At 74.8% G+C, this 106,759-nt stretch carries 80 protein-coding genes and 2 pseudogenes; 45 read left to right on the top strand and 37 right to left on the bottom strand.

Features of this window, described 5'->3' with window-relative positions; all coding sequences use genetic code 11:
- Positions 1–215 precede the first annotated feature (215 nt).
- The 3 genes from ABFY07_RS29575 (at position 216) to ABFY07_RS29585 (ending at position 3,076) form a co-directional block, all read left to right on the top strand.
- Positions 216–1,445 carry a sialidase family protein gene (locus tag ABFY07_RS29575; protein WP_346177431.1) on the top strand — a complete coding sequence of 410 codons (1,230 nt, stop codon included), beginning with the start codon at positions 216–218 and terminating at the stop codon, positions 1,443–1,445.
- Positions 1,438–2,118 (top strand): SDR family NAD(P)-dependent oxidoreductase, encoded by a 681-nt coding sequence (locus tag ABFY07_RS29580; protein ID WP_346177432.1) that lies wholly within the window; start codon positions 1,438–1,440, stop codon positions 2,116–2,118. Before ABFY07_RS29575 ends, ABFY07_RS29580 begins: the two co-directional genes overlap by 8 nt.
- 145 nt (positions 2,119–2,263) lie before the next feature.
- Positions 2,264–3,076: an endonuclease I family protein gene (locus tag ABFY07_RS29585; protein WP_346177433.1), complete on the top strand. Its 813-nt coding sequence runs from the start codon at positions 2,264–2,266 to the stop codon at positions 3,074–3,076.
- An 88-nt stretch (positions 3,077–3,164) separates the two neighbouring features.
- Here the strand turns inward: ABFY07_RS29585 and ABFY07_RS29590 are convergent, their stop codons facing one another.
- Entirely contained in the window at positions 3,165–3,794 is a 630-nt protein-coding gene (locus tag ABFY07_RS29590) for a ScbR family autoregulator-binding transcription factor (RefSeq protein ID WP_346177434.1), read from the bottom strand.
- Between the two features lie 122 nt (positions 3,795–3,916).
- Between ABFY07_RS29590 and ABFY07_RS29595 the strand changes: the two genes are divergently transcribed.
- Entirely contained in the window at positions 3,917–4,891 is a 975-nt protein-coding gene (locus ABFY07_RS29595) for a ScbA/BarX family gamma-butyrolactone biosynthesis protein (RefSeq protein ID WP_346177435.1), read from the top strand.
- A 319-nt stretch (positions 4,892–5,210) separates the two neighbouring features.
- Positions 5,211–5,888: an HAD family hydrolase gene (locus ABFY07_RS29600; protein WP_346177436.1), complete on the top strand. Its 678-nt coding sequence runs from the start codon at positions 5,211–5,213 to the stop codon at positions 5,886–5,888.
- A 13-nt stretch (positions 5,889–5,901) separates the two neighbouring features.
- On the opposite strand, the gene ABFY07_RS29605 is transcribed toward ABFY07_RS29600, so the two are convergent.
- The 4 genes from ABFY07_RS29605 to ABFY07_RS29620 all read right to left on the bottom strand — a co-directional run bounded on the left by ABFY07_RS29605 (position 5,902) and on the right by ABFY07_RS29620 (position 10,105).
- Positions 5,902–6,399 carry a hypothetical protein gene (locus ABFY07_RS29605; protein ID WP_346177437.1) on the bottom strand — a complete coding sequence of 166 codons (498 nt, stop codon included), beginning with the start codon at positions 6,397–6,399 and terminating at the stop codon, positions 5,902–5,904.
- A 102-nt stretch (positions 6,400–6,501) separates the two neighbouring features.
- Entirely contained in the window at positions 6,502–7,491 is a 990-nt protein-coding gene (locus ABFY07_RS29610; RefSeq protein ID WP_346177438.1) for an SCO0930 family lipoprotein, read from the bottom strand.
- 194 nt (positions 7,492–7,685) lie between these two features.
- Complete coding sequence (locus ABFY07_RS29615) at positions 7,686–9,197, bottom strand: NADH-ubiquinone oxidoreductase-F iron-sulfur binding region domain-containing protein (RefSeq protein WP_346177439.1); 1,512 nt, start codon at positions 9,195–9,197, stop codon at positions 7,686–7,688.
- Positions 9,185–10,105, bottom strand: a complete 921-nt coding sequence (locus ABFY07_RS29620) for a ferric reductase-like transmembrane domain-containing protein (RefSeq protein ID WP_346177440.1) — start codon at positions 10,103–10,105, stop codon at positions 9,185–9,187. Before ABFY07_RS29620 ends, ABFY07_RS29615 begins: the two co-directional genes overlap by 13 nt.
- Before the next feature lie 345 nt (positions 10,106–10,450).
- On the opposite strand from ABFY07_RS29620, the gene ABFY07_RS29625 reads away from it, so the two are divergent.
- Positions 10,451–11,635 (top strand): PucR family transcriptional regulator, encoded by a 1,185-nt coding sequence (locus ABFY07_RS29625; RefSeq protein WP_479685636.1) that lies wholly within the window; start codon positions 10,451–10,453, stop codon positions 11,633–11,635.
- A gap of 140 nt (positions 11,636–11,775) precedes the next feature.
- Here the strand turns inward: ABFY07_RS29625 and ABFY07_RS29630 are convergent, their stop codons facing one another.
- The 3 genes from ABFY07_RS29630 to ABFY07_RS29640 are packed head-to-tail and all read right to left on the bottom strand — an operon-like array spanning position 11,776 to position 14,754.
- Positions 11,776–12,636, bottom strand: coding sequence for an RNA polymerase sigma factor (locus ABFY07_RS29630; protein ID WP_346177442.1), 861 nt, complete (start codon positions 12,634–12,636; stop codon positions 11,776–11,778).
- On the bottom strand, positions 12,636–14,093 hold the full coding sequence (locus tag ABFY07_RS29635) for a DUF1996 domain-containing protein (protein WP_346177443.1): 1,458 nt from the start codon (positions 14,091–14,093) through the stop codon (positions 12,636–12,638). The genes ABFY07_RS29630 and ABFY07_RS29635 overlap by 1 nt, the downstream gene beginning before the upstream one ends.
- A 10-nt stretch (positions 14,094–14,103) precedes the next feature.
- The gene (locus tag ABFY07_RS29640; protein ID WP_245738370.1) at positions 14,104–14,754 is read right to left on the bottom strand and encodes a DUF4142 domain-containing protein; all 651 of its coding nucleotides are present in this window, start codon (positions 14,752–14,754) and stop codon (positions 14,104–14,106) included.
- Between the two features lie 550 nt (positions 14,755–15,304).
- On the opposite strand from ABFY07_RS29640, the gene paaK reads away from it, so the two are divergent.
- Positions 15,305–16,642, top strand: a complete 1,338-nt coding sequence (gene paaK / locus ABFY07_RS29645) for a phenylacetate--CoA ligase PaaK (RefSeq protein WP_346177444.1) — start codon at positions 15,305–15,307, stop codon at positions 16,640–16,642.
- Between the two features lie 96 nt (positions 16,643–16,738).
- Here the strand turns inward: paaK and ABFY07_RS29650 are convergent, their stop codons facing one another.
- The gene (locus ABFY07_RS29650; protein ID WP_346177445.1) at positions 16,739–17,218 is read right to left on the bottom strand and encodes a hypothetical protein; all 480 of its coding nucleotides are present in this window, start codon (positions 17,216–17,218) and stop codon (positions 16,739–16,741) included.
- A 288-nt stretch (positions 17,219–17,506) separates the two neighbouring features.
- Here ABFY07_RS29650 and ABFY07_RS29655 point away from each other — a divergent pair, with 288 nt between their 5' ends.
- Complete coding sequence (locus tag ABFY07_RS29655) at positions 17,507–21,865, top strand: cation-translocating P-type ATPase (protein WP_346177446.1); 4,359 nt, start codon at positions 17,507–17,509, stop codon at positions 21,863–21,865.
- Here ABFY07_RS29655 and ABFY07_RS29660 read toward each other — a convergent pair.
- Positions 21,862–23,028: an FAD-dependent oxidoreductase gene (locus ABFY07_RS29660; RefSeq protein WP_346177447.1), complete on the bottom strand. Its 1,167-nt coding sequence runs from the start codon at positions 23,026–23,028 to the stop codon at positions 21,862–21,864. The genes ABFY07_RS29655 and ABFY07_RS29660 overlap by 4 nt on opposite strands.
- 282 nt (positions 23,029–23,310) lie before the next feature.
- Between ABFY07_RS29660 and ABFY07_RS29665 the strand changes: the two genes are divergently transcribed.
- The 4 genes from ABFY07_RS29665 to ABFY07_RS29680 all read left to right on the top strand — a co-directional run bounded on the left by ABFY07_RS29665 (position 23,311) and on the right by ABFY07_RS29680 (position 27,819).
- Positions 23,311–23,415 (top strand): azolemycin family RiPP peptide, encoded by a 105-nt coding sequence (locus ABFY07_RS29665; RefSeq protein ID WP_346177501.1) that lies wholly within the window; start codon positions 23,311–23,313, stop codon positions 23,413–23,415.
- 91 nt (positions 23,416–23,506) lie between these two features.
- Positions 23,507–25,660: a TOMM precursor leader peptide-binding protein gene (locus ABFY07_RS29670; RefSeq protein ID WP_346177448.1), complete on the top strand. Its 2,154-nt coding sequence runs from the start codon at positions 23,507–23,509 to the stop codon at positions 25,658–25,660.
- A 63-nt stretch (positions 25,661–25,723) separates the two neighbouring features.
- Positions 25,724–26,950, top strand: coding sequence for a SagB/ThcOx family dehydrogenase (locus ABFY07_RS29675; RefSeq protein ID WP_346177449.1), 1,227 nt, complete (start codon positions 25,724–25,726; stop codon positions 26,948–26,950).
- Complete coding sequence (locus tag ABFY07_RS29680) at positions 26,947–27,819, top strand: SAM-dependent methyltransferase (protein WP_346177450.1); 873 nt, start codon at positions 26,947–26,949, stop codon at positions 27,817–27,819. Before ABFY07_RS29675 ends, ABFY07_RS29680 begins: the two co-directional genes overlap by 4 nt.
- 41 nt (positions 27,820–27,860) lie before the next feature.
- Here ABFY07_RS29680 and ABFY07_RS29685 read toward each other — a convergent pair whose 3' ends face one another.
- Positions 27,861–28,877, bottom strand: a complete 1,017-nt coding sequence (locus ABFY07_RS29685) for a LysR family transcriptional regulator (protein WP_346177451.1) — start codon at positions 28,875–28,877, stop codon at positions 27,861–27,863.
- A 310-nt stretch (positions 28,878–29,187) separates the two neighbouring features.
- On the opposite strand from ABFY07_RS29685, the gene ABFY07_RS29690 reads away from it, so the two are divergent.
- From ABFY07_RS29690 to ABFY07_RS29715, 6 genes are all read left to right on the top strand, one after another.
- Positions 29,188–30,225, top strand: coding sequence for an aminotransferase class I/II-fold pyridoxal phosphate-dependent enzyme (locus ABFY07_RS29690; protein ID WP_346177452.1), 1,038 nt, complete (start codon positions 29,188–29,190; stop codon positions 30,223–30,225).
- Between the two features lie 94 nt (positions 30,226–30,319).
- Positions 30,320–31,339 carry a polyprenyl synthetase family protein gene (locus tag ABFY07_RS29695; RefSeq protein WP_346177453.1) on the top strand — a complete coding sequence of 340 codons (1,020 nt, stop codon included), beginning with the start codon at positions 30,320–30,322 and terminating at the stop codon, positions 31,337–31,339.
- 6 nt (positions 31,340–31,345) lie between these two features.
- A complete protein-coding gene (locus ABFY07_RS29700) occupies positions 31,346–32,401 on the top strand; it encodes a UbiA family prenyltransferase (RefSeq protein WP_346177454.1) in 1,056 nt (351 codons plus the stop codon).
- Positions 32,402–32,648: 247 nt separating this feature from the next.
- On the top strand, positions 32,649–34,439 hold the full coding sequence (locus ABFY07_RS29705) for a prenyltransferase/squalene oxidase repeat-containing protein (RefSeq protein ID WP_346177455.1): 1,791 nt from the start codon (positions 32,649–32,651) through the stop codon (positions 34,437–34,439).
- Positions 34,436–35,710, top strand: coding sequence for an FAD-dependent oxidoreductase (locus ABFY07_RS29710; RefSeq protein WP_346177456.1), 1,275 nt, complete (start codon positions 34,436–34,438; stop codon positions 35,708–35,710). Before ABFY07_RS29705 ends, ABFY07_RS29710 begins: the two co-directional genes overlap by 4 nt.
- Before the next feature lie 46 nt (positions 35,711–35,756).
- On the top strand, positions 35,757–36,620 hold the full coding sequence (locus tag ABFY07_RS29715; RefSeq protein WP_346177457.1) for a TauD/TfdA dioxygenase family protein: 864 nt from the start codon (positions 35,757–35,759) through the stop codon (positions 36,618–36,620).
- 78 nt (positions 36,621–36,698) lie between these two features.
- On the opposite strand, the gene ABFY07_RS29720 is transcribed toward ABFY07_RS29715, so the two are convergent.
- The 7 genes from ABFY07_RS29720 to ABFY07_RS29750 form a co-directional block, all read right to left on the bottom strand.
- The gene (locus ABFY07_RS29720) at positions 36,699–38,072 is read right to left on the bottom strand and encodes an FAD-binding oxidoreductase (protein WP_346177458.1); all 1,374 of its coding nucleotides are present in this window, start codon (positions 38,070–38,072) and stop codon (positions 36,699–36,701) included.
- Positions 38,073–38,234: 162 nt separating this feature from the next.
- Entirely contained in the window at positions 38,235–39,131 is an 897-nt protein-coding gene (locus ABFY07_RS29725; RefSeq protein ID WP_346177459.1) for an MBL fold metallo-hydrolase, read from the bottom strand.
- A 178-nt stretch (positions 39,132–39,309) separates the two neighbouring features.
- A complete protein-coding gene (locus ABFY07_RS29730) occupies positions 39,310–39,957 on the bottom strand; it encodes a LysE family translocator (protein ID WP_065966930.1) in 648 nt (215 codons plus the stop codon).
- Positions 39,958–40,107: 150 nt separating this feature from the next.
- The gene (locus ABFY07_RS29735; RefSeq protein ID WP_346177460.1) at positions 40,108–40,740 is read right to left on the bottom strand and encodes a TetR/AcrR family transcriptional regulator; all 633 of its coding nucleotides are present in this window, start codon (positions 40,738–40,740) and stop codon (positions 40,108–40,110) included.
- Between the two features lie 10 nt (positions 40,741–40,750).
- Positions 40,751–42,898 carry a xanthine dehydrogenase family protein molybdopterin-binding subunit gene (locus ABFY07_RS29740; RefSeq protein ID WP_346177461.1) on the bottom strand — a complete coding sequence of 716 codons (2,148 nt, stop codon included), beginning with the start codon at positions 42,896–42,898 and terminating at the stop codon, positions 40,751–40,753.
- Positions 42,895–43,896, bottom strand: a complete 1,002-nt coding sequence (locus ABFY07_RS29745) for an FAD binding domain-containing protein (RefSeq protein ID WP_346177462.1) — start codon at positions 43,894–43,896, stop codon at positions 42,895–42,897. Before ABFY07_RS29745 ends, ABFY07_RS29740 begins: the two co-directional genes overlap by 4 nt.
- A complete protein-coding gene (locus tag ABFY07_RS29750; RefSeq protein WP_346177463.1) occupies positions 43,893–44,444 on the bottom strand; it encodes a (2Fe-2S)-binding protein in 552 nt (183 codons plus the stop codon). Before ABFY07_RS29750 ends, ABFY07_RS29745 begins: the two co-directional genes overlap by 4 nt.
- A 61-nt stretch (positions 44,445–44,505) precedes the next feature.
- Here ABFY07_RS29750 and ABFY07_RS29755 point away from each other — a divergent pair, with 61 nt between their 5' ends.
- From ABFY07_RS29755 to ABFY07_RS29770, 4 genes are all read left to right on the top strand, one after another.
- The gene (locus ABFY07_RS29755) at positions 44,506–45,645 is read left to right on the top strand and encodes an XdhC family protein (protein ID WP_346177464.1); all 1,140 of its coding nucleotides are present in this window, start codon (positions 44,506–44,508) and stop codon (positions 45,643–45,645) included.
- A gap of 135 nt (positions 45,646–45,780) precedes the next feature.
- Positions 45,781–47,184: an MFS transporter gene (locus ABFY07_RS29760; protein WP_346177465.1), complete on the top strand. Its 1,404-nt coding sequence runs from the start codon at positions 45,781–45,783 to the stop codon at positions 47,182–47,184.
- Between the two features lie 69 nt (positions 47,185–47,253).
- On the top strand, positions 47,254–47,610 hold the full coding sequence (locus ABFY07_RS29765; RefSeq protein ID WP_346177466.1) for a darcynin family protein: 357 nt from the start codon (positions 47,254–47,256) through the stop codon (positions 47,608–47,610).
- A 13-nt stretch (positions 47,611–47,623) separates the two neighbouring features.
- Entirely contained in the window at positions 47,624–49,645 is a 2,022-nt protein-coding gene (locus ABFY07_RS29770) for an NAD-binding protein (protein ID WP_346177467.1), read from the top strand.
- Between the two features lie 53 nt (positions 49,646–49,698).
- Here the strand turns inward: ABFY07_RS29770 and ABFY07_RS29775 are convergent, their stop codons facing one another.
- Positions 49,699–50,181 carry a hypothetical protein gene (locus ABFY07_RS29775; RefSeq protein WP_346177468.1) on the bottom strand — a complete coding sequence of 161 codons (483 nt, stop codon included), beginning with the start codon at positions 50,179–50,181 and terminating at the stop codon, positions 49,699–49,701.
- 157 nt (positions 50,182–50,338) lie between these two features.
- Between ABFY07_RS29775 and ABFY07_RS29780 the strand changes: the two are divergent.
- The 4 genes and pseudogenes from ABFY07_RS29780 to ABFY07_RS29795 all read left to right on the top strand — a co-directional run.
- Positions 50,339–50,581 (top strand): annotated as a pseudogene (locus tag ABFY07_RS29780) (carbohydrate ABC transporter permease); the annotation flags it as partial.
- A gap of 35 nt (positions 50,582–50,616) precedes the next feature.
- Positions 50,617–51,597 carry a hydroxyacid dehydrogenase gene (locus tag ABFY07_RS29785; RefSeq protein ID WP_428837033.1) on the top strand — a complete coding sequence of 327 codons (981 nt, stop codon included), beginning with the start codon at positions 50,617–50,619 and terminating at the stop codon, positions 51,595–51,597.
- A gap of 108 nt (positions 51,598–51,705) precedes the next feature.
- Positions 51,706–52,095 carry a VOC family protein gene (locus ABFY07_RS29790; protein WP_346177470.1) on the top strand — a complete coding sequence of 130 codons (390 nt, stop codon included), beginning with the start codon at positions 51,706–51,708 and terminating at the stop codon, positions 52,093–52,095.
- 112 nt (positions 52,096–52,207) lie between these two features.
- Positions 52,208–54,178, top strand: a complete 1,971-nt coding sequence (locus ABFY07_RS29795; RefSeq protein ID WP_346177471.1) for an APC family permease — start codon at positions 52,208–52,210, stop codon at positions 54,176–54,178.
- Positions 54,179–54,203: 25 nt separating this feature from the next.
- On the opposite strand, the gene ABFY07_RS29800 is transcribed toward ABFY07_RS29795, so the two are convergent.
- Positions 54,204–56,249, bottom strand: coding sequence for an NAD(+) synthase (locus ABFY07_RS29800; protein ID WP_346177472.1), 2,046 nt, complete (start codon positions 56,247–56,249; stop codon positions 54,204–54,206).
- 125 nt (positions 56,250–56,374) lie between these two features.
- Positions 56,375–56,878, bottom strand: coding sequence for a metallophosphoesterase family protein (locus ABFY07_RS29805; RefSeq protein ID WP_346177473.1), 504 nt, complete (start codon positions 56,876–56,878; stop codon positions 56,375–56,377).
- A 155-nt stretch (positions 56,879–57,033) separates the two neighbouring features.
- Here ABFY07_RS29805 and ABFY07_RS29810 point away from each other — a divergent pair, with 155 nt between their 5' ends.
- Positions 57,034–57,582 (top strand): tyrosine-type recombinase/integrase, encoded by a 549-nt coding sequence (locus ABFY07_RS29810; protein ID WP_346177474.1) that lies wholly within the window; start codon positions 57,034–57,036, stop codon positions 57,580–57,582.
- A 103-nt stretch (positions 57,583–57,685) separates the two neighbouring features.
- On the opposite strand, the gene ABFY07_RS29815 is transcribed toward ABFY07_RS29810, so the two are convergent.
- From ABFY07_RS29815 to ABFY07_RS29825, 3 genes are all read right to left on the bottom strand, one after another.
- Positions 57,686–61,225 carry a phosphodiester glycosidase family protein gene (locus tag ABFY07_RS29815; protein WP_346177475.1) on the bottom strand — a complete coding sequence of 1,180 codons (3,540 nt, stop codon included), beginning with the start codon at positions 61,223–61,225 and terminating at the stop codon, positions 57,686–57,688.
- 241 nt (positions 61,226–61,466) lie between these two features.
- The gene (locus tag ABFY07_RS29820; protein WP_346177476.1) at positions 61,467–61,883 is read right to left on the bottom strand and encodes a YchJ family protein; all 417 of its coding nucleotides are present in this window, start codon (positions 61,881–61,883) and stop codon (positions 61,467–61,469) included.
- A 66-nt stretch (positions 61,884–61,949) separates the two neighbouring features.
- Positions 61,950–62,492, bottom strand: a complete 543-nt coding sequence (locus ABFY07_RS29825; protein WP_346177477.1) for a GNAT family N-acetyltransferase — start codon at positions 62,490–62,492, stop codon at positions 61,950–61,952.
- Positions 62,493–62,538: 46 nt separating this feature from the next.
- Here ABFY07_RS29825 and ABFY07_RS29830 point away from each other — a divergent pair, with 46 nt between their 5' ends.
- The gene (locus ABFY07_RS29830; protein ID WP_346177478.1) at positions 62,539–63,114 is read left to right on the top strand and encodes a helix-turn-helix domain-containing protein; all 576 of its coding nucleotides are present in this window, start codon (positions 62,539–62,541) and stop codon (positions 63,112–63,114) included.
- Here ABFY07_RS29830 and ABFY07_RS29835 read toward each other — a convergent pair.
- Positions 63,083–63,712: a DUF4291 domain-containing protein gene (locus tag ABFY07_RS29835; RefSeq protein ID WP_346177479.1), complete on the bottom strand. Its 630-nt coding sequence runs from the start codon at positions 63,710–63,712 to the stop codon at positions 63,083–63,085. The two genes, ABFY07_RS29830 and ABFY07_RS29835, sit on opposite strands and share 32 nt — an antisense overlap.
- Before the next feature lie 178 nt (positions 63,713–63,890).
- On the opposite strand from ABFY07_RS29835, the gene ABFY07_RS29840 reads away from it, so the two are divergent.
- Entirely contained in the window at positions 63,891–64,553 is a 663-nt protein-coding gene (locus tag ABFY07_RS29840; protein ID WP_346177480.1) for a DUF429 domain-containing protein, read from the top strand.
- Between the two features lie 132 nt (positions 64,554–64,685).
- On the opposite strand, the gene ABFY07_RS29845 is transcribed toward ABFY07_RS29840, so the two are convergent.
- From ABFY07_RS29845 to ABFY07_RS29860, 4 genes are all read right to left on the bottom strand, one after another.
- Entirely contained in the window at positions 64,686–65,936 is a 1,251-nt protein-coding gene (locus ABFY07_RS29845; RefSeq protein ID WP_346177481.1) for a transglycosylase family protein, read from the bottom strand.
- Positions 65,937–67,641: 1,705 nt separating this feature from the next.
- Positions 67,642–68,451 (bottom strand): SAM-dependent methyltransferase, encoded by an 810-nt coding sequence (locus ABFY07_RS29850; RefSeq protein WP_065966954.1) that lies wholly within the window; start codon positions 68,449–68,451, stop codon positions 67,642–67,644.
- 63 nt (positions 68,452–68,514) lie between these two features.
- A complete protein-coding gene (locus ABFY07_RS29855) occupies positions 68,515–68,751 on the bottom strand; it encodes a DUF397 domain-containing protein (protein ID WP_065966955.1) in 237 nt (78 codons plus the stop codon).
- Complete coding sequence (locus ABFY07_RS29860; protein WP_065966956.1) at positions 68,752–69,612, bottom strand: helix-turn-helix domain-containing protein; 861 nt, start codon at positions 69,610–69,612, stop codon at positions 68,752–68,754.
- A gap of 129 nt (positions 69,613–69,741) precedes the next feature.
- Here ABFY07_RS29860 and ABFY07_RS29865 point away from each other — a divergent pair, with 129 nt between their 5' ends.
- On the top strand, positions 69,742–70,143 hold the full coding sequence (locus ABFY07_RS29865) for a hypothetical protein (RefSeq protein WP_245738374.1): 402 nt from the start codon (positions 69,742–69,744) through the stop codon (positions 70,141–70,143).
- 42 nt (positions 70,144–70,185) lie between these two features.
- On the opposite strand, the gene ABFY07_RS29870 is transcribed toward ABFY07_RS29865, so the two are convergent.
- Both ABFY07_RS29870 and ABFY07_RS29875 read right to left on the bottom strand, forming a co-directional pair.
- On the bottom strand, positions 70,186–72,168 hold the full coding sequence (locus tag ABFY07_RS29870) for a pyridoxal phosphate-dependent aminotransferase (RefSeq protein WP_346177482.1): 1,983 nt from the start codon (positions 72,166–72,168) through the stop codon (positions 70,186–70,188).
- Between the two features lie 151 nt (positions 72,169–72,319).
- Positions 72,320–74,608, bottom strand: a complete 2,289-nt coding sequence (locus ABFY07_RS29875) for an ATP-binding protein (protein ID WP_346177483.1) — start codon at positions 74,606–74,608, stop codon at positions 72,320–72,322.
- 217 nt (positions 74,609–74,825) lie between these two features.
- On the opposite strand from ABFY07_RS29875, the gene ABFY07_RS29880 reads away from it, so the two are divergent.
- From ABFY07_RS29880 to ABFY07_RS29920, 9 genes are all read left to right on the top strand, one after another.
- The gene (locus ABFY07_RS29880) at positions 74,826–76,946 is read left to right on the top strand and encodes an ATP-binding protein (protein ID WP_346177484.1); all 2,121 of its coding nucleotides are present in this window, start codon (positions 74,826–74,828) and stop codon (positions 76,944–76,946) included.
- Between the two features lie 164 nt (positions 76,947–77,110).
- On the top strand, positions 77,111–77,305 hold the full coding sequence (locus ABFY07_RS29885; protein ID WP_346177485.1) for a DUF5999 family protein: 195 nt from the start codon (positions 77,111–77,113) through the stop codon (positions 77,303–77,305).
- Positions 77,302–77,820: an ATP-binding protein gene (locus ABFY07_RS29890; RefSeq protein WP_346177486.1), complete on the top strand. Its 519-nt coding sequence runs from the start codon at positions 77,302–77,304 to the stop codon at positions 77,818–77,820. The genes ABFY07_RS29885 and ABFY07_RS29890 overlap by 4 nt, the downstream gene beginning before the upstream one ends.
- 389 nt (positions 77,821–78,209) lie before the next feature.
- Positions 78,210–81,119, top strand: coding sequence for a helix-turn-helix transcriptional regulator (locus tag ABFY07_RS29895; protein WP_346177487.1), 2,910 nt, complete (start codon positions 78,210–78,212; stop codon positions 81,117–81,119).
- 83 nt (positions 81,120–81,202) lie between these two features.
- On the top strand, positions 81,203–83,926 hold the full coding sequence (locus ABFY07_RS29900; protein ID WP_346177488.1) for a helix-turn-helix transcriptional regulator: 2,724 nt from the start codon (positions 81,203–81,205) through the stop codon (positions 83,924–83,926).
- The gene (locus ABFY07_RS29905; RefSeq protein ID WP_346177489.1) at positions 83,916–86,747 is read left to right on the top strand and encodes an ATP-binding protein; all 2,832 of its coding nucleotides are present in this window, start codon (positions 83,916–83,918) and stop codon (positions 86,745–86,747) included. Before ABFY07_RS29900 ends, ABFY07_RS29905 begins: the two co-directional genes overlap by 11 nt.
- Positions 86,748–87,045: 298 nt before the next feature.
- Positions 87,046–87,696, top strand: a complete 651-nt coding sequence (locus ABFY07_RS29910) for a helix-turn-helix transcriptional regulator (protein ID WP_346177502.1) — start codon at positions 87,046–87,048, stop codon at positions 87,694–87,696.
- A 157-nt stretch (positions 87,697–87,853) separates the two neighbouring features.
- A complete protein-coding gene (locus tag ABFY07_RS29915) occupies positions 87,854–89,113 on the top strand; it encodes an aspartate aminotransferase family protein (RefSeq protein ID WP_346177490.1) in 1,260 nt (419 codons plus the stop codon).
- A gap of 78 nt (positions 89,114–89,191) precedes the next feature.
- The gene (locus ABFY07_RS29920) at positions 89,192–90,664 is read left to right on the top strand and encodes an NAD-dependent succinate-semialdehyde dehydrogenase (protein WP_346177491.1); all 1,473 of its coding nucleotides are present in this window, start codon (positions 89,192–89,194) and stop codon (positions 90,662–90,664) included.
- A gap of 60 nt (positions 90,665–90,724) precedes the next feature.
- Here the strand turns inward: ABFY07_RS29920 and ABFY07_RS29925 are convergent, their stop codons facing one another.
- Positions 90,725–91,423, bottom strand: coding sequence for a peptidoglycan-binding domain-containing protein (locus tag ABFY07_RS29925; RefSeq protein ID WP_346177492.1), 699 nt, complete (start codon positions 91,421–91,423; stop codon positions 90,725–90,727).
- A gap of 215 nt (positions 91,424–91,638) precedes the next feature.
- Between ABFY07_RS29925 and ABFY07_RS29930 the strand changes: the two genes are divergently transcribed.
- Positions 91,639–92,871, top strand: a complete 1,233-nt coding sequence (locus ABFY07_RS29930) for an FAD-dependent oxidoreductase (RefSeq protein WP_346177493.1) — start codon at positions 91,639–91,641, stop codon at positions 92,869–92,871.
- A gap of 20 nt (positions 92,872–92,891) precedes the next feature.
- On the opposite strand, the gene ABFY07_RS29935 is transcribed toward ABFY07_RS29930, so the two are convergent.
- Complete coding sequence (locus ABFY07_RS29935) at positions 92,892–93,278, bottom strand: RNA-binding S4 domain-containing protein (RefSeq protein ID WP_346177503.1); 387 nt, start codon at positions 93,276–93,278, stop codon at positions 92,892–92,894.
- A gap of 85 nt (positions 93,279–93,363) precedes the next feature.
- Here ABFY07_RS29935 and lpdA point away from each other — a divergent pair, with 85 nt between their 5' ends.
- Positions 93,364–94,764: a dihydrolipoyl dehydrogenase gene (lpdA, locus tag ABFY07_RS29940; RefSeq protein ID WP_346177494.1), complete on the top strand. Its 1,401-nt coding sequence runs from the start codon at positions 93,364–93,366 to the stop codon at positions 94,762–94,764.
- Positions 94,765–94,852: 88 nt separating this feature from the next.
- Positions 94,853–97,420: a SpoIIE family protein phosphatase gene (locus tag ABFY07_RS29945; RefSeq protein WP_346177495.1), complete on the top strand. Its 2,568-nt coding sequence runs from the start codon at positions 94,853–94,855 to the stop codon at positions 97,418–97,420.
- Here ABFY07_RS29945 and ABFY07_RS29950 read toward each other — a convergent pair.
- The 4 genes from ABFY07_RS29950 to ABFY07_RS29965 form a co-directional block, all read right to left on the bottom strand.
- Complete coding sequence (locus tag ABFY07_RS29950; RefSeq protein ID WP_346177496.1) at positions 97,413–99,995, bottom strand: hypothetical protein; 2,583 nt, start codon at positions 99,993–99,995, stop codon at positions 97,413–97,415. The two genes, ABFY07_RS29945 and ABFY07_RS29950, sit on opposite strands and share 8 nt — an antisense overlap.
- A 131-nt stretch (positions 99,996–100,126) precedes the next feature.
- Complete coding sequence (locus ABFY07_RS29955; RefSeq protein WP_428837032.1) at positions 100,127–102,037, bottom strand: AAA family ATPase; 1,911 nt, start codon at positions 102,035–102,037, stop codon at positions 100,127–100,129.
- Positions 102,038–102,123: 86 nt separating this feature from the next.
- Positions 102,124–103,614: a DUF2201 family putative metallopeptidase gene (locus tag ABFY07_RS29960; RefSeq protein ID WP_346177497.1), complete on the bottom strand. Its 1,491-nt coding sequence runs from the start codon at positions 103,612–103,614 to the stop codon at positions 102,124–102,126.
- 101 nt (positions 103,615–103,715) lie between these two features.
- The gene (locus tag ABFY07_RS29965; protein ID WP_346177498.1) at positions 103,716–105,218 is read right to left on the bottom strand and encodes a glutamate synthase subunit beta; all 1,503 of its coding nucleotides are present in this window, start codon (positions 105,216–105,218) and stop codon (positions 103,716–103,718) included.
- Between the two features lie 245 nt (positions 105,219–105,463).
- Between ABFY07_RS29965 and ABFY07_RS29970 the strand changes: the two genes are divergently transcribed.
- The 3 genes and pseudogenes from ABFY07_RS29970 to ABFY07_RS29980 form a co-directional block, all read left to right on the top strand.
- Positions 105,464–105,886, top strand: coding sequence for a septal ring lytic transglycosylase RlpA family protein (locus tag ABFY07_RS29970; RefSeq protein WP_346177499.1), 423 nt, complete (start codon positions 105,464–105,466; stop codon positions 105,884–105,886).
- Positions 105,887–105,899: 13 nt separating this feature from the next.
- Positions 105,900–106,538 (top strand): cell wall protein, encoded by a 639-nt coding sequence (locus ABFY07_RS29975; RefSeq protein ID WP_346177500.1) that lies wholly within the window; start codon positions 105,900–105,902, stop codon positions 106,536–106,538.
- Positions 106,535–106,759 (top strand): annotated as a pseudogene (locus ABFY07_RS29980) (MauE/DoxX family redox-associated membrane protein); the annotation flags it as partial. The gene ABFY07_RS29975 and the pseudogene ABFY07_RS29980, both read left to right, overlap by 4 nt.

Genomic DNA, 106,759 nt, shown 5'->3' on the forward strand with positions numbered 1-106,759 from the left:
TTGTCGGGCCCGCCCGAGTAGGCCCGCCCCCAGCTACCGCTGGGAGGTGCCCCCGCGAGGGCGACCCTCCGCCTTGCGATCGCACGCTCCCCCAGCTACCGCTGGGCGGTGCCCCCTGACGCCGCGGACTGATCCACAGAGATCGGGAAGACACCCCCCAGGCCCCGACCCGCCACTCCACCACCACACCCGCACCAGCGAAGGAGCCCGCGGCCATGACCGCCGACCACGACACCACCCGCGCGCAGGCCGAGGAGGCGCTGCGGACCGACGGACGGGTGCGCCCGCGCCCCGGCGACCCGGCGCGCGCCGAGGCGTTCCTGCCCGCTCCCGCCGTGCAGAACCACGCCGCCAACCTGGCCGTCCTGCCCGGGGGCGATCTCGGCTGCGTGTGGTTCGGCGGGACGCAGGAGGGCGTGGCCGACATCTGCGTGTGGTTCTCCCGGCTCTCCCCGGGCTCGGACACCTGGACGGACCCGGTGCGGCTCTCCGAGGACCCGGAGCGCTCGGAGCAGAACCCGGTGCTCTTCCCCGCGCCGACCGGCGAGTTGTGGCTGCTGCACACCGCCCAGCGGGCGGGTGCCCAGGACACCGCCGAGGTGCGGTCGCGGGTCTCGGCGGACGGGGGCGCCACCTGGGGGCCGTCGCGCACGCTGTTCCCGGCCACCGCGGCGGGGGGCGTGTTCGTGCGCCAGCCCGTGGTCGTCCTGGACGACGGGCGGTGGCTGCTGCCGGTGTTCCACTGCGTGGCCACCCCGGGCACCCCCTGGGTCGGCGACCACGACACCAGCGCGGTGATGATCAGTGACGACCAGGGGGCGACCTGGCGGGAGCGGCCGGTGCCCGGCTCCACCGGGTGTGTGCACATGAACGTCCACCCGCTGCCCGACGGCACCCTGCTTGCCCTCTTCCGCAGCCGGTGGGCGGACTCGGTGTACCGCTCCCACTCCCGCGACGGCGGCGAGACCTGGAGCGAGCCGGTGCCGACGGAACTGCCCAACAACAACTCCTCCATCCAGTACGTCCCGCTCGCCGACGGCCGACTGGCGCTGGTCCACAACCACAGCAGCGCCGCGGACGCCACCGCGCGACGGGTCTCGCTCTACGACGAGATCGACGACGAGGGCCTGGCGGGCGGGGCGCCGGCCGCCGCCGCTCCGGCGGTGGCCACGGGCGGCGACCGGACCGCCTTCTGGGGCGCGCCGCGGGCCCCGATGACCCTCGCCCTGTCCTCCGACGGCGGCCACACCTGGCCGCACCGCCGGGACCTGGACACCGGCGACGGCCACTGCCTGACCAACAACTCGCGCGACCGCCTCAACCGCGAGCTGTCCTACCCCTCGGTGGCGCAGACACCGGACGGCGCCCTGCACATCGCGTACACCTACCACCGCCGTGCCATCAAGTACGTGCGGGTGGAGCCGGATTGGGCGGCCGATGCCTGAGCCGCGCCACGCGGTGGTCACCGGCGCCAGCTCCGGCATCGGGGCCGCCGTCGCCACCCGGCTGCTGGACGAGGGATGGCGGGTCACCGGGATCAGCCGTACGCCCCCGGTGGCCGCCGAGCGGATGGGCTGGATCCCGGTGGACCTGGCGCGGCCGGAGGCGCTGCGGGCGGCGCTCGCCCCGGTGACCGGGGCCGACGCGGTCGTGCACGCGGCGGGCGTGCAGCGCTCCGCCCGGCTCGGCGGCCTGTCGACCGCCGATGGGGAGCTGATGTGGCGCGTCCATGTGGCGGCGGCCGAGGTCCTGGTGGACACCCTGGCGGACCGGATCCCGGACGGCGGCCGGGTGGTGCTGGTGGGCAGCCGCACCATGACCGGTGTTCCGGGCAAGAGCCAGTACGCGGCCACCAAGGCGGCGCTGGCGGCCCTGGCCCGGTCCTGGGCCGCGGAGCTCGCGCCCCGCGCGGTCACCGTGAACGTCGTGGCGCCCGGCCCCACGGACACCCCGATGCTGCGCGACCCCGGCCGCAGCGCCACCCCTCCGGTGCTGCCGCCCCTGGGCAGGCTGGTGCGCCCCGAGGAGGTGGCCGGGCTGACGTCGTTCCTGCTCGGGCCGGACGGCGGCGCGATGACCGGCCAGACGCTGGTGATGTGCGGGGGCGCCTCGCTGTGACCCGGCCCCGGGCCTCTTGGTCATGACGGCCTCTTGGTCATGACCCTGTCACGAAACCTCTCCCTGGTGTTCACCTTTGGGAGATCGCCTCTCTGACACCCTTTCGGCGATCGAACGTGAATCGGGGAGAGGACCGCCTGTGCACATGACCCGTGTGACCCGCTGGAAATCCCTGGCCCTGCTGGTCTGCGCGGTGGCCGCGACCGCCACCGCGCAGACCCCCGCCACCGCCGGCGACGCGCCCGCGACCCCCGCGCTCGCCGGTGGATACGACGACACGTACTACAAGGACGCCATCGGCAAGACCGGGCAGCCGCTCAAGGACTCGCTGCACAAGATCATCAGCAATAACACCAAGATCTCGTACAGCCAGGTCTGGGAGGCCCTGAAGAACACCGACCAGGACCCGAGCAACTCGGCCAACGTCATCCTGCTCTACACCGGCCGGTCGCAGAGCAAGAGCTCCAACGGCGGCGACCCCGACGACTGGAACCGGGAACACGTCTGGGCCAAGTCCCACGGCGACTTCGGCACCGCCACCGGCCCGGGCACCGACCTGCACCATCTGCGTCCCGAGGACGTGTCGGTCAACAGCACCCGCGGCAACAAGGACTTCGACGAGGGCGGCTCCCAGGTGTCCGAGGCGCCGGGCAACTACACCGACGCCGACTCCTTCGAGCCCCGGGACGCCGTCAAGGGCGATGTGGCCCGCATGATCTTCTACATGGCGGTGCGCTACGAGGGCGACGACGGCTTCCCCGACCTGGAGGTCAACGACAAGGCGGGCAACGGCAGTCAGCCGTATCTGGGACGGCTGTCCGCGCTGCGCAAGTGGAACGCCGAGGACCCGCCGGACGCCTTCGAGAAGCGGCGCAACCAGGTGATATACGACACCTATCAGCACAACCGGAACCCGTTCGTCGACCACCCCGAGTGGGTCGACGCGATCTGGAGGTAACGCGCCCCGAGCCCCGTCGGCCGAACCCCGCCCCGCCAAGCCCCGCCCGGCCGAACCCCGCCCGGCGCCGCCCGGTTCGCTCCCGCCCTCAGCCCCGCCGGGCCAGCGGGAGCAACTCCTCGGCGGCGGGGCGGGCCTGGAGCGAGGGGAGCAGCAGCGCCCACAGATCGGTCAGGTGGTCCTCGATGGAGCGGCGCCGGTCCAGGGCCTCGGAGACGGTGTGCACACCGAAGAAGGCGCACACGACGGTGCGGGCCGCGCGCTCGGGATCGAGGTGCGGGGCGAGGTCGCCGTCGGCGTGCGCCCGCTCCAGCATCGCGGTCACGGCGTCGATCCAGCTGACGAAGGGCGGCGGGAGCGGCGCCGCGATCAGGGTGCGCTCCGCCCACAGCCGCGCCCCGGCGCGCACCACGATGTCGTCGCGGAAGGCGCGGGCCACCGCGAAACTCAGCCGCACCAGCCGCTCGAGCGTCGGCGTGCCGGTGGCGGCGGGGCCCGTGTATCGCTCGATCAGCGGCGGCCAGGTGGCGAAGTGTCCTTCGACGACGGCGAGCGCGAGTTTCTCCTTGCTGGCGTAGTGGAAGTAGATGGCGCCGCTGGTATGGCCGGACCGGGTGGCGATGTCGCTGATGCTGGTGCCGGCGTATCCCCGCTCGTCGAAGAGGGAAGCCGCCGCTTCCAGGAGGGATCGGCGCGTCTGCTCGGCCCGCTCTTGCACGTGTGTCCGTCCTCGTTCCGTCGCGTGTTCCGTCGCGTGCGGTGCGTTGTCGGGGTGAACTTAGCGGACTTCTCGCATGTCATGGAGGCGAAGGCCCGCAGGTCAGGGATTATTAGTATTTTATGGCGATCATTGGTGAGGCGCGTGACCTCCCGGAGCCCCCGGAGCCCCTGCGGCGCCCGCGGCCCCCGGAGCCGTGGGAGCTCGCGGCGCGGCGGCTGAGCTGGTCCCGTACCGTGGCGCGCGAGTCGGTGCACCGGGCCTCGGTGGCCGAGGTGCTGCTCACCGATGTCCGCGCGCTGGGCGGCGACCGGTTCGTGGCCGCGGCGCAGTGGCCCCGGTCCCACCCCACCTTCCCGCACGGCGGGGACGGCCGTCACCACCCCTTGATGGTCGCCGAAACCCTGCGTCAGCTGGGCATCTACCTGCCCTCCCGGCACTTCGCCACCCCCGCGGGGGCGCACTTCGTGATCCGGGACCTCTCCTTCGCGCTCGACCCGGCCGCCGAGCCGCGGGCCGAACACGGCGCCACGGACGTGGTCTGCCGCGCCGCGGTCACCGACCCGCGCACCACGCCCTGCGGCCGGTTCCTCACCGGCCTGCGGCTCGACATCGTGCTCCTCGCCGGCGGGGCGCCCTTCGCGCGGGCCGGCGGCACCGCGCGCTTCCTCGACGCCCAGGCGTACGAGGCGGCCCGCCGCGCGGCGCCCCCCGGAGCGGACGCGCCGCCGCGGTCCCCCGTCCTCGCCCGGCCCGCACCCCCCTTGGTGGCGGTGCCGGCGGCGCGCGACGTCCTCGTGGTGCGCGAGGCGGGCGCCCTGTGCCTGGACCCGGCGGACCTCCGTCACCCCTTCTTCTTCGACCACTGGAGCGACCACGTGCCGGGCCTGGTCCTGCTGGAGGCCGTGCGCCAGGCCGCGGCGCTTACGTCACGGGGAGTGCTCACCCGGCCCGTCGGCTGCCGGCTCCGCGCGCTGCGGTTCACCGAGTTCGCCCCTCCCGCCCGCGTCGATTGCGTGCCGCACGGCCGACTCTGCGTCTTCCGGCTGTGGCAGGCGGGACAGCGGACCGCGGTCGGTGTGCTGCGGTACCCCTGAGCCACGAACACGGCGGCGGCGAACACAGCGGCGGCGAACACAGCAGCAACGAACACATCATTGGCGAACAAAACGCCGACACATAGTAATCTCTTGCTTACTGCGGGTCATCAAACTACCGTAGTGATCGTTATCTTTCGGGCAGGCGACTCTCCGCCTGTACGGCTTCCCGCGCCGCGCACGCGACACGCGCCCGCGCGTCGGACGGCAGCGGTTGGCGCTCTCGCGCCTGAGCCGCCAGGAAACCCACTGCGCTGCTCTTCCGCAGGTACAGGCACGCCCTGCGCCGATCCATCCACTCCCAAGGAACGGCAGGCAGATGACAGCCAACACGCTTCTCGCTTGGACCCCCGCCGCCATCGTCTTCGACTGCGACGGCACCCTCATGGACTCCGAACGGCACTGGGAGAAGGCGCGCGAGGTCGTGCTCGCCCACCACGGCGCCGCCCCCGACCGCGACTTCGCCCGGCGCACCAAGGGCCTCCACTACAGCGAATGCGGCCGGATGATGGCCGAGTTCGCGGGGGCGCCCGCGCTGGCCGAGCAGATGACCGAACAGCTCCTCGACAACTTCCGCCGCCTGGTGGCCGACGACCCGGTCACCATGCCGGGGGCCGCCGAACTCGTGCGCAAGGCCTCCGCGTTCGCGCCGCTGGCCGTGGCGAGCAACTGCCCCCGCGACGTGGTGGAGGCGGGGCTGTCCCGCGCCGGGCTGCTGCGGTACTTCAAACACGTCCTGGTCCCCGAGGGGGAGGTGCGCCCCAAGCCGGCCCCGGACGTCTATCTGGAGGCCGCCCGCCTGTGTGGTGCGGCCCCCGGCGACGCGCTGGCCGTGGAGGACTCGCACTGCGGATTCCTGTCCGCGTCCCGCGCGGGGCTGAGAGTGCTCGGCGTGGGCCCCCGCAAACCCGTGGACGAACCGCCGGCGGTGGACCTGTGGGTCTCCACCCTCGCCGACCCCGATCTGGTCAAGTGGGTGGACAGCAGAAGTTCCTGACGCCCCGCCGGGCTCAGTGGTGCCCGGCGTGCCGGTCGTGACCCTGCTCGTCGTCCATCCGCATGCCGCCGTGGGAGGTGCCGGTCTCGATGGTGCCGCCGAGCTTGACCCGCAGCGGCTTCAGGGAAGCCTCCGACGGGGCCGTGACCGACCAGCGGTAGCCGACCAGATAGGTGCCGCCGTAGTCCTTGGACTCCGACAGCCAGGCGCGCTTGCCCTGGTCCGTGGCGAAGGTGACCAGCGTGTACCGGGCCTTGCCCGCCTTGCACGCCGCCTGGCGCAGCTCCTCGGCGTCGGTGACGACATCCGCCTCGCAGCCGATGGCCCGGGCGATCCTCGTCAGCGACGCCGGTTCGGCCGGGCCCCCGGCGGCCGTGGAGGCCTTCTTCTGCCCGTGACCCGTGTGACCCGTGTGACCCGCGTGGCCGGTTTGGCCCTGCCCCTGGCTCCCGGCGCAGCCGCTCACCAGCAGAACGGCGCTGAGCGCGGTGGCGCGCAGTAGGTGTGACACGTCAACCTCCCGATGGTGGTCCGGCGGGGAGGCCCGGGGGCGCCGATGGCCTCGGACCCCCGCCCGGTGGACCGCTGCTTCGCTGTGGACCGCTGCCGCGCGTCACTTGGCCGCGGCCGCGCCGGCCTTCTTGGCCTTGTCGGTGACCGCGAACCACAGCCCCTGTTTGCCCTGTCCGTTGGTGTCGCCGGGCTTGGTGTCCCCGGTGAAGGTGTACAGCAGCCAGCAGTCGAAGGCCAGCTGCTTGCTGCCGTCGGGCCTGGTGAAGGTGGTGAGCTTCTTGGCGTCGACCCCGGCGACCTTGGTCCTGTCCACCGGCTCGACGGGCTTCCAGGTGTCCAGACAGGCGTTCAGGCAGCCGGTCTTCATCGGCCAGGCGCTGTCCTTGTCGAAGCGGTAGACGGTCATGCCCTGACCGTCCACGACGATCTTACCGAGCTTGGCGTTGTCGTCGACCGAGAGCTCGAGACTGTCGTCCCGGGCCGCCTTCTTCCCGGCGGGCTTGCCGTCGGGCGCCAGGGCGTTCCAGGTGCCGCCCACACCGTGGCCCTTGGTGTCCCCGGCCTTGGTGTCCCCCGCGTAGCGGTACACGGGCCAGCCGCCCAGCGTCAGCTGCTCGGTGCCGTCGGCGCGGGTGACCGAGCCGAGTTCGTTCTGCCGGATGCCGGTGCTGACGGTGGCGTCGTCGGCGGGCACCGGCGGCCACTTGGTGGCGCAGGCTTCGTTGCAGGCGGACTTGGGGGAGGAGCCGGCGGTGTCCTTGTCGAACCGGTAGAGGGTCCAGCCCTTGCTGTCGGTGACGACCGAGCCGAGCTTGGGGACGTCCCGCACCGACAGCTGCCTGGCGGGGCCGGTCAGCGCGTCCTTGCCGGACCCGGAAGCGGCGTCGCCCGCGTCGCCGCCGGCCTCGTTGCCGCCGCCGGTGCCGTAGCCCGACGACCCGGAGGTGGCGCCGACCCCCACGGTCTGGGTGCCGCCGACCGGCTGGACGTTGGCGCTGCCCGCGGACTTGTCCTCACTGCTGCCGCACGCCGCGGTCAACAGGACCATCGCCACCGAGGCCCCGGCGAACGCGATCTGCCGCTTCTTCATGCCCACTCCTTCAAGCTTGCGGTCCGGCGGCTGTTTTGCGCCGACGTCCCTTGCATACGGAGGGCGTCCCGGCGGGTGTTCACGGGCCTGAAGAATTTGTCATCAGACGCAAAAACGGTGGTGTTCCCCGAACGGAGACGCGTCGACGGCCGTGTTTCGGACGGCCGTCGAGAGGGGGTGGTGGTCCGGGCCGGCTACTCCTCGATGCGCAGCGCGAGCGCGGGGCAGCGCCGCACCGCGCGGACGGCCTGCCCGCGCAGCTGGCGCGGCACGCCGTACTTGGCCTGGTGCGGATAGCCGTCGATGCCGAGCTCGATCACCTCGGGCAGGATGTCCGCGCACAACCCGTGTCCCTGGCACAGGGTCCAGTCCACGATGAGCTGCTCCGAGGCATCCCGCTCGTCCCGGCGGGCGGAGGGGCCGGGCGGCAGGGCCAGTGGCCCGGACGAGGCGCCGTCCGTCAGCGGCAGCACCCCGAGCGTGGGACGGCCGCATCCGGCGCCGAGCGCGTGTTCCCGGAACTCGTCCGGAAACGCGTCCAGCGCGGTGGTCACGAAGCCCGCCGTGCCATCGGGGTGGCTGCAGGCGCCACGGCGCTTCACCGACTGGACATAGGCGTTCACGGTGTCCAGTGCCGCCTGGCCGCCACCCCGCTCCACCTGGCCGATGGCGTCCGCGAGCGCGGGCAGCCCGATGAAGCAGGGACCGCACTGGTTCGCCGTCTCGCCCGCCAGCCAGCGCGCCACCCGCGCGGTCTCGCCCACCGGGCAGGTGTTCTCCGGGATCGGCAGCACCGCCCCGGCCCCGAGCCGGGCGCCGTGCTTCTCCATGGACTCACGGGAGATGGTGACCGAGCCCAGGCTGTCGGGCAGCAGCCACTTGCCGTGGTAGCCGCCCACCAGGACACCCTGGCCCGGGGTGAGGCCGCACAGCTCCAGAACATAGGTGAGCGGCACACCGAACGGGGTTTCCATGACGTACTTCCCGCCCACCGTCAGCAAGGTGGTGCCCGGCTCGGTGGGCAGCCCCACCGAGCGGAACGGCAGTGCGCCCATCCGCGCGGCGACGGCCAGCTGGGCGAACGTCTCGGTGTTGGACAGCAGGGTCGGCAGCCCGCCCAGGCCGCTGTCGCTGGTGCGGATCTTGCGGCCGTTGGGGATGGCGGGGGCGCCGCTGACGCCGTTGATGACGGCGCCGCCCTCGCCCGCGACGAAGCGGTCGTCCGTCACGCTCACCCGCACCCGCGGCCCGCTGGGGCCGCGCTCGGCGACGGCCGCGCTCAGCGACTCCTCCACATCCGGCCGGTGCACCGCGATGACCACGTCGTCGGCGCCCAGCGCGGTGGCGGCCAGCACGGCGCCGTCGATGACCAGATGCGGGGTGTGCAGCAGCAGCGCGGTGTCCTTGAGGCAACTCGGCTCGCCCTCACTGCCGTTGACCACCACCGCGCAGCGGCCGTCCCGGCGGCCGGCCGACTCCATGACGGCCGTCACCTTCCTGGCGAACGGAAAACCCGCGCCGCCGCGGCCGCGCAGGTCGATGTTCTCCGCGAGGGCCACCAGCTCGTCCGGGCGCAGCGTGGGCAGCGAGCCGTGGACGGTGAGGTGTCCGACGCGGTCGAGCCGGTACGTCTCGTCCAGCCCGGCCAGCAGCCGGGGCGGGTCGATACAGGCCAGCCGGGGTTTGGTCGAGATCACGCGCCCCACCCGCGCGAGGCGCCGAGCGGTTCACTGTCACGGGCGCCACGGCCGGCCGTGGGGGGCGCGGCCGGCACGGGCCTGCGGGCCCCGCCACCCGGCGCACCGGCCACCACGCCGATCTGGCCGGTGATGGCATGGCGCTCATGGCGCTCGGCCCGGCGGGTGGCGAGCCGGATCCACAGGGTGATGGCCACGGCGGCAAGCGCCATGACATATCCGGCCGTCGCCCAGTCCTTGGCCGCCCGCCCGGACTTCAGGCCGTGGATCAGCGCCGCACACCACGCGGGATACGCGGCCACATGCAGCGCCCGCCACCAGCGGTACCGCCAGCGGGACTTGCCGGCGGAGGCGAAGGCGCTGCGTACCGCACCGGTCACCGCCGCCGTGATGAACAGGTATCCGGCCAAGGTGCCAAGTCCGATCAGCACGGGTTTATTTGCGTCAGCGAACGGTATCACGATGGCCGCGGCGCTCGTGTGACTCTCCGCCACCTTCACCCACACATGGAGCACCAGGAAGAGCAGACCGGCCACCGCGGCCCCGCGGTGGACCCCCTGGGCGAGCAGCCGGTGGTGCGAATGCAGGATCAAACGGTCGGTGGCGGCCAGTCCCCACAGCACCGCGCTGCTCAGCGAGACCAGTGCCAGCACCCCGGCCCCGAAGTCGAGGAAGGCCCACGTCCGGGTGAACGCACCGGCGTTGGCGGCGACGATCAGTGAGAGGACGACGGCCCCGACGGCGGCGTACAGCGCGGTGTGGCGCGGCCAGCCGATACCGGCCCTGACCGGCCGGGCTCGGCGAGCGGCCCGTCGTCCGCCAGGTCCTCCGGGGCCCTGCGACAGGGTCGATCCGGCGTGGCGAGCCCTGCGGCGCGGCCCCGGTATCGGGGGAGTCGGCGGCTGGGGCATGGGCATCGGAGCCTCCCGATCGCGCACGGTCGCGCGAGTGACGAGTACGTCAAGTCGTCTTTGGGTACGGCAGCATCTCCGAACTACACGTGATCTCCATAAGATTTGTCGTAATGTGACAACTTCTTGTGGACGACCACTGCCCACACCGGCGAAGCCTGCTCCACTGTCATTCCGATGGCAAAGACCCGGCAAAGCACCGGGACCGGCAGGGGAGGGGTCCCTCCAAGATTCATCGGAGGACCCTCGACTCCCTTTTCCGGAAGCGCAACACCGGCGACGGAGGCAACCTCCACGGGCCTGACCGACCCCCCGACGGTCGGGCCTCCCCCCGGCAAGAACGAGGTAATGATGGGCGAACTCGCGAACCGCATCCGGTCCCCCCGTCCCTCCCGTGGCGAGCGGACCCGCGTCCTGCGCAATGAACTCCCGTCCCTGGCCGAAGAAGTGGTTGAGACCCTTCGGCGCAGAGTCCCGGGATTCGCCGACCTCTTGGAGGACATTGAGCCTGACAAGGTCCGCTGGGGAGTCGAACAGGCTCTCCTGACGGCATTCGGCTACCGAACCGCGGGCGAGGAGGCCACCGAGGAAGCGGTGGCCGACGCCGCCCGGGGCCTGGGACCCCTGACCGAGGTCCCGCCCGAGCGGGCCCGGCGCGACCTCTTCGAGGCCCTGGTCGGCGAGGCGCCCGTGTCCGAGCGCGCCCTCGCCGAACTGGCCCGGGCGGCTCGCTGGCCCCTGCCCGACACCGTCCTGGCCATCGCCCTGCCCACCCCCGGCGAGGCGCCGCAACTGGCTCCGGTGTTCGGCGACACCCTCATCGGCGCCGTCGGCGACGAACTGTGCCTGCTGGTCCCCGACCCGGACGCGGACACCCTCCCCGACACCCTGGCCGACCCGGCCGCGGCCACCGAGCCCGACCCCGACCGGGCCCCTGCGGCCGAACCCGCCACCGCCACCGCGCGCGGCGCCCTGGAGGCCGCGCTGCGGGGCCGCACCGCCTCCGTCGGCCATGTCGTACCGCTGAACGACGCGGCCTCCTCGGTGCGATGGGCCCGGCGGCTGCTGGCCATGACCCACGCGCGCAGCGGGCCCGAGGCCCGGATCCTGTTCGTCGACGACCACCTCTCCACGCTGCTGCTGCTCCAGGACGAGTCGCTGGTGCGGGCGCTGGCGGCCCGCTGGCTCAAGCCGCTGTCCGGGCTGACCCCCCGGCAGAGCGAGCGGCTGCAGATGACGCTGCTGGCCTGGCTCGAGGGCGGTGGCGCGCCCGAGGCGGCCAAGGCGCTCAAGGTGCATCCGCAGACCGTCCGCTACCGGCTGCGGCAGATCGAGAAGCTCTTCGGGCCGGGCCTGCGCGACCCGCGGATACGCTTCGAGCTGGAGATGGCGCTGCGCGGCCGCCGGCTGATGGCCCAGATGGACCGGATCCGGCGCCACTACTCCCGGGTGGTGACCCGCAGGGGCCGGGTGGCGCCGACCGGCCTGCGTCCCGTCGGCGGCATGGCGAGGGAGGCCCGCGTCAACGGGCTGTGAGCCACGGGCGCGAGCCCCGCACACGGGACCGCCGGCCGCGCTCCGCGCCCCCCCCACCGGGGCCCGCCGGCCCCCCCCCGCGGCCGCCGGTCCCGTGTGCGCTCCGGTCGCCGGGCCGGGAGCCCGCGGTGTTCGTGGCGTCAGTCCCGGACCCCGGTGGCCCTGGCGGAGGCGGCGGAGGCGGCGGCCGCAGTGGTCTTCGGCATGGCCGCGTTCAGGCCGAGTAACTCGGCGTACGCGCGCGAGCAGAAGGCACACTCGGCGAGGTGGCGGGCGAGGCCGCGGCCGCGTACGACACCACGCCGCACCGAGGCCCCGATCATGGCGCTGAAGTGGCGGCAGCGCTCGTCGTCCGCCGGCGTGACACACACATGGGCGCGTAAGTACGCCTCGCGCAGGCCCTCGCGGGCCCGGTGGGACAGGGACGTCAGACCGCTGGGGGACAGGTCCATCAGCGCGGCGACACGGCGCGGGGAGCGGTCCTCCACCAGCGTGTGCCACAACACGGCCCGCCACCGCTCGGGGAGCGCGGCGAAGCCGCGGGCCAGCAGCCGGCGTTCCTCCTCGGCCAGCAGGCGCTGCTGCGGGTCCGCCTCGGTGGTCTGCTGCCGCCAGGACTCGAAGTCCGCGGTGAGCAGCAGCCGACGCTCGTCGATGCTCCGCTCGATCGCGGTGTGGCGGATGACCGTCAGCAGGTACGGGCGCCAGGGGCCCCGCGGACCGCCGCCCGACCGGACGGCCTGGAACGTACGGATGAACGCCTCGGACACGAGGTCCTCGGCGTCGTGGGGGGCGCGGCAGCAGGTGCGGGCGTAGGCGAGCGCCGCCTCGTGGTGGCGGCGGTAGAGGATCTCACCGGCCGCCGGACTCGGGGTGCCCTCGCGGTACCCCTCCCTCAGCCGCCGGGTGAGTTCCTGGTCGGAGGGCGGGGCCTCGCGGCCCCGCGCCGGAACGCGGCGTGCGCCGGCCGACCGGCCGGCGCACGCGCGAGGTCTTGGCATCAGCCGCACTTCCGGCCGCTGTTGATGCAGTCCACCGCCTTCTTCATGAGCTGGTCCGACATCACGTTGATGAAGTCGTCGTGGTCGGTGATCGGCTTGTGCAACTGCTCGGGGAAGCCGTCGACCGCGTAGGTCTCGCCCGCCGGGACCTCGTAGGTGATCTTGTTCACCAGCTGGGGGATCGCCTGGAAGCCGCTCGGGCAGGAGCCGTCCTCCTGGGCGAAGGCCACGTGGTCACGGTGGTTGGCGCTGTCGATGTTCTTGCCGTCCCAGCAGCTCTGGAAGGCGAAGCTGCGCACCACGTCGCTGCCCTCCGGGCAGAGCGGGTACTTGTCGGTGAGCTGGCGGTCCTCGAAGCCGGTGCAGCTCCAGTGGGCGTTGGCGTTGGCCGTGCCGTTGGTGAACGCCTTGGCGTCACCGGTGATGATCCGCAGGAAGCGGGGCATCGCGGTGACCTTGCCGACCGGGCTGCCCTTGAACTCGATCGTGGCGCTCTTGGGGGTGAGGATCCGGCCCACGTTGCCCTCGAGGCCGCCGCCGAGCTGGTTGGCGTCCTTCTCCTGGGTGCCGTCCTGGACCCGGACCACCGGCCAGTAGTACGTGGACTGGTCGCCGTTGGAGCAGGTGGTCTCGCCCGCGGCGAGGCTCTCGTTGGTGGAGTTGGCGTTGGTGGTCTTGTTGCCCACGTAGTCGTGGGTGTGGTGGGCGCCGTTGCCCACGCCGGGCGCCACGATCACGTTGTCGCTGTTGCGGATGGCCTGCTCGTTGACACCGCACTCCGAGACGAAGGAACCGGTGGACGCGCCGTTCTGGTTCTGCGGCTCCTTGACGTTGGGCTGCACCTTCGTGATGTCGACGAAGTCCTGGGGCGAGGGGCCGTTGCCCTGCTGCCCGCCGTTGCCGCCCTGGTTGCCGTCGCCCTGCTGGCCGCCGCCCTGGTTGTTCCCGCCCTGGTCGCCGCCCTGCTGGTCGCCGCCCTGCTGGTTGCCGCCCTGGCCGCCTCCCCAGCCCTTCCCGCCGAAGTCGGTCCGCATCGTGCAGGCGCTCATCTTCTCGAGGCCCGCGGGGCGCTGGGCGGTGCGGCCGATGGCGATGCCGATGCGGTCCAAGGTGGCCGTCCGCTGCTGCTGGAGGGTGGTGAGCACCGAGTCCGGGCCCGCCTCCTTCCTCGCCATCCGCTGATAGGCGCCCGCCACCTGGGAGTCCAGCTCGGCCAGGTTCCTGTCGACCTCGGCCCTGGCCTGGCGCGGGACGTCGTTCAGCTTCTGGCCCACATCGGGGCAGCTGATCGTGCCCGCCCTCGCCGACAGGGTCCGCTCCCGGCCCGGATCCTTGGTGCCGCTCGCGGAGGCGTTCGCGGCGATGATGGCGGCTCCGCCACCGCCGAGCGCCAGCGCGGCGACGATGGCCACGGTCTTGTTCGTGAACCGCCCGCGTTTATGGGTCTGTTGCCTCAATGAGATCACTTCACTTTTTGTTGAGGGCTTCGAAGTCGACGAGCCCGGTGTCCTCAAGGACCGTGATGTGGTCGAGAACGATGGCGTTGGTCCTGGTGGCGAGGGACCTGACCATGGAGTTCTGGCTCTGCGCCCGCACCTGCGCCACCAGGCCGAAGACCTTGCCGTGCGCGGAGCGCAGGAGGTTGGCGAACAGGCGCTGGAACTCGGCGGCTGACGCGGCGTTCGTCATCTGGTTCAGCCAGCCCTGCTGTTGCTCGTTGGGCTGGGTGGGCAGGGGGATCCCAAGAGCCTGGCCCACTTCGTTGGCACGCCGGTCCAGCTCGGTGTGTCCCTCGATGAGGTGTTCGCCCGCGGTCTTCACGGCGTCGGTGTTCCCGCGCTCCTGCGCCATGCGCCCCGAGGGGAGCTCCCACAGGCCGGCGAGCTTGACCTTGCGGACGAAGTCCCTGTCCACCGCCGTGAGCGGTCCGTACTGCGTGCTGATGGTTCCCTTGCCGTCGTCGATGACCCCGCTCGGGAGCGCTGCGGCGCTGCTTTCGCCGAACAGGCTCACGGGGATGAGCAGTGCCGCGAGCGTCATCGCGAGCGCACCAATGATGAGCCCGGTCCCGATCGTGCGGCTGGAAGCAATGGATCTGCTGATGATGGCTGATCGCACAGCGCCCTCCTTGGTTCGGAGTGACACCGGACGGTAGTGCCTGGTGTGGCCCGGGAGTGGAGACCTCATCACCAATGAATAAAGCCCTGACAGCGATCTCTCCCTGCTGGTAGTCTGCCGGGCTGCTTTCCGCCGGACGTTTTCCGGGCGGCGGAAAGCCGAAGAAATCCCGGGACCGGTGAACGGCCCGGCCGCCGCGTACGTATCGATGGACGTGAAGCCCGCGTACGCACCGCGAAGGTGCTCCCCGAAAGACGCCTCCCCCCGGCGCCCGGCCGCCTCGCCCGCACCCGGCGCGCCGGACCCGCCGCCGGGCGGCCCCTCCGGCTGAGGCCCCCGACGTCCGCGACCGCCGCCGTCCCCCTCTTCTGTTCCTCTCTCTGTCCCCTTCTCTATAGGGGTCGGTACAGGGGCCGCCGGGAGGCCCCGCGGAGCGGCCCTCTATAAGAAGGGGACTAAGCCGCCCCTTGACAGGCCGGGCGGATGTGGGATTACTTGATCGCGTCCCGCTCACCGAATGTTCGGTCGGTCCCTTGGGGTGGTGCCAGACATGACGATCCCGACGCATGCCGCAGGTCCCGGCCGCCGACTGGGCTCCCCGCCGCCGCCCGAGCTCCTCGACGCCGCCGAACGGATGGGACCCGAAGAGCTGCGCGAGACACAGCTCGCCCGGCTGCGGACCACCCTCAGACACGCCTACGACCACGTCGAGGCGTACCGTACGAAGTTCCGCGCGGCCGGCGTCGAGCCCGAGGACTGCCGCACGCTGGAGGACCTCGCCCGCTTCCCCTTCACCACCAAGGCCGATCTGCGCGACACCTATCCCTTCGGGATGCTCGCCGTACCCCGCTCGGAGCTGCGCCGGGTGCACGCCTCCAGCGGCACCACCGGCCGGCCCACCGTCGTCGGCTACACCGCGAACGACCTGTCCGTCTGGGCCGAGGTGGTCGCCCGCTCGCTGCGCGCGGCCGGCGGGCGCCCCGGCCAGATGGTGCACATCTCCTACGGCTACGGCCTGTTCACCGGCGGCCTCGGCGCCCATTACGGCGCCGAGCGCCTCGGCTGCGCCGTCGTCCCCGCCTCCGGTGGCATGACCGCGCGCCAGGTGCGCGTCATCGAGGACTTCAGGCCCGAGGTCATCATGGTCACCCCCTCCTACATGCTCACCCTCCTCGACGAGTTCGAACGCCAGGGCATCGACCCCCGCACCACCTCCCTGAAGGTCGGCGTCTTCGGCGCCGAGCCGTGGACCGAGGAGATGCGCCGGGAGATCGAGGAGCGCGCCGGCCTCCACGCGGTCGACATCTACGGGCTCTCCGAGGTGATGGGTCCCGGGGTGGCCCAGGAGTGTGTGGAGACCAAGGACGGCCTCCATGTGTGGGAGGACCACTTCTTCCCCGAGATCGTGGATCCGCTCACCGATGAGCCGGTGGCCGAGGGGGAGGAGGGAGAACTTGTCCTGACCTCCCTGACCAAGGAGGCCCTCCCCGTCATCCGCTACCGCACCCGGGATCTGACCCGGCTGCTGCCCGGCACCGCCCGGCCCGCCTTCCGCCGCATCCAGAAGATCACCGGCCGCTGCGACGACATGATCATCCTGCGCGGGGTCAACCTCTTCCCCAGCCAGATCGAGGAGATCGTGCTACGCACCCCGGGCGTCGCCCCGCACTTCCAGCTGCTGCTGACGCGGCGCGGCCGGATGGACCACATGACCGTCCGGGCCGAGGCGCGCCCCGGCGCCACGCCCGAGGCGCGGGCGGCCGCCGAGCGGACCATCGCCCAGGCGGTCAAGGACGGGGCGGGCCTGACCGTCGAGGTGTCGGTCGTGGAACCGGAGTCGCTGGAGCGCTCCGTCGGGAAGCTCCGCCGGGTCAAGGACCTGCGCTGAGGCCGGCCGGGGGCGCGCCCGGGGTGGGGGACTCGCCGGAAACGGCGCGGGACCGGCGCCGGGGGCGCCGGTCCGCGGTCCGGGGGCCGTCCGGCCTCAGGCCGGCTGGGCCGCCCCGGTGGACGGGGGTGCCATGACGCCGCCGCGGCGCAGCACGGCGTAGCCGATGCCGATGCCCACGGCCACCGGCCACTCGATCGCTTCCGCGGCGCCCAGGATGCCCAGACCCACGTAGAGGGGGAGGCCGCCCTTGGCGGGCAGCCACCGGCGGGCCACCGCCACCGGCAGCAGCGCCGCGTCCGCCAGGCCGCCCGCCATGCGCCCCGCCGTGGGGACGGTCACGGTGAACGACCGCTTGCCGTCGCCGGACGACGTGGTCACAGGCGGCTTCTCGGCCTTCGCCCCGGCCTTCGCGGAGGTGGCCGTGGCCTTCTCGGAGGCCGTGGACTTCGTCCCGGCCGTCGTCTTCCGGGCCGTCGTCTTCCGCTCGGCCGTCGTCTTCCGGGCCGCCCCCTTCGCCGCCGTCTTCGTCTTCTCGGAGGACCCGCGCTTGCGGGAGGTGGTGGGAGTACTCACAGGTCTCACGTCCGCACATGGTCGACGTTGTGGTAATTCCTCACTTTTCAGGGTAATAGGGATTTATTCTCCGCTGGGGTGGCTGCGACGGGTGGCGGGGCAGCGTGCAGCCGGGCGATGGGTAGGGAGGCCGCGCCGATGTCACAGTCCTCACGGTCAGGCACATCCGGCACGCCAGGTGCATCAGGCACGCCAGGCACATCAGGTACCTCGGGCACGCCGGGAAGGTCGGGAAGGTCGGGCATCCGCATCCCGGCGCCCCCGCTGCTGGGACCCCTCGCCGGCGGGGTGACCGCGGGCGTGCGCGGCGCGGCCGGACTTCTCGGACGGCTGGCCAGGCTGCCGCAGCGCGGGGTGTGGTCCCACCCCGGACGCATGTACATCGAGGTCCGGGGGGTGCACGGCACCGGGGGCGAGCGGGTCGCCCGCCGCGTGGAGAGGGCGCTCGAGACCCACCCCCGGGTCCGGTGGGCGCGGGTCAACGCGCCGTCCGAGCGCGTCGTGGTCTCGCTCCTCTCGCAGGCGGTCCGCGAGGCCGAGCTGGTCGCCCTGGTCGAGCAGGGGGAGGAGGCAGAGGCCGCCGCCGTGGCCGAGGAGTTCGACGAGTGGCTCCCCGAGCCCCACCACCCCTCCGAAGGGCCCAGCACCCCCGAGTCCCTCTCCGCGCTGACCGCCGACGCCGTGGGCCTCACCCTGTCCACGGCGCTGCGCCTGGCCCCCTGGCTCAAACTGCCCACCGAGGTCGGCGCGCTGGCCTCCCTGCTCCAGCACCACCCCCGGATACGCCGGCTGGCCGCGGCCGTCAGCGGCCCCGACCGGGCCGACTCGGCGCTGACCGCGGTGAGCGCGCTGGCCCAGGGCGTGGCCACCCGAGGCGGAGGGCTCGCGCTGGACGTGGTCGAGCGCCTGGCCCAGTGGCGGGAGGCCGCCGCGGAACGCCAGGCGTGGGAGGCGGCGGAGCCGCACCTGGTGCACGGCCCGCGGGACGTGGCGGCCGAGCCGATCGTCGTCGAACGACCGGGCCCGCCCCCCAGGGACGCGACCGCGCGCTACGCCGAGCGGTCCATGCGCATCGGCGCGGCCGTCGGCGCGCTCGCCGCACCCTTCGCAGGCCCCCGCCGCGGCCTGGCCGTGGCGCTGGCCTCGCTGCCGAAGGCGCCGGGCGCGGGCCGGGAGGGCTTCGCCACCAGCCTCGGCCACTTCCTCGCCCTGCGCGGCGTGGTGGCCATGGACCGCGCCGCGCTGCGCCGGCTGGGCCAGGTGGACACCGTGGTGCTCGACGAGGAGGCGCTGCGCGGCGACCGGTACGAGCCCATCGACGTGGAGGTGCTCGGCGGCGCCGACGCGCCGCGGGTCGCCGAGCGGCTGTTCGACCTCTTCGACCCGGACGGGCCCCTGGAGGTCCGGCGGAACGGCCACGGCTGGGCGCTGGGCCCGCTGGACCGGCTCGACCTGACGGGCCGTACCGGTGCCCAGGCCGCCTCCCGGCTGCTCCGCAAGGGCAGCGAGCGCGTCCTCGGCCTGGCCAGGGGCCCCCGCCTCCAGGCCGTGGTGGGGCTGGCCGCGCAGACCGCGCCCGGCGCCGAGGCCGTGGCGGCCGCCGCCCGCCGGGCGGGCGCGCGGGTCGTCCTGGCCACCGACCGCCCGCACCCGGCGTTCGCCTTCGCCGACGCGGTGGTGCCCGCCGGCGGGCGCCTGGTGGCCTCGGTACGCGGACTCCAGGCCGACGGCGCGGTGGTACTGCTGCTGTCCGGCAACCGCCGGGCCCTGGGCGCCGCCGACTGCGGCATCGGCACCCACCGCGAGGGCGAGGCCCCGGCCTGGGGAGCGCATCTGCTGGTCGGCGCGGACCTGGAGTCGGCCGCGGTGATCGTGGACGCCGTGGGCGTGGCGGCCCGGGTCGACCGGGACAGCGCGGTGCTCGCAGCGGGCGGCAGCGGCGTCGGCGCCGTAGCCGCCCTCCAGGCCCACCGCCGGCATGCGGCCGCGCGCTCCACCGCCGCCGGCAACACCGCCGGCACCATCGCCTTCTGCATGGGCAACTGGCGAGCCCGACAGCTGATAGCCCGCCCCCTCGCACCGCCGGTGACCTCCGTCCCCTGGCACCTGATGCCCGCCCGGCGCGTCCTGGACCGCCTCGGCACCGCCCCCGACGGCCTGACCCCGGCCGAGGCCACCGCCCGCGCCCGCGCCCCCGGCGGCCCGCGCACCGGCGAGCCGCCCCGCACCAGCCTGCCCGCGGCGTTCATCGACGAGCTCGCCAACCCCCTCACCCCCGTGCTCGCCGCCGGGGCCGCGCTGGCCGCCGCCGTGGGCTCGCGCACCGACGCCGCCCTGGTGGCCGCCATCACCGGCACCTCCGCGCTGGTCGGTGGCGTCCAGCGGGTCAGGACCGAGCGCGCCCTGGCGGAGCTGTTCTCCCGCTCGGCCATCGGCGCGCGGGTGCGCCGCGCCGGCACCGAGCGGCTGGTCGCCGCCGGTGACCTGGTGCCCGGCGACATCGTCGTGCTGCGCCCCGAGGACGTGGTGCCCGCCGACTGCCGGCTGCTGGAGGCCGAGGGCCTGGAGGTCGACGAGTCCTCGCTGACCGGCGAGTCCCTCCCCGTCCCCAAGGACCCGGCGCCGGTGGCCGCCGCGCACATCACCGGGCGCCGCTCGATGCTCTACGAGGGCACCACCGTCTCCGCCGGGCGCGCGGTCGCCGTCGTGGTGGCCACCGGCACCTCCACCGAGGTCGGCCGCAGCCTCGCCACCGCGCGGCAGGCCGCGCCCGTCACCGGGGTGGAGGCCCGGCTGACCAGGCTCACCCGGGCCAGCCTGCCCATCGCCCTCGGCTCCGCGGCCGCCGTCTGCGCGGCCGGGCTGCTGCACGGCCGCAAGCTCACCGACACCCTGGCCTCCGCGGTCAACCTCGCCGTCGCCTCCGTACCCGAAGGACTGCCCTTCCTGGTCAACGCGGCCCAGCTCGCCGCCGCCCGCCGGCTGGCCGACCTCGGCGCGCTGGTGCGCAACCCCCGCACCATCGAGGCGCTCGGCCGCGCCGACGTCCTGTGCTTCGACAAGACCGGCACCCTCACCGAGGGCACCCTCCAGCTCGCCGCCGTCGGCGACGGGGACCACGAACTGCCCGCCGACCGGCTCGACACCCCGCGCAAAGCCGTGCTGGCGGCCGCGCTGCGCGCCACCCCGCCGGCCCGGCAGGCCGAGCCCATGGCCCACCAGACCGACCGCGCCGTGATGGCCGGGGCGCGCCGCGCCGGCGTCGCGGTACGCCAGGGCGCCCCCCGCTGGCGGCGTACCGACGCCCTGCCCTTCGAACCGTCCCGGGCCTACCACGCCACCGCCGGGCGCACCTCCCACGGCCTGCTCCTGAGCGTGAAGGGCGCGCCGGAGAACGTGCTGCGCCGCTGTGTCGGCCGGCGGCACAGGGACGCGCCGGCCCCGCTGGACCCGGACGCAGTCGAGGCGCTCACCGCGCGCGCCGAGGAGCTGGCCGGAGCGGGCCGCCGGGTGCTGGCCGTGGCCGAGCGCCCCATGGCGGACGACGAGGAACTCACCGACGAGGCCGTACGGGACCTGGTCTTCCTCGGCTTCGTCGCCCTGGCCGACCCGGTCCGCACCAGCGCCGCCCCCGCCACTCGGCGGCTGCACGAGGCGGGGGTGCACACGGTGATGCTCACCGGCGACCACCCGGCCACCGCGGACGCCATCGCGGCGAGAGTCAGCGACGTCCCCGAGCCGAAGGTGTGCACCGGACCCGAGCTGGACGAGCTCGACGACGCGGCGCTCGACGCCCTGCTCCCCACGGTCGATGTGATCGCCCGCTGCAGCCCCCACCACAAGGTCCGCATCGTCCAGGCGTACCAGCGCCTCGGGCGGGTGGTGGCGATGACCGGCGACGGGGCCAACGACGCGCCCGCCATCCGCCTCGCGGACGTCGGGATCGCCCTGGGCCGGCGCGGCACGCCCGCCGCGACCGCCGCCGCGGACCTGGTCGTCGGCGACGACCGGCTGGAGACGATCGTCTCGGCGCTGATGGAGGGCCGGGCGATGTGGGCCTCGGTGCGGGCCGCGCTCGCCATCCTCATCGGCGGCAACCTGGGAGAGGTCACCTTCAGCGTGCTCACCGCCTCGCTCACCGGCGGCACCCCGCTGAGCGCCCGGCAGATCATGCTGGTCAACCTGTTGACCGACCTCGCGCCCGCGCTCGCCATCGCGGTGCGCGAGCCGACCGGCCACACCGGTGAGCGGCTGCTGCGGGAGGGGCCGCACCGCTCCCTGGGCACCGCCCTCACCAACGAGATGCTGCTGCGGGGCGTGATCACCGCCCTCGGGGCCGGCCTGGCCTGGTCCGGCGCGCGGCTCACCGGGCGACGGCGCCGGGCGTCCACCGTCGCGCTCGCCGCCCTGGTCGGCACCCAGCTCGCCCAGACCCTGGCCACCGGCGGCCTGGACCGCCACGTCCTGATCGCGGGGCTCGGCTCCGCCGCCGTCCTCGCGGGCATCGTCCAGACACCCGGCGTCAGCCACTTCTTCGGCTGCGTCCCGCTGGGCCCCGTGGCGTGGGGCATCACGCTGGGCTCCATCGCCCTGGCCACGCTGGCCGGCTCGGCGCTGACCCCGCTGGTGCGCGGCCTGGCCCACTAGCCGCCGGCTGTCGGCTCCCCGTCCGGGAGGCCGGCGAGTGCGCGGAAGAACCGGTCCCGGAAGAGCGGGTCCGTTTCGCCCCGCCGCAGTACCTCGAGATGCTCCTCCGTGGGCGTAAGCCTCGCGAACGCCAGATTGGACTCGTACGGCGGCGTCCACCGCCGGTCGCGCTCCTCGGCGTACCGCCGCAGGGCCTTGGCCGTCAGCCCGGGATCGTCGACCGCGTCCGCCAGACACCCGGCGAGCAGCTCGGCCTGGGCGAACGCGTCGCCGATCCCCTGGGCGCCGCACGGGTCCTTGTGGTGGCCCGCGTCCCCGACCAGCGCCCAGCCCGGGCCGTGGGCCCGGCGGAAGAAGTTGGGCAGGTCCGTGCACCGGAACAGCCGGTCCTCCTGCCGGGCGGCGGCCAGCGGCTCCGCCAGCTCCGGGCAGGCGCGCAGCGCGCCGGCCAGATAGGCGCGGGGCGCGCTCTCCCGGGTCAGGCCCGCCGTGGCGCGGGGCAGCTGCACATTGACCAGCGTGAGGCCGTCCTGCGTGGGCACCAGGGCGGCGCCGGCGCCCTGGCCCGAGTACAGCCCCAGCCCGTCCCCGGGCAGCCCGCTCCAGTACGTGTAGAGGGCGACGGTCAGCCGGCCGTCGTCGCGCAGGTACGGGGCGCCCACCAGCCGGGCCACGGTGGAGTGCCGCCCGTCGGCGCCCACCACGAGCCGGGCCCGGGCGCGGTCCGCGCCGCCGCGCGGGGTGGTGTACCGGACCCCGGCCACCGCCCCGCCCTCCCACAGCAGCCCGGTGACCGAGCAGCCGTCGCGGAACTCCGCGCCGGCCCGCGCCGCCGCACGGGCCAGGATCGCGTCCAGGGCGTACCGCCGGGGCGCGAGGCCGCCGGTGGCCGCGCCCCACACCGGCGCCGGGCCGGTCAGCAGGAGCCCCGGCGCCCGGAAGGAGACCCGCTCCAGGGGCGGACATCCGGTGGCCCGCACCTCCTCCAGCACGCCCCACCGGGCCAGGCGGTCCACACCGGGCTGGTGGATGTAGAGCGTGGAGAGGGTGTCGCTGGGGAAGCGCGCGCGCTCCAGGACGAGGACCCGGAGCCCCCGGCGGGCGAGGAGCAGGGCGGTGGCGGCGCCGGCGCAGCGGCCCCCCACCACGATCACGTCGTACATCGGCTCCCCTTCCCCGTGGGGGCCCGATGCCCCGCATGTGTCACCGATAGCACCCGGTGGGGGGACACGCCCGGGCGACAGGAATAGTCAGCTCATGCGGTCGGAATTCCATATGACTTTCTCTTGGGCATGAGTTCACTCTTTGGGATTTCCCTGATCCGGAACTTCTTGACAGGCTTCGCGCGCCCGCATTTTCATGGCACAGGGCCGAACACCCCGCTGTCCGGCCCCCGTTCGGGAAGAAACCGTATTCGTATCCGATCGACAGGAGATTCGCCGGTGATCGACAACGAGCTGTTCGAGGAAATGGCCATTCAGGAGCCGGAGGCGGTCGTCGTCTCCACCTGCACCATCAAGATGGACGAGGACATCGAGGAAACCCAGTAGCACCCCGGTGTTTCCCGGTCTTCCGACCCGGGGCCGGGAAACACCTCCGTTCTCGACCGGCAGTTGACTCTCACTTGAGAAATGGATCCGTGTGAACGCGCAACCGGGCACACCGCCGAGGGAATCCGTCCGGCTCGTCTCGCGTCGGGATGTTCGCCTTGTCAACCGCGCCGGTCATGTCTATATCTGCTCCAGCACCGGCACCCTGCGCGTTCCCCAGCGGAATCCGGACCTGAGCGAGCTCGAAGGCGACATCGGCCTCGAATTCCTCCCCGAGGACGTCATCGCGGGACTGCGCTCCCGCACCCTGGTGCACTCCGCCTCCGACGCCCCGCTCAGCCACCCCCTGTACAACACGGGCGGCCCGGGCGCCACCCGCCCGGCGGTGGTCGTCGGCGAGGGACCGCTGGCGGACGGCGTCGCCGAGGGGCTGCGCCGGGCCGGGGCCGAGGTCGTCCGGGCCCCCGCCCCCGACCGGTCGGCGGATCCGGGAGCGCTGGTCCTGCCCCTCCACGGGGACGAGACCCTGCTGCGCCGGTGGACCGAGCGTGCCATGGAGGCCCGGGCGCCGATCCTCACCCATCTGTCCTCGCCCACCCGGCTCCTCTTCGCCGTCCTCGACCCGCCGCGCACCGCCTGCCCGGTCTGCCTGGTGCGCCGGCTGCGCGCCAACCACACCTGGCAGCCCATCGCCGACCTGCCGCTCGACGTGCTCTACGGCGCGGCCGAGAGCGATCGCTGGCCCACCACGGCCATCGCCGCGGCGATGCTCGCCCACCAGACCATGGCGGCCCTCACCCGGGGCCCGAGCGGCCCGGGCGAGCTGCTGGAGGTCGACCACGCCACCGCGGTCACCACCCGCCACCCCGTGCTCCACACCCCGCTGTGCCCGGCCTGCGCCCCCGTGACCGCGCCCCCGGAGCCGGCCGAACCCCCGGCCGGGGACCCGGAGTCCTGCTGGGAGCGGATGCGCCGGGCGGTGGACCCGCTCACCGGCCTGGTGGCCGAGGTCCGGGTGCGGGACGCGGACCGCGAGCCGGGCAACTCGACCACGCATGTGCTCACCGCCGGACACCCCACGACGACCTGGTTCTCCCCGGTGCAGGCAAGCGCGTGCAGCGGCGCCGTCAAGTACGACCCGACACTGGCCCGGGTGTGCGCCGTGGGGGAGTTCATGGAGCGTTACGCGGCCGGGGTCTACGACCCGGACCGGCTGGTCCGCGCCTCCTTCCGGAAGCTCGGCGCCGCCGCCGTGGACCCCCGGAGCCTGCCGCTGGCCTCCGAGCGGGAATACGCCGCGCTGCCCCGCATCGCCCCGTTCGACCCCGACCTGGAGCTGGACTGGGTGGAGGGCCGCTCGCTCACCACGGGCCGGGCCCGGTATGTGCCCGCCTGCGTGGTCTACGTCCCCTACCGGTTCCCGCGCCGCCGGGAGCGGCTGATCGACCCCATCTCCACCGGTCTCGCCGCCGGAAGCGGCCCGCACCACGCGACGCTCGGCGGGCTGCTGGAGGTCGTCGAGCGCGACGCCGTCGCCGTCTTCTGGGAGAACCGCCTCGCGCTGCCCACCCTGGACCTCGGCGGGCTGACCGGGGGACCGGCCGCCGCGGTCGTCGAGCGGCTGACCGCGGCGGGCGTCCAGGTGCTGTGCAAGGACCTCACCACCGACCTCGGCATCCCCGTGGTCTCCGTCCGGTATGTCGAGGGCCCGGCGGACCGGCCCGTGGTGGCCCACGCCACCAGCGCCCATCTCGACCTCCACGGCGCCCTGCTCGGGGCGCTGGAGGAAGCGGACCTGTGCCGCACCGGGCTGCGAAGCTGGCTGGCCGAGCGGGACATCCCCGGCCTGGACGACATCGAGCTCGACCGATCCGACTTCTACACCTACTACTGCGGCCCGGGGCGGCTGTCGCTGGTGCCGTTCTGGGACGAGGGCCCGCTCCGCCCCCTGCCGGAGCCTTCCCCCGCGCCCGCCTCGTACGAGGCCGCGGTCGAGGAGGTGGTCCGGCGGCTGGCCGCGCGGGGCCACGAGCCGATCGCCGTCGACATCACACCGGTCGATGTGGCGGAGTGCGGGGTGCGCGTGGTCAGGAGCGTCGTACCCGGGCTGTGCCCCATCACCCTGCGGCGCGACTTCCGGCGGCGCGGCGGCCGGCGCCTGTACGAGGCACCGGTGCGCATGGGCCTGCGCGCCGCCCCGCTCACCGAGGACGAACTGAACCCCTATCCGCTGCCCCTCGGCTGAGCGCCCGCGAGCGGCGGCCCATGGCAGCGAACGGGGACGGCAGACCAGGAGAAGAACGCCACGATGACTCGTCAGACCCTGTACCGGCGCCGGAGGGACACGCTCGTCGAATGGGGGGAGAACGGCAAACTGGTGCTGGTGGACTGCGGCGCCTGGCGGAAGTTCGCCATCAAGCCGGAGCTGCTCGAGCTGCTCTCCCTCCTGGACCACCCGCGCAGCGCCCGGGATGTGCACGGCGCCTGGGCGTCCTCCTCCCGGCCCGAGGACGAGGTCCGGCGCCTGCTGGAGCGGCTGGCCGAGGCCGGGATCGTATGCCGGGACGCCCCCGAGGACCACGGGCCCGACCCCCGGGCGGACCAGCCGGAGGCGCCCCGCGACGAGCCGGAGGCGCGCCGGGACCGGCCGGAGGCGCCCGGCGACGGGCCCGGCGAGAGGCCCGGCGAGGGGCCCGGCGAGGGGCCGGGGCCGGGCGGGGCGCCCCCGGGCACCGGCTGGACCCCGTACGAGCTGGCCGTGCACGCCCAGACCAGCCGCTCGGGCGTGCCGACGCGCCTGCGCGGCACCCCGCCGCCCGCCCGGCTGCTCCACCCCGAGGCCCTGGAGCGGATCGAGCTGCCCGAGGACACCGCGCCACCGAGCCGGCCCCTGGACCGGGTTCTGGCCGACCGGCGCTCCATCCGCCAGTACGCCCCCAGCCCGGTGCCCCTGCCGCTGCTGGCCGCCCTCTTCGCTCGCACGGCCCGGGTGCGCGGCTACCTCCCGCCGCTGAAGTACGAGCAGACGCAGCGCGCCGCGCCCTCCGGCGGGGCCCGCCACAGCCTGGAGCTCTATCTGGTCGCCCGGGAGGTCGAGGGGCTGGCGCCCGGCGCCTACCACTACGACCCGTTCGGCCATGCGCTGGAGCGCCTCGCGCCGTGGAGCGAGGAGCTGGACGACCTCCAGCGGCGCACCCTGTGCGTGCCCATGCAGGAGGACCAGCCCCCGCCGGCCAGCCTGTATCTCACCTCCTGCGCGTATCGCACCGGTTGGAAGTACCAGGGCATGGCGCTGAGCCTGATCTACCGCGACACCGGCTGCCTGATGCAGACCCTCAGCCTGGCCGGCACCGACATCGGCCTCGCCACCTGCCTGACCGGCCGGGTCGAGGCGCCCATGACCCCCTCGTTCCTGCGCCCCTACCGGGACCGGCTGATCCATGTGGGCAACATGGCCATCGGGCTGCCCGCGCCCACCTCCGCCGCGCACCGCCTGGTGCCCCTCACCACTGACAAGGAGCAGGAGCGAGCATGACGCCCGCCGACAGCGAGCCGCTGCCGCTTCCCACCGTCTGTCGCACGGCCGTATGGACAGCACAGATGCGGGCCGACGAGAGCCGTGCGCCGAACGCCTGCGCCGTCGATCCCTGGGCCGCCGAGTTCGTCGCGGCGGCGGGGTCGCAGGAGCCGCCTCCGGGTGGCCCGGAGGCCCGGGAGTTCCTGCACGACGGAGTGGCCGTGCGGACCCGGTACTTCGACGACTACCTCCTCGAAGCGGTGCGCGGCGGATGCACCCAGGTCGTCCTGCTCGGCGCGGGGCTCGACGCGCGGGCCTTCCGACTGCCGTGGCCCCGGGCGGTCGACGTCTTCGAGGTGGACCTGCCCGACCTCCTCGACTTCAAGAACCAGGTGGTGGGCGACCGGGTCCCGGCCACCGCGCGTCGCGTCACGGTCCCCGCCGACCTGCGGGACCGCTGGGCCGACGCCCTGATCGCCGCCGGATTCGACCCGGCGCGGCGGACGGCGTGGCTGTGCGAGGGCACCCTGGTCTATCTGGAGCCCGATCAGGCCGACGCGGTCGTGCGCACCATGGCCGCGCATTCGCCCCCGGGCAGCGAGGTCGGGGCCGAAACCATGACGTCCCAGGGCCGGCTGGACTGCCTGCGTTCCTGCCACGACGCCCTGTCCGCCGACGGAGCCCCCTGGCGGTGCTCGCTGCGCGACCCCGCTTTGTGGTGGGCCGAGCGCGGCTGGCGCATGACGGTCCCCGACCCGGCGAGCCTGCCCTACGCCGCCGAGCGGATGGCCCGGTACCTGCCGATGCTGCGGGAGGCGGGCGATACGGGCGGCTGGCTGCTCACGGGCACCCGGTGCGGGCCCGGCCCGGCCGCTCCACCGGCGTAGCCTCCGGGCCCATCCCGGCGTCGGCCCATCCCGGCGTCGGCCTACGCCGGCCGGACGCGGCCCGGGGCGCGGCGTGGACTCGCGTCCCCGGGAGGCGCCGGCGGCTCGCCGCCGGGCGGCAGCAGGCAGTCGGTGGACTCGGCCAGCCGGCCCACCGCCGCCCGCACCGCGCCCATCAGCGCCGCCACCGCCGGCATCCGCGCCGTCTCCGGCCGCAGCAGCGCGTACACCTGGCGCCGGGGCCAGCGGTTCAGTCGGCGCGCCCGCACCCGCGGATCACGCCGGGGGAGCAGGCCCACCCCGTCCAGGAGGGCGACGCCGACCCCGTCGCCGACCAGCCCGATGGTCGTCGCCTGGTCGTCGGTGGTCGTCACCACCCGCGGCTCGAACCCAGCTTCCGCGCACCGCCGCAGCAACCGGCTCCGCTCCCGGCCCAGGATCCACCGCTCACCGGACAGATCGGCCAGGGCGAGGCTGCGCCGCCGCGCGAGGGCGTGCCCGGGCGGCAGCAGCACATAGCGGCGGTCGGCGAGCAGGGGCACCCGGCACAGCGCCGGGTCCGCCGCCCCTACCGGGGACCCCGGCTCCCGGGCGCCGAGGTCACCGAGGTCGCCGTCGTCGACGATCGCGACATCGGTCTCGCCCGACCGCAGCAGGCGGTACGAGTCCGGGGACGCGGCCTGGCCCAGCTCCACCTCCACCTCGGTGCTCGCCGCGCGCAGCAGGGCGAGCGCGGCGGGCAGCACCGCGACGCACACGCTCTGGACGGCCGACACCCGCACCCGCCCCCGGGTGTGCGCGGCGAGCGCCTCGAACTCGCTCTCCACGGCCCGCAGCCCGGCCAGCACCTCCTTGGCGCGCTCGGCGAGCCGGTGTCCCGCGGGCGTCAGCCGCACCCCGCGGCCCGATCTGGCCACCAGCGGCACTCCGGCGGCGCGCTCCAGGGCGCGCATGTGATAGCTGACGGCGGGTTGGGTGTAACCGAGCCGGTCGGCGGCGGCGCGGTAGGAGCCGGCGCGGGAGACCTCTGCGAGCACGGTGAGCTGGCGAAGATCCATCACCCGAAGGACGATAAAAACTCCTGATGAATAGGCGTAAGACTTTAATTGGACGTGTGATCAGGTGACGGTCAAAATCATCGTGACGGTTCACCCGGCCCCCGGCCGGCCGTCCTGCCCGACCGGACCCCCTCCCCTCCCGGCCCCGGACCACCGAAGCGATCACGGCCCGCCCGGGCCGGTTCCCCAAGCGGCCGAAGCGGCATGCCCCGCTCCGCCGGAAGTTCACCCGCGGGACCCCGCGGGTCACTTGACTGCCCGCCCGAGCCCCGCGCCCGAATCCCCCGCCGGAATGGATGGATGGTGCCCGATGCACGATGGCTGGAACCGGATGCGCCCCGTGGTCGCCGAGGATCGGCCGTTCCACCAGATGGCGCTGAACGAGACCGTTCACCCGCCGCTCCCCGAAGTGCTGGAGGCGGTGGCCCGCGCCGGGCGGGAGGCCCACCGCACCCATGACGCCCTCGGCACCGCCTTGACCCGCGCCCTCGCCGAACACCTCGGGGTGGAGCCGGAGCACATCCTCGTCGGGCCCGGCTCCGGCGCGCTGCTCCAGCAGCTCTTCACCACCCGCACCGGCTCGGACACCCACACCGTCCACGCGTGGTCCTCCTGGGAGGCCTACCCGATGATGGCGGCCAACGCCGGATCCACCACGGTCCGGGTCCCGCTCACCGACTGCCACCACGACCTGCGGGCCATGGCGGCGGCCGTCACCGACCGGACCCGCATGGTCCTGCTGTGCAACCCCAACAACCCCACCGGCACCGCGCTGCGCCACGAGCGGGTCCGGGCGTTCCTCGACGAGCTGCCCGGCCATGTCACGGTCGTCGTCGACGAGGCGTACCGCGACTTCGCCGACCCCGGCGCCATCGCCGACGGCATCGACCTGTACCGCGGCGACGAACGCGTCTGTGTGGTGCGCACCTTCTCCAAGTCCTACGGGCTGCTCAGCCTGCGCGTGGGATACCTGGTGGGGCACGACCCAGTGCTCGCCCCGATCCGCGCCCAACTGCCGTTCTTCCGGGTGAGCCATGTCGCCCAGCAGGCCGCCATCGCCGCCCTCGGCGCCCACGAGAAGGTGCTCCAGGGGTGCGCGGACACCGCCCGTGAGCGCGACCGGCTGCGCCGCGCGCTGCTCGACCAGGGCTGGGAGGTGCCGGTGAGCCAGGGCAACTTCCTGTGGCTGCCGATGGAGTCCGGGGTCGAGCGCTTTACCCAGTTCTGCGCGGACCACGCGGTGGTCGTCTGCGGCAAGCCGGGAGAGGGGGTGCGGGTGACCGTGGCGGAGCCCGAGGCCAACGAGGCGTTCCGGCAACTCGCCGCGAAATACCGGGAGTCGAAGTGACCCACCGGCGCCCCGGCCATCCGCACATGGCTCGTCCGTACACCTGGCTCTTCGGCACCCAAGGCCCAACGGCACACGCGGGAAAGGCGGCCCCATGACCCTGCCCGATTCGGCAATGACCGACCTGGTGACCCCCCTGACCGAGGCCGGCTCGACGATCGAGCTGCTGCTGCGTGAACTCGACCGGAGCTGGCCCCCCGGGGCCGAACGCCTCCAGGAGATCTCCCGCTACGCGCTCATCCCGGCCGGGAAGCTGCTGCGCCCGCTGCTGCTCGTCGAATCCGCCCAGGCGGTGGGCGGCGGCGGGCCCGAACTCGTGCGGGCCGCGTTGAGCGTGGAGTACCTGCACGTCGGATCGCTCATCCACGACGACGTCATCGACGGCGACGACGTGCGCCGGGGCAGGCCCTCGGTGGCGGCCCGCTACGGCGTCACCGACGCCATCGTCGCCGGGGACGCCCTCATGCTGGGGATGTTCGCCGCGCTCACCGACGCCGTCGAAGGACTGCCGCCGCACCGCGCGCTCGCCGCGGTCCGCGTCTTCGCCCGGGCGGGCGTGGACCTGTGCCGCGGGCAGGCCCTGGAAGGCGAGCTCCGCGGCGACCCGGGCTGCGGGCTCGACCGGTATCTGACCATGACCGCGCTGAAGACCGGGGCCCTGTTCCGGGCGGCCTGCCTGGGCGGGGCGATCCTGGGCGGCGGTTCCCCGGCCCAGCAGCGGGCGATCACCGGCTACGCCGAACACCTCGGTCTCGCCTTCCAGATGCACGACGACCTGCTGCCGTACACCAGCGACCCCCGGAGCACCGGCAAGTCCGCCCTCAGCGACCTCGCCGCCGGCCGGCCCACCTTCCCCCTGCTGCTCGGGTACGCCATGGCCCCGGCCGCCGGCCGCCGGGAGCTGGAGGCGGCGCTCGGCGGCACCCTGCCCCCGGCCGAGGCCCTGCCGCTGGTGCACGGGCTGCTGGAGACCACCGGCGCGCTCGACGCCGCGCGCGAACAGGCCGCCGCCCACGCGGCCCGCGCCAAGGAGTGCCTCGCGGAGCTGCCCGCCGCGCGTGGCGCCGCGGTGCTCGCCGCGGTCGCCGACCTGTCGGTCGACCGGAACCGGTGACCGGCGGTGGCCGCGCCGCGCTCGACACGCCGCACCCACCTCCGCACCCGCACCTCCCTCCCGACCCGCCTTCTGGCCCATCTGCAGACCTGGCGGCCCTACACCCTGTGGTACCCCGGTCTCGTCGGGCTCGCCGGGGCCGCGCTCGCCGGCGGCGACCCGCCCGCCCGGTGGCTCGCCGTGGCCTGGGCCGCGCCCACCCTGGGCTGGATCGCCGGCCACTACCTCGGCGACTGGTTCGACCGCCGGCTCGACGCCATCAGCAAGCCCCAGCGCCCCATCCCCTCCGGAAGACTGAACCCCCGGGCGGCCGTGGCGGCCGGCCTCGTCTGCGCCGCCGCCATGACCGGGCTGGCCCTGTGGGCGAACTGGCGCTCGGTCGCCGTGGCCGCCGCCGCGGCGGCGGGCATCGTGGCCTACAGCCGGGTGCTGAAGGGGCGCGGGCTGTCGGGCAACGTCATGCGCGGCGCGCTGACGGCGCTGGCCCTGCTGTTCGGGGCGATGGCCGTCCAGGCCTGGCCCCCGTGGCACGCGCTGCCGTTCGCCCTCGCCTTCTGGTCCCATGACACGGCGTCCAACCTGGTCGGCACGGTCAGGGACGTCGACGGCGACCGCGACGGCGGCTACGCGACCCTGTCGGTGCGCCGGGGCGTCAGGCGCGCGGCGCACACCGCGGCCGGCCTCTACCTGGCCGCCCTCGCGACGGCCGCCGTGGCCCTCGCGGTCACCCCCTCGTCCGCCTCGCCCCCCGACGGGCCCGCGGGCGCCGCCGTGCTGCTGGCGGCCGCCGCCGGGTGCGGCGGGTGCGCCTTCGCCCCGCTGCTGCGGTCACCGGGCCGGATCACCGCGCCACGGGCGCTGCGGGCGCACCAGGTCCTCGTCGCCGAACGGCTGGTCCTGGCCGCCGCGGTGCTCGCCACGGGCGCCGGCGCGGCACCGGCCCTGGCGGTGCTGGTGCCCTGCCTCGCGGTCAGCGTGGTGACCCAGGCCCGGATGCGGGCGGCGTACGAGTTCCCCCCACCACCGCACCGCCCCGCGCCCGTTCCGGACCCCGGCCCATGACCCCCGGGCCCTCCCTCCCCGCCGGCCGGGCCCCGCGCGGCCGGGCCGGCCGCCCGCCGGTGCGCCGGTCGCCCCGCTCGTCGTCCGGTCGTCTGCCGCCGGGCCGGTCGCCCCGCTCGTCGTCCGGTCGTCTGCCGCCGGGCCGGTCGCCCCGCTCGTCGTCCGGTCGTCCGCCGGCCGCCCGGGTCGCCCGCCCGCCCGATGGGGCGGCTCATCGCGAGAAGTCACCACGACCAGAAGGGTGCCCATGCCCGCTTCCGCCCTGACCGACCGGCTCGACGCGGCGGTCGCCACCGGTGCCGAGGCGCTGTTCGCTCGCCAACGCGCCGACGGCGCCTTCGTCTTCGGCGCGCGCCGCACCTCCCCGCTGAACACCGCGGGCGCGGTCATCGCCCTGCACTTCGCCGATCCGCGGGGCTCGGCCGAGGCCATCGGGCGCGGCGTCGCCTGGCTGTGCCGGAACCAGCGGGACGACGGCGGCTGGGCGATGCCCGGCGTGCCCACCGAGCCGCTGGCCACCGCCGTCGCCGCCGCCGCGCTCCAGCTGACCGCCGCCGGCCCCACCGGCCCCGACCACACCGGCGCCCACCCGACGGGCACCACCCCCGGCCGACCCGCCCCCGGCCGACCCGCCCCCGTCCGAACCGCCCCCGGCCGACCCGCCCCCGACCGCGCCGCCGCCGTACCGGCCGCCCTGGAGCGGCTCGCCGCGCTCGGCGGGGCCGAGGGGCTCCCCGAGCCGGCGATGGCCGCCCTGTGCCGTCAGCTGCACGCGCTGGCCGGGCTGCCGTACCAGGGCGCGCCGCGCCGGCTTCCCCTGGAGCTCCTGCTGCTGCCAGGCCTCAGCCGCCGGCTGCTCAGCCTGCGGCTGCCGATCTTCGCCGCCCAGGCGCTCGCCCAGGCGGAGCACCGCCGCCGCGGCCCGGTCGGCCGCGCCCTGGACCGACTGGCCCGGCCCCGGGCGCTGGCCGTGGTGCGCGGGGCGTACGAACGCGAGGGCGCGACCGGCGGGTTCAGCACCGACCCGTGGCTCACCGCCCTGATCTGCCTGGGCCTGGCCCGCTCCGGCCGGGCGCCCGACCTGACCGCGGCGGCGGCGCGCTGGCTGCGCCGGGCCGCCGGTCCGGACGGCTCCTGGGACCTGATGCCCCTCGACGTCACCTGGACCAACTTCGTCACCGCCGCCCTGCTGGAGGCCGGTCACGCCGCCGACCCCCGGCTGGCGGCCACGCGCGCGATGCTCCGCGCCCACCAGCAGAAGGAGCCCTTCGACGCGTTCGGCTGCCCGCCCGGGTTCTGGGGCTTCTCCAGCCCCCGGAGCTGGCCCATGGCCCTGGAGACGGCCGAGGCCGGCTCCCTCCTGTTCCGGCTGCCCGGCGGGGCCGACGACGGCCACGCCCGGGACGGCATCGCCTGGCTGACCGCCACCCAGGACTCCGCCGGCACCTGGAGCCTGTGCGTGCGCGACAGCAAACCGGGCGGGTTCGGGCCGTGCCCCCAGATGACCGCCAAGGCGGTGGGCGCGCTCCTCGACTCCGGCGCGCCGCCCGGCGACGCCCGGGTGGCCAGGGCGCTGCGCCGGCTGGCCGCCGTGCAGCGCCCCGACGGGTCGTACGAGGCGCTGTGGTACCGCGGCGGCACCGCCGGCACCGCGGCCGTCCTGGAGGCGCTCACCCGGGCGGGCACCACCGACGCCCACCGTCGCGCCGCACGGCGGGCCACCGACTGGCTGCTGCGCACCCGGCGGGACGACGGCTCCTGGGGCGCGGGCGACGGCGGCCCCGGCACCGTCGAGGACACCGCCTGGGCGCTGCGCGGGCTGCTCGCCGCCGGGCTGCCCCCGGACCACCCGGCCCCGGCGGCGGCCGCGCACCGGCTGCTGGAGGCCCAGCGGGCGGACGGCGGCTGGCCGCCGTCCCCGGTGCACGAGTACATCCGCGGCTGCGCCCGCTACGCCGACGAGGGCATCGCCACCGGGCTGGCGCTGCGGGCGCTCGCTCACTACCGGACCGCCGCCCGCGCGCAGGAGGGGTCATGACCTGGGACGTGGTGGTGTGCGGGGCCGGTGTCGGCGGGCTCGCGGCGGCCCGCGCGCTGGGTGGTCTCGGACTGCGCGTGCTGGTGGTGGACAAACAGCCGCGGGTCCGCCCGGTCGCCAAGGGAGAGGTGCTCCAGCCGGGGGCGCTGCGGCTGCTGCGCGCCTGGGGCGTGGAGCGCCGGCTCGACGAGCGGGGCGCCGTACGGCTCGGCCGGCTGGTCGTCCGCGACCCCGGCGGCGTACCCCTGATGGCGCTGGACTACGGCGCGCTGCCCGCCCCGGACCAGTGGCTGCTGGCCCACGACCACACCGTCATCCTCGACACGCTGCGCGAGAGCCTGCCCCCGGGGGTCGAGCTGCGCCGGGGCGTGCTCGCCGAGGAGCCGCTGCGCGACGCCGCCGGCCGCGTCACCGGGCTGCTCCTGAAGGAGGGCGACAGGCGCTACGAGGCGCCCGCGGCGCTCGTGGTGGGCGCCGACGGCATCTCCTCCCGGCTGCGCCGCTGGGCGCGCATCGAGGCCAGGCGGGTCGACTACCCGCACCGCCTGGTCTCCTTCGACATCGCCGGCGCGGCCGCCGGGCGGCCCCGGGACTTCTCGGCGTATGTGACCGACCGCGGGCTGCGGTTGCTCTACCCGCTGCCCGGCGGACGGCTGCGGCTGTACGTCCAGGTGGAGCCGGACGAGCTGCGCGGCGCCGGGCCGGGCGAGCTCGCCGACTGGGCGACCCGCGCGCTCGCCTCGGTGCCGGCGCTCCGGCCGCTGACCCCGGACCTGCTCGCGCACCTCGGCAGCCGCCAGACGCTGCCCGTGGCGCGGCTGCTGTCGTCCCGGCTGACCGCGCCGGGGCTCGCGCTGCTCGGCGAGGCCGCCTACGCCGTCCACCCCATGGCGGCCCAGGGCATGAACACCGCCATCACCAGCGCCGGCTGCCTGGCCGAGCAGCTCGCCGCGCACCTCGGGCGGGCCGGGGGACTGTCGGCCGCGGCGGTGGACGGCGCGCTGCGCGACGTCGAGGAACGGCTCGCCCCGACCCTCGCCCAGGCCGCGCGGACCAGCGGCAACGCCGCCCGGATGGTCACCGACCTGTCCTGGCGCGGCCGGGTCCTGGGGCGCCGCGCGGTCCGCCACACCGGCGCCAACCCCCGGCTGCTGCACACCGTCACCCACAACATGTCCGGGCTCGGCCCGCGCCCGCTGACCCTGCTGGACCGGCTTCAGCAGCTCGGTCTGGTGCCCGACCCCCGCGCCCACCGCGTGCCCACCGGCTGACCCAACCCCTGCCCCCCCCCGCACGTCCTAGGAGGACGGTGTGACCATGAGCACCCGCCAGCTGACCGTGACCCCGGTGTCCGGGGCGCTCGGCGCGGAGATCCGCGGCGTCGACCTGACGGACCTGACCGACGACCTGTTCGAGCGCGTCCATGAACTGCTGCTGGAACACCTGGTGGTGTTCTTTCCCGACCAGGCGCATCTGACCCCCGAGGCGCACATCGCGCTCGGGCGGCGCCTGGGCGAGGTGGAGGTGCACCCCTTCCTGCCGAAGGTGGAGGGCCACCCCGAGATCGTGGTCCTCGACGCCGACCAGGGCGCCAAGGCCGACGAGTGGCACATCGACGTCACCTTCCGGCCCAACCCGCCCGTCGCCTCGATCCTCCACCTGATCACCTGCCCGGAGGCCGGGGGAGACACCATGTGGAGCAACCAGTACCTGGCCTACGAGACGCTGTCCGAGCCGCTGCGGGACCTCCTCGACGGGCTCACCGCCGTCCACGTCCTGAACACCCCGCAGACCGGCGAGCACCGTGCCGAACACCCGGTGGTGCGGGTGCACCCGGAGACCGGGCGCCGCTCCCTGTACGTCACCCGCATGTGGACCTCGCACATCCCGCAGCTCAGCCGCCCGGAGAGCGACGCGATCCTGCAGCACCTCTTCGACCACTCCGAGTCGCCGCGGTTCAACTGCCGCTACCGCTGGCGGCCGGGGGCGGTCGCGCTGTGGGACAACCGCGCCACGCAGCACCTGGCCGTCAACGACTACACGGGGCCCCGCCGGGGGCAGCGGGTGACCGTGCTGGGGGACGAGCCCACCGGGGACGCCCCGCGCTGGAAGGAGTACCGGCCGCGCGGCGACGAGCGCTACTGGCCGCGCCACGTCACCGCACGCCACGGCTATGAGTGACCCGGCCCGCGGAAGTGTCCCGGCCCGCGGAAGTGTCCCGGCCCGCGGAAGTGCCCCGGCCCGCGGAAGTGATCCGGCCTACGGATAGGAGTGGAAGACGCCGTCGGGGTCGTAGCGCGCCCGCACCTGGCGCAGCCGCCGCCAGTCGGCCGGGGTGTACGAGCGCTCGGCGCGGGTGGGGGCGGCGGTGAGGTCGGTCTCGGCGACGTAGTGCCCGGTGCCCAGCGGCTCCACCCGGCCCATCGCCTCCCGCAGCCACCGCACGTTGGCCCCGTCACGCGCCGGTTCGTCCCAGATCGCGTACGGCACGACATAGGACCTGCCCAGCACCGAGAACGCCATGTCCGCGAGCAGCCCCTCGTCCCGGGACGCGGGCCGCAGCGGCGCGAGGACGAGGGACTTCTCCGAGGGCGCGGCGGCGACGGCGTCGGCGAGGGGGGCCAGCAGCGTGCCCAGGTCCTGGTCGGACCACAGGGTGTCCGCCGCGAAGCGGTGGCTCGCGGGCCAGGCGTCGGAGGAGCCGCCGTACAGGCTGTCGGTGGAGGTCGGCTCGCTCTCGCGGCGGAACACCGCGCGCCGCGCGACGGCACAGTCCCGCAGCGGCTCCGTCAGGCGGACGGCCTCCCGCCGCGAGTCGGCGAACGCCGTGGCCTTGACGACGACCACCCGCGGCCTCGGCGGCGTGGACCACATCTCCGGCTCGGCCGTCCCGAGCGTCAGGCTCACCTCCACCTCGGCGGGCAGCTCCTCCGACACCTCGGCGATCCGCCGCGCCACCTCCTCGGTCTGATCGAGCGGGAAGGCGTATGTGGTCGTCGCGACGGCCGCGGGCAGCGGGTGCAGGGCGAGCTCGAATTCCGTGACGACGGCGAAGAAGCCGGGCCCCGCGCCGCGCGCCGCCCAGAACAGGTCCGGGTGTTCCCGCGCGTCGCACACCACCACCTCGCCGTCCGCGGTGACGGCCCAGGCGCGCCGGACGCTCGCGCAGGCCGGGCCCAGGGCGCCGGAGTTCCAGCCCAGGCCGCCGCCGAGGAGATAGCCGCCCATGGCCACCGAACCGCAGTGCCCGGTCGGGTAGGCCAGGTGGTGGCGGGCCAGCCGGGTGGCCAGCTCCCCTCCCGGCACGCCCGGCTGGACCCGGGCCGTACGGGACGCCGGGTCGACCGAGCACCGGCGCAGCCCCGACAGGTCGATGAGCATCCCGCCCTCGCGCAGCGGCGCGCCGCACCAGCTGTGCCCGCCCGCCCGGACGGCGATCCGCATGCCCTGGGAGCGGGCCAGCCGCACCGCTTCGGGGACGTCCCGCTCGGAGGCGGCCACCACGATCACCTCCGGCGACCTGGCCGGTTTGAGCTCGTTCCACACCATGCCCGCCCGGAGCTTCTCAAAGCCCGGATCGCCCCGCCGGACGACGGTCCCCTCGATGCCCCGGGGCCGTGTGTGTCCGCCCATTCCGCCCTCCTCGCGTCCGGTGCCACGGCGGAGCGTCGCGCGGGGGCCGCCGCGGTGGAGACTGCCAAGACGCGGATACGGGTGCCCGGCACCAGCGCCGGAATGCCCCGGCCCAGCGTACCGGCGGGGCCTGGCCGCCGCTCACCGGCGGACGGCGGTGACTCACCAGCGGACGGCGGTGAAGTCGACCGGCCGAGGCTTCAGCGCCCGCACACGGTCCGTCAGTTCCGCCAGGCGGCGGGCCGCCTCCGGGGCGGGCAGCCGCTTGCGGTCCCCGTGGCCCGGCAGCAGCCACTCGAACCGCAGGCGCGGTGCCGAGCGGGCCAGGGAGGCGGCCAGCTCCTCGATGGAGTACCAGGTCACGCTCTCCGCGACCTCGATGTCCTCCGTGGTGCGGGACCAGTAGAGGCTGTCGCCGCTGAAGCAGTACCGCTCGTCCGCGAGATAGAGCACGCTGCCCTCGGTGTGCCCGGGGAGCGGGTGGGCGACCACGCCGTCGGCGACCTCCACCGGCTCGGTGCCGCGCAGCACGCGGTCCGCGTCCGGGGCGGCGGCCAGGTCGCCCTCGTGGATCCACAGCCGGGCGCCGAAGCGGTCGGCCCAGCGGCGGCCGTGCGCCGCGTGGTCGCGGTGGGTGAGCAGCACCTCGGTCACCGGGCCGAGCGCCTCGTACCGCTCGGCCAGCGCCTCGCTCCAGCGCGGGGTGTCGACCATGACGTTCCCCGACGGGCGGCTGAGCAGGTAGGAGTTGGCGGCGGCGGTGTGCGTCGAGTTGTGTCCGCACAGCCACACCGAGTCGTCCAGGGCCAGCGGAAACGGGTCGAGCGCCGGGTCGAGCCGCCCGGTCGCGGGGCGGATCGACCGGACGTGGCAGGCGTAGGCGGCGGCGGCCAGCAGCCTGGTCTCCGCCTCGTCGCGCGGTTGGCGCAACACCCGCGACCGGCCGTCGGCCTCGCCGATCAGCCCGGGGGCGAGCTGCCGCGCCACATCGCAGTTCGTACAGCGGTCGTCCACATACCAGCCGCCCTGTCCTCCGGCCGGCCGTGCCGTGTCGCCCATGGTGTCGAGGTCCTCCCGTGTCCGCCGGTCACGGCCGGTGCCCGGCCGCTCACCCTCATGGATATCCCGGCCGCGGCGAAGAAAAGAAGGGGGTGCGGACCTTGTTGTTTTCCGGGGAGGCGTCTCTGAGCAACCGCGGCACAGACGGGTTTTTGTGGCGCTTTCTTCGCTTTTATCCTTAATGGCTGTCGAGAGCCAGCCGGGCGGCGAGCCCGCCGAAGACCACGGCCGAGGCCCGCTCCAGCCGGCGGCGGAACGAGGGCCGGCTGAGGAGCTTGTCGGCCAGACTCCCGGCGGCCAGGCCGACCGTGGCGTCCACCGGCAGGCCGACCAGGATGAACAGTCCGCCGAGGGCCAGCAGCTGCACCCACACCGGCCACGCCGATGCGCCCGTGGTGAGGAACTGGGGCAGAAACGCCAGGTAGAAGAGGATGACCTTCGGATTGGCCACATTGGTCAGCGTCGCCATCAGATAGAGCTTGCGCAGCGGCCGCCGGGGCACGGTGGCGCGGGCCGGGCCCTCCTGCTCGCCCGGCGTCCGGCGGCCCGCCCGCCAGGAGGTGACGGCCAGATAGAGCAGGAACACCGCGCCGGCCAGCCGCACCACCTCCAGCGCCTCGGGCGCCGCCCGGAACAGCGCGCTCAGGCCGAGGGCCGCGGCGAGCGTGTGCACGGCCAGACCGGTGGACATGCCGAGGGCGGCGACCAGCCCGGCGCGGCGGCCTCCGGCCGTGGCGTTGGCCACGATGAAGAGCATGTCCGGGCCGGGCGCGACGCTGAGCAGGAACGCGGCCGCCACGAAGGCGGCGATCAGGGAGAGATCCATGCCGCGAGTATCACCACGCCCACAAGCTCCGCCAAGGAATTTTCGCGGGCTACGGGGCGAGGCGCACGGGGCGAGGTGTCCGGGGCGAGGTGTCCGGGGCACCTCGCCCCGGGGCACGGTGTGCGGGGGGCGTACAAGACCGTGTCGTTGTCATGAAGCGGCCGTATCCGGGAGTCCGTACCCGTCCACCAGGGCGCGGGCCGCCCGTGTGGCGCGGACGGCGACCTCCGCCGCCACCGCCCCCGGCTCGCCGAACACCCCGTCGAGCAGCAGGGCGACATAGCCGCGCGCCACCGCCGAGAGCGCCTCCAGCAGCGCGACGGCGGCCTTGGCCCCCTGCTCCGGCGGCACCACCTCGAACGCGCTCGGCAGCAGCAGATCGATGAACTCCCGGGTGCTGTCGCGCAGTTCCAGGTGGTGGGCGCGCAGCCCGGGGGCGAAGAGCAGGTCGAAGCCGCCCCGGTGCACGGCGGCGGCGCGCACATAGCTGCCGGCGACCGCGGCGAGGCGCTCATGCGGCGAGGAGGCCGTGGTCATGGCCTCCAGGTGGATGGCCCGCAGCCGGCGCGAGACCTCCAGGGCGGCCGCCGCCAGCAGCGCGTCGCGGTCGGCGAAGTGGCGGTACGGCGCCCCGGGGCTCACCCGGGTGCGGCGCGCGGCCTCCGCCACCGAGAAGCCGCGCACCCCCACCTCGTCCACGATCTCCAGCGTCGCCCGGACCAGCGCGGCGGCCAGGTCGCCGTGGTGGTAGGCGCCGCGCTCCCTGCCCCCGCTGCATGCCATCCGGCTGACCTTACCGGATCCCCGGCCCGCGGCCCCCGGCCTTCTCCCGCATGGTCAGCAGCGCCGCGCGCGAGCGCTCGATACGGATCGGCAGATCGCGCACCCGCACCCCCGTCGCGTGGTGGAAGGCGTTGGCGATCGCCGCCGCCGTGCCCACGATGCCCAGCTCGCCGATGCCCTTGCCACCGACCGGGTTGAGCCGGTCGTCGCGCTCGTCCAGCCAGTGCGCCTCCATCCGCGGGACGTCGGCGTTGGCCGCGATGTGGTAGCCCGCGAAGTCGTGGTTGGCGAAGTCGCCGAACCCCGGGTCCACCTCGCCGACCTCCAGCAGCGCCATCGACAGCCCCATCGTCATCGCCCCCAGGAACTGCGAGCGGGCCGTCCTGGGGTTGAGGATCCGCCCGGCCGCGAACACCCCCAGCATCCGGTCGACCCGGATCTCGCCGGTGTCCCCGTCCACCCGCACCTGGGCGAACTGCGCGCCGAAGGTGTGGCGCGAGAGTTCCGCCCGCTCCCGGAGGTCCTCGGTGGTGTCGGCCACCACCTCCAGGCCCCCGTCCGGGACCACGCCCGCGTGCCCGCTCACCTCCTCCAGCAGCGCCCGGCACGCCTTGTGGACGGCCCAGCCCCAGGAGGACGTGCCCATCGAGCCGCCCGCGAACGCCGCCATGCCGTGCGACGCCCGGCCGATCTCCAGCCGCACCCGCTCCCGGGGCACGGCGAGCGCGTCCGCCGCCACCTGAGTGAGCGCGGTGCGCGCCCCCGTGCCGAGGTCCACCGCGCCCACCCGCACCACGAACGTCCCGTCCGGCTCGGCGCGCGCCAGGGCCGTCGAGGGCATGGTGTAGTCGGGGTGGTGGGAGGCCGCGACGCCGGTGCCCACCAGCCACCGCCCCTCCCGGCGGATCCCCGGCGCCGGGTCGCGCCGCTCCCAGCCGAAGCGGCGGGCGCCCTCGCGCAGACACGCCACCAGGCCGCGGCTGCTGAACGGCTTGCCCGTGCCCGGGTCCAGCTCCGGTTCGTTGCGGACCCGCAACTCCACGGGGTCGATGCCCAGCTCGCAGGCCAGCTCGTCCACGGCCGACTCCAGCGCGAACATGCCCGGGGTGTGACCGGGGGCGCGGAACCAGGCGGGCGTCATCACATCCAGCGGCGCCACCTTCACCGTGGTGCGGACGGCGGGCGCCGCGTACATCATCCGGGTCGAGGACACCGTCTGGTCGGCGAACTCCACGATCCTCGAGCGCGGTTGCACCGACTCGTGGTCGATCGCGGTCAGCCGGCCGTCCCGCCCGGCCCCCAGCCGGATCCGCTGGATGGTCGGCGCCCGGTGGGGGACCAGCGCGAACATCTGCTGCCGGGTCAGCGCGATCTTCACCGGCCGCGCCACCACCCGGGCGGCCAGCGCCGCCAGGACGGCGGGCGAGCGCGGAATGCCCTTCGACCCGAAGCCGCCCCCGACGTGTTCGGCGACCACCTCCACCGCCCCCGGGTCGAGCCCGAACAGCGCGGCCATCAGCTGCGCGGCCATGTGGGGGCCCTGGTTGGAGTCGTGCAGGGTCAGCCGGTCCTCCTCCCAGGAGGCGATGGTGGCGTGCGGCTCCATCGGGCTGACGTGCTCGACCGGGGTGGTGTACGTGGCGTCGGTGCGCACCGCGGCGGCGGCCAGCGCCGCTTCCACATCGCCGCGCTCCACGAACCCGGGGCTGCCGTCGGTCACCTTCTCGGGGACGTACGCCGCCTCGTGGTCCGCGCGCAGCACCACGTCGTGGGGCTCGGGCGCGTAGCCCACCCGCACCGACGCCGCGGCCTCGCGCGCGGATTCCAGGGAGGTGGCCACCACCGCCGCCACGATCTGGCCGTGGTAGGCCACCTCGCGGGACTGGAGTACGAACAGGTCGGCGCTCACCCCCTCGGCCTCCGTGTTCAGCCGCGGGGCGGTGCCGGGCTCGAGTACCGTCAGCACGCCCGGCAGGGCGAGCGCCGCGGTGGCGTCCACCTCCGTCACCCGGCCGCGGGCGATGGTCGACTGCACCGGCCAGACGTAGGTGATGTCCGGGGTCGGGAACTCGTAGGCGTAGCGCGCCGCGCCGGTGACCTTCTGGGGGCCGTCGACCCGGGTCAGCGGGGCGCCGATGGACTGCTCGACGGTGGTCATGCGCGGTCCTTCCTCGCGACGAGGTCGCGGATGGCGGCGACGATCAGATCAATGGCCAGGTCGACCTTGAACGCGTTGTCCGGCAGCGGACGGGCCGCCGCCAGCTCGGCCCGCGCCGCCTCCCGCAGCGTCTCCTCGTCCGGACGCCGCCCGCGCAGCAGGGACTCGGCCGTCCTGGCCCGCCACGGACGCGGCGCCACGCCGCCCAGCGCTATCCGGACGTCCGTCAGCCGGCCGTCCCCGTCCACGCTCACCACCGCGCCGACGCTGACCAGCGCGAAGGCGTAGCTGCGGCGGTCGCGCACCTTGCGGTAGGCCATCGCCGCGCCGGGCGGCGGCGCCGGCAGCTCCACCTCGGTGATCAGATCGCCGTGTGCCAGCACGGTCTCCCGCTGCGGCGTGTCGCCGGGCAGGACGTACAGCTCCTCCACGGGGACGGCGCGCGTGGTGCCGTCCGCCGACCGCAGCCGTGCCACCGCGTCCAGCGCGACCAGCGCCACCGCCATGTCGGACGGGTGGCTCGCCACACACCGGTCGGAGGTGCCGAGGATCGCCAGCTCGCGGTGGGCGCCCTCGATCGCGGGACAGCCCGAGCCGGGCTCGCGCTTGTTGCACGGCTTGGTCACGTCCTGGAAGTAGCCGCAGCGGGTGCGCTGCAGCAGATTGCCCGCCACGGTGGCCACCGTGCGCAGCTGCCCCGACGCGCCCGCCACCAGCGCCTGCGCCAGCACCGGGAAGCGCTGCCGGACGCCGGTGTCCCCGGCCAGCTCGCCGTTGCGCACGGCGGCGCCGATCAGCGCCGAGCCGTCGGCGCGGTGCTCGATACGGTCCTGGCCGAGGCGCGAGACGTCCACCACCAGGCCGGGCCCCGCCACGCCGAGCTTCATCAGGTCCACCAGATTGGTGCCGCCGCCCAGGTACACCGCGTCGGGCCGGTCCGCCACCAGCGCGGCCGCCTCCGCGGCGTCGGTGGCCCGTACGTACGCGAACTCCTTCATCGCGCGCCCCCGTCCGCCGCCGCCTCCAGGACCGCCTCGACGATGCCGCCGTAGGCGCCGCACCGGCACAGATTGCCGCTCATCCGCTCGCGGACCTCCTCGCGGTCCAGCGCGCCGACGCCCGCGGCGGTGTCCTCGGTCACCTGGCTGGGCCAGCCGCGCCGGGCCTCGCCGAGCGCCCCGATGGCGGAACAGATCTGGCCCGGTGTGCAGTAGCCGCACTGCAGTCCGTCGTGGTCGAGGAACGCCTGCTGCACCGGGTGCAGCGCCCCGCCCCCGGCCAGGCCGGCCACCCCCTCGATCGAGACGATCTCCCGTCCCTCGGCCGCCACCGCGAACATCAGACAGCTGTTCACCCGCTCCCCGTCCATCAGGACCGTGCAGGCCCCGCACTGGCCGTGGTCGCACCCCTTCTTGGTGCCGGTCAGCCCCAGCCGCTCGCGCAACACATCGAGCAGGGTGGTCCGGTTGTCCACGGTCAGCGCGTGGTCGGTGCCGTTGATGCGCAAAGTGATGTCGCTACTCGGAGACGAATGTGAGAGGCTCATACATCCAATGTATCAATCTCTTACATCAGTTGAGGGAATTTCAGAGATGCCTCAAGGAGAGATGCCTCAGGGAGAGTTGCCCCGGGTGGTCGAGGAGGCGTACCGATGGTGGCGGGAGGGCGAGCCCTTCGCCCGCGCCACGGTCGTGGACACCTGGCACTCCTCACCCCTCCCGCCGGGCGCCGGCATGCTGGTGGGGCCGGACGGCTCCGCCGTCGGCAGCGTCTCCGGCGGCTGCGTCGAGGGCGCCGTCTACGAGCTGGCCCAGGAGGTCGTCGCCGCCGGGACGCCGGTGCTCCAGCGCTACGGGGTCAGCGACGACGACGCCTTCGCGGTCGGACTGACCTGCGGCGGGACCATCCACGTCTATGTGGAGCGTATCGACCCCTCCACCTTCCCCGAGTTCGGCGAGGTGGCCGCGGCCGTCCGGGCCGGGGCGCCCGTGGCCGAGGTGACCTGCGTGGCCGTCGAAGGCCCCGACCCCGAGGGCAGGCTGGGCCGCCGCCTGGTGGTCCGGCCCGAGGGCACCACCGGGTCCCTCGGCTCCGAGCGGCTGGACGAGGCCGCCGCCGAGGCCGCCCGCGGCATGCTGGCCGGCGGGCGCACCGGCACCCTGCGCCACGGCTACGACGGCCGGCCCCTCGGCTCGGAGCTCACCCTGTTCGTATCCGCCCACGCCGCGCCGCCCCGGCTGCTGGTCTTCGGCGCCGTCGACTTCGCCGCCGCGCTGGCCCGCCTCGGCGGCTTCCTCGGCTACCGGGTCACCGTCTGCGACGCCCGTCCCGTCTTCGCCACCCGGCGCCGCTTCCCCGAAGCCCACGAGGTCGTGACCGACTGGCCGCACCGCTATCTGCGGGCCGAGGCGGAGGCGGGCCGGCTGGACGAGCGGACCGCGGTGTGCGTCCTCACCCACGACCCCAAGTTCGACGTGCCGCTGCTCGAGGTCGCGCTGCGCCTCCCGCTCGGCTACGTCGGCGCCATGGGCTCGCGCCGCACCCACGAGGACCGGCTGCGCCGCCTGCGCGAACGGGGCCTGGGCGAGGACCTGCTCGCCCGCCTCTCCTCGCCCATCGGCCTCGACCTCGGCGCCCGCACCCCCGAGGAGACCGCGGTCAGCATCGCCGCCGAGATCGTCGCCGACCGCTGGGGCGGCAGCGGCACCCGGCTGACCTCCCGCACCGGGAGGATCCACAGCGGCTGACCCCGACGGGGCGCACACCCGGCGGCGGCCGGTGCCCGAGACGGCCGGTGCTTGAGACGGCCGCGCGGCGCGGGCGGGACGGGGTCCACAATGATGCCGTTTCCATAGATGGGTGTAGGAGGAATCGAATCAGCCGTGGAGAGCGCGAGTAACACCGAGGAGCAAGCCGCCCCGGCGGGGCCCGCCGCCCCGGCCGGTCCCGCCGGTCCCGCCGGACCCGACCAGCCCGCCGGTCCGGCCGGGAAGGACGGGAAGGCCGGGAAGGACGGGCAGGCCGGGCAGGGCGGGAGCGGGTGGCGGCGGTGGGTGATGGACGTACGGCCCCTGCGGCACCGGCCGTTCCGCCGCCTGTGGGCCTCCACCTCCGTCACGACGATCGGCAGCCAGCTCACCGCCGTGGCCGTGCCCAAGCAGATCTACGACCTCACCCAGTCCTCCGCCTGGGTCGGCTACGCGAGCTTCGCCGGCCTGCTGCCGCTCGTGGTCTTCGCGCTGTGGGGCGGCGCGGTCGCCGACCGGGTGGACCGGCGCACCCTGATGCTGTTCACCGGCGTGGGCATCGCCCTCACCTCGGTGCTGTTCTGGGCGCAGTCCTTCGCGGGGGTCCACTCGGTGGCGCTGCTCATGGTGTTGCTCGCCGTCCAGCAGGGCCTGTTCGGCATCAACTTCCCCGCCCGCAGCGCCTCCATAGCCCGGCTCGTCCCCGCCGGGGAACTGCCCGCCGCGAGCGCCCTGCAGTCCACCGTCGCGCAGACCGGGATGGTCCTCGGGCCGCTGCTGGCGGGGGCGCTGATCCCCCTGATCGGCCTGTCCACGCTGTACCTGATCGACGCCCTCGCGCTGTGCGTCACCCTGTGGGCCGTATGGCGGCTGCCCGCGCTGCCCCCGCTGGACGGCGGCGGCGCCGTCAAGGAGAGCGGCCGGCGCCGGGCCGGGGCGCGGGAGGTGGCGGACGGGTTCCGCTACATCGTGGCCCACCGGGTGCTGCTGCTGTCCTTCCTCGCGGACATCGTCGCGATGGTCTTCGGCATGCCCCGCGCGCTGTTCCCGCAGCTCGCGTCGAGCACCTACGCGCCCTGGGGCGAAGGCTTCGCGCTGGGGCTGCTGTTCGCGGCGATACCCATCGGCGCGGTGGCCGGCGGGCTGCTGTCGGGCACCTTCTCCCGGGCCCGCCACCACGGGCTGATGGTCACCGCCGCCGTGGTCGTCTGGGGGCTGGCCATCACGGGCTTCGGGCTGAGCGCCGGACTGTGGTGGGCGGCCGCCTTCCTGGCCGTGGCGGGCGTCGCCGACATGGTCTCCATGGTCTTCCGCAGCGCCATCCTCCAGGCGGCCGCCACGGACGACATGCGCGGCCGGATGCAGGGAATCTTCACGGTCGTGGTCGCCGGCGGCCCGCGCCTGGCCGACCTGCTGCACGGCACGGCCGGCTCCCTGTTCGGCCCCCGCGCGGCGGTCACGGCGGGCGGCCTGCTGGTCGCCGCCACGATGCTCGCCCTGACCGCCGCCGTCCCCGACTTCCGCCGCTACACCGGCTGACGCCGCACGGCCGCGGCGCTTTGACCGAAGGGGCGCCCGGACGACCGGTTCTGATCCACAATGACACCCATGAGCGAGATTCGGCCACAGCCGCGGTTCACCATATTCGTCCACCTGACGGCCCTGCCGGCGTGGCTCGCCCTGGGACGGCCCGAGCGTCAGCAGATCATCGCCGAGCATGTGGAACCGCTGCTCGAGCGGCACTCCGCCGTCCAGGTCCGCTGGTTCGACGCCGAGGCGTGGGCGGCCGCTCCGTCCGACGTCCTGATGGCGACGACCGACGATCCGACGGCCTGGTCCGACCTGTTCGAGGGTCTTCGCGACAGCCCGCTGTGGAGCGTGCCCTACTTCCGCGTGGACATGGTGCTGCCCACGGTCGAGGACGGCTTCGCCGACTACGAGCGCCGCACCGGGCAGCGCGGCTGAGACCCCGGCCAGGATGCCCACCCTGCCCCAGCAGCCCCCGGCGCAGCCGGCGGGCCCGCACATGGTCGTGTGCGGCGACGACGCGCTCGCCCACCGCCTCGCCGCCGAGCTCAAGGACGTCTACGGCGAGCGGGTGACCGTCGTCATCCCCGCCACACCCTCCGCCTGGGAGCCGCGGTCGGCGCGGGCCGCCGCGCCGGGGGCGGGGCGCGGACGGGCGCGGGCCGCCGCGCTCTTCGGGCGGATGACGGCCGCCGTCGGCCGGCCGACGCTCGCCCCGCCGGGGCCCGCCACCACGTCGGCCGAGACGGGCATACGCGTCCTGGAGGCGGCCGAGCCCGACGACGAGGTGCTCACCGAGGCCGGGGTGGACCGGGCCGCCGCCCTCGCCCTGGTCTACGACGACGACGAGACCAACATCCACGCCGCCCTGCGCGCCCGCCGCCTCAACCCCCGGCTGCGGCTGGTGATCCGCCTCTACAACCGCAGGCTCGGCGAGTACCTGCGGGAACTGCTGGACCAGGCCGCGGCGGTCGCCGACCCGGAGTGGGGCGCGGCGGAGCCGGACGCCTCGACCACCGTGCTGTCGGACGCCGACACCGCCGCGCCCGCGCTGGCGGCCACCGCCGTGGCCGGCACCAGCAAGGTGATCCAGGCCGACGGGCTGCTGCTGCGGGCCGCCATCCACACCCCGCCCGGCCGGGACCGGATCGCCGACCCGGGGCTGTGCACCCTGGCCCTGCTGTCCTCGACCACCAACGACCCGGCGGGCCTGGAGGGTTCGGACAGCAGCGGGGCCGAGGGGCCGCGGCTGCTGCCCGACGACGGGGCCGTGGCCGCCGCGACCGGGCGCCGCACGGTGGTGCTGGAGGCCGTCGCGCACACCGCGCCGGCGCTGACCGCCGGCCGGCTCGGTGGCCGGGGGATGCCACTCGGCTCGCTGTTCTCCCGCCGGCTGCGGCGGACCGTGGTGGGGTTCGCCGCCGCGCTGCTGGCGCTCGCCATCGCGTCCTGGCAGATCACGGGGGAACATCCGCTGCGGGCCGCGTATCTGACGCTTCTGGACATCCTGGCGATCGGCGATCCCGCGCTGGGCCAGCCGCTGGCCCGGCAGATCCTGCAACTGCTGTCCGGACTCGTCGGCCTGATGCTGCTGCCCGTCCTGGTGGCCGCCACGCTGGAGGGCCTCGGCACCTTCCGGACCGCGTCCGCCCTGCGCCGGCCGCCCCGGGGGCTGTCCGGCCATGTCGTCCTGCTCGGGCTCGGCAAGGTCGGCACCCGGGTGCTGGCCCGGCTGCGGGAACTGGACATCCCCGTGGTGTGCGTGGAGGCGGACCCCCAGGCGCGCGGCATCGCGCTGGCCCGCCGGCTGAGGGTGCCCACGGTCCTCGGGGACGTCACCGAGGAGGGGGTGCTGGAGGCCGCCAAGATCGACCGGGCGCACGCGCTGCTCGCCGTCACCAGCTCCGACACCACCAACCTGGAGGCGGCGCTGTATGCCCGGTCGCTGGATCCCGGCCTGCGGGTGGCCATGCGGCTGTACGACGACCGCTTCGCCACCGCCGTCTACCGCACCCTGCGGGCGGCGCACCCCCAGGCGCTGACGCGCAGCCGCAGCGTGTCCACCCTGGCGGCCCCGGCCTTCGCGGGCGCGATGATGGGGCGTCAGATCCTCGGTGCCGTACCGGTGGAGCGTCGGGTGCTGCTCTTCGCGGCGGTGCCGGTGGCGGGCCATCCGCAGCTGGAGGGCCGTACGGTGGCCGAGGCGTTCCGGCCGGGCGCCTGGCGGGTGGTCGCCCTGGACACGGCGGACGCCGACGGCCGCTTCCGCGATCTGGCCGTGGCGCCCCCGGCCGACGGCAGCGGCCGGCAGCGGGGGCTGGTGTGGGACCTGCCGCCGGAGTACGTGCTGCGGCCCCAGGACCGCGTGGTGCTGGCCGCGACCCGGCAGGGCCTCGGGGAACTCCTCGGGCGCGGGCCGGTGTCCGGCCGTGCGGAGCCCGCCCCGCGCCCCGCCTCCCCGGGCCCGGGGTGAGCGCCGGGACACCGGCGTCAGGACGGGCCCGCCCGGTCCGGCGGAGGGCCCCGTCAGGCTCCTGCGAGCCGGCCGTGGTCGCCGGTGCCGTTGACGGAGGACGGCGGGCGGGTGGGGCGCTCGAGGATCCCCCGGGCGTCGGTGGGGAGCGCTTCGGGGGCGGGGCCCGGGGGCGGGGCGCCGGTGGTCTCGGCGCCGACCTGGTAGGGCTGGGCCGAGCCGTTGATCTTCTCGATGGCCTGCCGGGCCTGCTCGCCGGGGGAGCGGGCGGCCAGGGGCGCGGCCGGGGAGGGGGCGGAGGCGGCGAGCGGCTGGCCGCGGTCCGCGGCGGGCTTGGCGTGCGCGGCCGGCGGCCGGGCCCGCAGCCGGTGGCTGACGGCCTCGTCGAGGCTCACCGGGCGCTGCAACTGGGAGGCCAGGCGGCTGGCGTCCTGGCCCAGCCTGGCGATGTCCTCCCAGGACAGATGGAGCACGAGGCGGAGTTCGGCCTCTCCGCCCGGGAGGGCTTGGACGGGAGGGGTGACCGGCTCATTCATGATCGGGCCTCCGGGTGTCGGACATGGTCGGATCGGCGGCGCACGCCGCGCACCGGCGCGCGAACGGGGGTACGTGCGCCGGCCCCGTCCCGTTCACCACGCCGTTGACTTTGCCCCGGCCGTTCCCGCGATCGCGGGCCCGCGCCGCCCGACCGCCCCCTTCTTCCAGCCCACCGCCGTCTGGAACAATTTCTTCCTCCCCATGGTGGTGCTCTCGGACCAGCACCTGTATCCGCTCGCCCTCGGCCTCTACACCTGGAACAGCGCCGCCACCGTCTCCCCCGAGTACTACCCGCTGCTCGCCGTCGGCTCGCTGCTCGCCGTCGTCCCGCTGATCGCGGCCTTCGTCCTGCTCCAGCGCTACTGGAAATCCGGCCCCACCGCAGGGAGCGTCAAGTGACCGAACCCCGTCCCCGCCCGCGCGCCGCCCTCGCGATGGCGCGCCGGACCGCCCGGCAGGTGCTCGACGACCGGGCGCTGGCCCGGCTGACCCGGCTCACCGACCTCGACGGGGGCCTGGTCCTCGACGACCTCACCACCCCGGCCGCCCACCACGCGCTCGCCACCGCCGAACTGCTGATCACCGGGTGGGGCTGCCCGCCCGTGGACCGCGCGGCGCTGGACGCCGCCCCCCGGCTGCGCGCCATCGTGCACACCGCCGGGACGGTACGCCACCACATCACCGAGGCCTGCTGGGAGCGCGGCATCGCGGTCTCCTCGGCCGCCGCGGCCAACGCCGTGCCCGTCGCCGAGTACACCCTCGCCATGATCCTCCTCGCCAACAAGCGCGCCCTGGACATCGCCCGCGACCACCGCGCCGAGCGCCGCCGCGTCGACTGGAACGAGCGGTACCCCGACGCGGGCAACTACCGCCGCACGGTGGGCATCCTCAGCGCCTCCGCCATCGGCCGGCGCGTCATGGCCCTGCTGCGCCCGCACGACCTCGACATCCTGCTGTACGACCCGTACCTGACGGCCGACGAGGCCCGCGCGCTGGGCGCCCGCCGGGTGCCCCTGGACGAGCTGTTCGCCACCAGCGACGTGGTCAGCGTGCACACCCCGCTGCTGCCCGAGACCCGCGGCCTGGTCAGCCGCGAGCTGCTGGCGGCCCTGCGTACCGGCGGCACCCTCGTCAACACCGCCCGCGGCGCGATCGTGGACCAGCGCGCGCTGACCGACGAGGTGCTGGCCGGGCGGCTGTACGCGGTGCTGGACGTCACCGAGCCGGAACTGCTGCCCGCCGACTCCCCGCTGTACGACTGCGACCACGTGCTGCTCACCCCGCACATCGCCGGGTCCACGGGCGGCGAGCTGCGGCGCCTGGCGGACCTCGCGATCGGCGAGGTCGACCGCTACGTCCACGGGCGGCCGTTCGCCCACCCCGTACGCCCGGAGATCCTCGACCGCTCGGCCTGACACCCGGTGCGTCAACGGCGGCCCCGTGCTGCCCGCCGCGCGCGGGCCCTCTCCGTACCCTTCTCCGTACTATGTATAATGTACGACGTACAGAGATAGGAGTCCCCTGTGAAGATCACGTCCAGTGCGGTGTCGCTCAACGTCGACGACGTCCCCGCCTCCAGCGCTTTTCTCATCGAGCACTTCGGGTTCCGCGAGGAGATGGCGGCGGACGGCTTCGCGTCCCTGACCCGCGACGACGCCGGCCTGAACGTCATCTTCCTGCAGCGGGGGCTGGAGTCCCTCCCGGCGGACCAGCGCGACGAGCACGCCGCCGGCCTGATCCTGGCCTTCGTCGTCGACGACCTCGAAGGCGAGCTGGCCCGCCTGCGCTCCGAGGGCGTCACGATCACCATGCCGCTGACCGACGAGGAGTGGGGCGAGCGCGCCTTCCAGGTGCGCGACCCCAATGGAGTGATCGTCCAGCTGGTCGACTGGAACGCCCCCACCGCCCACTGAGGCGACCGGGCGGCGGTGTGCCATCACCGGCTCCGACGCGACCGTTGCGTACGCTGACCCGGCCGTCTGCCGAAGCGGCCGGTTCGATCCAGCGGTTCGACGGGAGTACGTGATGGCCAGCTCCGCCCGTGCGGGCACCGACGCCGGGGGACGGATGCGGCGGCGCCTGCGCGCCTGGATGCTGGAGGGCCTGGCCGACATGGCCAAGCAGCAGCCGGGCCCGCACGCCCAGTTGCCGCCCGAGCACCCGGGCCGGCCCTGGTGGAAGGTCATGTGCCTGACCGGCGTGGACTACTTCTCCACCCTGGGCTACCAGCCGGGCATCGCCGCCCTGGCGGCCGGCGTGCTCTCCCCGATCGCCACGCTGGTGCTCGTGCTGGTCACCGTCACCTGCGCGCTTCCGGTGTACCGGCGGGTGGCCGCGGAGAGCCCGCACGGCATGGGCTCGATCGCGATGCTGGAGCGGCTGCTGTCGTTCTGGCAGGGCAAGCTGTTCGTGCTGGCCCTGCTGGGCTTCGCGGCGACCGACTTCCTGATCACCATCACCCTGTCGGCCGCCGACGCCACCGCCCACCTGGTGGAGAACCCGAACGTCGACGGCGCCCTGCGCGGCCATGAGGTCCCCGTCACCCTCGTGCTGATCGCCCTGCTCGGCGCCGTGTTCCTCAAGGGCTTCACCGAGGCCATCGGGCTGGCGGTGGCCCTGGTCGGCATCTATCTGACGCTGAACCTCGTCGTCGTGGTGGTGGCTCTGGAACATGTGCTCACCCACCCGACGGTGGTCTCGGACTGGACCCGGGCCCTGACCGCCGAGCACGGCAACCCGCTGGTGATGATCGGCCTGGCGCTGATCGTCTTCCCCAAGCTGGCGCTCGGCCTGTCCGGCTTCGAGACCGGAGTGGCCGTCATGCCCCACATCGAGGGCGACCCCGGCGACACCGAGGAGCGCCCCGTCGGACGGATCCGAGGGGCCAGGAAGCTGCTGACCACGGCCGCGCTGATCATGTGCGTCTTCCTCATCGCCAGCAGCTTCGTCACCACCCTGCTGATCCCGCACCACGAGTTCGAGCCGGGCGGCCGGGCCTCCGGCCGCGCCCTCGCCTACCTGGCCCACGAGTACCTGGGCAACGGCTTCGGCACCGTCTACGACATCTCCACCATCGTCATCCTCTGGTTCGCCGGCGCCTCGGCCATGGCCGGACTGCTCAACCTCATGCCCCGCTATCTGCCGCGCTACGGCATGGCGCCGCACTGGGCGCGGGCGGTGCGGCCGACGGTGCTGGTCTTCACCCTCGTCGCCTTCCTGGTGACCTGGATCTTCCGCGCCAATGTGGACGCCCAGGGCGGGGCCTACGCCACCGGGGTGCTGGTGCTCATCTCATCCGCCGCGATCGCCGTGACGATCGCCGCGCACAGGGCCGGGCAGCGCCACTGGACGGTCGCCTTCGCCGTCATGGCGGCGGTCTTCGTCTACACCACGGGCGCCAATGTCGTGGAGCGCCCGGACGGGGTGAAGATCGGCGCCTGCTTCATCGCCGGCATCGTCGGTCTCTCGCTGATGTCCCGGGCGGCCCGCGCCTTCGAACTGCGGGTCAGCCATGTGGAGCTCGACCCCCTGGCCGAGCGCTTCGTCCGCGACATGGCCCACCGCACCATCCGCTTCATCGCCAACGAGCCGGACCGCCGGGACCTGGCCGAGTACCGCGACAAGCTCCAGCAGATCCGGGCCGACAACGACCTCCCGCCCGAGGAGGACCTCATCTTCGTCGAGGTGACCGTCTCCGACCCGTCCGAGTTCGAGACCGAGCTGCGGGTGTGCGGGGAGGTGCTGCACGGCCGCTACCGGGTGCTGACCCTGGTCAGCTCCTCGGTCCCCAACGCGCTCGCCGCGATGCTGCTGCACGTACGGGACCTGACCGGACAGCGGCCGCACATCTACTTCGAGTGGACCGAGGGCAACCCGATCGCCCACTTCCTGCGGTTCTTCCTCTTCGGGCACGGGGAGGTCGCCCCGGTCACCCGCGAGGTGCTGCGCGAGGCCGAGCCGGACCGGGCCCGGCGCCCGCATGTGCACGTCGGCTGAGGCGCTCCTCGGCGTGACGCGCCGGCTACCGCCCGGCCTCCGGCGCGTCGAACCGGGCGAGGTCGCGCAGCCAGGCATGGGCCGTACCGTCGGACGGCGCGCGCCAGTCGCCGCGCGGCGAGAGCGAACCACCGGCCGAGACCTTCGGACCGTTCGGCATCGCGGAGCGCTTGAACTGCGCGAACGCGAAGAAGCGGCGGCAGAAGACCTCCAGCCAGCGCCGGATCTCCGGCAGGTCGTACGCCGCCCGCTTGGCCTCCGGGAAGTTCGGCGGCCAGTCGCCGGCCTCCCGGTCGTGCCAGGCGTGCCAGGCCAGGAAGGCGATCTTCGACGGCCGGAACCCGTAGCGCAGCACGTGGAAGAGGGTGAAGTCGTGCAGCGCGTACGGACCGATCTTGGACTCGGTGGACTGAAGCTCTTCGCCCGGCACCAGCTCCGGGCTGATCTCCGTGTCGAGGATCGCGGCCAGCGTCGAGCCGGTCTCCTCGTCGAACTGGCCGCTGTTGATGACCCAGCGGATCAGGTGCTGGATCAGCGTCTTCGGCACCCCCGAGTTGACGTTGTAGTGGCTCATCTGGTCGCCCACGCCGTAGGTGGACCAGCCCAGCGCCAGCTCCGACAGGTCGCCGGTGCCGAGCACGATGCCCCCGCGCTGGTTGGCCAGCCGGAACAGGTAGTCGGTGCGCAGCCCGGCCTGCACATTCTCGAAGGTGACGTCGTACACCGGCTCGCCGGACGCGAAGGGGTGGCCCATCTCGCGGAGCATCAGCCGCGCGGTCGGGGTGATGTCCAGCTCGGCGGCGGTGACGCCGAGCGCGCGCATCAGCTTGTGGGCGTTGTCCTTGGTGTGATCGCTGGTGGCGAAGCCCGGCAGGGTGAAGGCCAGGATGTCGCTGCGCGGGCGGCCCGCGCGGTCCATCGCCCGGGCCGCGACGATCAGCGCGTGGGTGGAGTCGAGACCGCCCGACACCCCGATGACCACCTTCGGGCCGCCGATCGCCGCCAGCCGCTGCTGGAGCCCCGCGACCTGGATGTTGTACGCCTCGTAGCAGTCCAGGGCGAGGCGGTCCGGGTCGGCCGGGACGAACGGGAAGCGCTCCAGGCGACGCCGCAGCCCGAGGTCGGCCGTCGGCGGGTCGAGCCGGAACGACACCTCCCGGAAGCCGCCGGCGCGCGCGGCGTGGGTGCGGCGGTTGTCGTCGAACGTGCCCATCCGCTGCCGCTCCTGCCGCAGCAGGTCCAGGTCCACGTCGGCCACCGCGCACCGGTCGTCGACCGGGAACCGGTCGGTCTCGGCCAGCAGCACCCCGTTCTCGTAGATCATGGTCTGGCCGTCCCAGGACAGGTCGGTGGTCGACTCGCCCTGGCCGGCCGCCGCGTAGACATACGCGGCCAGGCAGCGCGAGGACGCCGCGCGGCACAGCAGCCGCCGGTCCTCGGCCCGGCCGACCGTGATCGGGCTGCCCGACAGGTTGACGAGCACGGTCGCCCCGGCCAGGGCCGCCTCCGCGCTCGGGGGCACCGGCACCCACATGTCCTCGCAGATCTCCGCGTGCACCACAAGACCGGGCACGTCCTGCGCCGCGAAGAGCAGATCCACTCCGAACGGCACCGTCGCGCCGCCGACCCGGATCGTCCCGCCGCGCTCGTCGTCGCCCGCGGCGATCTGCCGCCGCTCGTAGAACTCCCGGTAGTTCGGCAGGTACGACTTGGGCGCGACGCCGAGGATCCGGCCGCGGTGCACCACCACCGCGCAGTTGTAGATCCGGTTGCGGTGGCGCAGCGGGGCGCCGACGACCAGCACCGGAAGCAGCTCCGCCGACCCGGCCACCACCGTCTCGAGCGCCGCCTCCACCTCGTCGAGCAACGCGTCCTGCAGCAGCAGGTCCTCGATCGAGTAGCCGCACAGGCCCAGCTCGGGGAAGACGGCGACCGCCACCCCCTCCCGCGCGCACCGGCGCGCTTGCCGCAGGACCGCTTCGGCGTTGGCCGGCGGGTCGGCGATGGCGGTGTGGCCCGTACACGCGGCGACGCGCGCGAAGCCGTGCTGATAGATCGACCAGAAGTTCAACGTGACGTCCTCGAATGCAGTGGATCACATCGACCGTGCCCTGCCGGCGCGGTCCCAGCAGCATGCCACCCGGCCCCGCGCCGCGCTGCGGCGGGCCGCGGGTTCCCCCGGCAACGGCCGCCAGGTCAGCGGCGGGGCGGCAGCCGGTGCAGCTCCACGCCGGACAGCCGCCCCGACGACACCTCGGCCGTCATATAGGTGCGGTACGGCTGTCTGCGCCGGTCGGTGGGCGAGCCCGGGTTGAGCAGCCGCAGCCGGTCCCCGGCCACGGAGTCCCACGGAATGTGGCTGTGCCCGAACACCAGCACGTCCAGCTCCGGGAAACGCTCGGCGCAACGTGCCTCCCGCCCCCGTGCCGGCCCCGTCTCGTGCACCACGCCCACGCGTACCCCGCCCAGCTCCGCGTACGCCACCTCCGGCAGCCGCGCCCGCAGCGCCGGGCCGTCGTTGTTGCCGTACACCCCGATCAGCCGCCGGGAGCGGGCCTGGAGCAGGTCGAAGGTGGCGGTGTCCACCCAGTCGCCGGCGTGGACCACCACATCGGCGCGCGCCACCTCGGCCAGCAGCTCCTCGGGGAGCTCCCTGGCGCGCCGGGGGACATGGGTGTCGGCCATCAGCAGCAACCGCACCCGGCGACCCTACCGCGCGGGCCCGCCGGACGCCCGCCGTGTCGGAGGGGCCGCGTAACGTGCGACGCGACCCGATGGGTGAAAAATAGTGTGCCAAGCGGCTCGGAGCGGGGTAATCGGGCCGGGGTAAGCGGAGCCGGGAGGGGTGAACGGTGATGGCGGAGCAGGAGAAGGCGACGGACCGCTATCCGCGTCCGGTGGTGTCGGCCGCCGAGGCGGAGTGGGTGTGGCGGCTGCTGTCGGTGCAGGCGCTGGAGGACGGGGCCCTGCCCGAGACGGTGCGGCTCGCCGTGGTGGTCGGGCTGGCCCGGGCCACCGGCGCGCGCTACGGGGACCTGCTGCGCTGCACCACCGATGCGCTGGACCTCGACGCGGCCTGGGTGACCATCGAACACGGCAAGCACCGCGTCCCGCGCCGGCACGGCCTGGACCCGGGCACGGTCATCGTGCTGCGCCGCTGGCTGCGGGTGCGTCAGGGGCTGTGCGCGGAGCTGGAGGGGACGGTGCCGAAGGCCCTGCTGCTCACGGTGCACCACACCCACGACAACGGCGTCACCGTCGCCGCCGGGCTGCCCATCACCCGCCAGGGTCTCGTACTCTCCTGGCGCCGCTTCGTCCACCGCACCAACGCCACCCACGCCGCCCGCCGCCCCCCGCTGCCCACCCGCTTCGAACAGCTCCGCCGCGTCTGGTCACGGACCTGAGGGGGAGGCGCCCGGCGGGTGGGGCACCCCCGGCGGCGACCGGGGGTGCCGTGGGCAAAGTCGCGGGCCGTCCAGGCCCAAGCCGGGACGGCCCGGACGGAGGCTAGCCCGCGGCGCTGAGCCGCTGGGCGGTGACGTCGAAGCCCGTCTTGGCCGTCACCCCGTTCACCGTCACCGCGAGGGTGGCCGTGCCCGGGCGCAGCGCGGTGAGCCGGCCCGTCGCCGGGTCGTACGCGGCGACGTAGCGCGGCCGGTGCCGGGCCTTGTCGGGGTCGCCGATGAAGAGGTTCGGCGATCCGGTCCAGTCCGCGCTCACCGGGAAGGCGACGGGCACCCGGCGGGGGTCGGCGCCCCCTCCCTGGAGCAGGGTCGCGGCGACCTCGGCGTCCTGCCCGGCGGGCAGTTCGGCCGGGGCGGCCAGGGTCAGCCCGTCGGCGCCGTCGACATGGGGCCGGGTCTGGACGGACACCCAGTCGGGTCCGCCGGTCCAGGGGGCCTGGCGGGCGCGGGTCCGCTGGTGCTCGGAGACCTCGTCGACGCCGACCATGGACCAGCCGGTGAAGCCGCCCTGGTCGGGCGGGGTGGCGGGGTTCTTGCCCGAGTTGCCGTTGATCAGGTACGGCACGCCGTCGACGCGTGAGGCGTGGAAGGTGCCCACGTGGCCGCCGATGAACGCGGCGCCCTTGCCGGTGGTGCGGCGGAACTCCGCGAGCCAGTTCTCCAGCAGCGCGGCCTCCTTGCGGTCGCCGAGCCGGCTGCCCTGCTGGGGGGTGGGGTCGCGCGGGGGCACGTGCTGGATCACCATCACCGAGCCGATGTCCGGGTCCTTCGCCGCCGCGTCGAGCTGGGCGCGCAACGCCTGGATCTGGTCGAAGCCGCCGCCGCGCAGGCTCAGGCTGGAGGTGTCCAGGGTGATGAAGCGGGTGCCGCGGTGGTCGAAGACGCGGTGGGCGGGGCCGAATTCGGCCTCGAAGTTGTCGATTTTGCCGCCCATCACCTCGTGGTTGCCCGGCACATACGTCCAGGGCACGGCGTCGCCCAGCTCCTCGGTGAGGACCTTCCGGGCGAAGGCGAGGTCGGCGGGGGAGCCCTCGTCGACCAGGTCGCCGTCGATGACGAGGAAGTCGGGGCGGGCCGCCTTGATCTCCCGCAGGGTGCGGCGGGCCTGGGCGACGATGGCGCTGTCCGGGTCGCGGGCCACGAACTGGGCGTCCGACATGACGGCGAACCGCCAGTCCCGGCCCTCGGCGCGGGCGGCGGTGCCGATGAGCGGGTCCGGGTGGGTCGCCCGCGCGGGCAGGTCCACGGCGGGCGGGACCTGGGCGGTCAGGTCGTCGATGGTGATCCGGCCGGTGTACTGGCGGGTGGCGCCGGTCTCGGCGAGATAGAAGCGCTGGACCTTCAGCGGGTACGAGACCCCGGCCGGGACGGCGAAGTCGACATGTCGCCAGCCGGTCCAGGTGACGTAGGGGCCGCGCAGCAACTGGTCGGAACCCGCCGCGTCCTTGAGGTGGAGCGTGGGCCAGGCCCCCTTGCCGTCACCCTTGATCCACAGCCCGAAGGACTGCGGCTGGCCCTCCACGGCGATCTGCTGCGGCGGGCTGACGTAGGCGGCGCGGGTGGCGGTGGACTGGGTGAAGTCGTAGGTCAGCTCCAGGCCGGTGCCGCTGTGTCCTTCGGGGGTGGCGGCGATCGAGCCGGAGGCGCGGGCCTGGCTGAACGTCCACCGCGCGGCGTCGTCGAAGTCGGCCTCCGGCCGCTCGGTCAGCCCCACGGTGACCGCGAGCACGGTCGTGGTGCCCGCGACGGTGACCTTGACCTGGCCGGCGCCCTGGCCGCCGTGGGCCTTGACGGTGAAGTCCCCCGAGTCCGGGTCGGGGGTGATGTCGAAGAGGTCGTGGTCGTAGTCGAGCCGGACGTCGGAGGGTTCGACGGGGGCGCTGGTGCCGTGCGCGTCCAGGCCGACCACGCCGAAGCGGCCGGTGGCGGCGGCGTCCTTCAGGCCGATCAGCCGGGTGGTGGGCTGGATCCGGTCGAGGTCGTCGAGAACGGTCAGCGCGATGTCGCCGTGCGCGGCTCCCCGGCGGGCCGTGACCTTCGTGGTGCCGCTGTGCCGGGCGGTGAAGGTGCCGTCGGAGCCGACCCGGCCGATGTGGGGGTCGGCCGTCCGCCAGGTGGGGGTGCCCGCGGCGGGGCCGTACGTCTCGTCGTATCCGGCGGCGGTCAGCCGGCGGGTCAGCCCGGGGAAGACGCGCTCGGGGTGGCCGCCCCTGACCGGGTCGGCGGTGGGGGCCGACCCGGGGTCGGCCGCCGTCTCCACCCAGAAGCCCTTGAGCCGGCCGCTGCCGTCGGGGGCGGTGAACGCCAGGCCGTTGGGGACGGTGCGCTCGCTGCCGTCGGACGGGCTGTTCTCCACCCGCGCGGTGTCGCTGCCGGGCGCGCGGGCCACCAGGGTGGAGGAGCCGCCGCCGTCGAGGTTGAGCGCGCTGTAGGAGCCCGCGTCCTTCATCATCACGCCGAGTTCGGTGAGCGTGACGCCGCCGCTGTCGGCCTGCCGCCCGTCCACGGTGAGGACCTGCATGGTACGGCCGTCGCGGGAGAAGCCGACGGCGGTGCGCGGGGCGGCGGTGTTGTTGCCCTCGCCGTCGTGGCCGACGGCCTTGCCGTCCACGACCAGGAGTTCCCGGCCGCTGACGGCGGTGTCCGGGGTCTCGCCGGCGTCGGGGCGCGGGCGGTACTCCCAGGAGACCGCGTCGCCGACGGCGAGGCCCGCCAGGGCGTCGGCTCCGGCGTCCTTGCCGATCAGCAGGGTGGTGCCGGCGGGTATCGCGCCCTTGCCGGGCGTGGTGGTCACGGAGGTGACCTTGCCGTCCACGACGGCGACTTCGGCGGTGCGCTTCGCGCCGTCCACGGTCTGGGCGCGGTCCGCCTCCCCCCACTGGGCGGTGTAGGCGGCGATGCCCCCGGCGGGCACGTTGGCCGAGTTGAGCGCGGCGAGGGGGTGCGGGCCGTCGGGAAGGGTGAGCGTGCCGTCGAAGTACAGCTGGAGGACCCGGCCCGCGTCGCCCGGCCCGATGCCGACGGCACGGCTGCCGGCCGCGCCCGCGGAGGCCGAACTGACCACCCGGCCGCCGCTGATGCCGTTCCCCTCGGGCGCGCCGGTCTGGTTGATGTCGAAGAAGTCGCCGTTGATGGCGGCGACGGTGCGGCGGCCCGGCCCGGGGTCGTGTTCGGCGGCGAGCTTGGACACGGGCTCGCGGGCGGCGACCTTGTCCGGGTGGAGGTAGTCGACCTTCGCGCCGCTTCCCAGGTCCACCGACAGCGCGTCGACCCGCAGCCACTTGTCGGACTCGAGCCGGTCGTACGAGGTCAGCTTCACCCCGGGGGCGACCGGCCGTGTGCTGCGCGCGGTCTCGATGCCGTCCCCGTCGGCGACGGACCGGGTCGCGGCCCCGTCCCGCCCGCCCGCGCTGCTGGCGGCCGGCGGCGCGACGGGCCGCAGCATCTCGGTGGAGGACCGGGGCAGCGGCTCGGGGGCGGGGGAGGGGGTGTTGTCGGCGGCGGCCTGGCCGGCGGCGCCCAGCAACAGGGCGGACACCGCGGCCAGGACCGCCGCGGGTCTGGCGAGAGCGACAGGTGGCACGGCAACTCCAGGGAACCGTCGGCTTCGCGTGGTTCACACGCACAGCGCCCCAGCATCCCGGGGGGAGTTGACCTTGCGCCAGGAGTCGTCGGCAACATCCTGGGAAACATCGCGGCGCGCGAGCCGGGGGTGTGCGCCGGGCTCGCGCGGGCGGTTCAGGCGTCGAGGGCTCAGGCGTCGGGTGCAGGTGTTCAGGGCTCTGGCGTCGGGTGCAGGTGTTCAGGGCTCTGGCGTCGGGGGCTCAGCCGTGGAGGGTGCCGTCCACGTAGACCCAGTCCCCGTCGTGGCGCGTGAAGCGGCTGGTCTCGTGGAGTTCCCCGGCGCGGCCGCCCTCGATGTAGTGGGCGCGGAACTCGACGGTGCCGGTGGAGTGGAAGGCGCTGCCTTCGGTGGCGGCGAGGACGTCGAGGCCCCGCCAGCGCAGCGCGGGGTCGAAGTCGATGCGCGCGGGCCGGGTGTCGGGGTGCCAGCTGCGCAGCAGATACGCCTCGTCCCGGCGGACGAAGGCGCTGTAGCGGGAGCGCATCAGCTGCTCGGGGGTGGCCGCCCGGGCCAGGCCGCGGTGCAGGGGGCCGCAGCAGTCGTCGTAGGCGGCGGGCAGCCCGCAGGGGCAGGGTGCCGGGCGGGGCGGCTGCGGGCGTCGTGCGCGTCGGGACATGGCTTCATTGTGACCGCTGCCCTCCCGGGGTCCGGGGGCGGGGAATCCGCGGGCGGTGCGCCGCGCTCAGGCGGACTTTGCGGTCTCCGTGGCTTCCGCGGCTTCCAGGGGCCGCTGCATGAGGAGGGTGTCGATCCAGCGGCCGTGCTTGTGGCCCACGGCCGTCAGCCGGCCGGCGTCAGTGAAGCCGAAGCGGCGGTGCAGGGCGGCGGAGGCGTCGCTGCCGGTGTCCGCGATGACCGCGATCATCCGCCGCCGGCCCGCGCGGCCGGCCTCGGTGATCAGGGGGCCCAGCAGGGCGGTGCCCAGGCCCCGGCCGGTGGCGTCGGGTGCCAGGTAGATGGTGTCCTCCACGGTGTACCGGTACGCCGGCTTGGGGCGCCACGGCCCGGCGTACGCGAACCCGGCCAGGGCGCCGGAGAGTTCGGCGACCAGGAAGGGCAGGCCGTGGGCGGTGAGTTCGTCGAACCGCCGCTCCCAGTCGGCGGTGGAGCGGGGGGTCTCGTCGAAGGTGGCCACGGTGTGCCGGACGTAGTGGGCGTAGATGTCGGCGACGGCCTTCAGATCGGCGCGGACCGCCGGCCGGATGGCGGCTTCCGGGAGCGTCATGGTCGGCTCTTTTCGCTATAGGGTAAGAAGCGCTTATTATAGAGGAATGCTGGATCTCGTGACCCTGGGCACCCGCGTGCAGGGGCTGCGGCACGCGCGCGGCCTGACCCTGCAGCGGCTGGCCGACGCGGCCGAGGTGAGCGTGAGCATGCTGTCCTCCGTGGAGCGCGGCCGGAAGGCGCCCACGGTCCTCGTCCTCGCCCGCATCGCGGACGGGCTCGGCGTGCCGCTCGCCGACCTGGTCGCCGAGCCCGAGGACAGCCGCGTCGTGGTCCGCAGGGCGGCCGACCAGGACACCGTCGAGGAGCCCGGAGGGTGGCGGCGGACCGTCCTCACCCCCGTGGTGCCCGGCGTGAACTTCGAATGGATCCGCACCACCCTGCCACCCGGCTGCGACGCGGGAACGTTCCCCGCGTACGCCCCGGGCTCCCATGAGTTCGTCGTCGTGGAGTCGGGGACCCTGCGGCTGACCCTCGGCGGCAGGACGGTGGAGCTCGACGCGGGGGACTCGGCCTACTTCGCCGCCGACGTCGCCCACGGCTACGCCAACCCCGGCCGCGAGCCCTGCGCTTACCACGTCGCCGCGCTCATCATGCGGCCCCGCGCGGCACAGCCCCGCTGACGGTGCCCGCGATGAGATGGCGCAGCAGGTCGTCCCCGGCCGGATACGGGCGCTCCTCGGGCAGCAGCTTCGCCGCCGCGGCCGGCTCGTCGCGGCGCACCAGGGCGTGGATCTCGTGGGCCAGCGGGGTCACATCGGTGATCGAGACCGTCCACTCGTCCGCGTACCGGCGCGCCGCCTCGCCGGCGAGGCCGAGTTGCAGGGAGCGGTAGGGCAGCGGCCGCAGCCGCAGATCGCGCTCCGGGTCCCACTGGACCCGGGCGGGGGCGGCCCTGAGCGCGCGCTTCCAGGACGCCTGGTCGGGGTGGAGGCCGCGCTCGTAGTGCGACAGGCACGACCGGGCCAGCGCCCACTCGAACCCCTCACGGGTGATCTCGACGGCCAGGACGGTCTCCTGCCCCTCCTTGGCGCCCCAGCCGCAGCGGTACATCATCCACAGGAACGACGGCTTGATCCAGGTCATCCGGTCGCGCTTCCAGGCGGCCGGGAAGCGGCCGTCGCGCGCCGCGGGCAGCCCGAGGTGCGGGGCGTACGCCTGGTAGACGGTGACCGTGGAGGCCGTGTACAGCGCGCGGATCTGATGGGGTGGTGCTTGCATGCCGCTCAGGGTGGCGGGGATGTGCCGTGTGGGGCCAGCGAATTAAGCGGCCCCGCGAATGTCGGCGTGGTGGGTGTGGCCGGGGTGTCGGCGTGGTCGGATACGAGCCATGGGTTCCCGTAGCGATGTCTCTCGCACTCCTCCTCCCGCCGGGCCCGCTGCCCCGTGCGTCGTGGGGGTGGACGCCTGTCCGGGCGGCTGGGTGGCGGTGGTCCTGCGCGACGGCCGGTACGCGGGCGCCGACGCCGATCCGGCGCTGGCCGCGCTGCTGGCGCGGCTGCCGGAAGCCGCCGTGGTGGCGGTCGACATGCCGCTCGGGCTGCTGGAGTCGGGGCGGCGCCGCGCGGACGAGCTGGCGCTCGGCCTGGTCGCCCCGCACCGCTCCCGGGTCTTTCCGGTGCCGCCGCGCCCGGTGTGGGAGGAGTCCGGATATGACGCGGCGAACGAGCGCTGCCGCCGCCTCACCGGCTCGGGGTTGTCCCGCCAGTCCTGGGGCCTGGCCCCGAAGCTGCGGGAGGCCAACGCCTGCCGGGAGGGTGGCGAGCGGCGCCTGTACGAGGTGCACCCGGAGGTCTCCTTCGCGGCCCTGGCCGGCGGGCGCCCGCTGGCCTGGCGCAAGAAGAGCTGGAACGGCCAGGCCCAGCGGCGGCGGCTGCTCGGCGAGCGGGGCATCACCCTGCCGGACGACCTCGGCCCGGCCGGCCGCGTCCCGCCCGACGACGTCCTGGACGCCGCGGCGGCGGCCTGGAGCGCCCACCGGATCGCCCTCGGCACCGCGGTGAGCCTGCCCGACCTGCCCCAGGCGACGCGCGACGGGCTCCCGGTGGCCATCTGGTACTGACCCCCTCCCCCCGTCCCGCCGACCGGGGCCCTCGGCCCGGACGCCACTGACCGCGGTGTCCTGCTGGGCGAGGGAGGCCGCCCGGCCCCCTCCGCCGGGCGGCCTCCCCGTTTCACCAGGCCCGACGGGGTGTCAGACAACGACCCCGTGCGAGCGCAGGTAGGCGACGGGGTCGATGTCCGAGCCGTAGCGCGGCCCGGTGCGCACCTCGAAGTGGAGGTGCGGTCCGGTGGCGTTGCCGGTGGCTCCGGAGCGGGCGATCCGCCGGCCGGCGTCCACCGTCTGGCCGGGGCGCACCGCGAGCGAGGACAGGTGGGCGTACTGGGTGTAGAGGCCGTTCGCGTGCCGGATGACCACCTCGTAGCCGTACGAGCCGCCCCAGCCCGCGGTCACCACGACGCCCGGGGCGGCCGCGCGCACCCCGGTGCCGACGGGCACCACGAAGTCCACGCCGGTGTGGTGGCCGCCGGCCCAGCGCGGGCCCCGGACGCCGTAGGAGGTGCCGACCGGGCCGCTGACCGGTGACACGTGGGCGCGCCGGGCCGCGGGGCGCCGCGTCACGACCGCCGGGGTGATCGACGAGTTCCCCGCGGCGCCCTCCGCCGTGGCGCCGCCGCGCGCGGAGCGCGGCTGCCCGGCCCGCGGCCGCTTCCCGTGCGCCGCGGCCTCGCGCGCCTGGCCGCCGCGGGAGGGCAGGGCGAGCCGCTGGCCGGGGTGGATGAGGTCCGGGTCGGGGCCGACGGTGCTCCGGTTGGCGCGGTAGAGCGCCTTCCAGCCGCCGCTGACCGACTCGCGCAGCGCGATGCGCGACAGCGAGTCCCCGGGCCTGACCCGGTACGGCCCGGAGCCGGTGGCGTGCCGCCGTGGGGTGGCCGCGCGGTGGCGGGAACTGCCGGATCCCGCGGCGTGGCCGGATCCCGTGGAGTGGCCGGAGCCGCTGGAGTGGCCGGATCCCGTGGAGTGGCGGGAGCCGCCGTGGTCGGTGCCGGCCGCGGGCCGGCTGTCGCGGCTCAGCCGGCCCCGCGCCGAGCAGACCGGCCAGGCCCCCGGGCCCTGGCGGCGCAGCACCGCCTCGGCCACGGCGATCTGCTGGGACCGGGTCGCCAGGTCGGCCCGGGCGGCGTACTTGGTGCCGCCGTAGGCCGCCCAGGTGTGCTGGGAGAACTGCAGCCCGCCGTAGTACCCGTTGCCGGTGTTGATGTCCCAGTCGCCGCCGCTCTCGCACTCGGCGACCTTGTCCCAGGCCTCCGAAGGGGCCGCGGCGGCCGGCTCGGCGCCCAGCAGCGGCAGGACGATTCCCACGCTGCCCGCGGTGAGGGCGACACACAGGGGCGAGACCCGGCTGGGCGGTGCGGAACGGCGGTGACTTCGTCGTTGGGCCATGGGCCTGTTCCTCTCCACGAGCTTTCGACTCGCCCACCGGCGGCCCGGCGGGCTGTACGAGTACCGCAGCCGGGCCCCGCGGGTCGCAAGGCGCAGGGGGCCGCACGACCGGCCGCGCGCCGTCGAACGCCACCCCCGCCGTAGCTGATGCCCCGTCAGCCGGGCACGGCAAGGCGCGTGGAGGACGGGGGGCGCACGGCCGGGACCGGCGCGGCCGGCGGCCTGGACGCCGCCGGCCCCCGGGCGCGTCCCCGGCCCGGCCCGCCGGCGGGGGTCCGGCCGCGGCCGGGTGGGCGGGAAATGAGTCTTTCCCGGTGGGGACGGCCGGGTAATCCACGGGATTGGATTCCGGACCCCACCGGCACCGCGCGCCACGGAGGAGAGACGAAAGGAGAAGGAGAGAAGAAGAACGGCCGCGCCATGGGACGGCCCGCGGAGCCTGGGCGTCGGCCCGGCCTTGACCCTCCGTGATGCTCGATGGCTCATGCCTCATGACCCATGCCCCACGCGTCAACGGGCGCCGGCCTGTTTCGGGGACGCCGTCGAGTCGCGGTGGACGGTATAGGGAGAGGGCGGGAGATGGAGGGAGGTCGAGGTCGGTGGTGAGCCGTTCCCTCCTGGGCGTATGCATTTGTGGTGCGTGGTGCGGGGGTTCGAGCCGGGCTCGGGTCCGGGGCGGGGCTTCCGCTCCCCAGCGGGTCGTATATCCGGCCGTCCCTGGGCCTTCCCGCCCGTTCGTATCCTCACCCGCTCCGGCGTGCCGGGGTTCCGCCCGGTGCGGAGCGTCGGGACGAGGCCTTCCCGCGCGGGCCGCTGCCCGCGGCCCCGCTCCTCCCTGGGGGAGCGGGGTGGGCGTGCGGCTGCTCGTGCGGGGTGCGCGGCGCGGGGCCGTCACGGGAGAAGTGCCACGTCGCACGGCAGGCCTTATGAAGAGATCTCGCCGGTGGCACGTCCCTTGTCTTCCGTATCGATTTGCGGTTCCGTCCCCCACACGTTCAGATCCGGCCCAGGCGTGAGGTGGAGCCCCCCGGTGAGCGGTGAGCGGCGGGATAGGGGAGAGATCCGCCGAACCCGCGCCGCCGCGCTTCTCCCGAAAAGGCGATCGCCATCCGGGCTCCCGCACGGGCCCGGAAACTGGCGGAGAATCAGAGGGTCCACGTATAGCGGGAGACCTGCCGCCGCGCATACCATGGCATTCACATCGACTTCCTCCGCAGACCGCCCCCCGGGGCGGTTCGCGGTTAATCATCTCTCCCCGCCGCATCGTCGGGACCAGGCCGGCCCTTGCGTCTTTATCCCGGGCTCCACCGTCGGTGAGGCGCCCAGGGCCCCCGCCCGGAGTCCCGCCCGGGCCCGCGCCGCCGGGGGAGCGCACCGCGCCTACGGCGCACGGCGGTCGTTCCCCGCCCGGCGCCGTACATGACGTGGCGTAGCCGTGCGTACGACATCCCGTTGGACGCCCCACCGGGGGCGCACGCCGCGCCGCGGCGTGCCGCCGACCGCCCATCGGGCACCGGGCGCCCAGGCCTCCCGCGCCGAGAAGCTGCGCCGACCGCGCGGAGGGCCGGGCCACCGGCCGAGGCCGGTCCGGCACACGACCGGCCCCCGTGGACACTCGCCCGCTGCCGCGGGGCGGCGGCGGGCGGTGTCGCGTGCGGCCCCATGGGTGCAGGGCGGGGCCGTGGTCCGTACGGCCCCGCGGCGCTCAGGGCTTGCGCGCCAGGCCCGCGTAGACGGTGACCTTCGGGCCGTCGGGCGCGAGTTCCTCCGCCTCGGCGTCCGGCCGCCACTGCGAGACCAGGACGGGCGCGGGGCCGACGGGCTCCAGGCCGTGGAAGAACCTCGCGACCTCCGCCCGGGTGCGCGGCCGCAAGGTCACGCCCCCCTCGCGGTAGAGAGCCACGACCTTCTCCGCCTCCTCCTCGCTGCCGTCGGAGGTGGCGTGGGAGAACACCAGGTGGCTTCCCGGGGCCAGCGCGTCCATCAGGGCGTGCACCAGGTCGTAGGCGCCGTCCTCGTCCGGGATGAAGTGCATGAGCGAGATGAGGGAGAGGGCGACCGGCCGGCTCAGGTCGAGCACCTCGGCGGCCAGGTCCATGATCTTCCCGGGCTCGCGCACATCGGCTTCGAGATAGTGGGTGGCCCCCTCCGGTGTGCTGCGCAGCAGGGCCTCGGCGTGGCGGAGCACGATGGGGTCGTTGTCCGTGTAGACCACGCGGGACTCGGGGGCCGTCCGCTGGGCGATCTGGTGGAGGTTGGGCTCGGTGGGGATGCCGGTGCCGATGTCGAGGAACTGGCGGGTGCCGGTGCGGGCGAGCCACTCGGTCGCGCGGTGCATGAACAGCCGGTTGACCCGGGCGGAGGTTCTGACCGTGGGGTCGGTGTCCATGACCCGCAGGGCGAGTTGTTCATCGACCGGGTAGTTGTTCTTGCCGCCGAGTATGTAGTCGTAGACGCGGGCCGGGTGGGGCCTGCTGGTGTCGATTCCGGCGAGGCCGGATTCGGGTGCTGGCATGGTGCGCTCCATGGGGGTCGGCGCGATGGGGGGTGAAGGGAGTGGTGCGTCGGGAGACGTGCCTCAGGACACCAGGAAGTCGGCCTTGCCGGCCTTGGCGCCCTGGATGAAGGCGATGATCTCGTTGCGGGTGTAGATCAGCGCCGGGCCCTCCGGATCGGTGGACTGACGGAGCGCGACCCGGCCGTCGTCCAGTTTCCTGGCCTCGACGCAGTTGCCGCCGTTGCCGCCGCTCCACGGCTTGTGCCAGCCCTCGGTACCGAGGTCGGCCGCGCGCATGCCGTTGTAAATGCGATCCATTCAGAGCTCCTTGCGGAAATCCCGGAGGATTTCCTTTGTGCGTCGTGCGGTTGCCGCCTGGGCCGCCATGCGGTCCATGACCTCCAGGTGGGAGGCCACCTCGACACGTTCGTCGAGGTAGACGGCGCCGGTCAGGTACTCGACGTAGACCATGTCCGGCAGTTCGGGTACAGCGAAACGGAAGAGGACGAAGGGCCCGTAGGTACCCGGGTGGTGGCCCGAGGAGAACTCCGCGATCTGCAGGGTGACGTTCGGCCGCTCGGTGGCCGCCAGCAGCCGGTCGATCTGCCCCCGCATCACCTCCGGGGTGCCCACGGGGCGGCGCAGCACCGTCTCGTCCATCACCACCCACAGGTGGGGGGCGTCCTCGCGGGTGAGCAGCGCCTGGCGCTCCATGCGCAGGGCGACATGCCGCTCGGTGTCCTCGGGGCCGACCTGGCCGACGGCGCCGGTGCGCATGATGGCCCGGGCGTAGTCCTCGGTCTGGAGCAGGCCGGGGACGAAGTGCGGCTCGTACGCGCGGATGATGGCGGCCGCGCCCTCAAGGCTGACGTGCACGCTGAACCAGTCCGGCAGGATGTCGTGGAACCGCTGCCACCAGCCGGGCCGGTTGGCCTCCTCGGTCAGGGCGATGAACGCCTCGGCCTCGTCGCCCGTGACGCCGTAGGCCTCCAGCAGCATCCGCACATACGGGATCTTCAGGGCGACCTCGGCGGTCTCCATCCTGCGGATGGTGGCGGGGGCCACGTGCAGCACCTTGGCGGCCTGCTCGCGCTTGAGACCCGCCCGTTCACGCAGGTCCCGCAGGCGCTTGCCGAGGACGACCTGGCCCACGGTCGGGGCGGAGCGCGGTTCACTCACTTCTTACCTCCCGCAGCTGATGCCCGAAGTGTGTCATGCCCTGAATGGAGCGGACACACTGCACTTGCGACTCTGCACTTTTCAGAGTGCCCCTTGCCAAGTGCACAAGGCGTTACGCATAGTGGCGTCGTGATCCCGTCATCTCCCGCGGCGCCGCCCAGGCTCGGCCGCCGACGGCGTCTGGAGCTGCCGCCCCCGCTGGCCGCCGACGCCGGATACGACGCCGTCGCCCTGCCGGAGCGGCAGGGGCGTCAGGTTATGGAGCTGCTGCCCCGGGCGGGCTGTGTCTACTCCGCATCCGGCCGGTGGTGGTGGATCGTTCCGCCGCGGTCGGATTCCGGGCTCAACTGGCCCGGGATCGCCGAGTATTCGGTGGGCGCGGTGCTGACCGGCGCACCGGAGCGGAACGCGGCGGCCGAGGGCCCCCGGCTGATCCACCGGCCCGAGGGCACCGTGCCGTACACCCATCCGCTGGTGCTGCACATCGCCGTCTGCGCGGTCGCCGGGGTCTCCCCGTCCTGGCCGGACTAGGCTCTCCAGCCGCCTTCAGCCGCCTTCAGCCGCCTTCAGCCGTCAGGAAACGCCGTCGGCCTGCCGATACGCGGCCGGGCGCGGATAGCGGCGCAGGGCGCCGCCGCCGGACGGGGCCTCGCTGTCGAGAGGCTCAGGGGCGGGCCTGGCGGGGGCGGAGGCCGGAGCCGGGTCGGGGGCGGAGCCGGTGACCACCGTCGGCATGTAGATCAGGGTGTCGTCCATCGACGAGGAATCCGCCCCGGCCGACGCCGGATTCGGTGCGTAGACCGTCATCCGCCGGCCGCCGGACGGCTGTTCCGCGGTCTGCGCGGGCTCGGACCCGGCGCCGGGCCGCGCCGGCTGCCGCAGGGCCTCCTGCATGGCCTGCAGCCGGGCGTAGGCACCCGTCGGCTGTGGCTGCTGGACCTGGGACGCCGGCTGGAACGCCGGGGCCGGCTGAGGCTGCGGCGCCTGGTAGGGCGGCATCTGGCCGGCGGGGGTGTACGCGGCGGGGGTCAGCTCGGTCATCGGCTGCGCCTGCGGCTGGAGGTAGGCCGCGGGCGCGGCCTGCTGCGCCGCGTACGGCCCGTAGCCGTCCTGCGTGGCCTGGAGCGAATCGGCCGGGTAGAGCGCCGGCTGCGGTGCCTGCGCGGACAGGAGCAGTTGCTGGAGTTCGGACTGCGGCTGCGGCAGCGCGTACGCGGGCTGCTGGGGCAGGGCGTAGGGGGCGGACTGCTGCGGCTCCAGGGCGTACGAGGACCGCTCGTCCAGGGCGTACGAGGACTGCTCGTCCAGGGCGTACGAGGACTGCTGGCCCAGCGCGTACGAGGACTGCTGATCCAGCGCGTACGAGGGCTGTTGCTCCAGCGCGTAGGACGGCTGGTGGTCCAAGGAGGGCTGCGGGGCGTACCAGGCGGTGCCGTACAGCACCGTGCTCAGCCCGGTCAGCAGCCGCCGCACATCCGGCTGGGAGCGCACCACCAGCCGCATGAACCGGCTGCTGCTGCCCAGCTTGTTGCCGCACTCGCGGACCAGCACGCCGTGTTCCGCCAGCAGCCGGTCGCGGACCTGGGCGCCGTCGGCGCCCTCCGGGAGCTTGACGAAGACGAAGTTGCCCTGGGACGGGTAGACCGTCAGGCCGGGCAGATTGGCCAGCTGGGCCGTCATCTCCTGCCGGTCCCGGCTGAGCATGCGCAGGCTCTGCGCGTACTCCGGCTGGTACCGCTTCAACATGAAGACGATGACCTCGGCGAAGGAGTTGAGATTCCACTTCGGCAACCGGGAGCGGATCCGGCCGGCGAGCGCCGGATTGGCGACCAGATAGCCGAAACGGACGCCGTGCAGACCGAAGTTCTTGCCGAGGCTGCGCAGCACGATGACATTCGGCCGTAACACCGCCTCGTCCACGACACTCGGATACGCCTCGGCGTCGGCGAACTCCAGGAACGACTCGTCGATGACGACCAGGTCGAGGTCGGCCAGCGCGTCCATCATGGAGACGACGGCCCGCCGGGACAGCAGCCCGCCGTCGGGGTTGTTCGGGTTGCAGATCACCGCGACCCGCGAGCCCCTGGACCGTACGAAGGAGACGAACGCCTCCGGGTCGAGCCGGAAGCCGTCCGCCTCCGGGAGCTGGAACATGTCGACCCGCTTGCCGGTCTCCATCGGCTGGTCGGTCCACCGGCCGAAGGTGGGGATCGGCACCGCCAGGCTCTCCTTGACCAGGAGGTGGTCGATCCAGGTGATGAGCTCGGTCGAGCCGTTGCCCATCGCCATGGTCTGTGGTTGCAGCCCGAGCAGGCCGGCCAGTTCGGCGGTGATGGTGTCGGCCGGGCTCGGGTAGTACGTGAGGATGTCCCGCAGCCGCACCGCCAGCACCGCGAACATCGCGGGGGTGGGGAAGTACGGGTTGCAGGGGATGCAGAAGTCCAGGACGTCCTGGCCCACTCCCGCGCGGGAGAGCGAGAAATAGGACGGGCTGTGGTGGGTGCCACGGAACAGCTCCGTGGCATCACCGGAATTGCCGATTGCGGCAACAGTCACCGCGGGACCCTCCTCGGTCACGGGGCCGTGCAGACACGACCGTTGCTGCTCTGTCTCCAGAGCCTGCCGCATGATCCCTCACATGTCGGCACACTGAGGATTTTCGTGGGGTGTTTGAGGAGTTCGGGACAGGGGAACAGGTGAGCGGTTATCATTCCGCCTCGACATCGTCTTCGGATCGGCGCTGCCCGGCGACCCAGACTGCCACCTGTGCCCGGGAGTTGTACCCGAGTTTGCTCAGGATGCGCTCGATGTGGCCCTCGGCGGTGCGCTGGGCGATCACCAGCGTCGACGCGATCTCCTTGTTGCTCAGCCCCTGGGCGACCAGTTCCGCTATCTCCGTCTCCCGTGGGGTCAGCGGCGAGGACGGCTCGCCCTCGCCGGCCGCGGACGGGCCGGGCAGCCGGTCCTGGAGCGCGTACGCCATCGCCTCGTCGTACGAGAGCCTGGCGCCCTCCTTCACGGCCGCCTGGAACGCCTGCTTGCCCAGGGCCTGCCGGGTGGCGGCCTCACACCCCTCGTGGTAGCGGACGAGGTGGCCGTACCCGGACAGCGGGGCGCCGACGCTCTGCCAGATGTTCCGCAGGGCGCCCAGCAGCCTGGCGGCCCGCTGGTACCGCTGCCGCGAGGCCGAGATCCAGGCCAGCACCTCGAGGTTGACCCCGACGCCCAGCGGGTCGTCCAGCGAGCGGTTGAAGGTCAGGCTCTCCGTCTCCAGGGCCTCCGCCCGCTCGTGGTCGCCCTGGCGCCACACCTCCACGCCGAGCGCCATCGTCGCGTACGCCCGGTGCCAGCCCTCCCCGTGCGCGTCGCACACCGCCAGCGACTCCTCGCCCACCGCGACGGCGCGGGCCGCGTCGCCCCGGAAGGAGTGGGCCAGGGAGAGCCGGATCAGCGCGAGCGCGAGCCCCACCGGATCGCCGGTGGCGCGATGGCGCGCCACGGCCTCCTCGTACAGCCCGACCGCGGACTCGGTGTCGCCCCGGCACATGGCGACCATCCCGGAGTACAGCGCCACATAGGCCGGCACCGAGTCCTGCCCCAGCCGGTCGCCGAGCGCCCGGCACTCCTCCAGCATGTCGGCCGCCGCGTCGATGTCCGACTGGATGATGGCCAGCCAGCTGTCCGTCCACAGCGCGCGGGCCCGCTCCTCGGTGGGCTCGGGGCACAGCGCCAGGCCCCGGTCCAGCCAGCCGCGCCCCTCGGCGAGGTAGTAGCTGGTGATCCAGTGGTAGAGCAGGTCGGTGGCGATGCCGAGACCGGCCGTGGCCTGCCCGGGCTCGGCGAAGCTGTACTCCAGCGCGGCGCGCAGATTGGTGTGCTCCCGCTGGAGCCGGGCGAACCACGGCACCTGGAAGGGGCCGAACAGCTCCGCGCGCGCCGCGGCCGCCAGCCCCCGGTAGTAGTCGCGGTGGCGGCGCAGCCGCACGGCCTCCTCCCCGGCCGCGGCGAGCCGGTCCCGGCCGTAGTGGCGCAGCGTGTCCAGCATCCGGTAGCGCACCGCCTCCGGATGGTCCTCCCGGATCAGCACCGACTTGTCCACCAGCCCGGTCACCAGGTCCAGGACCTGCTCGCGGCCGATGCCGTCCCCGCCGCACACCGCCTCGGCCCCCTCCAGGTCCAGGCTTCCGGCGAACACCGAGATCCGGGCCCACAGCAGCTGTTCCTTGTCGGTGCACAGGTCGTAGCTCCAGTCGACGAGCGCCCGCAGTGTCCGGTGGCGCGGCAGGACCGCCCGGGAGCCCTGGGTCAGCAGCCGGAACCGGTCGTCCAGCCGGTCGAGGAGCTGCTGTACGGACAGGGCCCGCAGCCGCACCGCCGCCAGCTCGATGCCCAGCGGAAGGCCGTCCAGCTGGCGGCAGACCCGCTCCACCGCGTCCCGGTTGGCCTCGGTCACGGCGAACCCGGGCAGGATGGCGCCGGCCCGCTCCACGAACAGCCGCACCGCGTCGCACTGCGCCAGGGCCGCGGTGGACAGGCGGGGGCCGTCGGCGTCCGGCAGCGCCAGCGCCGGGACGGCCAGTGTCTGCTCCCCGGCGGTGCCCAGCGCCTGTCGGCTGGTGGCCAGGACGCGCAGCCGGGGCGCCTCGCGCAGCAGCCGGTCGGTGAGCCGCGCGCAGTCCTCCACCAGCTGCTCGCAGTTGTCCAGCAGGATCAGCGCCTGCTTGTCCCGCAGATGGTCGACCAGGGTCTCGACCGCGGGCCGGGAGGAGTGGTCCCGCAGCTCCAGCGCCTCGCTGACGCTCTGCGCCAGCAGCGCGGGGTCGGTCAGCGCGGCCAGCTCGACCAGCCACACCCCGTCCGGGAACGCCCGGCGCGCGTCCTCGGCCACCCGCAGCGCCAGCCGGGTCTTGCCGACCCCGCCCACACCGGTCAAGGTCACCAGTCTGGAGGCGGACAGCATCCGCTTGACCTCGGCCGTCTCGTGCCGACGTCCCACAAAGCTCGTCACCTCGGCCGGCAGCCTTCCGGTGTGCCGACCGTTCGAGGTGCCTGCTGCCACCGCGCTCATGGATGCCTCGAACCAGTCCCGGCCGACGAGGCCCCGCACGCTCGGACCGGGCCGACGCTTCCAGGCTAGGGGAAGCGGGCCAATTGGCGGATATCGGTGGTGGAGGGGAAGGATGGAGGCGAAGGGCGCGAGCGGAGGACATCGCATGGCGGTGCGGCGTGACCAAGGCGGGCCGCCCGGCTCGGGCGGGCTCGTCGGCCGGGAGGAGGAGCTGTCCGAGGCCCGGCGGCTGCTCGGGCGGACGCGGCTGCTCACCCTCACCGGCGTCGCGGGCGTCGGCAAGAGCCGGCTGGCGCTGGGCGTGGCCGACCTGGTGCGGGGAGACTTCCCGGACGGTGTGTGGCCGGCCGAACTCGCCGCGCTCGCGGATCCCGGGCTGCTCCCGCAGGCCGTGGCGAGCGCGCTGGGCCTGCGCGACCTGGCCGCCCGGCCCGTGGTGGAGCTGTTGGGCGACCACCTGAGCGGCAAGCGGGCGCTGCTGGTCCTCGACAACTGCGAGCACCTGGTGGAGCCCTGCGCGGTCCTCGCCGACCGCCTGCTGCGGCGCGCCCCCCGGCTGTGCGTGCTGACCACCAGCCGCGAACCGCTGCGGGTGCACGGGGAGGCGGTCCTGTGGGTGCCCTCCCTGGGCGTGCCCGAGCCGCACCGGCGGCACAGCCCCGAGGAACTGGCCCGCTACCCCGCGGTCCGGCTCTTCGTGGCCCGCGCGGCGCGGGCCTCGCCCCGCTTCGCCCTCGGCCCGCACAACGGGGACACCGTGGCCCTGCTGTGCGGCCGGCTGGACGGCCTCCCGCTGGCCATCGAACTGGCCGCGGTCGGACTGCGGACCCTCGCCCTCGAACAGGTGCTCGACCGGCTGGACCGGTGCCTGGAGCCCGCGGGGGAGGAGGGGGCCGGCACCCGTTCCCGCCACGAGACGCTGCGCGCGGCCGTCGACTGGAGCTTCGAGCTGTGCTCCCCGGGCGAGCGGACCCTGTGGGCCCGGGTGTCGGTGTTCGCCGGGGACTTCGACCTGCGGGCGGCGGAGGAGGTCTGCTCCGGGGAGGGAGTCGGCCGGGAGGACGTACTGGATCTGGTGGCCGGGCTGGTCGACAAGTCGGTTCTGGTCCGGGAGGAGCGGGACGGCCGGGTCCGCTACCGGCTGCTGGAGACGATCCGCAAGTACGGGCGGGAGCGGCTGGCCGGCTCCGGGCGGGTCGCGGTGTGGCGGCGGCGCCACCGCGACTGGTGCCGCGCGCTGGTGCGCGAGGCCGAGGAGGAGTGGCTCACCCCGCGCCAGGAGGAGTGGCTGACCCGGCTGCGCGCCGAGATCGCGAACGTCCGCGCCGCCCTGGAGTTCTGCCGCGCCGAGCCCGGCGAGGCGCGCGCGGGGCTGGAGGTCGCCGCCTCGCTGTGGCCCCACTGGATCTGCGGCGGCAGCCTCGGCGAGGGCCGCCACTGGCTCGGCCAGGCGCTGCGGCTCGCCCCCGAGGACGGCGTGGCGCGCGGCAAGGCCCTGTGGGTGGACGCCTGGCTCGCGGCGCTCCAGGGGGACACCGCCTCGGCCCTGCCCCGGCTCGACGAGTGCCGTGAGCTGGCCCTCCGCATCCGGCACGAGCCCACCGTGGTCCGCGCCACCCAGCACCGGGGCGCCCTCGCGCTGTACGAGGGCGACTTCCCCCGCGCGATCCGCCTCGTCGAGCAGGCCCTGGCGGGCCACCGCGCGGCCGGTGACCGCAACGGCGTGATGACCGCCCTCTACCAGCTGACCACGGCCTGCGCCCTGTACGGCGACCCCCGGGCCTCGGCCTACGGCGAGGAGTGCCTGGCGCTGTGTGAGGCGGCCGGGGCCCAGTGGGCCCGCTCCTACGCGCTGTGGGCCCTGGGCCTGCACACCTGGCGCCGGGGCGACCGGCGGCGGGCGACCGCGCTGGTGCGCGACGCCCTGCGGACCCGGTGGGCGGTGCGCGACGGGTGGGGGACGGCGCTGTGCCTCGAGGTGCTGGCCTGGACCGCGGCCTTCGGCGGCCGGCCGGCTTACGGGGCGCGACTGCTGGGCTCGGCGGACGCCATGTGGAGCGCCACCGGCGCCTCGCCCGCGGGCTTCCGGCACCTGGCCGCCGTCCACGACGAGGTCGCCGCCCGCCTGCGGGCCGAACTCGGCACCCGGGCGTACGCCGTCGCGTACCGGGCCGGGGCGCGGCTGACGGCCGACGAGGCGACGGCCGCCGCCCTCCACGACCCGGTACCCGCCCCCGGCCGCCGCGCGGCCTCGGCCGGCGCGTGAGGGGGGCTCGGGGCGCTTGAGACGGGGCCGGGGCGGGCCCCGGGGGGCGGGTCGGGTACCCATGCGGGGATTTCTCCCCTCCCCGGGGGAAGCCCCCGGTCGCATGCTGAAGGTCTCGATTCCGGATTCCGCCGGAAGTCGGCGGAAGATCGAAGGCCCGAGCCATGTGTGATCATCAGCCTCCCTGCCCGCCCGCCGACGCGACCGACCACGACTCGGCCCGTCTGGTGGCATCCCACCCCGAGCAGGGGTGGAGCCTCCTGTGCAACGGCGTGGTGGTTTTCGCGGACACGGGTGAACTCCTCCCCGACGGTCGCGTCGTCCCCGCCCCCCGTAACAGCCCGGAGCAGGCCGCATGAAGTCCCCCGGCTACCGCTGGGCGGTGCCCCCTCCCGCAGTGGCGCTCACCGCCCCGCCGGGCACTCTCCGGCGGCCGGCGCGGCGCGGTGCCCGCGCCGCCGACCGGGGGGTGTCCTGGGTGCTGCCGTCCCATCCCTCCTCGGTGTCCGCCGCCCGTCGGCTGGCCCTGTCGCAGCTGGCCGTATGGGCCGTGCCGGGGCCGGCGGACGATGTCGAGCTGCTGGTCAGCGAGGTGGTCACCAACGCGCTGCGGCACACCGTGGGGCCGGTGCGGCTGACGCTGTGCCTGTGCCCCGCGGACGACGCGGTGCGCTGCGAGGTGGAGGACGCCGACCCCACGCCGCCGCATGCCTGCGAGGCCGGTGAGGAGGACGAGGGGGGCCGCGGGCTCTACATGATCGACCTGCTGGCCCGCTGCTGGGGCAGCCACCCGACGGGCGGGGGCAAGACCGTGTGGTTCGAGCTCCACGTCCGCCCCAAGGCCGAGGGGCGCCCGAACCCCGAGGCCCCTTGAGCCGTACACCCCGCCGAAACCACGGCACGGACCGCGCGGGACACGAACCGCACACGTCACACCGCACACGACACGAACCGCACACGTCACATCGCACACGACACGACGAAGGGAGATGCCATCGGACGGTACATCGCACTCCGTGATGCCGAACGGCCCGGGGACCGGAAGATGAGTGCCCTCCACCGCGACTTCCGGCCCCGGGCTTTCCCGTGTCCGCCCCGCCTCGCTCCACCGGCGCCCGGGGCGTGAACACCGATTCCGTGAGGCATCACCGCTCACTGCCGTGTCGGTTGATCACATAAGTGTCACTCGTGTAATCTCATGATCGCATCGAGTAGCATGCTTTTCCGGCTTATCGCAGCGCGTTGGGGTGCGAGGGGGCTACGGTGACGGACCGGACCGCTGGATCCTGGCTGTCCGATGCCCTCATCGGGCGCGCCCGCGAGCTGGCGGCGCTGCGGGACCACGCCGACGCGGCGCGCTCCGGGCGCGCCGGTCTGGTCCTGCTGTCCGGCCCGGCCGGCATCGGCAAGACGAGCCTGCTGCACGCCTTCGTGAACGGCGGGGCCTGCCGTGACATGACGGTGCTCCACGGCAGGTGCGGCGAGGTCGTCACCAACGCCGGCTACGGCGGGGTGCGGGCCCTGTTCGGCCGCTTGGGGCTCGCGGAGCCCGAGACCGCCCGGGACTCCCCGCTGCTGCGGGGCAGCGCCCGCCGGGCGCTGCCCGCCCTGCGGCCCTGCCCAGGCGAGGAGGAGAAGCCCGGCACGGCCGCGAGCGTCTACCCCGTGCTGCACGGGCTGTACTGGCTCGCCGTCAATCTGATGTCGAGCGGCCCGCTCGTCCTGGTCCTGGACGACGCGCACTGGTGCGACGAGCGGTCGCTGCGCTGGCTCGACTTCCTGCTGCGCCGCGCGGACGACCTGCCGCTGCTGGTGGTGCTGGCCCAGCGCACCGAGACCGAGCCGGCCGCCCCCGGCGCCCTCGCCGACCTGGCCGCACAGCCCCGCTCCACGGCGATCCGCCTGGAGCCGCTGACCGAGGAGGGGGTCGCGGAGATGGTCGGCCGGGCCTTCCCGGCCCCCGTCGACCCCGCCTTCGTCGAGCGTGCCGCCGCCGTCTCCGGGGGCAATCCGCTGATGCTCACCAAGCTGCTGGCCGAGCTGCGGGCCAGGGGGGCCTCGCCGGACGGGAAGGGCCTGGCCGCGGTCGCCGAGGTGGGCCAGGGCGTGGTGGGCTCGAGCGTGCGCGCCCTGCTGGACGGGCTGCGCCCCTGGGCGCGCGATGTGGCCACGGCGATCGCGGTGCTCGGCGAGGAGGACGTGGACCACGTCGGGGCGCTGGCCGGGGTGCCCGCCGCGATGGTCGAGGAGGCCCTGGCGGCGCTGCGGCGCGCCGAGGTGGTGGCCGACGACCGGACGGAGCTGACGCACGACGTGGTGCGCTCGGCCGTGCTGGACTCGGCGGCCGCCGAGGAGTTGGGCGAGCTGCGGGTCCGGGCGGCCCTGCTGCTCAGCGACGCCGGGCGGCCCGCCGAGGAGGTCGCGGGCCAACTGCTGCTGGTGCCCGCGGTGGACCAGCCGTGGATGCGGCGGGTGCTGCGGGAGGCGGCCGCGGGGGCCGAGAGCAGGGGCGCCCCGGAGGCGGCGGTCCGCTATCTGTACCGGGTCCTGGAGGCGGAGCCGGAGAGCGTGTCGGCGCGCGCCCAGCTGGCCAGGTCGCTCGCGGAGATCAACCCGCCCGAGGCCATCGCCCTGCTGGAGGAGGCGCTCGCGCTGGCCGTGGACGTACGGGTCCGCGCGACGCTCGCCGTCCAGCTGGCCATGGCCTGTCTGACCGTGCAGCGGGCGCCCGCCGCGGTGCGGGTGCTCGGCGAGGTCCTGGACGCCCTCGAGGCCGAGCTGGGGCCCGACCCCGACCCGGCGGACCGTGAGCTGCGCGCCCTCGTCCAGTCGGTGCTGCTGATCACCGGCTGCGACGAGAAGGCCACGATCGCGGCCGTCCGCGGCCGTTTCGCGCGGATGGCGGCCCCCGCCGGGGACACCCCGGCGCAGCGCCAGACGCTGGCCATGATGAGCGTGCTGACGGCGATGGACGGCCGCTCGGCGGAGCGCGCGGTACGGCAGGCCCGGCGCGCCCAGCGGTCGAGGGACGCCGAGTCCGGCACCCTGCCGCTGATCTTCTCCGCGTTCACGCTCGGCCTCGCCGACGAGGCGCGGGACTCGCTCGAGGGGCTCGACCGCGCGCTGCGCCACAGCCAGGAGAACGCGGCGGTGTGGACGTATGTGCTCGGCCTGTCCACCCGCGCCCTGGTGCGGCACGCGATGGGCGAGATCACCGACGCGCTGGCGGACGCCCAGACCGCGGTGGAGATCATCGCGGAGGAGCGGTGGAACGGGCATGTGACCATGCCGCAGACCGCGCTGGCCACCGCGCTCGTCGACCGCGGCGAGCCGGAGCGGGCCGAGGCGCTGCTGGACCGCATCGCCCGCCCGAACCTGGACGGGTTCGTGCTCGAGTACCACTGGTATCTGATGGCGCGGGCGCGGGCCCGGTGGGCGCTGGGCGACCGCGAGGCGGCGCTCGGGCTGCTGCTGGACTGCGGCAGGTCCCTGGAGGAGACGGGCTTCACCAACCCGGCGTTCGCCCCCTGGTGGGCGGAGGCGGCCTGTGTGCTCGCCGAGCTGAAGCGCCCCGAGGAGGCCCGGGACCTCGTCGAGTGGGGCTCCGGGCTGGCCCGCCGGTGGGGGACGCCGCGCGCGCTCGGGCTGGCCGCGCTCGCCGAGGGGGTGACCGCCGGGGGGCGGCGGGGCATCGAACTGCTGGGCCGGGCGGTGGAACTGCTGTCCCGGTCACCGGCCAGGGCCGAGCACGCGCGGGCCGAGTACCTGCTGGGCGGGGCGCTGCTGGAGGCGGGCGACCCGCGCGGGGCGCGTGAGCGGCTGCGCACCGCCGCGGACCTCGCCTGGCGCTGCGGTGCGCTCGCGCTCGCCAAGGAGGCGCGGCGGCGGCTGGTCGCCTCCGGGGGGCGGATGCGGGAGATCACCGCCTCGCCGGTGGACCTGCTGACCGGCATGGAGCGCACGGTCGCCCAGCTCGCCGCCGGCGGGGCGGGCAACCGGGAGATCGCGGAATCCCTCTTCGTCACTGTGCGCACCGTGGAGATGCACCTGACGAGCGTCTACCGGAAGCTGAGCGTCGGTCAGCGCGGCGAGCTCGGGGCGGCGCTGCGCGCCCCGGAGCCCCCCGGGCCCCGGGCGCCGGCCTGGGTGTCCGCCTCCCGCGGCCGGAGCTGAGCGGGAGACCCGTCGCCGCCGTGCCCGCCGCGACCGGGCCGCCTGGCGAAACCGCAACTATAAACCCTATGTATAGTGACCGCATGCCGCCATTCGGGCTCTCCCTCCTCGGTCGCGAACATGAGCGGGAAGTCCTCGCCCGGGCCGTCACCGGCCTGAGCGAGCACCGCCCGGCGGTCGTCACCGTGAGCGGCGCGGCGGGCTCCGGACAGCACGCGCTGCTGCGGTGGGCGGCCCGGTTCGCCGAGGAGCGAGGGCTGCGCGTGCTGCGCGCCCGGGCCACCCCCGGCGAGAGCGACCTGGCGTACGGGGCGGTGACCCAGCTGCTGGGCCCGGACGCCCCGGCCGCGGGCGCCGGGCGCGACGGGCCGCTACCCGGCCTCGCCGAGCTGCTGCGCACCGCCCGGGACCGGCCGACCCTGCTGACCGTGGCGGACCTGCACTGGCTGGACCCCGACTCGCTGCGCTGGCTCCGGGCGCTGATCCGGCGGCTGCCCGGGGCGCCGGTCGCGGTGCTGGCCGGCGCCACCGGCCCCGCGCGCCTGGCCGACCCGGACGCCCCGGGGCCGCTCCCGGTGACCCGGCTGACGCTCCCGCCGCTGGGCCCCGCCCAGGTCGCGGCCGCGGTGGCGCTGGTGTGCGGCGACCGGGGCGAGGAGCGCTTCACCGCGGCGGCGGCCGAAGCCTGCGCGGGCAACCCGGAAGTGCTTCACGAGATGCTGCGCCGCTTCGCCGACGCCGGACACCGACCGCTCGACGCCCGGGTGCCGCAGCTGCGCGCGATCACCGCCGCCGTCACCGCCGAGCACACCACCCGCGTGCTGCGCGGCCTGCCCCCCGAGGCGGTCGCGGCCCTGCGGGCCGTGGCCGTCTGCGGCCACCTGCTGGACTTCCCCCTCGTCCGGACCCTCGCCAGGCCCCGCCCCGCACACGACGCGGGGCTGCGCGAGACGCTGGAGGCCACCGGGCTCACCGTCTCCGACGGGGGAGGGGCGCTGCGGCCCGCCACCCCGGAGGTGCGTACCCGGGTGCTGGAGGGGATGCCCGCCGACGAGCGGGCCGACCTGTACGCGCGCGCCGCGGAGCTGGCCCACCGGGCCGGGGCCGGCGACGCCGGCATCGCGGAACTGCTGCTCGCCGCCCGCCCCGTCGGGGCGCCCTGGGCCGTCCACGTACTGCGCGGCGCCGGCGCCGAGGCGCTGCGCGCGGGCGACCACGGCCGGGCGGTCGCCGCGCTGGCCCGCGCGCTGGAGGAGCCGCTGGACCACGTGCGGCGGGCCCGGCTGAGCCTGCGGCTGGCCGCCGCCGAGGTGCCGACCGCCCCGGAGGCCGCCGACCGCCGGTTCGCCCACATCCTCCGCTCACCGGGCGCCGAACTCGCCGGGACGCGGACCCGCGCCGCCGACCTGGCACTGGCCCGCGGCGGCGGCGACGCCGTACGCCGGGCGCTGGTGGAAGCGCTGCCCGCCGCGCACGGCGGCGAACGCGACGCCCTGGTCGCCCTGTTCTGGCTCGCCGAACTGGGCCGCCAGGACGACACCGACCTGCTGCTGCACGAGGTCCCCGCGCTGCCCCGCCACCCGGCCTCGCCCGCCCAGGCGGGGGTGCGCGCCTGGCGGCAGGCGCTGCGCGGCGAGGACCTGCTCGCCACCCGAGGGCTCGCCCGCGACGCCTTCGCCGGCCGCGGCGACGAGGGCGCGCTGCTGCTGCCCCGGCTGGCGGCGTGCCGGGCGCTGTGTCTGACCGGCGACCTGGAGGAGGCCGCCTGGCGCCTGGACGCCCTGCTCGCCGAGGCCCGGCGCGACCACGCCCCGGCCGCCGCCGCGCTGCTGCTCACCGCGCGCGGGGACCTCAATCTGCGGCGCGGCCGGCCCGACCTGGCCGAGGGGGACGTCGCCGCGGCCGAGCGCGCCCTGCCGCAGACCCACTGGCACCCCCTCTACGCCCCCTACACGCTGGCCGTGCGCATCCTGGTGGCGCTGGAGAGCGGCGACCGCCGGCGGGCCGAGGCACTCGCGGCCCTGCCCGACCCCGACGCCTCGTGGAACGGCATGGCGGGCGCCCATCTGCTCTTCGCCAGGGGCCTTGTGGCCATCGCGTACGGCAGCCCGGGAGAAGCGGCCGACCTGCTGCTGGCCGCCGGGCGGCGGCTGCTGCGCCTCCAGTACGCCAACCCGGCCCTGCTCCCCTGGCGCTCCCTGGCCGCCCGGGCCTGCCACGCCCTCGGCCGCGACCAGGAGGCCCAGCGGCTCGGCCACGAGGAACTGTCCCTGGCCCGGCACTGGGGCGCGCCCGGCGCCATCGGCTGGGCGGAGCTGGGCCTCGGGCGGGTGGCCCGCGAAGGCCGCACGGCCAGGCTGCGCGAGGCCGTGCGCACCCTGCGGGCCGTCCCCGCCACCGTGGCCTACACCGGGGCGCTGATCGAACTGGCCACGGCGGAGCTGGACGCGGGGCGGCGGCAGGCCGCGGCACCCCTGGTGGCCGAGGTGTCCCGGCTCGTCGCCTCCCAGCCCGGCAGCAGGACGGCCGCGCGGGCGCGCGCCCTCGCCCAGCGGCTCGGCCGGCCCGGCGGCCCCAGCCGCGATCTGCCCGCCGCCTGGACCGCGCTGTCCGACGCCGAGCGGCGCACCGCCACCCTCGCGGGCCGCGGGCACGGCAACCGCGACATCGCCGACAAGCTCTCGGTCACCACCCGCACCGTCGAGCTGCGGCTGAGCGCCGCCTACAGGAAACTGCGGATCAGCGGCCGCGCCGAACTGCGCGCGCTGGTGCGCTCGATGGAAGGCTACGACACGGATGTTGCATGAGCGGGACCCCGAACTCGCCCAGGTCACCACCGCCTTGCGGGACGCCCGCGCGGGCAGGCCGTCCCTCGTCCTGGTCACCGGCCCGCTCGGCATCGGCCGGTCCGCGCTGCTCCAGCGGCTGCCCGCACACGTCGCCGACGAGGGCACGCGGGTGCTGCGCGCCAACGCCGCCCCGATGGAACAGGACTTCGGCTTCGGCGTCGTGCGCCAGCTGCTCGACAGCCTGCTGGCGGGCGCCCCGCGCGAGCTGTGCGAGCGCTTGACGCACGAGAGCGCCGGCTTCGCCCGGATGACGGCCCTCGCCGACGAGGCCGGGCCCGGGCCCGAAGACCCCGCCGCCCACGAACCGGCGCTCGGCGGCCTGCGCTCACTGCTGGAGGACGTCTGCGCCGACGGCCCCCTGCTGATCCTCGTCGACGACCTCCAGTGGGTCGACACCCCCTCGCTGCGCTGCCTGGCGTATCTGGCCAAGCGGCTGCGGGGGCTGCGCGCGGTCCTCGTGTGCGCCCTGCGCGACGGGGAGCCCCGCGGCCGGCACCCCCTGGTGTGCGAGATCGCCGACGCGGCCACCCACCGGCTGCCCCTCGGCCCGCTGTCCGCCGCGGCCACCGCGGAGACCGTCCGCGACCACCTCGGCGAGCCGGGCCACGAGGATTTCGTCCGCGCCTGCCACGACACCTGCGCCGGCAACCCGCTCGCGCTGACCTCCGTCCTCCAGGACCTGGCGGCCGCCGGCCACCGGCCGACCGCCGACCGGGCGGAGGCGGCCCGCTCCGCGCGCCCCGCGGACCTGCGCGAGCGGCTCGCCCGATGCGTACGCCTCCAGCCCCCCGCCGTACGCGACCTGGCCGCCGCCCTCGCGGTCCTCGGCGACCACGGCGACCCCGCGCTGGCTGCCCGGCTGGCCGGTCTGGACCCCATCGGCGCCGGGGCGGCGCTGCGGGCCCTCGGCGAACTCGGGCTGGTGGCCGACCGGCTGCCCGAGGACCGGACGGCCGGGCCGCGGCCCCGCTTCGCCCACCCCGCCGTACGCGACGCCGTCCACGCCTCGCTGACCGTCACGGAGCGGGAGCGGCTGCACGACCGCGCCGCGGAACTGCTGTACCGCACCGGACACTCCGACGAACAGGTCGCCGCCCAGCTGATGGCCGGGGTCACCTCCGGCCACCCGTGGTCGGTGGGCGTGCTGCGGGCCGCCGCGGACACGGCGCTGCGCCGGGGCGCCCCCGAGGCCGCCATCCGCTATCTGCGGCGCGCGCTGCTGGACGGCTCCCTGGCGGGCGAGGCCCGGGCGCGGCTGCTGATCGACCTGGCCGCCGCCGAGCGCGGCCTGGACCCCGCCGCCTGCGAGCGCCACATCTCCCAGGCGATCCCGCTGCTCCCCACCGCCGGCCAGCGGGCCGCCGCGGCCCTGCGGCTCTCCCCGGCCGTCCTGGACCGCACCCCGCACTCCGCGGTCGATCTGCTGCGGCAGGCCGCCGCGGAACTCGGCCCGCCGGACGCGCTGGAGGGCGCGGTGCGCGAGGTGGCCCTGCGGCTGGAGGCGCGGCTGCGCCAGTGCGGCGTCGCGGACCCGGCGGAGCTGGCCTCGGCGGTGGAGCGGCTGCACGCGATGGGGGAGGAGCCGCCGACGGCCACGGCGGCCGAGCGCGAGCTGGCCGCGGTGCTGCTGAACGCCGCCGTGCTCACCTGCCGGCTGCCCCCGGCCGACGTCACCAGGCTGGCGCGGCGCCTTCTGGAGCGGGAACCGGTCGCGTCGGCCCGCGTGTACTCCGCGCTGCCGCTGACCACCGTCGCGCTGGTCGCGGCCGACTCGGTCGACGCCGTCGGCTCCTGGCTGTCCGTCGAGCAGCGGCTCGGACGGCGGGACGCCACGGTCGCCGACGCGTTCGGCCACCTCGAGCAGGCGATGGTGCTCATGGGGCGCGGCCGGCCCGCCCCGGCCCACGCCCACGCCGAGCGCGCGCTGCGGCTCGCCGACGCCCACTGGCGGGAACTCGGCGTGGCCTCCACCATCGCCCTCGTCTTCACGGCCCTGGAGATGGGCGACCCCGCCCGCGGCGTACGGATCCTGGAGGACGCCTCCCGGCGCCAGTCCTCCTGCCTGACCCTGACGGTGGGGCTGCAGTTCCTGGGCGCGGCCGTGGACGCCCAGCAGGGCCGCTGGGCCGCGGCCGTGGAGACCCTGATGGCCGGCGGCCGCCGGCTGGAGGCGGCGGGCTGGCGCAATCCGGTGCTGTTCCCGTGGCGGCCCCGCGCGGCCGGCCTCTACCACCGGCTCGGCGATCTCCGCTCGGCGCTCGCCCTCGCCGAGGAGGAGCGGCTGCGGGCCGAGGCGTGGGGCGCGCCCGTCGCCGTGGGCCGGGCCCTGCGGCTCCAGGGCACGCTGGTGGAGGGCGAGGCGGGCGAGGCCCTGCTGCGCGAGGCGGTCGGCGTGCTGCGCGGCTCGGCCAACGAACTCGAACTCGCCCGCGCCCTTCTGATGCTGGGCAGACGGCTCCAGGGCGGCGCGGAGGCCGACGGGCTGCTCCGGGAGGCCGCGGCGCTGGCCACCGCCTGCGAGGCGCCCTGGCTGGCCGAACGGGCCCACCGGGGCGGGGGCGGCGCCGCCCGGCCCAAGGCCGCGCTGACCCGTACCGAGCGCCGGGTGGTCGCGCTGGCGGGCCGGGGGCTGACCAACACCGAGATCGCCGGTGAACTGGGGGTGACCTCCCGCGCCATCGAGAAACACCTGACGAACTCCTACCGCAAGCTGGCCGTCTCCGGACGGCGCGAACTCATCGCGGCCCTGCCGAGGCTCCAGGCGGTCAAGGGCGGTTGAGGGTACCGGCCCGCGTCGAGGGTGACCGGCCCGCGGTCGAGGCGGGCGTCCGCGCGGACCGTACCGAACCACCGAAACCGCGGACGGCGTACCGAACCATCCGCGCCGCCCCACCACAGGATTTGCCGCCGGGCCCCGGCGGACGTTGACGCCCCTTTGAGGGCCTCCTTAGTCTCCGAACCAATCCCCCACCGAAAAACGTGCCACCAGCATGCCGTTCCCCGGCCTTCCGGGGAACGGCCCATGAAGGGACGGCAGTCCATTGGCGACCCCCGCGCCGGCAGAGACAGTGCACCTCATCCCCCGGGACACCGGCCGTGACCCGCTCGGGTACGCGAACCTCCTCGGGCAGTTCGACCAGCCCGGGGCGGGTGTGGCCCGCCTCGACGCCAACCTGCGTATCCAGCAGGCGAACCAGGAGTTCTTCCGGCAGTTCGGGGGCTCCTCCGCGGAGGTCTGCGGCCGTGACTTCGGCGAGCTGGCGCACCCGAGCCTCCGGCAGCCGCTCAGGCGCCAGTTCCTCCGGCTCGTCGACGGGAGCCGCCGCCGGTTCGCCACCCACCTCGTCGCCGTCTCGGCCGAGGGCACCGCGTTCACCAGCGCGCTCACGGCGGTCGCGGTCCGCGGGGAGAGCGCGCGCATGGTCTCCGTCCTGGTCGTGATGCGTTCCGCGGACGGCCCCGAGGACCCCGACGTCGTCACCCCGCACAAGAAGATGCTCAGCGAGATCGAGGCCCGCATCCTGGAAGGCATAGCGTCCGGCCTCTCCACCGTCCCCCTGGCGTCCCGGCTCTACCTCAGCCGCCAGGGCGTCGAATACCACGTGACCCGGTTGCTGCGGAAGCTCCGGGTCCCCAACCGGGCCGCCCTGGTCTCCCGCGCCTACTCCCTGGGCGTCCTCGAAGTGGGCTCCTGGCCCCCGAAGGTCGTGCGCGACTTCGTCACCTGACCGGACCCGGACCGCGACCGGCCCCGGCGCCGCGCGGTTGACAGATCGTCCACAGTGATCGCGCCGGCGCGACACAGTGATCATTGTCCCGGCCCCGGCTCTCGGCGACGCTCGAAGCGTCCAGTGATCGCCGACCCGTGAGGTTTGGGAGCAGAGCATGACCGAACTGTCGCCGCACCTGAAGCAGGCCACCGAGGTCGTCGCCGTCCGGGGGGAGGGGCCCTACCTCCACGGCGAGGACGGTCGGCGCTATCTGGACTTCACCGCCGGCATCGGCGTCACCAGCACCGGGCACTGCCACCCGAAGGTGGTCGCGGCCGCCCAGGAGCAGGTCGCCAACCTCATCCACGGCCAGTACACCACGGTGCTGCACCCGCCGCTGCGCCGGCTCGTCGAGCGGCTCGGCGAGGTGCTCCCCGAGGAGCTGGACAGTCTGTTCTTCGCCAACTCCGGCAGCGAGGCGGTGGAGGCGGCCCTCAGGCTCGCCCGCCAGGCCACCGGGCGGCCCAACGTCCTGGTCTGCCACGGCGGTTTCCACGGCCGTACGGTCGCCGCCGCCTCCATGACCACCTCCGGCACCCGCTTCCGCTCCGGCTTCTCGCCGCTCATGGGCGGCGTGGTGGTCACCCCCTTCCCCACCGCCTTCCGGTACGGCTGGGACGAGGAGACCGCGACCCGCTTCGCCCTGCGCGAGCTGGACTACCTCCTGCAGACCGTCTCCCCGCCCGAGGACACCGCCGCCGTCTTCGTCGAACCCGTCCTCGGCGAGGGCGGATACGTGCCCGCCACCGAAGGGTTCCTGCGCGGCCTGCGCGAGCGGGCCGACCGCCATGGGTTCCTGCTCGTCCTGGACGAGGTGCAGACCGGCGTGGGCCGCACCGGACGCTTCTGGGCCCACGAGCACTTCGGCGTGCGCCCCGACATCCTCATCACCGCCAAGGGCCTGGCCAGCGGCTTCCCCCTGTCCGGCATCGCCGCGCCGAAGGCCCTGATGAGCAAGGCCTGGCCCGGCTCCCAGGGCGGCACCTACGGGGCCAACGCGGTGGCCTGCGCGGCGGCGGTGGCCACGCTCGACGTGGTCCGCGACGAGAACCTCGTCGCCAACGCCGAGGCCATGGGCGCCCGGCTGCGCACCGGCCTGGAGGCGGTGGCTGCCAAGACCCCCGCCATCGGCGACGTACGGGGCCTCGGCCTCATGCTGGCCAGCGAGTTCACCACCGAGGACGGGCAGCCCGACCCCGCGACGGCGGCGCGGGTGCAGCGCGCGGCCGTGGACGAGGGCCTGCTGCTGCTCCTGTGCGGGGCCTGGAACCACGTGGTGCGGATGATCCCCGCCCTGGTCGTCGACGAAGCGGCCGTCGACGAGGGCCTGCGCGCCTGGTCCGCCGCGGTCGAGGCGGGCACGGCGGCCTCCTGAGGCATGCCCCGCGCCACACTGGTTACCCCCAGTGGTCGACGGTCCCGGATGGCAGAGGTGAAGAAGGAGCCGCCCCAGATGTCCAACCCCTCGTTCCCCCCGGCGGACGACGTGATCGCCGCCGTGCCCAAGAAGCTGTACATCGCCGGTGAATGGGCCGACGCGGCCGGCGCGCTGACCATGCCGGTCGACGACCCGGCCACCGGCGAGGTGCTGTGCCGGGTCGCGGACGGCAGCCCCGCGGACGGGCAGCGCGCCCTGTCCGCCGCCGAGGACGCCCAGGAGAAGTGGGCGGCCACCGCGCCCCGCGCGCGCAGCGAGATACTCCGCCGCGCCTACGAGCTCATCGTCGAGCGCGCCGACAGTCTCGCCGCGCTGATGACCGCCGAGATGGGCAAGCCGCTGGCCGAGGCGCGCGGGGAGGCCGCCTACGCCGCCGAGTTCTTCCGCTGGTTCTCCGAAGAGGCGGTCCGCATCGGCGGCGACTTCGGCACCCTGCCGGACGGCCGGAACCGGATGCTGCTGATGCGCCGCCCGGTCGGCCCCTGTGTGCTGGTCACCCCCTGGAACTTCCCGCTCGCCATGGGGACCCGCAAGATCGGCCCGGCGATCGCCGCCGGCTGCACCATGGTGCTCAAGCCCGCCCCGCAGACCCCGCTGTCCAGCCTCGCCCTCGCCGGGATCCTGGAGGAGGCCGGCCTCCCGGCGGGGGTGCTGAACGTGGTGACGACCTCCCGCGCCGGGAAGGTCGTGGAGCCGCTGCTGACCAGCGGCCGGGTCCGCAAGCTGTCCTTCACCGGATCCACCCAGGTCGGCCGGACCCTGCTCGCCCAGTGCGCCCCGGCCGTGGTGCGCACCTCCATGGAGCTGGGCGGAAACGCGTCGTTCGTCGTCTTCGCCGACGCCGACCTGGACGCGGCGGTCGAGGGCGCGATGACCGCGAAGATGCGCAACATGGGGGAGGCCTGCACGGCCGCGAACCGGTTCTTCGTGCACCGGTCGGTGTCCGCCGAGTTCGCCGAGCGGCTCGCGCGGCGCATGGGCTCGCTCGTCGTCGGCCCGGGCAGCAGCCCCGGCGTCGACGTCGGCCCGCTCATCGACCGGGCCGGCCGGGCCAAGGTCGAGGAGCTGGTCGCGGACGCCGTGGCGCGCGGCGCCGAGGTCCTGGTCGGCGGCGAGGTCCCGGACGGTCCTGGCTGCTTCTACCCGCCCACGGTGCTGACCGGCGTGGACCCGGCCAGCCGGCTGATGGACACCGAGATCTTCGGCCCGGTCGCGGCCATCTCCCCCTTCGACGAGGAGGACGAGGTGGTCCGCCTGGCCAACGACACCGAATGGGGCCTGGTCGGCTATGTCTTCACCCGGGACGTGAGCCGTGCGCTGCGGGTGAGCGAGCGGCTGGAGGTCGGCATGGTCGGCCTCAACACCGGTCTGGTCTCCAACCCGGCGGCCCCCTTCGGCGGCGTCAAGCAGTCCGGACTGGGCCGCGAGGGCGGCCGGGTGGGCATCGAGGAGTTCCTGGAGTACAAGTACGTGGCGATCCCGGTGTGAGCCGCCCGAGGGGTGGTCCGAGGGGCATGGGCACCCGGTGAGCGGGGGGCCGGCCGCCGGTCAGGTGCGGGACTCCAGGTCGCGCCGGGTGGCGTCGCCGTACACCCCGTCCTCGTCGCCGCGGATCCCGTACCAGAGCTGGAAGCGGGCCACGGCGGAGGCCAGGGTGCGGTCGTACCTGCTGTTGACCGCCCCGCCGGGGTACACGTCCGGGATCCGCAGCAGGCGGGACTGGAGCTCGGAGACCTCCGGGCCACTGTCCCCCAGGGACAGCACCGCGCCCCCTTCCCCCGCCCCGTCCGCCCCGCCCGGCGCGGCGGCCGCGGTGGGCGGGGCGGGGGCCGACGTACGGCCGGGCGGGGCGCCGCCCGGCCCGGGCCGCGCGGCGGGGCTCCCGTCACCGCCGGGGAGGAGCAGGACGAGCGCGAGCGCGAGGGCCGCCCCGACCGCCCCCGCGGCGGCCAGGACGACGGCGCGCGGCCGGCCCCGGTGCCCGGGCGCGGCCCGCGAGGCGGCGGCGGGCTGCGGCTCGGCGGGGCTCCCCAGGCCGGGGTCGAACTCCTGGGTGTCCGCGTCGGCGATGTCGTACCCGCCCGGTGGGAGCGCCGCGCCTCCCGGGCGGAAGAGGTCAAGCTCCTCCATCCAGGCCTCGAGCGGGGGCCCGCCGTCCCGGTCGGGCTCCACCACCGCACGGAAGATCCGGGTCGGCTCGATCACCTGCCGCCCGGTGGGCTGTTCGGGTTCGGTTCCGGCAGCCATAAGATCTCCTCCAACTCCCGCGCAGCGCCGTCGAGACCGTCGGGAGAGGATACGGACGGGAAGCCCGGGGGACTCAGCGCGTGGATGACGCGTCGCGGATGATGTCGGTGGGCGCCCGCCAGGCGACGCTCGGCGGCGTTCACACACGACCGGCCGCCGGATGCCCCCCCGAATGCCGCGGCCGGGACACCGAGGGGGTGGAGAGGGTGGAGGAGATGGAGCACACCAGGTGTTGTGTGGTGGGCGGCGGGCCGGCCGGGATGGTGCTCGGCCTGCTGCTGGCGCGGGCCGGGGTGGAGGTCACGGTCCTGGAGAAGCACGGCGACTTCCTGCGCGACTTCCGGGGCGACACCGTGCACCCGACCACGCTGTCGCTGCTGGACGAGCTGGGCCTCGCCGAGCGGTTCGCGGCGCTGCCGCAGCGGCATGTGCGCACCATCCAGCTGCCGATCGGCCCGGGCCGGTCGCTGTTCACCGTCGGCGACATCGGCGCGCTGCCGGTGCGGTACAACTACGTCGCGATGGTCCCGCAGTGGGACCTGCTGACCCTGCTGGCGGAGGAGGGCGCGCGGGAGCCCGCCTTCACCCTCCGCATGAACACCGAGGCGACGTCCTTCCTCATGGAGCGCGGCCGGGTCGCGGGGGTGCGCTACCGCACCGCGGAGGGGGACACCGGCGAGCTGCGGGCCACCGTGACCGTGGCCTGCGACGGCCGGGGGTCGCTGGCCCGGCGGCTGCCGGAGCTGGGGCTGCGGGAGTTCGGCTGCCCGATGGACGCCTGGTGGTTCCGGCTGCCGCGGCACGAGGGGGACCCGCGGGGGCTGGTGGGAAACGCCGGCGACCGCTTCCTGACCGCCATGATCGACCGCGGGGACTACTGGCAGTGCGCCGCGCTGATCCCCAAGGGGACGGACGCGGAGCGGCGCGCGGCGGGCCTGGACCGGTTCATGGCCGAGTTCGCGGCCGTCGCGCCGTGGCTGGCGGACCGCACCGACGCCCTGCGGTCGTGGGACGAGGTGAAGCTGCTCGACGTACGGCTGGACCGGCTCCGGCGCTGGCACCGCCCCGGGCTGCTGTGCATCGGGGACGCGGCGCACGCGATGTCGCCGGTGTTCGGGATCGGCATCAACCTGGCCGTCCAGGACGCCGTGGCCGCCGCCCGGGTGCTGGCCGGGCCGCTGGCCGAGGGCACCGTCGGGCTGCGGGAGGCCCGCGCGGTGCAGCGCCGCAGGTGGCCGACCACCGCGGCGACGCAGGCGCTGCAGCGGATCGCCCACGCGCGGGTCATCGAGCCGGTGCTGGCCGGCGCCACCCCGCTCGGCGACGGCTCCCGGCCGCCCGGGATCGCGCGGGTGCTGAGCGCGGTGCCCTGGCTGAAGCGGGTCCCGGCGTACTTCCTGGCCTACGGCGCCCGCCGCGAGCGCCCGCCCGCCGCGTCCCTGCGCTGACCCGGCCGCGGCTCAGCGGCTCAGCGGCCGCGCAGCCGCTCCATGTCGCGCCGGTCGCGCTTGGTGGGGCGGCCGGCGCCGCGGTCGCGGGTGGCGACCGCGAGGAGTTCCTCGCGCGGCGGCGGGGGAGGGGAGTTGTCGACGAAGCACTCTGCCGCGACGGCGGCCCCGACCCGCTTGCGCACCAGGCGCTTCACGATCACGATCCGCTCGCGCCCGGCGTGGAAGAGCCGCACCTCGTCCCCGGGCCGCACGCCATGGGCGGCCTTGACGCGCTCCCCGTTGACCCGCACGTGGCCGCCGCGGCACGCCGTGGCGGCCAGCGACCGGGTCTTCGTCAGCCGTACGGACCAGATCCAGCTGTCGATCCGCACGGACCCGTGTTCCGAAGCGGCGTCTGAAGGCATGCCTGAAGCCATGCCCCGACTCTATCGGCTCCGTCCAGGGTGATACGTCCTGCTTCATCCGATATTGCTGTCTAAGGTGCCACACATGAGCGCACACTTTGACGTCGTGGTCCTGGGCGCGGGCTCGGGCGGCTATGTCGCCGCGATCCGCGCCGCGCAACTCGGCCTGTCCGTGGCCGTCGTGGAGGAGCGGTTCTGGGGAGGGGTGTGCCTCAATGTGGGCTGCATCCCGTCCAAGGCCCTGCTGCGCAACGCCGAGCTGGTCCATCTGCTGACCCAGGAGGCCCCGACCTTCGGCATCCGGGTGGACGGGCAGGTGATCCTGGACTACCGGGCGGCCTACGAGCGCAGCCGCAAGGTCGCGGACGGGCGCGTCCGCGGGGTCCACTTCCTGATGAAGAAGAACGAGATCGCCCAGTACGACGGCCGGGGCACCTTCACCGACGACCGGACGCTGCGGGTCGACCTGGCCGCCGGGGGAGCGGAGACCCTCACCTTCGGCCACTGCGTGATCGCCACGGGCGCGGTCACCAATCTGCTGCCCGGCACCTCGCTCAGCGAGCGCGTGGTGACGTACGAGGAGCAGATCCTCAGCCCCGAGCTGCCCGAGAGCGTGATCATCGCCGGGGCGGGCGCCATCGGCGTCGAGTTCGCGTCCCTCATGCACAGCTACGGCGTGCGGGTGACGCTCGTGGAGTTCCTGGACCGGCTCGTCCCGCTGGAGGACGAGGAGGTCTCCGCCGAGCTCGCGCGCCGCTACCGCAGGCTGGGCATCGACGTCCTCACTTCCACCCGGGTGGAGGCGATCAACGACTCGGGCCCCTCGGTGAAGGTCATGGTGACCACCGGCGGCCAGCGGCAGACGCTGCACGCCCAGGCGGTGCTGCAGGCGATCGGATTCCGGCCGCGGGTCACCGGCTACGGGCTGGAGAACACCGGCGTCCGGCTGACCGAGCGGGGCGCCATCGCCGTGGACGCCCGCTGCCGCACCAGCGTGCCGCACATCTTCGCGGTCGGGGACGTCACCGCGCAGCTGATGCTCGCCCACGCCGCCGAGGCGATGGGCGTGGTCGCCGCCGAGACGATCGCGGGCGCGGAGACCATGGAGCTGGACTATGTGATGATCCCGAGGGCGACCTTCTGCCGGCCGCAGATCGCCAGCTTCGGCTGGACCGAGGCCCAGGCCCGGGAGCGGGGCTTCGATGTGCGGGTGGCGAAGTTCCCGTTCACCGCGAACGGCAAGGCGCAGGGGATCGGCGACGCCGTCGGCTTCGTCAAGCTCATCGCGGACGGCCGCCACGGCGAGCTGCTGGGCGGCCATCTGATCGGCCCGGAGGTCACCGAGCTGCTGCCGGAGCTGACGCTGGCGCAGCGCTGGGACCTGACCGCCCATGAGGTGGCGCGCAACGTCCACGCCCACCCCACGCTCTCCGAGGCCGTCAAGGAGGCCGTGCACGGCCTCGCCGGACACATGATCAATATGTGAGCGGCCCGGGGCCGGTCACGGGCGAACGGTCAAAGCGATGCGCAGGCCGAACACGGTGCGAATGCCCTAAATATGCTAGAAAGATCAGATGAAAGTGGGTTCGGCGCTGCGCTCGCGCAGTGTCGCCGGACAGGCGCTCGCCCTGCTGTTGGCGATCATGGCGCTGCTCGTGGTCGCCGCGGGCGCCGCGCTGGTCCTGCAGGGCCGCAGCAGCGGCGAGAACCAGGCCCGGGGCCGCGCCCTCGCCGTCGCCCACGCCTTCGCACGCGCCCCCGGCGTGCTCCCGGCCCTCACCTCCCGCGACCCCAGCGCGGTCCTCCAGCCCTTCGCGCGGCGCGTCACCCACGACTCCGACATCGACTACATCGTGGTGACGAGCCCGAGCGGCATCCGCTACACCCACCCCGACCCCCGCCGGATCGGCGGCCGCGTCACCAGCCCCCTCTACCCGGCCACGGCGGGCCGCCCCTTCACCGACGAGGTCCCGGCCGTGTCCCTCTCCTCCCCCTCCATCCGCGCGGCCGTCCCGGTCACCGACGCCAGGGGGAAGGTGGTCGGCGTCGTCAACGCCGGGGTCACCATCCCCAACGTGAACCGCTCGGTCGGCCGCCAGCTGCCCGTCATGCTCGGCTCCCTCGGACTGGCCCTCGCGCTCGGCGCCGGCGGGGCCGCGCTGGTGAGCCGGCGACTGCGGCGCCAGACCCACGGCCTCGGCCCCGCCGAGATCGCCAGGATGTACGACCACCACGAGGCCGTGCTGCGCGCCGTACGGGAGGGCGTGCTCATCGTCGACGACAAGGGCGGGCTGCTGCTCGCCAACGACGAGGCGGCGAGGCTCCTCGGCCTGCCGGCCGACGCCCAGGGCCGGCAGGTCACCGACACCGGCCTCCCCCCGGACATCGCCTCCCTGCTCGCCTCGGGCCGCCTGGCCACCGACGAGGTCCACCGGGTGGGGGAGCGGCTGCTGTGCGTCAGCCAGCGCCCGGCCAGCCGGAGCGGACACCCCTGGGGCAGCGTCGCCACCCTGCGCGACACCACCGAGCTGCGCGCCCTGACCGACAAGGCAGACCGGGCGCGGGAACGCCTGGAGTTGCTGTACGACGCCGGCGTCGAGGTCGGCACCACGCTCGACATGGTGCGCACCGCCCAGGAGCTGGCCCGGGTCGCCGTCCCGCGCTTCGCCGACTTCGCCACCGTCGACCTGCTCGACTCGGTCCTGCACGGCGAGGAGCCCGGGGCCGGACACCGGGCGGCGGACACCCGGATGCGCCGCGTCGCGGTCAGCGGCGAGTGGCCGTCCGGGCACTCCTCGGCGCACCTGGTGGACGAGCCCATCGGCTCGGTGACGGTGCCGCTCACCGCGCGCGGGGTCACCCTCGGGCGGGCCGAGTTCCGGCGCTCGGCGCGCGCGGCCCCCTTCGAGGACGAGGACCTCACCCTCGCCGAGGAACTGGTCGGCCAGGCCGCCGCGTACATCGACATCGCCCGCCGCTACGCGCGCGAGCACGCCACCGTGCTGGCCCTCCAGCAGAGCCTGCTGCCCCGCGGCCTGCCCGAGCACGAGGCCGTCGAGGTCGCCCACCGCTATGTGCCCGGGACCGCCGGGGTCGGCGGCGACTGGTTCGACGTCATCCCCCTGTCCGGGGCCCGCGTCGCCTTCGCCGTCGGCGACGTCGTCGGCCACGGCCTGCACGCCGCCGCCACCATGGGCCGGCTGCGCACCGCCGTGCACAACTTCTCCTCCCTCGACCTGCCCCCCGACGAACTCCTGACCCACCTCGACGAGGTGGTGGACCACCTGGACCGGGAGGAGACCGCCGCCAACGGCGCCCGGGGCCCCGGGGTCGCCGGAGCCACCTGCCTGTACGCGGTCTACGACCCGGTCGCCCGGCGCTGCTGCCTGGCGCGGGCCGGCCACCCGCCGCCCGCCCTGGTGCGCCCGGACGGCACGGCGACCCTCCTGGACCTGCCCGCCGGGCCCCCGCTGGGCCTGGGCGGGCTGCCCTTCGAGGCCGCCGAGGTCGACCTGCCCGAAGGCAGCCGCCTGGTGCTCTACACCAACGGGCTCATCGAGGCCGGCGGCGTGGACGTCGAGACCGGACTCGAGCGGCTGCTCGGCGCGCTGGCCCGCGCCGACCCAGACCCCGAGCGCACCTGCCGGGCGGTGATGGAGGCCCTGCCGCCCGAACACCCCGTCGACGACATGGCGCTGCTCGTCGCCGGCGCCACCGGACTGGACCCCGGCCACGTCGCCTCCTGGGACCTCCCCTCGGACCCCGCGGTCGTCTCCCGCATGCGGGCCGCCGTGGCCCGAACCCTCGACGCATGGGAGCTGGACGAGGCCGCCTTCACCACCGAACTGGTGGTCAGCGAGCTGCTCGGCAACGCCATCCGCCACGCCTCCGGCCCCATCCGGCTGCGCCTGATCCGCGACCGCACCCTCATCTGCGAGGTCGCCGACGGCAGCACCACCGCCCCCCATCTGCGCCGGGCCGCCACCACCGACGAGGGCGGACGCGGGCTGTTCCTGGTGGCCCAGATGGTCCAGCGCTGGGGCACCCGCTACACCAGGAGCGGCAAGGTCATCTGGACCGAGCAGACGCTCCCGTCCGGGACGGGCGCCCCGTACGCGCCGCCCGCGCTGGCCATCAGCTGATCACGGCGGCGGTGGTGGCCAGCAGCTCCGGGAGGGTGCCGGTGAACTCGGGCATCAGCCGCATGGCCACCGTCCACGCCTCCGGGTCCTCGCCCAGATGGGTGGCGACCAGATCCACGATCTCCCGGCGGACCCCGCGCGATTGCTCCGCCTCCTCCTCCCGGGCCTCCTGGTCGCGGTGCGCCAGATAGGCCGCGGCCACCCGGGCGGGCCGCGCCTCGCGCAGAATGTCCGACAAGGTCAGATGCCCGTAGGACATGGCCAGGTTCAGCCACTCCTGGTGGCCGTACACAAACGCGGGCAGCTGGTACTGGCGCAGCAGGTCCAGCGCGGTGGGGCGGGGGCCGGTGAGCCGGTGCGGATGTTCCCGGTGCTCCAGCCGCACCTCCGCCGCCTGGCAGTCGGGGCGCAGCTCCCCCGGCAGGTCGTCCCGCTTCGCCAGCTCCACCAGCAGGGCGTCCGGCAGCGGCTCGCGGTGGTGCTCGGCCGTCAGCTCCTTCCACGGGAGGTCCGGGCCGGTCTCCTCGGCCAGCCGCTCCAGCGCCGCGGTGACCTGATCGCGCCGCCCCGCGGCGGCGGTGCGCAGATACTCCGCCTGGCTCTCGGGCGACCGCGCACGCGCCAGCCGCTCGCGCAGCTCGGCCAGGCCGTCCGCCGACTCCAGCGCGGACCGGACGATCTTGTGGGTGGCAGCCGGCAGCGGGTGCTTCTTGCTGCGGCGCTCGGGAAATTCGGTCTCGTCGAGCAGCGCGCGCACCTCCTGTGCGCCGTGCCGCTCCCACACCCGCACCAGCAGGAGCAGCTGCCCGGCGAGCGTATGCAGCTTGATCTTGCCGAGCAGGATGCGGGCAAGGCGCGGATCGCCGGCCTCGAGGGCCGGAAGGAGCCAATGGCGGCGCCCGCTGTTGCGCAGCTCGACGACCAGCTCCTCGGTGAGCGGCAGCGGCCCCTCACCGCTGTCCGGGCGGCTGCGCCGGCCGGCCAGGACCTGCCGGCGCTGCTCGGGGCTCAGCGGGGTGTGGATGTACAGCTTGGCGTTGATCTCGGGGTCGTCGTGGAGCAGCAGCTCCGCGACGGTCTGCTCCGGCAGCTCCCAGCTGGAGGCGATGCCGGCCAGCACGGAGACCCCGTGCAGCGCGACGAAGCGGTCTCGCAGGGCGGCCGAGGGCTTGTAGTGGACCAGCAGGTGCTGGACGGAGCGGCGGTCCAGGTGCTCCGCGAGCGCCAGCCGCACATCCTCGGCGGCCAGGTCGTACAGCCGCAGGAACACCGCCCGGGAGCCGTCCGGCTCGCTCACCGGGTACTCGGGCGCCAGCGGCCGGGGCCAGGTCTTGCCCCGGTGCTTGGCCGTCTGCTCGCGGGCCGCGGCGAACAGCTCCGTACTGGTCCCCGCGAAGCGGGGCAGCAGCGAGTACAGGGCGCGCCAGGGGGCGAAGTCCGCGCCCAGCCCGGCCACCAGGGCGGACAGCTCCTCACGGACCGGGGCCTCCTCGTACGGAAGCGAGCCCAGCACCGCGCGGGCGGGACGGATCTCCCTCAGCACCCGCTCGACCGGATAGGCCTCCTCGCGGATGCCCCGGCGCAGCAGCCTGGACAGGTCGAAGCGGGAGTAGGAGTCGCTCCAGTCCGGCTCCGCGAGCAACTGCCACGGAAGCGGGGAGGTGGCGGGCAGGTGGCGGGGCGACTTCCGGTAGGCCGCCAGCACGATCTCGTCCGGGCAGTCCCGGTGGGCCGCCAGCGTGAGCAGCGCCCCGTTCGGCAGGGGCTCGCGGCGGTGCTCGGCCAGGACGAGGTCCCAGTCCACCCCGTCCAGGGGGAAGCCCTCGCGCGTCCACGTCAGCTCGCGCAGCTGGTGCACCAGCTCCGTGCCGGACGGGGCCGGTGCGCCCGGGGCGGGTCCGTCCGGGGCGGCCGTCCCGTCGTCCTCCGTCACCGAGGCGCTCTCCAGCACGGCCGCCGGGTCCGGCGCGGCCGCCGCCCGGCGCACCAGCTCCGCCACCGCCGGGCGCAGCGTGTACAGCCCGGCCAGGCCGGCCAGCTCGGCCACGCCCCCGTGGGCGAGCACGGCCCGGCAGGCCGCCAGCTGCTCGCTCGCGTCCACCTTGTGGCCGACGGTCTCCAGGGCGTGGCGCACGACCGCGGGAAAGGGCGCGCGCAGGGCCGGCAGCAGCTCCTCGACGCCGCTGGTGTTCAGCAGGAACTCCACCAGGCCGTCCGGCTCGTGCCAGTCGGGGTCGTCCAGATTCCGCTTCGCCCCCTCCAGCACCGCGGCCCGCAGCTCCTGGCGGTCGCCGTACCCCCGGTAGAGCCGTGGGCCCAGGGCCGTGTAGCCCAGCGCGGCGAGGCGCAGCAGCGCGGGCAGGCGCTCGGCGGTCGGCGGGCATCCGGCCAGGGCCCAGATCAGCTCGGCGTCGCCGGTGGCGAGCGCCGTGTCCACCAGATAGTCGGGCAGGGGCTCCCGCCCGGCCATCAGCGCCATGGCCTCCTCGCGCAGCCGGGCCATCAGGTCCGGGGCGAGGGCGGGGCCGGCCAGCCGGAAGGTGGCCGAGAGCAGGGATTCGTCGAAGGGCGCCACGGCGCGTGTTCTCCGATCGTCGAGACGAGCACAAGAGCGAAAAGGCGAAAGAGCGAGGAATTCAGGGAGGAGCGGCCGAGAGGACGGCTCAGGGGCGGCTGAGGGCGGGGCAGAGGCGGCTCAGGGGCGGCTCAGGGGGTGGCGGGCAGCTCGGCCATCCTGGACAGCGCGCCGATCCAGAACCGCTGCCGCTCCGGGGTCTGCCCCACCAGATGGGCGGCGCGCAGCTTCGGCGGCATATGGCGCAGCAGGCGCGCGACCACCTCGGCGTGGCGCTCCAGCTGGGAGACCTCCGCGTTGGCGAACACCTGGTGCACCAGGTCGGTGTCGTTGGTGCCCTCATCGGAGCTCTCGGAGGCCGCGGCCAGCCTGGCCTCCCACTCGGCCACGTCGCGCGCCAGCTCCCGCAGCCCGAGCACCTTCCGCCCGGAACTCTCCGACAGCCGCGCCTCGAGCTGGGACAGCGGCACCGGGGCGTACTCGCCGTCACCGAGGTAGATCAGCCCGGTCTCCAGCGGCTGCCCGGCCAGATGCAGCTTGATCAGCCGCTCCAGGGTCCGCTTGGTGATCCACTCCCGGCCCTCGTCGTCGATGTCGCTCTTCCACCACTCCAGCACCGTCTCGGCCACGTCGCCGTAGGTGTCGATCAGCCACTGGTTGGCCGGGATGTCCTCCGGACCCACCTCGTAGCCGACCGTGAAGCGGCTGGCCTGGGCCACGTTGTTGCTGCTGACCAGCAGCTTGCGGCCGAGGTGGTACGGCGGGTTCTGCAGCGCTATCTGGGCGGTCAGCCCCGGAAGCGGCCGGCCGGCCAGCGACCACTCCTGGGTGATCTCCATCAGCTTGGCGAACGTGGCCTTGTCCTTGGGCCGGTTGTACTCGTCCCAGACGATCACCTTGGGCCCGGGGCCCATCAGCGAGCGGCTGAGCAGCGTGTCCAGGGTGCCGTCGGGGGTGGGCACCGGCACGCACAGGTCCTCCACGTTGGTCACCGGCAGGGAGAAGTACACCGGGTCGGCGCCCGTCTCCTCCCGCACCACCGCCTTGGTGACCTCCGTCTTCCCGCAGCCGGGCGGGCCCTGGAGCAGCACGGCCCAGTTCTCCCGGACCGCGGTGCGCACGATGGTGCGCACCGGGTCCGCGATGGTCGCCGGGTTCGGGCAGCCGACGGCGGCCGCGATGCCGTCCAGGATCTCGGCCGTGCGGTCCGGGCCCGGCTTGCCGTCCGACTTCACATCCCGCAGCCGCAGCCGCTGCCCGCCGACCAGCGGCAGCCCCCAGACCAGCGGGAAACCGGCCCGGGCGCAGTCCAGCACATGCTGGAGGGTGCGCGGGGACAGCAGCGAACGCAGCCGCGGGGACAGCCCGGCCCACAGCCGGAACACCTCGGCCAGGTCCCAGCCCTCGAAGCGCTCGGCCAGATGCCGCCGCCAGGCGGTGTCGTTGGCGGTCACCCGCAGGGTGACCATGCGGTCCAGCACCGCCAGATCGCTGCGCCGGGCGCCGGTCTCGGACAGGGACTCGTTGTCCGCGAGGAAGACGCCGACACAGCCGAGCGCGCGCAGATCGTGCTCGCCGAGCGTCCAGTTGCAGGCGATCTGCATCAGCTGGGACTGGATGGTCTCGCCGGCCTGCAGCGAGTCGTCGATCAGCAGCACGAAGGGCCTGCCGGGGCTGAGCTGGCGCATGATCAGCTGGGTGAGGACCAGCTCCCCGCTGCGCTCGTCCCGCACCGGGGCGTTGACCAGCAGGTCGTCCGGGGTCAGATTCGCCGCCGGGACCAGGATCACCTCGGTGCCGGGGTGCGCCTCGGGGATGTAGGAGAGGAACGTCGAGGTCTTGCCGATGCCGTGCTCCCCGAAGACCTGCCCGGTCTGGCCCATGGCGATCATCGCGCTGATGAACCGCTCCAGGCGGGTGCCGGTGTCCTGCCCGGGCCGCTCGGAGGTCCTCCGCGGCTGCCGCGCCTTCCGCGTCCTTCGCTCCGCCCGCCCGGCGGGCGCGTCCCCCGCGGTCGGTGCCGTCGTCTCCACGCTGCTCACAGTGGCCTGTTCCCTCGTTCCGTGTCTGTCGGTCGTGCGAAGCGGTCGGGCGCGGCCGGTGCCGGGCCGTCGGGCCGTCGGTCGCGTCAGCCGTCGCCCGTGATCACCCGGTGGCAGGCCATCGGCGGGTCGTGCCGCTCGGGCCAGTCGTCGCCGCCCTCCGTGATCAGCCAGATCCACCGGTCGGGCTGGGCGGGGGCGACCTTGGGCGCGTAACCGTCGGTGACCATGATCACCGCGTCGGCGCGCTCCTCGAACCGCCGCCCGTTCACCGCGAGTCGGCCCTCGACATAGTCGACGACCTGCTGGAAGTTCGTCCCGCCACCGCCGAGGACCCGCTCTCCGGGGACGAAGGGCATCACGGCGCCGTCGAAGCTCAGCCAGTGGCTCTCCACCCCGTCGGTGCGGCCGACCAGCGAGGTGATCCAGTCGACCACGGACTGCGGCATCGACGCGGAGGTGTCCAGCGCGACCACCACCACCTTGGTGCGCTCCGCGCCCCGCCGGGACAGCATCGGGTCGTGGCCCAGCGCCAGCAGCACCGCCCCGTGCTTCTTCGGATAGACCAGCCGCTCGCCCTCGCGCAGCTTCGAGGCCAGCACATCGGACAGCCAGCGCCGCCACCACTCCACCCGCCTGGTCCGCGGGGTCCGCCCGCGCAGCGCGGCCAGGCCCATCCGGCCCCACATGCGCTCCACCCGCTTACCGCTCCCGGCGCTGCGGTCCGCCAGGGCCAGCATCTCGTCCCGGGCGATGCCCTCCCCGCGCAGCGCCGCCCGCATCGCCTCGGCCAGCGTCGCCTCCACCACCGAGGAGACCGTCTCCTGGTCCATCGGCAGCTCCGGCGCCACCCCCTCGCCCTGCCCGGCCCCGGCCATCCGCATATGGACGCACACCGCGGGCGCCACGGGGGGCCGGCGCATCCGCTTCAGCTCCCCGTACACCCCCAGGTCGGTGTCCACGAAGTCCTTGTACGACAGCGGCGTCAGCCCCTGCTCGGTCAGGTCGGCCACATACCGCCGGTGCACCTCGCGCGGGTCGATGCCCACCGGCTCGCGCCGGGTGCCGCCGAGCCCGTCCGGCACCTCCTGGGCGGGCAGCTCCGTACGCCCCAGCCGGACCATCACCACATGATTGATCGCCACCTCGGCGGCCAGCTCGAAGACCGGGTCGGCGCGCAGCTCCTCCTCCACGTACAGATGGCGGTGGATCAGATGGCGGGCCTCGTGGAACAGCACGAAGCGCACCCCGCTCGGCCCGATCCGGACGAAAAACTCCGGGTTGTACAACAGCAGGCAACTGCCGTCGCCCACGGCCACCACCGCCGCCGTGTCCACCGCCGCGGTGGCGATCTGGTGGTGGCACTTGGCGTACAGCCACGAGCTCACCACGCTGTCCTTGACCCCGAAGTCCAGCAGCGCCGCCTCCTTGAGCCGACGGCCCTCCTCGGCCACCTCAGGATCGGCCACCTGGCACTCCAGCAGCGCCCGGCGGTCCCCCAGGTCGAGCGCCCGCCGCGCCGCGGCATGCCGGACCTCCCCCGTCACCCGTGCCACCGTCTCCCCCTCGTCGCGCATGCCGCATTCCGGCGCGCCGTCCCCGGCCCGCCACCAAGAACGTTATCCACCGGGTCCGACAGCGCGGCCCCGGGGCCGACCAGCGGGGCGCCCGGGAACGCTCAGACCACGAGCGGGCGGTCCGCGGGGGTGACGGGCGCCGGGAGGGCGGTGGAGCCCGCGAGACAGCGGTCCACGGCCGCCGCGGCGGAGCGCCCCTCGGCGATCGCCCACACGACCAGCGACTGCCCGCGGCCCGCGTCGCCCGCCACGAACACCCCCTCGCGGCCGGTGGCGAACCCCTCGTCGCGGGCCAGGGCGCCCCGGGCGTCGAGCTCCAGGCCGAGCTGGTCGACCAGGCCGGTGTCCCGCTCCGGGCCCGAGAAGCCCAGCGCGAGCAGGACCAGATCGGCCCGCAGCACCCGCTCCGAGCCCGGCTCCGGCCGCCCGTCCGCGTCCACCCCGACCAGGCGCACCGCCCGGACCGCCCCCGGCGGGCCCTCCGCGCCCGGGCCCGGCCCCTCGAAGCGGATCGTGGCGGCCGAGAAGAGCCGCGCGTCCACCTCGGCGGCCGGGGACACGCCCAGCTCCCGGGCCTCCTCGTGGGCGGCGGACATCCGGTAGACCTTGGCGTGGACCGGCCAGGGCTGGTCGCCCGGCCGCTCGGTCCCCGGCCGGGCGTGGATGTCCAGCTGGGTGACCGAGGCCGCCCCCTGGCGCAGCACGGTGCCCAGGCAGTCCGCGCCGGTGTCCCCGCCGCCGACGATCACCACATGCCTGCCCTCCGCGGTGATCGGCGGCCGGTCGAAGTCGCCTTCCCGGACCCGGTTGGCCAGCGGCAGATACTCCATCGCCTGGTGGATCCCGGCCAACTCCCGCCCGGGCACCGCAAGCTCCCGCCAGGCCGTCGCCCCCACCGCCACGACCAGCGCGTCGTAACGGGCCCGCAGTTCGGCGGCATCCACGTCGGTGCCCACGCCCACGCCGGTACGGAACCTGGTGCCCTCCGCGCGCATCTGCGCGAGCCGGCGGTCGAGGTGGCGCTTCTCCAGCTTGAACTCGGGGATGCCGTAGCGCAGCAGACCACCCGGCCGGTCGGCCCGCTCGTACACCGCCACCGTGTGGCCGGCGCGGGTCAGCTGCTGGGCCGCGGCCAGGCCCGCCGGCCCGGAACCGATGACCGCGACGGTCCTGCCGGACAGCCGCTCCGGCGGCTTCGGGGTCACCCAGCCGCTGTCCCACGCCCGGTCCGCGATGGCCCGCTCCACGTTCTCGATGGTCACCGCGGGCTGGTTGATGGCCAGCACACACGCGCTCTCACACGGCGCCGGGCACAGCCGTCCGGTGAACTCGGGGAAGTTGTCGGTCGCGTGCAGCCGCTCGCTCGCCCGCCGCCAGTCGCCGCGCGCGACCAGGTCGTTCCACTCGGGGACGAGGTTGCCCAGCGGGCAGCCCCGGTGGCAGAACGGAATGCCGCAGTCCATGCAGCGCCCGGCCTGGGCGCCCACGATCGGCAGCAGCCCGCCGGGCTCCTCGACCTCCCGCCAGTCCCGCACCCGCTCGGCCACCGGGCGGCGCGGCGGAAGCCGTCGAGGAGTGTTCAGAAAGCCCTTGGGGTCGGCCATGGCGGCATCCCTCACCCGCGCGTCCGGACTGGCCGCGTGGTGGCGGCGCACCGCGGCACACCACGCCTTCCCCCAACTGTACGTCCGTGCGCCACGGTCCCCGGGGCCGCCACCTGCGGCCGCAGCGCGGTCGGCGGACGAACGATCGCCGACCGGGGGCGTTCCCGGCAGGCTGGAAGGACCCCCGGGGAGGCACGGGAGCGGGGAGCGGGTGAGACGAGGGGGAGGGAGAAGGGAGTAAGACCATGGCCGGTGGATCGACCCCGCTGTGGGCCGGGGAGGCCAGCTGGTTCTGCTGCGGCAACTCCTGGGGCCCGTGCGCGAGCGCGGGCGGCGGCGCCTGCGGCACCTGCCGGTCCGGCGAGCCGCAGGCCGCCTGGCCCAACGCCTCCCAGGCGTGCTGGGAGATCACCCGGCCGGACCTGTGCGGGGAGGACATACCGCGGCGCGGCTGCGGCAGCGTCCTGACCGTCCGCCACCAGTGCTCGGGGGCGTCGGTGTGCGTGACGGTCACCGACTGCGGGCCGCGCACCAGGAGCTTCTGCGGGGAGGCGACCTGCTGTGACGGGGTCTGCCGGAGCAACCGCGTCATCGACCTCACACCCGCGGCGTTCGCCGCCCTCGGCAGCCTCAGCTCCGGCACCCTGCCGGTGCTGGTCCACGAATGAGGAGGGCCCGGCCATGACCCCGTCCCGAACGGAGGCCGACGACCTCGGCAGACGCCGGTTCCTGACCACCGTCGCCCTGGGGGGCGCCACCATCGTCGGCGCCACCTCCCTGGGGGCCGTCGACGCCGACGCCGCCTTCGCCACGCCCCTGGTGCCGCTGGACCCGGCCGTGCCGCGCGGCGCCTTCGTCGAGGGAAGGATCCTGCGGACCGACGGCGGGGTGCTGGACGTCGCCGGGTCCCACGGCGAGCGGGCGCGGGTGCGGCTGACGGGCGCCACCAGCGTGTGGAAGGCGGGGGTCGCCACCGCCGCGGAGATCGAGGTGGGCGACGGGCTCTACGCGCGCGGCGTCCCCATGCCCGACGGCACCGTCGCCGCCGACGCGGTGTGGGTGAACATCGTGAACCTCTACGCCACCGTGCGCGGGATCGACAAGGACCGGCTCCACCTGGCGCACGGGACCCACCGGATCGTCGGCCATCTGCTGCCGGCCACCACCAGCCACTCGTACCCGGGCACCGCCCCCACCTCCGACCTGTCCCGGCTGCGCGTGGGCGACGCGGCCCAGGTTCTCGGCGCCTGGCGGCCCGCCGACGGGGCCGTGGACATCGTCCGGGTCTCGGTCGGCCCCCCACCCGGGGGCGTACGGTGACCGGCCCGGCGGCCGGGGCCGCGGCGCTGGCCGGGGTGGCCCCGCCGCTGACCGCCGGGCTGCTCGGCTGGACCGGCGCCGCCAAGCTGCTGCCCCGCCGCGCGACCCGACCGGCGCCGCCCGCCGCGCTGGCCCGGCTGGTGCGCGGGGCCGGCCGGGCCGCGGTGGCCCTGCGGCTCCTCCGCGCCTGCGGACTGCTGCTCGCCCCCCGGTTGGTGGCG

The sequence above is a fragment of the Streptomyces sparsogenes subsp. cuspidosporus genome, from assembly GCF_039532705.1.
Taxonomy (GTDB): domain Bacteria; phylum Actinomycetota; class Actinomycetes; order Streptomycetales; family Streptomycetaceae; genus Streptomyces; species Streptomyces sparsogenes.

Bases quoted from the DNA above. Each gene is read 5' to 3' on its own strand.
- ABFY07_RS29920 (WP_346177491.1), top strand. From the start codon at position 89,192: ATGTCCAACCCCTCGTTCCCCCCGGCGGACGACGTGATCGCCGCCGTG.
- ABFY07_RS29660 (WP_346177447.1), bottom strand. From the start codon at position 23,028: ATGTACGACGTGATCGTGGTGGGGGGCCGCTGCGCCGGCGCCGCCACC.
- ABFY07_RS29620 (WP_346177440.1), bottom strand. From the start codon at position 10,105: ATGCCCATGCCCCAGCCGCCGACTCCCCCGATACCGGGGCCGCGCCGC.
- ABFY07_RS29630 (WP_346177442.1), bottom strand. From the start codon at position 12,636: ATGCCAAGACCTCGCGCGTGCGCCGGCCGGTCGGCCGGCGCACGCCGC.
- ABFY07_RS29685 (WP_346177451.1), bottom strand. From the start codon at position 28,877: ATGGATCTTCGCCAGCTCACCGTGCTCGCAGAGGTCTCCCGCGCCGGC.
- ABFY07_RS29690 (WP_346177452.1), top strand. From the start codon at position 29,188: ATGCACGATGGCTGGAACCGGATGCGCCCCGTGGTCGCCGAGGATCGG.
- ABFY07_RS29925 (WP_346177492.1), bottom strand. From the start codon at position 91,423: ATGGCTGCCGGAACCGAACCCGAACAGCCCACCGGGCGGCAGGTGATC.
- ABFY07_RS29575 (WP_346177431.1), top strand. From the start codon at position 216: ATGACCGCCGACCACGACACCACCCGCGCGCAGGCCGAGGAGGCGCTG.
- ABFY07_RS29785 (WP_428837033.1), top strand. From the start codon at position 50,617: ATGGCGCGCCGGACCGCCCGGCAGGTGCTCGACGACCGGGCGCTGGCC.
- ABFY07_RS29970 (WP_346177499.1), top strand. From the start codon at position 105,464: ATGGCCGGTGGATCGACCCCGCTGTGGGCCGGGGAGGCCAGCTGGTTC.
- ABFY07_RS29585 (WP_346177433.1), top strand. From the start codon at position 2,264: ATGACCCGTGTGACCCGCTGGAAATCCCTGGCCCTGCTGGTCTGCGCG.
- ABFY07_RS29775 (WP_346177468.1), bottom strand. From the start codon at position 50,181: ATGAATGAGCCGGTCACCCCTCCCGTCCAAGCCCTCCCGGGCGGAGAG.
- ABFY07_RS29830 (WP_346177478.1), top strand. From the start codon at position 62,539: ATGCTGGATCTCGTGACCCTGGGCACCCGCGTGCAGGGGCTGCGGCAC.
- ABFY07_RS29885 (WP_346177485.1), top strand. From the start codon at position 77,111: ATGTGTGATCATCAGCCTCCCTGCCCGCCCGCCGACGCGACCGACCAC.
- ABFY07_RS29880 (WP_346177484.1), top strand. From the start codon at position 74,826: ATGGCGGTGCGGCGTGACCAAGGCGGGCCGCCCGGCTCGGGCGGGCTC.
- ABFY07_RS29740 (WP_346177461.1), bottom strand. From the start codon at position 42,898: ATGACCACCGTCGAGCAGTCCATCGGCGCCCCGCTGACCCGGGTCGAC.
- ABFY07_RS29680 (WP_346177450.1), top strand. From the start codon at position 26,947: ATGACGCCCGCCGACAGCGAGCCGCTGCCGCTTCCCACCGTCTGTCGC.
- ABFY07_RS29625 (WP_479685636.1), top strand. From the start codon at position 10,451: ATGGGCGAACTCGCGAACCGCATCCGGTCCCCCCGTCCCTCCCGTGGC.
- ABFY07_RS29900 (WP_346177488.1), top strand. From the start codon at position 81,203: ATGCCGCCATTCGGGCTCTCCCTCCTCGGTCGCGAACATGAGCGGGAA.
- ABFY07_RS29750 (WP_346177463.1), bottom strand. From the start codon at position 44,444: ATGAGCCTCTCACATTCGTCTCCGAGTAGCGACATCACTTTGCGCATC.
- ABFY07_RS29810 (WP_346177474.1), top strand. From the start codon at position 57,034: ATGGCGGAGCAGGAGAAGGCGACGGACCGCTATCCGCGTCCGGTGGTG.
- ABFY07_RS29965 (WP_346177498.1), bottom strand. From the start codon at position 105,218: ATGGCCGACCCCAAGGGCTTTCTGAACACTCCTCGACGGCTTCCGCCG.
- ABFY07_RS29770 (WP_346177467.1), top strand. From the start codon at position 47,624: ATGCCCACCCTGCCCCAGCAGCCCCCGGCGCAGCCGGCGGGCCCGCAC.
- ABFY07_RS29905 (WP_346177489.1), top strand. From the start codon at position 83,916: ATGTTGCATGAGCGGGACCCCGAACTCGCCCAGGTCACCACCGCCTTG.
- ABFY07_RS29890 (WP_346177486.1), top strand. From the start codon at position 77,302: ATGAAGTCCCCCGGCTACCGCTGGGCGGTGCCCCCTCCCGCAGTGGCG.
- ABFY07_RS29710 (WP_346177456.1), top strand. From the start codon at position 34,436: ATGACCTGGGACGTGGTGGTGTGCGGGGCCGGTGTCGGCGGGCTCGCG.
- ABFY07_RS29600 (WP_346177436.1), top strand. From the start codon at position 5,211: ATGACAGCCAACACGCTTCTCGCTTGGACCCCCGCCGCCATCGTCTTC.
- ABFY07_RS29855 (WP_065966955.1), bottom strand. From the start codon at position 68,751: ATGGATCGCATTTACAACGGCATGCGCGCGGCCGACCTCGGTACCGAG.
- ABFY07_RS29720 (WP_346177458.1), bottom strand. From the start codon at position 38,072: ATGGGCGGACACACACGGCCCCGGGGCATCGAGGGGACCGTCGTCCGG.
- ABFY07_RS29935 (WP_346177503.1), bottom strand. From the start codon at position 93,278: ATGCCTTCAGACGCCGCTTCGGAACACGGGTCCGTGCGGATCGACAGC.
- ABFY07_RS29735 (WP_346177460.1), bottom strand. From the start codon at position 40,740: ATGGCATGCAGCGGGGGCAGGGAGCGCGGCGCCTACCACCACGGCGAC.
- ABFY07_RS29755 (WP_346177464.1), top strand. From the start codon at position 44,506: ATGCCTCAGGGAGAGTTGCCCCGGGTGGTCGAGGAGGCGTACCGATGG.
- ABFY07_RS29825 (WP_346177477.1), bottom strand. From the start codon at position 62,492: ATGACGCTCCCGGAAGCCGCCATCCGGCCGGCGGTCCGCGCCGATCTG.
- ABFY07_RS29820 (WP_346177476.1), bottom strand. From the start codon at position 61,883: ATGTCCCGACGCGCACGACGCCCGCAGCCGCCCCGCCCGGCACCCTGC.
- ABFY07_RS29675 (WP_346177449.1), top strand. From the start codon at position 25,724: ATGACTCGTCAGACCCTGTACCGGCGCCGGAGGGACACGCTCGTCGAA.
- ABFY07_RS29835 (WP_346177479.1), bottom strand. From the start codon at position 63,712: ATGCAAGCACCACCCCATCAGATCCGCGCGCTGTACACGGCCTCCACG.
- ABFY07_RS29960 (WP_346177497.1), bottom strand. From the start codon at position 103,614: ATGCGCGACGAGGGGGAGACGGTGGCACGGGTGACGGGGGAGGTCCGG.
- ABFY07_RS29610 (WP_346177438.1), bottom strand. From the start codon at position 7,491: ATGAAGAAGCGGCAGATCGCGTTCGCCGGGGCCTCGGTGGCGATGGTC.
- ABFY07_RS29850 (WP_065966954.1), bottom strand. From the start codon at position 68,451: ATGCCAGCACCCGAATCCGGCCTCGCCGGAATCGACACCAGCAGGCCC.
- ABFY07_RS29795 (WP_346177471.1), top strand. From the start codon at position 52,208: ATGGCCAGCTCCGCCCGTGCGGGCACCGACGCCGGGGGACGGATGCGG.
- paaK (WP_346177444.1), top strand. From the start codon at position 15,305: ATGACGATCCCGACGCATGCCGCAGGTCCCGGCCGCCGACTGGGCTCC.
- ABFY07_RS29705 (WP_346177455.1), top strand. From the start codon at position 32,649: ATGCCCGCTTCCGCCCTGACCGACCGGCTCGACGCGGCGGTCGCCACC.
- ABFY07_RS29930 (WP_346177493.1), top strand. From the start codon at position 91,639: ATGGAGCACACCAGGTGTTGTGTGGTGGGCGGCGGGCCGGCCGGGATG.
- ABFY07_RS29945 (WP_346177495.1), top strand. From the start codon at position 94,853: ATGAAAGTGGGTTCGGCGCTGCGCTCGCGCAGTGTCGCCGGACAGGCG.
- ABFY07_RS29975 (WP_346177500.1), top strand. From the start codon at position 105,900: ATGACCCCGTCCCGAACGGAGGCCGACGACCTCGGCAGACGCCGGTTC.
- ABFY07_RS29745 (WP_346177462.1), bottom strand. From the start codon at position 43,896: ATGAAGGAGTTCGCGTACGTACGGGCCACCGACGCCGCGGAGGCGGCC.
- ABFY07_RS29730 (WP_065966930.1), bottom strand. From the start codon at position 39,957: ATGGATCTCTCCCTGATCGCCGCCTTCGTGGCGGCCGCGTTCCTGCTC.
- ABFY07_RS29845 (WP_346177481.1), bottom strand. From the start codon at position 65,936: ATGGCCCAACGACGAAGTCACCGCCGTTCCGCACCGCCCAGCCGGGTC.
- ABFY07_RS29715 (WP_346177457.1), top strand. From the start codon at position 35,757: ATGAGCACCCGCCAGCTGACCGTGACCCCGGTGTCCGGGGCGCTCGGC.
- lpdA (WP_346177494.1), top strand. From the start codon at position 93,364: ATGAGCGCACACTTTGACGTCGTGGTCCTGGGCGCGGGCTCGGGCGGC.
- ABFY07_RS29580 (WP_346177432.1), top strand. From the start codon at position 1,438: ATGCCTGAGCCGCGCCACGCGGTGGTCACCGGCGCCAGCTCCGGCATC.
- ABFY07_RS29695 (WP_346177453.1), top strand. From the start codon at position 30,320: ATGACCCTGCCCGATTCGGCAATGACCGACCTGGTGACCCCCCTGACC.
- ABFY07_RS29595 (WP_346177435.1), top strand. From the start codon at position 3,917: ATGGCGATCATTGGTGAGGCGCGTGACCTCCCGGAGCCCCCGGAGCCC.
- ABFY07_RS29915 (WP_346177490.1), top strand. From the start codon at position 87,854: ATGACCGAACTGTCGCCGCACCTGAAGCAGGCCACCGAGGTCGTCGCC.
- ABFY07_RS29765 (WP_346177466.1), top strand. From the start codon at position 47,254: ATGAGCGAGATTCGGCCACAGCCGCGGTTCACCATATTCGTCCACCTG.
- ABFY07_RS29725 (WP_346177459.1), bottom strand. From the start codon at position 39,131: ATGGGCGACACGGCACGGCCGGCCGGAGGACAGGGCGGCTGGTATGTG.